The organism is Xanthomonas sp. WHRI 6106 (assembly GCF_040202405.1).
Taxonomy (GTDB): domain Bacteria; phylum Pseudomonadota; class Gammaproteobacteria; order Xanthomonadales; family Xanthomonadaceae; genus Xanthomonas; species Xanthomonas cannabis.
Map to the genome: position 1 here is coordinate 115,129 of NZ_JBEGFC010000006.1, position 112,904 is coordinate 228,032.

Consider the following 112,904-nt stretch of genomic DNA (forward strand, 5'->3'; position numbering starts at 1 on the left):
CCCTGGCCAAGCCGGACGCCGCCGAGCGGATTGCCGACATCATTCTCCAGGAGGCCGGGAGTGGGGATTCGGGATTGGGGATTCGTAAAGAGCAACAGCACAAGCAGGACAGCATGCAGAAATCCGTTAATGGCAACCGCTCCGCGCAGTTGATCGCCACCAATCCCGAATCCCCAATCCCCAATCACGGCACCTCCGCAGGAGGTGCCCTGTGATCCGCCGTCTGCAGGACAGTGGCGATCTGGTGCGCGCATTTCCGCGCGTGCATTTCGTCGGCATCGGCGGCACCGGCATGAGCGGTATTGCCGAGGTCATGCTGACGCTGGGTTACGAAGTCTCCGGTTCGGACAACTCCGATAACGCGGCGACGCGGCGGCTGGCCAAGCTGGGTGCGCGCGTGATGCGCGGCCACTCCGCCGCCAACGTGCTCGGCACCGATTGCGTGGTGGTGTCCAGCGCCATCCGCGAAGACAACCCCGAGCTGATGGAAGCGCGCAGCCAGCGCATTCCGATCATGCCGCGCGCAGCGATGCTGGCCGAGCTGATGCGCTTCCGCCGCGGTATCGCCGTGGCCGGCACGCATGGCAAGACCACCACCACCAGCCTGGCGGCAGCCGTGCTGAGCGAAGGTGGCCTGGACCCGACCTTCGTCATCGGCGGGCAGCTGCTGGCCGCCGGTGCCAACGCAAAGCTCGGTGGCGGCCAGTGGCTGGTGGCCGAAGCCGACGAGAGCGATGGCAGCTTCCTGCGGCTGAATCCGTTGATGGCGGTGATCACCAACATCGATTCGGATCACCTGGAAAACTACGGCAACGACTTTGCCCGCGTGCAGGCCGCATTCGCCGAATTCCTGCAGCGCCTGCCGTTCTATGGCCTGGCGCTGTTGTGCATCGACGACCCGGAAGTGGCTGCACTGGCCGGCAAGACGCCGCGCCACGTGATGAGCTACGGCATGAGCGAAAGCGCCGACGTGCGCGCCGAGGACGTGGTGCAGGACGGCCCGCGCATGCGCTTTACGCTGCGTCTGCCCGAAGGCACCACCACGCCGGTCACCCTGGCGCTGCCGGGCCGTCACAACGTGCTCAACGCCCTGGCCGCTGCCGCAATCGGTTGGCAGCTGGGCGTGGAGCCGCAGACCATTGCGCGCGCGCTGGAAAATTTCGCCGGCATCGGCCGTCGTTTCAACGATCTGGGCGAAGTCACCACCAGCACCGGCGCACGTGTGCGCGTGGTCGACGATTACGGCCATCACCCGCGCGAACTGGAAGCGGTGTTTGCGGCAGCACGTGGCGGCTGGCCGGACAAGCGTCTGGTCGTGGCCTTCCAGCCGCACCGCTACAGCCGCACCCGTGATCAGTTCGATGCCTTCGCCGCAGTGCTCAGCACGGTCGATGCACTGGTGTTGAGCGAGGTCTACCCGGCCGGCGAAGCGCCGATTCCCGGCGCCGATTCGCGTGCACTGGCACGCGCCATCCGTGCGCGCGGCCGCAGCGAGCCGGTGGTCGTGGGGCAGATTTCCGGCCTGGCCGAAGTGTTGCCCGACGTGCTGCAGGACGGCGACCTGCTGTTGATGATGGGCGCCGGCGATATCGGCTATGTGGCCCAGCACATCATCAACAACGGGTTTGTTGGAGAGCAGGCGTGAGTGCTGTCATCGCCAATGCCCGCACCAGCGACCCGGCCGCATTCGGCCGCGTCGCGGTGCTGCTCGGCGGCACCTCGTCCGAGCGTGAAGTCTCGTTGAACTCCGGCAGCAATGTGCTGGAAGCGCTGCGCGCACGCGGTGTGGATGCACAGCCGGTCGATGGCATTCCGGCATTGGCCCAGGCATTGGTCGCACAGCAGTTCGATCGCGTCTTCAACGTGCTGCACGGCCATAACGGCGGTGGCGAGGACGGCATCGTGCAGGGCCTGATGGAAGCGTTCGGCGTGCCGTACACCGGCTCGGATGTGCTCGGCTCGGCGCTGAGCATGGACAAGATCCGCACCAAGCAGGTGTGGCTGTCGCTGGGCCTGAGCACGCCGCGCTACGCGCGTCTGGCCGCCGGCGCCAGCGCCGACGACATCCATGCCGCGGCCCGGCAGATCGGCTTGCCGGTCATCGTCAAGCCGGCCAACGAAGGCTCCAGCGTCGGCGTCAGCCGCGTGTTCGACCAGGCACAACTCGAAGAGGCGGTGACCCTGGCTGCCCGCTACGACGGTGCGCTGTTGATGGAGCAATTGATCGAAGGCGATGAACTGACCGTTGCCGTGCTCGGCGATACCGCGTTGCCGTCGATCCGCATCGTGCCCAAGGGCCAGTGGTACGACTACAACGCCAAATACCTGGCCGACGATACGCAATACCTGTGCCCGGGTCTGGAGGGCGAAGCCGAAGTGCAGATCCGCCAGCTCGCCCTGGACGCCTTCCGCGCTGCCGGCTGCCGCGGCTGGGGCCGCGTGGACGTGATGCGCGATGGCAGAAGCGGCCAGCTCTATCTGCTTGAGGTCAACACCGCCCCGGGCATGACCAGCCACTCGCTGGTGCCCAAGGCCGCCCACCAGCTCGGCATCGACTTCGAAGAACTGGTCTGGCGCGTGCTGGAGCAGACGCTATGACGCCGGGATTGGGGATTCGGAATTCGGGATTGGTGAACGGCGGCGCCATGCGCGTTGTTGCTGTTGCCGTTGCCGTGACGAATCCCCAATCCCCAATGCCGAATCCCGTGTGCGGAGCACACCCATGAACGCCACCCTGCGCATCCTGGCGTGGTTGCTCGCAGTGGCGCTGGTCGCGTTGCCGGTGGTGGCCGTGCTCAATGGCTGGGTCGGCGCCGAGCGCTGGCCGTTGGCGCGGTTGCGGGTGTCGGGCGATTTCAAGCGGGTGCCGGCCGAGCAGTTGCGTGCGGTGGTCCTGCCATATGCGCGCTCGGGCTTTTTCGCGGTGAAGTTGCAGAGTGCGCAAGACGCCATCGCGCGCCTGCCGTGGGTGGAAAGTGCGCAGGTGCGCAAGCGTTGGCCGGATGTGCTGGAAGTGCACGTGACCGAGCACAAGCCGTTCGCGCGTTGGGGCACCGACCGCATGTTGTCCGAGCAGGGCCGCTTGTTCCGCACCCCGCCGCTGTTGAAGGATTTCAAGTTGCCGCAACTCGGTGGCCCGGACAGCAAGACCCAGGAGGTGGTGGCGCTCTACAACGAGTCGCGCGCGTTGTTCGCACCGACCGGGCTGGATGTGGAGCGTCTTGAAATGGATGCGCGCGGCAGCTGGTCGCTGGGCTTGAGCAACGGCGTGCAGATCGTGATCGGCCGCGACGATGCCCGCGCCCGCCTGCAACGCTTCGCCCGCGTGCTGCCGCAGCTGGCCGACCCGCAGCGCCCGATCGCTCGCGCCGACCTGCGCTACACCAATGGCTTCACGGTTGAAAGGCAGGGATTAGAGAGTGGGGATTCGGGATTGGAAAAAGCGCAGCCCCGGCATCGCGCAACACCTTCCGTACCTCCCGTCGCCCTGGCATTTCCGCGTTTCCCCAATCCCGTATCCCGAATCCCGAATCCCGGCTTTAAGACATGAACCGCAAAGGCGACAAATCCCTCATCGTTGGACTGGACATCGGCACCTCCAAGGTCGTTGCGCTGGTCGGCGAGTATTCGCCCGGCAATCCGATCGAAGTAATCGGCATCGGTTCGCATGAATCGCGCGGTCTCAAGCGCGGCGTGGTGGTGGATATCGAATCCACCGTGCAGTCGATCCAGCGTGCGGTGGAAGAAGCCGAGCTGATGGCCGGCTGCGAGATCCGTTCGGTGTATGCCTCGATCTCCGGCAACCACGTGCAGTGCAAGAACTCGCCCGGCATCGTGCCGATCCGCGATGGCGAAGTGACCTGGAGCGATCTGGAACGCGTGCTCGATGCGGCCAAGGCCGTGGCCATCCCGGCCGATCAGCGCATCCTGCATGCGATTCCACGCGAGTACGTGCTGGACGATTCGCAAGAAGGCATCCGCAACCCGGTCGGCATGACCGGCGTGCGCCTGGAGGTGCACGCGCACCTGGTGGTGTGCGCGCAGTCGGCCGCGGCCAACATCACCAAGTGCGTGCAGAAGTGCGGCCTGCAGGTGGACGATCTGGTGCTGTCGTCGTTGGCCTCCTCGGTGGCCGTGCTGACCGCCGACGAGCGCGAGCTGGGCGTGGTGCTGGTGGACATCGGCGCCGGCACCACCGATCTGGCGGTGTACGTGCAAGGCGCGATCTGCCACACCGCCTCGCTGCCGATCGCCGGCGACCACGTCACCAACGACATCGCGCACATGCTGCGCACGCCCACGCCGGAAGCCGAACAGATCAAGGTGCGCTATGCCTGCGCGCTGGCGCAGCTGGCCACCGCCGAAGAAAGCATCCAGGTGCCGTCGGTGGGCGACCGCCCGCCGCGCCGCATGCCACGGCATGCGCTGGCGCAGGCGGTGCAGGGCCGGTACGAAGAAATCTTCGAGATGGTGCAGGCCGAACTGCGCCGTTCGGGCTTTGAAGAAATGGTGCGCGCCGGCATGGTGCTCACCGGCGGCGCCTCGAAGATGGAAGGCGTGGTCGAGCTGGCCGAAGAAATGTTGCAGATGCCGGTGCGTGTTGGCATTCCGCAGCACGTCACCGGCCTGGGCGAAGTCGTTGGCAACCCGGTGCACGCCTCCGGCGTGGGCCTGCTGCTGATGGGCAGCCAGATCGAACATCCGCGCCGTCCGTCGATCCCGACCGGGCGCGCGGGCAGCTTGTTCAAGAAATTGAAGAACTGGTATCGCGGCGAATTTTGAGGGGTCGGGATTCGGGATTTGAGATTCGGGATTGGAAAGAGCGAAAGAAAAGCAGGGCGGCGGCGAAGATAAGTAGAGAGCGGCGAGCAGGTAGGCGGTAAACTTTTTTGCAGGCATTGCGTCGAGGAGCAGGTGTGGTGAGTCGTTGAGCGCATAGCGCATCGATGACCGCGCAACCGAGGCCCGACTTTCAAACAACAACACTCGCCGTGATGCGGAGTGGGCAGGGACCAACGCTGTTGCGAATCCCCAATCCCCACTCCCCAATCCCGGCTCAAGAGGACACTGACATGGCACATTTCGAACTGATTGAAAAAATGGCTCCCAACGCGGTCATCAAGGTCGTTGGCGTCGGCGGCGGTGGCGGCAATGCCGTCGCGCACATGGTCAACACCAATGTCGATGGTGTGGAATTCATCACCGCCAACACCGACTCGCAGGCGATCAAGAACTGCGGCGCCAAGTTGCAGCTGCAGCTCGGCACCAACGTCACCAAGGGCCTGGGCGCAGGCGCCAATCCGGAGGTCGGCCGTCAGGCCGCGCTGGAAGACCGCGAGCGCATCATGGACGCGCTGCAGGGTGCGGACATGGTCTTCATCACCGCCGGCATGGGCGGCGGTACCGGCACCGGTGCGGCACCGGTCGTCGCACAGCTGGCCAAGGAAATGGGCATCCTGACCGTGGCCGTGGTCACCAAGCCGTTCCCGTTCGAAGGCCGTCGCCGCATGCAGGTTGCGCTGAAGGGCATCGAAGAGTTGAGCCAGCACTGCGATTCGCTGATCACCATCCCCAATGAAAAGCTGATCACCGTGCTGGGCCGCAACGCCACCATGATCCAGGCGTTCCGTGCCGCCAACGACGTGCTGCAGGGTGCCGTGCAGGGCATCGCCGACCTGATCGTGCGCCCCGGCCTGATCAACGTCGACTTCGCCGACGTGCGCACCGTGATGTCGGAAATGGGTCTGGCCATGATGGGCACCGGTTCGGCACGCGGCGACGATCGCGCGCAGGCCGCTGCCGAAGCCGCCATCCAGAACCCGCTGCTGGACGATGTGAACCTGGCCGGTGCCAACGGCATCCTGGTCAACATCACCGCCGGCCCCGATTTCACCATGTCCGAGTTCGACGAGATCGGCCGCACCATCGAAGCGTTCGCTTCCGAAGATGCGACCGTGGTCGTGGGCACCGTGCTCGACCCGGACATGCAGGACGAAGTGCGCGTCACCGTGGTCGCCACCGGCCTGAACCGTGCGGTTGCCCGTCAGACCCAGCGTCCGGACCAGCGCGCCCCGATCAAGCTGGTGCGCAACGCCACCACGGGCCAACCGGAGTTCGGCGACTTCGACGCCTCCAGCGGTGATGCGGTGTCCAAGGCCGTCGGCGGCAGCATGGGCCTGGGCCTGCGTCGTCCCAGCAGCGATTCGGTCGGCAGCAGCCACAGCACCGGCAATTCCGCACCGCCGGCCGCAGACCTGCCCAACGATTACCTGGACATTCCGGCGTTCCTGCGCCGCCAGGCCGACTGAGGGGCGCCGGCGGCGCCGCCACGGCGGCGTCGCCCGTCCCACCCGAGGGTTGCCTCGGGGCTGTAATGCCATGTCCTTTCTGCCGGATCGGTGACCGTCCGGCAGCTTTTGCACTGGCGTGACCGCAGGATTACAGCGGCCGTCACGCGCAACTTGTTAAAATTCGGATAACCTCACCGGATTAGACAGCCGGTTCAGCGTCTGTCTGCATTGTTCCCCCAGACTTCGCATATGACCCAGCAACGCACCCTCAAGAACACCATTCGCGCCACCGGCGTCGGCCTCCACAGCGGCGACAAGGTCTATATGACGCTGCGACCGGCCCCGGTCGACCATGGCGTGGTGTTCCGACGTGTGGACCTGGAACCGGTGGTCGAAGTGCCTGCCGATGCGGAGCTGGTCACCGAGACCACGCTGTGTACCGGTCTGACCTGCAACGGCGCCAAGATCCAGACCGTCGAGCACCTGATGTCGGCGCTGGCTGGGCTGGGCGTGGACAATGTCATCGTCGAACTGTCGTCGGCCGAGTTGCCGATCATGGATGGCTCGTCCGGCCCGTTCGTGTTCCTGCTGCAGTCGGCAGGCATCGTTGAGCAGGACAAGCCCAAGCGTTTCATCCGCATCAAACAGCCGGTGGAAGTGCGCGAGGGCGACAAGGTCGCGCGCTTCGAGCCGTATGACGGCTACAAGCTGGGCTTCACCATCGAATTCAACCACCCGATGATCCCGGCCAAGCAGTCGCGCCAGGAAATCGAGTTCTCCACCTCGGCCTACGTCAAGGAAATCTCGCGCGCCCGTACCTTCGGCTTCATGCGCGACCTGGAATACATGCGCGAGCGCAACCTGGGCCTGGGCGGTTCGATGGACAACGCCATCGTGCTGGACGAGTTCCGCGTGCTCAACGAGGATGGCCTGCGCTACACCAACGAATTTGTCCGCCATAAGATCCTGGACGCCATTGGCGACCTGTATCTGGCTGGCGGCGCCATTCTGGGCGCTTATGAGGGCTTCAAGTCCGGCCACGCGCTCAACAACAAGCTGGTGCGCGCCCTGCTGGCGGATCAGGCTGCCTGGGAATGGGTGAGTTACCCGCCAGGGTCCCAGCAGCCGCCGGTCACCTACGCCAGCCCTGTCTACGCCTGAAGGCGCTGATCGAACCCCGCGCAGCGGGCGACGGACGCGGCCAAGGCCCAGCGTGCAGCGCCCGGCATCCGCTGGTCGTGTCACGCGTGCCATCTACCCTGACGCACCCGAGTATTCGGCAGCGTTTGTGTCAGGGAATGCCGCAATCGGCATTCAAAGTGTGAACTCTGTCGAATTTCAGGCCGGTTCTTAACCTTTATTTAAGACTTCTCTAACTCCTGCGGCCTCCACGCCCGCTAGGATGCGTCGGGTCGTGCGTGGTCTTCGCAATCTTTTCACGCACGGATGGTCGCTTCGAGAAGGCGGCCAGGACGTCACCGCTTGGTCGGTAAGACGTCCTGCAGGGACGCCAGCGCTTCGCGCAGACCTTTGTGCGTGGCTTCGGATACCGGCCGTGGACGGTCGCGGTTCTGCTGTGTTGGGGAATGCAGCGGAGTGCTTGCTGTCTTGACGGTCACTGCGGTGGCCTTCAATCCGAGGGATCGGGCGGCATCAAGGAGTTGGGTCTCGGCAAGCCGCACCTTGGCATGCCAGATCGGTGAATCAACCAGAAAAACGAGCTGTTCGCCTCGGACATTGGCCAACCGGCAACGGGTGGCCAGATGGGGCGGTAACAGGGGACGCAACTGCCGGTCCAGCGCATCGAGCCACAAGGCCCGGCGCAACGGGTCGCCAGCCTTTTCCCCCAGCGCGGCCTCGATGGCCGGTTGTGGTGTGGAGGGGTTGCGTGCGTTGGACTTGGGCTTGGACATGACACTCATATGGCGTTGAAAAAAGTTGTAATCAAATCCCGTCAGACACGGGCAGAACGATTGACCCGGCAGATCCAGGGCTTTGCCGCAGATCGGCCGATGGTCGTCCTGGGCGCGGTACTGGGCCTGGGCATGCTGATGGGCGTCGGCGCGAGTACCGCGACCGGCATGGTGACCAATTCCGCGCTGCAGGCCAAGGTCGCGCAGCAGCAGGCCGAGCTGGCCCAGGCGCAGCGCGCCTCGCAGGCGCAGGTCAACGCGCTGGCGGCCCGCATGGGCGAGCTGCAGGCGCAGGCCACCCGCCTCAATGCGCTGGGTGAGCGGTTGACCGAAATGGGCAAGCTGAAGGACGGTGAGTTCGACTTCGACGAGCCGGTCGGCGTCGGTGGCGGCGACGAGCTGGTCAGCGACATGCCGGTGAAGGAGCTCACCGAGACGTTGGGCCAGGTCGAACAGCAGTTTTCCGCGTCCGGGCAGCAGCTGAACGTGCTGGCCTCGCTGATGTTCGATCATCAGCTCGAGCAGAACGCGGTGCCGTCGCGGATGCCGATCCGCAATACCTACATCACCTCCGGCTTTGGCGGCCGCGCCGACCCGTTCGATGGCGGCTCGGCCTTCCACAAGGGTGTGGATTTCCATGCCAACGTGGGCGACCCGGTGATGTCGGTCGCCGACGGCGTGGTCAGCTATGCCGGCGTGCGCGGCGGCTACGGCAATGTGGTCGAGGTGGACCACGGCAACGGCTACGTGACCCGCTATGCGCACAACTCGCGGCTGGTGGTGAAGGTGGGCGACCTGGTCCGTGCCGGCCAGCAGGTGGCCAGGGCCGGTTCCAGCGGCCGGTCCACCGGCGCACACGTGCATTTCGAGGTCTGGGCGGACGGGCGCGTGGTCAATCCGCGCAAGTTCCTGGGCGACACCAACACGCCGGTGGGGCGCCGAGGGCGCGGTTGACGAAGGCATGGCAGGCTCCCGCGGAGCTGCTTGATTCGTGAAGGCTCGCCCCAAGCTACAATAGGGTGTTGCCATGACAGGGCGCAGTGCGCCCTGTTTCGTTTACGGCGGTCGGGTCTTGGGGACCGGCGTCGGTCAAACCGTTCCTTTTCAACCGGTTTCTTCAATGATCAACAGTCTGCTTACCCGTGTCTTTGGCAGTCGTAACGAACGCCAGCTGCGCCAGCTCAACCGCCTCGTCACCCAGATCAATGCGCTGGAGCCGACGATCGAGAAGCTCTCCGACGCCGAGCTGCAAGCCAAGACCCCGGAGTTCAAGCAGCGGCTTGCCGCCGGCGAGTCCCTGGACAAGATCCTGCCCGAAGCCTTTGCGGTGTGCCGCGAGGCCAGCCGCCGCGTGCTGGGCATGCGCCATTACGATGTGCAGCTGATCGGCGGCATGGTGCTGCACCTGGGCAAGATCGCCGAGATGCGCACCGGCGAAGGCAAGACCCTAGTGGCGACCCTGCCGGTGTACCTCAACGCGCTGCAGGGCGAGGGCGTGCACGTGGTCACGGTCAACGACTACCTGGCGCGTCGCGACTCCGCGCAGATGGGCAAGTTGTACAACTGGCTGGGCCTGAGCGTAGGCGTGGTGTACCCGGGCATGCCGCATAGCGACAAGCACGCCGCCTACGCTGCCGACATCACCTACGGCACCAATAACGAGTTCGGCTTCGACTACCTGCGCGACAACATGGCGCTGTCGCGGGCCGACCGTTACCAGCGCAACCTGCATTACGCCATCGTCGACGAAGTCGACTCGATCCTGATCGACGAAGCGCGCACCCCGCTGATCATTTCCGGCCCGGCCGACGAGTCGCCGGAGCTGTACATCCGCGTCAACCGCATCGTGCCGCAGCTGACCAAGCAGGAAAGCGAGGAAGGCGAGGGCGATTACTGGATCGACGAGAAGGGCAAGCAGGTGCATCTGTCCGAGGCGGGCATGGGCCACGCCGAAGAACTGCTGATGCAGGCCGGCATCCTGGAAAATGCCGAAGACGGCCTGTATGCCGCGCAGAACCTGAGCGTGGTGCACCACCTCAACGCCGCGCTGCGTGCGCATGCGATCTATCAGCGCGATGTGGACTACATCGTGCGCGATGGCGAAGTGGTCATCGTTGACGAGTTCACCGGCCGCACGCTGTCCGGGCGGCGCTGGTCCGACGGCCTGCACCAGGCGGTCGAGGCCAAGGAAGGCGTGCCGGTCCAGCGCGAGAACCAGACGCTGGCCAGCATCACCTTCCAGAACCTGTTCCGCATGTACAAGAAGCTGTCCGGCATGACCGGTACGGCCGATACCGAAGCCTATGAATTCCAGAGCATCTACGGCCTGGAAGTGGTGGTGATCCCGACCAACCGCCCGACCGTGCGCAAGGATCATCCGGACCAGGTGTTCCTCAACCGCAAGGGCAAGTTCAATGCGGTGCTGGCCGATATCGAAGACTGCGCCAAGCGTGGCCAGCCGGTGCTGGTGGGTACCACCTCGATTGAAACCTCGGAGATGCTCTCCGAGCATTTGCGCAAGGCAGGCGTGAAGCACGAAGTGCTCAACGCCAAGCAGCATGAGCGCGAAGCCACCATCGTGGCCAACGCCGGCCAGCCGGGCGCGGTGACCATTGCCACCAACATGGCCGGTCGCGGTACCGACATCGTGCTGGGTGGGTCGCTCGAGTCCGAATACCACGCACTCGGCGAGGAGGCGACCGAAGAAGCGCGCTTCCAGGTAAAGACCGAATGGCAGCGTCGGCACGACGCGGTCAAGGCGGCCGGCGGCCTGCACATCATCGGTACCGAGCGCCACGAATCGCGCCGTATCGACAACCAGCTGCGCGGCCGTGCCGGTCGTCAGGGCGACCCGGGGTCGTCGCGCTTCTATCTGTCGCTGGAAGACAACCTGATGCGCATCTTCGCCTCGGACTGGGTGCAGAAGGCGATGCGCATGATGGGCATGAAGGAAGACGACGTCATCGAAGACCGCCTGGTCAGCCGGCAGATCGAAAAGGCGCAGCGCAAGGTGGAAGCGCACAACTTCGACATCCGCAAGAACCTGCTGGATTTCGACGACGTCAACAACGACCAGCGCAAGGTGATCTACGCCCAGCGCGACGAGTTGCTGGATGCCGAATCGGTCAAGGACAACGTCGACGGCATCCGCGGCGATGTGATCTACGACCTGGTCGCACGCTTCGTGCCGCCCAACTCGGTGGACGAACAGTGGGACCTGCAGGGCCTGGAAGCCACGCTGGAATCGGAACTGGGCATGCCGCTTGCGCTGCGCGAAATGGCACGCACCCAGGAAGAACTGGACGCCGAACAGATTGCCGCCAAAGTGCAGGCAGCGGTGGGCGCGCACTTTGCCGAGAAGGAAGCGGCCGTGGGCAACGACACCATGCGCGCACTGGAAAAGCACGTGATGCTGACCGTGCTCGACCAGGGCTGGAAGGAGCATCTGGCCAAGATGGATTACCTGCGCCAGGGCATCTACCTGCGTGGTTACGCGCAGAAGCAGCCCAAGCAGGAATACAAGAAGGAAGCCTTCGAGCTGTTCTCCGAAATGCTGGAGAACGTCAAGCGCGAGGTGATCAACCTGCTGGCACGCGTGCGTATTCGCAGCGAAGACGAAGTGGCCGAACTGGAAGAGCAGGAGCGTCGCCAGGCCGAAGCCCGCCTGATGGCTTCGCAGTTCCAGCACCAGGATGCCGGCGGCTATGGTGCCGACGAAGAAGTGGAACAGATGCAGGGCGCCAACGCCCCGGTGCCGGTCTCGCAGGTCACCCGCGACGAACCCAAGGTCGGCCGCAACGACCCGTGCCCCTGCGGCAGCGGCAAGAAGTACAAGCATTGCCACGGTCAGCTCAGCTGAGCAGAGCTGCATTGATTGAAAAGCCCCGCCTAGTGCGGGGCTTTTTTTTCGCTGTCACTCCTGGGGCGCGCACGGTCTTTAGCGAACGCCTCATCGAACGCCACGCGGCCCTGCATATGGCCTGCATATCAGATATGCACTGCTAGGAAAAACCCCACACTGCCGTCAGGCGCATCCCCACGCTGCACCGGGTCAGTCGGCCTAGGTCGTGGCGCGATGACCATTTACCTTTGTGAGCCGCGTTGCCTGCACGACGCCGGGTCTCAGCTCACGACGAAAATCCGTGCAATGCGGCGTCATCGTGTCCTTGATCAATCTACAAAATGGAGCTTCATGAACAGGATCTATCGCCTGGTGCGTAACCGCGCCACCGGCTCGATGCAGGTTGCATCTGAATTGGCCACGTCTCACGGTTCCTCTGCCCGCGCTACCGGCAGCGTCGGCATCAGCCATCGTTCGCCGCTGACTGCGGCGATGCTGGCTGCGCTCGCCCTGGTTGCAGCGCCTTCCGGGTTTGCTGCCGTATTCGATTTCAATAGCGATGAGACCATCACCAGCTCGCGCGTATACAGCGATGGTTTCCGCGTTGGTCCAAATGGCATCGTTGTGGTCGATGTCAGCGGCACCGCTGTGGTCACCTCCGAAGAGGATATCTCGCTGGGCAGCACCGCAGCGGGCAATGGCACCTTGCGCCTGACTGGTCCGGGCGCACGCTTAGCCATCAATAGCGGGTTCTGGGACCTGCTCGTTGGCGATGCCGGCATCGGCAACATGACCCTGCAGGACGGCAGCCAGGCCACCACGGCGGGCTTGATGACGTTGGGCAACCAGCAGGGCAGTACCGGCAATGTGCTGGTCACTGGTGCTGGCTCGGCACTTACCGCCCGCAATATCATCGTCGGCCGCGGCGGCACCGGCACCATGGAGATCACCAACGGCGGAACCGTCACGACAACACGGCCCTACTCAGTGGTCAATGACTACGGCATGAGCCTTGGTCACAGCACCAACGGCGCCGGTACTGTCAATGTCAGCAACGGCGGTACTCTGGCCATCACCGACAATTTCTTGTTGGTCGGCATGGTGCGCGACGGCACTCTCAACGTCGGCAACGGCGGCACGGTCAACGCAGACCGCGGTGTGCATCTGGGCGGCACCCTCATCAACCTTACCAACAACGGCACCAGCAATGGCACCGTGAACGTGGCCGATGGCGGTGAGCTCAATACCGCAGAGCTGATGCTCGGTGTACAGAGCGATTCCAGCGGCGTGGTGACCGTGACCGGCACGGGCAGGATCAACGCAGACACGGTCTCGGTCGGCTCCAACGGAGACGGAAGTCTGACCCTGTCCGGCGGCGCTGTGCTCCGCGCAACCACCGACGTGCGCGCTGAGCGCCCGAACGGCATCAGTGACGACTTTGGCCAGACCGGCCGTATCGTGGTCAGCGGTGCCGGTTCGGCGATCGAAGCCCCCCGCGTGGATGTCAGCAATGAGCTGCTGGTTGAAGGCGGTGCGGCGATCCGTTCGACCACTGCCACCATCAAGGATTCCTACGCCAATACGCGGACCAACGCGACACTTACCGGTGCTGGTTCCAGCTGGACCAATAGTGGTGCGATGCGGACCTTCACCAACGTTGAGGTACTCGATGGCGCAGTCATCAATACGGATACCTTATCGGTTTCCGGCGGACTTAACTCCTCGACGTTTGCGCCCCGGCTTGAGCACGATCAGGTTCGTGTCAGTGGTGTTGGATCAGCGATCGCAGCAGCCAACGGCCTTACCATTGGAGGCACGGTGTTTGAACCGTATGGCGTGCTCAGCGCGAGCAGCGGCGGCCGCATCGACGGAGGCAGCGGGATTACGCTGGGCAGCGCAGGTTATCTGGCTTTAGGTGGGGGCATGGACCAGTGGTCGATCGCCAACACTGCGCCGGCCTGGCGCGCTGCCGAAGCGCCTGGGCAATTATCTGCATCGCCAATCTTGATGCAGGCAAACTCCGGTGGTTTGGTGTTCAATCACACTGGCGATGCCACCTTGCCGAACGCCATCAGCAGCGTGCCTAGCGGCAATTCGTGGGTTAGCGGGCAACTGCTACAACTCTCTGGCAACACTCGTCTGGATGGCAATCTGACCGCGTTCGGCGGTGAGATCAATGTCACCGGCGGCACGCTGGTTATTAACTCGGATCTTTATACCGGTCAGGGTTACACAGATCCTAGCCGAGCATTTGTCCAGGAGATCCTTGTGTCCGGCGGCACTCTTGTGCTTAACGGTACGTCAGGTTTTCAACAACAGATCAATCTGGGTAGCACGGCCGAGACTGTACGCAGCTCGATTGCTGTGGTAGCTGGCGAAGGCATCCTGGCCGGTAACGCCAGGCTCGGGGACACCTTTCTTGGCGACGGTGGCACTTTGTCGCCGGGCCAGAACGGCATCGGCAAGATGACCTTCGATGGAGACCTTTACCTTGCTGCAAATAATGGGTTGGGCGCCACGATTAGCGGCACCTCGTTCTATGACGTCGATGTGCTCGGCAACGGCCAGAGCGATCAGCTCGCCGTGAGCGGCACGGCCTATCTGGGCCGTACCTCCGGCTTGACCAACACCGCCGACGCCGCGTTGCGCGTGACTGCGCTGGACCCGTCTGTCAGTTATCAGAACGGCCAGACATATACGATTCTGGAGGCAGCTGGCGGGGTGCAGGGCCGCTTCGACCAAGTGACCTCGCGCTCTGCCTTTATCGACCCGAGCGTTGTCTATACCGCCAACCAGGTGCAGTTGACCCTCGCGGTGAAGGACACCACTCCGCCTGTCACTCCGGCCCCACCTGTCGATCCGGGTACTCCGGTCACCCCGGTCGATCCGGTTACGCCGGTGACACCTGCGCCGCCGATCGCTCCTGTCACCCCGGTTGCTCCCATTGCCCCGCCTTTGGTGTTCGGTACGGTCGCAATCAGCGGCAACCAGCGTGCTACCGCCGCGGCATTGGATACGCTGCGGCAATCCGGTGATGCACTGGCGCTCTATAACGGCCTGCTGATCATGGATGCCGATACTGCCCGTGCGGCATTCGATGACCTCTCGGGTGAAGTCCACGCCAGCAATCGGGCACTGCTATTGGAGGATCGCTTCCTGCGCGAAGGGATCAGCCAGCACCTGCGTCAGACCTCAAGCATCGCCGAAGACGGCGGTGCATCGGGTTGGGTCGCCGGCAGCGGCGCTTCCAATCGGCAGGATGGCGATGGCTCCGCTGCCCGTGCTCGCCAGAATCGCGACGGCCTGATGGCCGGTGTGGACTGGTCGTTTGGCGAGCGTTGGACGGTCGGGCTTGCCGCCGGTGCCGAGTCGCTACGTCAGCAGCTACAGGCGCGTAACGCGTCCTCCGACGTCGATGCGGTGCATGCCGGGCTATACGCTGGCTATCGTGGCGAGGCTGTATGGATCGACGGCGGTGCCAGCTATGCGGACTACCAGATAGGCACCGAACGCACTGTCGGCGTGGGAACCGGTATTGCCCAGCGCTTGGGCGGTCGTTACGACGCCGACGCAGTGTCGGCTTTTGTTGAGGGCGGCTGGGACTTCGAGCTGGGAACGCTCACGTTGACCCCATACGTCGCCGCGGCTTACACGCGGTTGTCCACTAACGCGGGAGTAGAAGCTGGCGGCAGTGCGGCGCTGGCGATTGATGCCAGCAAGGATGAAGTGTGGACGTCCACCGCTGGCGTGCGAGCCTCTTGGGATATCAGTGGCGGTCTGCAAGATGGTGCACGCCTGGAAGCTGGCCTGGCCTGGCAGAATGCCGCCGGTGAACTACGCGCCGATTCCAGGCAACGCTTCGCTGCCGGCAGCAGCACATTTACTGTTGGCGGTGTACCGCTGGCACGCAATGTCGGCATCGCCGAGCTCGGCGTCTCCCTCAACACCTCCGCCAACAGTCGCCTGTCGTTAGTCGGACAGGGACGTGCCGGCGATGGTCAGCGTGAGGTGGGCGCGCAGTTGAACTGGAAGGTGGCGTTCTAAGCGGCATCGGTCTGCTTTTAACCTATCATCGAATGGCTCCGTGAGGAGCCATTCGTCGTTTCAGGACCTCGCGCGGGTTTCCAGCCAGCGTTCGCTAGTCTGGATCTCATCGGCGCTTCCAACCACACACGCTGCCGACCATTGATGTTCCGATCTGGGCGACGCCAAAGCCTCGCGCACGGACGGCCCTCAAGCACCCCGACCGGTACGTGACGATGCCTCCTGGCATAGGCTGCCAGCCATGTTGCTCTCGCGTCGTCAGTCACCTCTTCTTGGGTTCTGGTCTCGCCTGCCCAGGCAAGGCGTATGCTCGCCGCTACGTCCCGCGTGGAGTGCGTCATGTCGCAGCTGTCGAGCCAGCAACTTAAGGTGTTCGTGCCTGCACGGGACTATGTGCTGTCGCAGCAGTTCTATCGTGCGCTGGGATTCGTGCAGGAAGACGAGGTCGGCAATGTGACCTGCTTTCGGCACGGTGCGCACTGTGCGTTCCTGCTGCAGGATTTCTATGTGCGCGAGCTGGCCGAAAACCTGATGTTGCACCTGTGGGTGGACGATGCCGACGGGTGGTGGCAGCACGTGCACGACATCGGCTTGGACGAGCAGTTCGGCGTGACGTTCAGCGCGCCGGAAGATCGGCCGTGGGGCGCACGCGATTTCACACTGCATGACCCCAGCGGCGTGCTCTGGCGCATCGGTCATCCGCTGTAGTGTCGGGACTGGGGATTCGGGATTCGGGATTGGTCAAGGCGCCGCATGTGTGCTTCTGCCAATCCCGAATCCCCAATTCCCAATCCCGGCCTCATTGCGCTGCACCGCTCACTCGCGGCACTCTTGCGCCATGCCTGATTCCCTTCGATCCATTCACGTCGTTGCCGGCGTGATCACCGACCCCCGCGGTCGGATCCTGTTGACCCGCCGTACCGAAACCCGCGACATGCCGGGGCTGTGGGAGTTCCCTGGTGGCAAGCGCGAACCCGGCGAAACCTCCGAGCAGGCGCTGGTGCGCGAGCTCAACGAAGAGCTCGGCATCGAGGCGCAGGTAGGCGAGTGGGTCATGGAGGTGCCGCAGCTGTATCCGGACAAGCGGCTGCGTCTGGAAGTGCGCCACATCACCGCCTGGAAAGGCAGCCCGCGCGGCCGCGAGGGCCAGGCGATGACCTGGGTGGCGGCCGACAAGCTTGCCCGCTATTCGATGCCGCCGGCCGACGTGCCGGTGGTGGGCGTGCTGCGTCAGCCCGACCATTATCTGATCACCCCCGAGCCCGATGACGCTGCGTTATGGCTGGAAGGTCTGGAGCGCGCCTTGCAAAGCGGACTCACGCGCATCCAGTTGCGCGCACGGCAGGCCGAGCCCGCGCACTGGAGGGCCTTGCTGCAACAGGTGATGGGCTTGCGTGGTCGTGCACGCGCGCAGCTGTTGCTCAACCGCGACATCGCGCTGGCCGGGGAGCTCGGCATCGGCGTGCATCTGGGCTCGGAGCAACTTGCCACCTTGCAGGAGCGTCCGTTGCCAACCGAACAGGTCGTCGCCGCGTCGTGCCATGGCCTGGAGGATCTCCGTCACGCGCAACGGCTCGGCTGCGATTTTGCGGTGCTGGGGCCGGTGCAGGCGACGGCGTCGCATCCAGGCGCGACGCCGTTGGGATGGGACGGATTTGAACGATTGCGCGAGCAGGTCGCGCTGCCGATCTACGCACTCGGCGGGATGCAGGCCGACGACCTGCGCGAAGCGCGTTCCCACGGCGCACAAGGTATTGCGGCGATTCGCGCGCTGTGGCCGCAGTGACCGTGCGGTCAGCGACCTTGGTGGTGTTCGGCGGATTGCCGGGCGATCGCCGCACACGCAGCCGCCTGCTTGAAACCGAAGGAGTGTGCAGCGATCGCAAGATGCATCGGCAGCGCGTGGAATCGCGTCGGAGCGACGTGGTCGGACTGCGTGTGCCGGATTGGTCCTCCGTACTCGCGCATGAATGCGCGGTGTGGAGCGAGCCGCATTGGGTGATCGACAGCGCCGGGCCGAACCCGCAGCAGGCGGCTACACAGATCATGGACCGGCTTGCCGCGTAGCCTGCAGGCATCACCTCCCGAGGCATGGGGTCCAACGGACTCCCGGAGCCGATACGCTCCACCGACGCAGGCACTTCGCCCATGCAATCCGCTGGCGTCCTCCAAGGGCGCGCTGCGCTAGAACGTCACCCAGAAGCAGTTGTACTGCCGGCGGAGCCGCAACACGCTCCGCGCCGGGGTGCCGCTGGCGAGGTTCTGTTCCAGGCGCAATCCCCATGGGCGCGGGCGCGTGGGCGCCGGCAAGGGCGCATCGATTGCGCTGCCGTCCAGCGAGGGTGTTGTTGCGGTGTTGTCTACGTCCCAGGTGGGTGGGTCGCTTTGCGGATACATCGGCACGATGTCCAGCAAGGGGCGTTGCACGATGGCCTCCAGGCGGCTCAGCACCTGGTTGGCCGCCGCGTCGGATTGCCCGCTCCACAGGTACAGGCTGGACAATCGATTGACGTCGCGGCTGTCCACGGCGGTTTGCAGCAACGTCACCAGCTCGCTCAGCCGCCGGGGGCAGCCATAGCGATGCAGCCCGGTGTTGCCCGGCGCGCGTGGGGCAGGTGGCGCACGCGTAGCGGCGCCCACATCTTCGCAGCGGCGGTCGGTGAACATGGTCTGCCCATCCGGCGTGACGCAGCGACGGATCTCCTGTGCCTGCACGCCGGTAGCGGCAGACAGGCCAAGCAGCAGTAACAGCATGGGCGGGATGCGAGGCATCCACGCAGCGTAGCCGGCCACGTGTGAGCTGGCGACAAATACCAGGATTCATGGCCCTCCAGGTCTGGTGCCGCCGGCCACGCCTGCGTGGTGGACTTGCTGACAGTCCCCGATGTGGCAGGTATGCGGGTTGCCGACTTGCGCCGTGCGCAGCAAGTGCGAGCCGGCGGTGAGGTAGCGCACGTGCGGCGCATTGCCCGTGGCCAGGTGCGCTGCTGCGATCAGCGACCGAGCAGCTGCAGCACCTGGGTGGTCGGCTTGGCCAGGTTGAGTGTGTAGAAGTGCAGCGCCGGCGCGCCGCCGGCGATCAGACGCTGGCACAACGTGGCCACCACTTCCGCACCGAAGGCACGCACCGCTTCGGCATCGTCGCCATAGGACTGCATCTTCTTGCCGATCCAGCGCGGAATCTCCGCGCCGCACTGCTCGGAAAAGCGCCGCAATTGCGAAAAATTGGAGATCGGCATGATGCCGGGAATGATCGGGATCGCCACGCCCATGCGCTGTACCGCATCGCGGAAATGGAAGTAGGCATCGGCGTTGTAGAAATACTGGGTGATGGCCGCATCCGCGCCGGCATCCACCTTGGCCTTGAAATAGCGCAGATCGCTCAGCGCATCGGTCGCCTGCGGATGGGTTTCCGGATAGGCGCCCACTTCGATCCGGAAGGCATCGCCGTGCTCGGCGCGGATGAAGGCGATCAGGTCCGAGGCGTAGCGCAGGTCGCCGGGATGGCCCATGCCCGAGGGCAGGTCGCCGCGCAGCGCCACGATGCGGGTGCAGCCGATGGCGCGATACAACTTGAGCAGTTCGCGGATCTCCTGGCGGCTGCCGCCCACGCAGGACAGGTGCGGCGCCGCTTCGAACCCGTGCTTCTGCTTGAGATGGCGCACCGTCTCGGAGGTGTAGCTGAGCGTGGAGCCGCCGGCACCGAAGGTGCACGAGACATATTCCGGCGCGTAGCCCTTCAACCTGGTCGCGGTGCGGTCCAGCTGCGCGCGCTGGTCGTCGGTCTTGGGCGGATAGAACTCGAAACTGAGATGCGTCATCGCGGCGGCTTCTGCGGATCGTGCCGGCATACTATCGCTTCATCGCGATGAATGCATATCCGGTGGTGGTTGATCCTGCGCACGCATCTGCGCGCCGTGCAGGCAGCCAAAAGGTGCAGCGGCTGGAAGGGCCGAGCCTGCTTCTACGCGCTTGTCTCGGTCTGCGTTGCACGCGGTAAGCTCAGTCACCCCACGCCGCTTGACCGGAGCGCAACATGCAAGAAGAAGAAATGGATGTAATCGCCGAATCGTTGGGCCGCATCTGGGTTGCGCTGGCGCGTAGCGTCGGCGATCTGGCGCTGGCGCTGGCCGAGCAGCCCGGCGTGGATGGCAACAAGTTGCTGAGCGACTTTGCCGCGCGTCTGCCGTCGGGCCAGGACGACGGTACCTCCAAGGTGTTCGAGGCGATCCGCCAGTACATCGATCAGGACGTGGTCCCCGGCGAGGAATGAACGCTGCCACGCGCGTCTGCTGCTGGCAGGCGCGCGATGCAACATGCGGCATCTGCGCCGCACGTTGACGTCTGCCTGCCTACACTGGGCGCCCCTCAACGGAGCGCCTGCATGAGCGACACCACGATGACCGCCATCGCCATCCGCGATGGCAAGGGCGACGCCGATGCGCTGTACGCCACCGAGCAACCGCGCCCGCGTGCGGCACCGGGGCAGGTGCTGATCCGCGTGCATGCCGCCGGCATCAACCGGCCCGACCTGCTGCAACGCGCCGGCCACTATCCGCCGCCGCCAGGCGCGCCGGAAACGCTGGGGCTGGAAGTTGCCGGCGAGATCGTGGAGCCCGCCGGTCGCTGGAAGGTCGGCGACCGTGTCTGCGCCTTGCTGGGCGGCGGCGGGTACGCGCAATACGCCGCGGTCGATGCGCGCCATGTGCTGCCGATTCCTGCAGGCATGGATCTGGTGCAGGCGGCCGCGCTGCCGGAGACCATCTTCACCGCCTACACCAACCTGTTCGAACATGGTCAGCTGGCAGCCGGCCAATGGCTGCTGCTGCATGGGGCGACGTCCGGAATCGGCGTCACCGCCATCCAGATGGCCAAGGCTGCCGGTGCGCACGTGCTGGCCACCGCACGCTCGGCAGCCAAGGCGGCGCAGGCGCGCGAGCTGGGCGCCGATATCGCCATCGACTCCACCCGTGAGTCGTTCGTCGACGTGGCCAAGGCGCACGCCGGGGTGGATGTGGCGCTCGACATGGTGGGTGCGGCCGTCTTTGCGCAGACGCTCGACGCGCTCAACCCGCGCGGACGCATCGTCTATATCGCCTCGCAGGCCGGGTCCACCATCGAGGTGCCGATCCCGCAGCTGATGCGCAAGCAGGCCATCCTGACCGGCTCGACCCTGCGCCCGCGCAACGCCGATGAAAAGGCGCGGCTGGCGGCAGAGGTCGAACGCGTGGTGTGGCCCTGGATCGAACAGGGCAAGATCCGCGTGCTGATCGACAAGCGGTTCCCGCTCAGCGAGGCCGCCGCCGCGCACCGCTATCTGGAGCAGGGCAGCCACCTGGGCAAGGTGGTGCTGGAAATGTGAGCGCACGCGATCAGCAGCCTGGCGATGCGACCGTAGGCCTGGCTGCTGGTGCTCATGCAGCGACGCAGCGCCGGGCGGTTTATCGCGTGCCGGCTCGCACCGCTTCCAGATGGTGGCCGTCGGGGTCGATGACAAAGGCGGCGTAGTAGCTGCTGCCGTTATCCGGCCGCAGACCGGGTGCACCGTTGCAACGGCCGCCGTGTTGCAGCGCTGCCCGGTGAAAGGCATCCACCGCTGCTGCATCGATCGCGGCAAAGGCCAGGTGGAAGCCGTCCCCCGGCGCGCAGTGCGTGGCCGGGCGTTGCTTCAATGCCAGGCTGTCTTCGCCACCGGGTCTGCCGTAGCCCACGGCCTGGTCGAGCGTGCCCGGCTCAAGATCGGACCACACCCGCATGTGGCCCAGCGCCCCAGAACGGCGTCGTAAAACACGACAGATGCCTCGATTGCGCGAACGCCCAGCGAAACATGATGCAACATCGAAGCGGCCTTCCGTGACGACGGCACATCGGCGTGCCGGCGGCGATGCTGGGCTGCATCGACGGTGAGGTCAATCGCAGGACAGGACCATGGCGCTGGCTGGCGCGGGAATGCCGGCGCTTGCAGGTCGCCATCGCCGTACGTGGGCAGGTATAGCAAAACAAGCAGGAGCGATGTCTCGCGGTGGGCTGCGCGCTGACCGTACACTGCATCGCGCTGGCGGACGCGGCCTACCGCTGCGCTGCCCCATGGTGCGCGATCAGTCGATCGTGTCGCCGCTCTCCTTATCAGCACGAAGGTTTCGATGAAGCATCCAGACGCATTGCGCATTGCCCTGGTGGGGATCGGCAAGATCGCCCGTGATCAACACGTGCCGACCATTGCCGCGCGCCCCGATGTGCAGTTGGTGGCCACGGTAAGCCGGCATGGCACGGTCGACGGCGTACCGGCGTATCAAACCCTGGATGAGGCGTTTGCCGCGCATCCGGAGCTGGAAGCGGTCGCGTTGTGCACGCCACCGGTCGGGCGACATGCGTTGGCGCAAGCGGCGTTGGCGGCTGGCCGGCATGTCTTCCTGGAAAAGCCGCCGGCGGCCACGCTCGCCGAGATCAACGATCTGCGCACTGTGGCGCAGCATGCGCAGCGCAGCCTGTTCACCAGCTGGCATTCGCGCTACGCGGCCGGCGTGGAGCCTGCGCGTGCGTGGCTGGCCGACAAGCAGATCGTGCGGACGCATATCACCTGGAAGGAAGACATCCGCCACTGGCACCCTGGGCAGGACTGGATTCTCGAACCCGGCGGCATGGGCGTGTTCGATCCCGGCATCAACGCCTTGTCCATCGTCACGCATCTGCTGCCGCGCCCCTTCGCCCTGCGCGAGGCCGAACTGCAGACGCCGGAAAACCGCCAGGCACCGCTGTCTGCCCGGCTCGCCTTCGTCGATACCGCCGGCGTGCCGGTGACGGCGGAATTCGATTTTCTGCAGACCGGTCATCAGCGCTGGGACATCGAGGTGGAAACCACGCAGGGGCTGCTCGTGCTCAGCGAAGGCGGCGCCAAGCTGAGCATCGACGGGCAGCCGCAGGCAGTGCCGGCATCCAGTGAATACGATGGGCTGTACCGGCGTTTTGTGCAGCTGGTGCGCGCGGGCGACTCGGACGTGGATGTCGCACCGTTCGTGCATGTGGCCGATGCGTTCCTGCTCGGTGCACGCAGAGTCACCGCGCCGTTCGCCTGGTAACTCCAGCACGCAGCGATCCGCAACGATGCTGATGGCTGTCTTCATTGAACATGGCGCTCATCGTGATGACCGCCCCGGGCGCGGTGATCGCCGCGCCTGAGGCGGGCCGCGTCATCGGCTGTCCAGTGCGACGTCGCCTGGCGTGGCGGGCGGCGAAGCCGCGGTCGTGGCGCGCGCAGGGTGCTGCTGCAACGCCGGCTTGATCTGCGCGCGGAAGCGCCGCACGACCCAGGTTTCATCCAGGAGCGCGAAGGCGAAGAAGCTCAGCAGCGTGCCGGCCACCAGCTTGGGCGCATGCGCGAAGGTGCCTGGCAGCAATAGGCTCAGCCACAGGAAGATGTTGGGCGATGTCTGCAGCAGATGGATATCGGAGCGGATCGCCGCGCCGATACGCTTGCCGGTAACGCGCTGCTGCAGGTACAGGGACGCCGCGCTGCCCAGCCGGCATGTCAGCAGTAGCGCAAACGGCAACAGCAGTGCGCCCCAGGACCGCCAGCCGCCATGCGCCAATGCATCCGCCAACGCGGTGCCACCGGCGCGTAGCGCGACCAGCAAGGCCATCGGCACCATCGTCAGTGAGCCGACCCAGCCCCAGTTGGTTGCCAGCTTGCCCGCAGCGATCGGACGCGCACGCCGCCAGCCCTGTGCCAGCAGGCAGGGCAAGGCCAGCGCAAGTAGCAGCACCACGAAATACCGCTCCAGTGCATGCGCACTGCCCAGGACCTCGCGATGATCCAGGAACAGCAGCAACAGCACCACCGGCAACAGCATCGACAGCACCAGGGTATAGCGCGCGGCAAAGAAATAGTCGCCGCCGCGCGCCAGCGAAAAGGTCGGCACCGAGAGCGCCGGTGGCACGATCAGCAACAAGCCCAGGACGTGCATCCACGCGTTGTCGAACTGGGTAAGCAGCACCATCGCAATCAGTGCGCGCCCCACACTGATCACGCTGAGCGCGACGTTCTCCGGGCCGCGGGTCAGTCGCATCGCGTCAGGTTCGATACGCACCGACAGAAAAAACGCATTGGCGGCCAGCAGCGCCACGATGGCGGCGGAGCTGATGCCATGCGGGAGTGACACGCCCAGGCACGACAGCGCAAAGCCGGCCACTGCGGCAATCAGCATCCATTGCAGTAAATGGATTTCGGTCTGCTCGCCCAGGTAGTTCAAACGCGAGGAGCTGCGCGCGGTCATGTGTTTGAGTTCGTCCCACGACAGCGGCCGCGAGTTGGGAAGCCGGAAGTCGATGTAGTCGGCAGGCGGCAGGCCGGAGGCGATCAGGGCGAACACCTCGACGATGTATTTGTGCGCCACCACCAGCACCTGCTTGCCCTGGCGGTCCAGCGGCGCCAGCACGGTCTCGTAGTACTGCTTGCAACGCGCGTACATGTCCATCCAATGCTCGCCGTTGGGTGGCGCGCCTTGCGCGTCATGGAAGCAGGCGTCGTAGAGCCGGTGGCCGATCGACTTCTTGATCAGGGTCTTGTTCTTGCCGGCGAAGATGCCGAAATCGCGTTCCACCAATGCCGCGCTGGAGATGACCTGCGGCGTCCCGGGCACACCGTCGAGAATGATCGCCGCGGTCGCCTGCGCGCGCTCCAGCGTCGAGACGTGGACCTGGTCGAACTGCAGTCCACGGCGCCTGACCTCCTCGGCCGCCTGCCGCGCCTGGCGACGCCCCAGCGGGGTCAATGGCGAGTTCTGCGCGCCGGCGAAATAGTTCTGTTCGTTGGCGAGCGACTCGCCGTGACGCACGAAGTACAAAGGCATCGGCTTGCTCCGGTTCTGCTCCTCGGGTGCGAGATCGCGTGCGTTGCCACGGTGGCGCGCTCGCGTTGCGGTCGGCCGTCTGCATGCCGGGTGGGCAGATGAATCGGCATGCATCGGGCTGCGAGGTAGGTCCACCCGGCAGCCGGTTTTGTTGCGTCCGAGGACCTGGTCTTTTCGATCAATTCATGTTGCAGCGAAGTTCGTAATGATCGTGACCTGGCGCATGTCTGACCAGACCGCTTATCGCATGACCGAGCGGAGCAAGCGCAGGCTGCAGAATGCAAAACGCCTCCGCGCGCGCAAGGCGGCGGAGGCGGTGTTGCTTGCAACGGCCTGATGCACGCAACGATTCCCAGGTCTGCTTTACATACCCCGGGCACGTTGCGGGGGCGCACGCTGTGCGCGGTCTGCGGCTTGGCTCAGCGGCGCCACATCCGCGCGCCCCGCGCCGGCAGCGTGAACGTGTAGGAGCCGCTGGAGATACGCACCACGCTGCCCGAACCCAGGGCATCCACGTAGTCGGCATTCCAGTACAGCACGCTGTTGTTCATGCCGACCGTGGTGTTGACCGGGTTGCCGCACTTGTTGATGCCCACGATGCCGAGGCTGCCGCGGCGGAACAGGATGTGGCAGGCGCTGGACGACAGCACTTGCATGTCGGTGCCCTGTACGCTGTTGTGAAAGCCGATCATGCGACGCAGGTCATCGCGCTGATACGCGTTGACCCAGCGGTTGTCGCCACTTTCGTTGTTGTCGGTGTACACCATCGGCATGCCGCCATTGCGTCCGATCAGATAGGCATAGGCCAGGGTTTCGTCCACCGGGTCGAGAATGGCGTAGCGGAATCCGGCGTTGTTGGGGATATCGTGGGTGATGGCGAAGGTGACCGCACGGTTGCCCGGCAACGCCTGCCCCGACGCGGCGGGGTCCGCCAGCTGCTGCATGCTCGCACCGACCGCGAAGGCATTGCGCACCGCATTGAACAACGGGAAGTCGTAGGCCGCATGCGGTGTGGATTGCAGATACGGCGCCAGGAACTGGTCGTAATCGCCATTGCCGCTGCCGCCGCCGGTGATGACCTCGCCAAACACGTACACGCCCGAGCGAATGCCTGCATCGAACACGCGGTTGAGATGATCGAAGGTCATGTGCTTGGCTGCATCCACGCGGAAGCCGCTCACCCCCAGGCCCTTGAGTGCCTGCAGATAGGCACGCTGCTGCTGCACCACCCAATCATTGCCGACCAGGTCCGGCAGACCCGGATCGCTGCCGCCGCCGCAGATGCGGTAATTGCGCACCTGGTAGGCATCGTTGTAATTGCTGATGCATTGCGCCGGGCCGAAGTCGCTGGCGCTCAGGAAATTGGACTGCAAGGTGCCGAACAGGCGCAGCGAATCATAGCGGCCGGGATTGGCGGCGTACTGCGACAACACCGCCCTGCCGGGATAGTTCAGATCCGGACGCGTGGCCGCTTCGTTGGCCATGTGGTTGAGCACCACGTCGGCATAGGTTTGCACACCGTTGTTGGCCAATGCCTGCACCATGCGCGAAAACGTCGCGGTGTCGCCGAGCGGCCCGTCGATCACGCGCAGATCCTGCGGCTGGTAGCGCGCCCACCACGCACTGCCTTGTGAACGGTAGGCAGGGGCCACCAGCACCTTGCGATAGCCTGCATCGGCGATCTGCTTGGCGCGTGCTTCGACGGTGGCATATGGCCAGTTGAAGGCGTGCAGGATCACATCGGCCTGCACATTGGCACTGGTCAGCAGCAGAACCAGTGCCGTCAGCAACAGGCGGGTGCATCGCTGCGTGAGCGAAGGCGGAGCAGGAGCAATGAGGGTGCGCATCGGGTGGATCTCCAGTCGGTAGGAGCGAGCATCCGCGCAGCTGGCGATGCCCACATTCAAGCCTCCGGCCCCTGTTCCGGAAAGCGCGCGCACGGCGTGCAGCGCGCGGTGATGCTAAGCGCGCATCGCGCCGCAACATCGGTGGTGTGCATACGTATTCAATGCGGTGAACCGCCGAATTGCGTGCAGGGTTCGAGGGCAACGGGGTGCCGGGTCGCAGAATTGCCAGCCCTCCGCGATCGCGCTGGTACGCAGGGACGCGGCGCCTGCTTCAGCGACGAATGCATCTGCTGTGGCAGATCACCGGCTGGGTGACCGGCTCGACCAGCGCAGGTGTCGCCAGGCCCGGCGCCATCATCATCGGGGATGCAGGTCGTACGCGGGCCACGAGCGGACATGGTTGCCGCAGGACTGCACGTGTGGTCAGCGACCCTTTCTGCGCAGTTGCTGACCAGTTGCCCAAGGCCGCGCATTGGTGAGTGGTGCCGTGAGCAGGCGATGCGGCATGGCGTTGGGGCGCGGCTTGTCGCCGGTAGCGGCAATGCCGTGGTGCGGCCGATGCTTTCATCGGGCGCAGCGGCCGGCTGGCGTGCTCGCCGGGAGGGGGTGGCAGGGGCTGCGACGGGAGCCCGCCGCCTGCCGCGCTAAACTGGCGGCCAATTCACTGCCGGCGTCTCCCATGCGCAATCCACTGCAAGAACAGCTGCTCAAGGCCGGGCTGGTCAAAAAAGCCCAGGTGGACAAGGTCGCGCGCGAGCAGGTCAAGCAGCGCCATGCCAAGGGTGGCGCGGTGGCGCCGGCGCAGACCGACAAGGTGGATGCCGCACGGCTGCAGGCCGAGCGTGCCGAGCGCGATCGCGCACTGGCCGAAGAGCGCAATGCGCAGCTACGCAAACAGGAAGTGCTGGCCCAGGTGCGGCAGATCGTGGAGACCAGCAAGGTCAAGCGCGAGGGCGAGATCGACTATCGCTTCAACGATGGCAGCGTCATCCGCAGCGTGCTGGTCAATCCCGCCTTGCGCACCCAGCTCGCCAGTGGCGCCCTGGTGATAGTGCGACATGGCGAAGGCTTCGAGCTGATTCCGCGTGCGGCCGCCGAGAAGGTCTACAGCCGCGATGCGGCAACCGTGGTGCTGGATCACGGCCGCAATGGCAGCTCGCCGGCGCCGGACAGCGACGATGACTATTACAGCCAGTTCAAGGTGCCGGACGATCTGATCTGGTGACGCCGCAGCGGGCGTCGACGCGGCCTGTCGCTCGACGCGCGCAACCGTGAGCCCGCTTCAACGGCAGCGACGCATGCGTTGCATCGCGGCCCGTTTGCCAGCGCCGGCCTGCGCGTGAGAACCGCATGCAGGGGTTACCCTTGACGGCCTTACCGCTGCCCGCACTGCCATGTCCATCGTTCTGACCGCGTTTGCCCGTCCCCGTCTATTTCCGCGCGATGGCCGTCGCAATGCCATCCAGGACTGCACGCCCGAGCAGTTCATCCAGCATCTCAATGACGCCCCACCGTTGCGCGTGATCGAAGGCTACGCGCCGTTCTGCCAGCTGCATGTTCACCGCAACTGGACCAGCACGCGCTGCCTGACGGTGCCGATCACCGAAGACAACCGGCACCTGCTGCGCTCGGGCTACGAAGCGCGCAACACGCAGGAACTTCCCGTGCTGGTGCGTTGGTTCGAAGGCGTCGAGTCGCCGGTTGCGCAGTACATGGTGCCGATCCTGTACAGCCGCGAACAGCTGGCCAAGGAAGGCGCGCCGATCGATGCGGAGTGGGGTGTGGTCGGCTGTCTGTACACCGCCGAGCCCGCAGACATCCCGATGGCGCCGATTACCATGTTGCGCAATGCATTGGGCGTGGATGAGGGCGGCTCCGGCGTGCCGCTGGACCGCGCGTCCTACCGGCGCAGCGTGGCGTTCTGGGAGTCCAATGCAAACTGGCGGCCGTGAGCCTGATCATGATCGCGCCGCGGCGTTTCGAGCATCGCGTGCGTAGCCCGCCTCGCGTTGCGCGCAGTTCGCGATCACGACACACCGTGTCGGTCACGTCCACGTAGCGATATGACGCAACATACCCGTGGGAAGCGCGGCCCAACACTAGTTCGCGCTTGTCTCCATGCACTGGGCGGCCGACCAACGGAATACCTGCCAGCACGTCGAACGCGCTGACGATCTCCTCGGCTGTCTCTTCTGCATGCTCGACCTCGCGCCAGGCGCTGCGTTGCGCGGCCTCCCTCGGTGCATGATCGGCCGGTAGCACCGTTTGAGGCGCGCTTACGCGCTGAGCACTTAAAAAAAAACGGGCGCCTCGCGGCGCCCGTTTACGCATGGCGATGGTTTGCCGATGGGTCAGTAGCGGTAATGATCCGGCTTGAACGGGCCTTCCACCGGCACGCCGAGGTAATCGGCCTGGTCCTTGGTCAGGGTGGTCAGCTTGACGCCGATCTTTTCCAGGTGCAGGCGGGCGACTTCTTCATCCAGGTGCTTGGGCAGGATGTAGACCTTCTTCTCGTAGCTGTCGCGCTTTTCCCACAGGTCGATCTGGGCCAGGGTCTGGTTGGCGAACGAGTTGGACATCACGAAGCTCGGGTGGCCGGTGGCGCAGCCCAGGTTGACCAGGCGGCCGTCGGCCAGCAGGAAGATCGCGTTGCCGTTGGGGAACACATACTTGTCCACCTGCGGCTTGATGTTGATCTTCTCCACGCCCTTGAGTGCATTCAGCGCATCGACCTGGATCTCGTTGTCGAAGTGGCCGATGTTGCACACGATGGCCTGGTCCTTCATGGCCTGCAGGTGCTCGACGGTGATGATGTCCTTGTTGCCGGTGGTGGTGACATAGATGTCGCCACGGCCCAGGGTGGATTCGATGGTGTTGACCTCGAAGCCTTCCATCGACGCCTGCAGGGCGCAGATCGGGTCGATTTCGGTGACCACCACGCGGGCGCCATAGGCGCGCAGCGAAGCGGCGCTGCCCTTGCCCACGTCGCCGTAGCCGCAGACCACGGCGACCTTGCCGGCCAGCATCACGTCCATCGCGCGCTTGAGGCCATCGGCCAGCGACTCGCGGCAACCGTACAGGTTGTCGAACTTGCTCTTGGTGACCGAGTCGTTGACGTTGATCGCCGGGATCAGCAGCTTGCCGGCTTCGGCGATCTGGTACAGGCGGTGCACGCCGGTGGTGGTCTCTTCGGAGACGCCCTTCCAGTCTTTGACCACGCGGCCCCAGTAACCCGGGCGCTCCACGGCCACGCGCTTGAGCAGCGCCTTGATCACGCTCTCTTCGTGCGAAGACGCCGGCTCGTCGACCCAGGTGCTGCCGTTTTCGAGCTCATAGCCCTTGTGGATCAGCAGGGTGACGTCGCCGCCGTCGTCCACTACCAGCTCCGGGCCGGTGAGGGTGCCGTCAGGCAGGGTGAAGGTCAGCGCGTCCAGGGTGCAGTCCCAATACTCTTCCAGCGTCTCGCCCTTCCAGGCGAACACGGGCGTGCCGGTGGCGGCGATCGCGGCGGCGGCATGGTCCTGGGTGGAGAAGATGTTGCACGAGGCCCAGCGCACGTTGGCGCCGATGTCCTTGAGCGTTTCGATCAGCACCGCGGTCTGGATGGTCATGTGCAGCGAGCCGGTGATGCGCACATCCTTCAGCGGCTTGGTCTGCGCATGCTTGCGGCGGATCGACATCAGGCCCGGCATTTCGTGCTCGGCGATGTCCAGCTCCTTGCGGCCCCAATCGGCCAGGGAGATGTCGGCAATCTTGTAATCGGCGTGCGGGGTAATCTTTGTGACAGCGTTCATGCAATGGCTCCGGTAGGCAAACGAATGTCTGCAATTCCGGGCGCCGTTGAACGGTAACTGCTGGTCGAGCCTGGCCGTATTGCCTGCACCTTGTGGTGCAGTGAGCGGATCAGTCCGCCCTACCGGTCGCAGCGCCCCTCGACGAGAACGCTGATTATATCGGCAGCACCCCCCTCCGGCATGAATTGGCCGGTTTGAAGTGGCATGACCCCCAACCAACGGCAGGGGAGCGGCCGACAGGCGGCTGCTATGGTCGCAGGTCGATCATCACCGGGGACGGGCAATGCAGGAGAAACCGCATGCGCAAGGTTGGCGGCAGCACACATGGGCGCTGGCAGGGGCGCTGGCATTGAGCGCGCCGGTGTTGGCGATGGCGGCCGGCCCGGCGGCCGGCGCAACAGTGACGCAGCCAGACGCTGCAGCAGGCAGCGCGTACCAGCTGCCGTCCAAGGCGCTGCAGGCGGTGGTGGACGCACCGCGCGCACCGCTGCTGCAGCTCTCGCCCAAACGCGACCTGGCCGCGATGCTGCAGTTGCCGGCACTGCCGGACATCGCCGAGGTGGCCCAGCCGGAGTTGAAGCTGGCCGGCCTGCGCATCCACCCGAAGACCTTTGCAGCCAGCCGGTTCTCCTTTGCCAGCAAGTTGTGGCTGTTGTCGGTGGCCGATGGTGGTGAGCGGCAGATCGCCGGACTGCCGTCGCCGCTGTCGCTGGCCACGTCGAGCTGGTCGCCGGATCAGCGCTATCTGGCGTTCCGCCGCGAGGACGCGAGCAGTGGCGCCAACGAACTGTGGCTGGTGGACGTGGCCGCCGGGCAGGCGCGGCGTCTGGTCACCGGCCTGAATACCACCGTCGATGACGAACTGCGCTGGCTGCCCGATGGCAGCGGGCTGCTGCTGCAACAACAGGTGGCCGGGCAGGGCGCGCCGCCATCGCGGGAGGCCACCCCGGCCGGCCCGGCGATCCAGCAGACCAGCGCCGCTGCCGGGGTGCGCTCGCTGCCGACCTATCAGGACCTGTTGCGCAACGAGGCCGATGCGCGCGTGTTCGAGTACTACGCCACCGGCCAGCCGATCATCGTCACCCTGAGCGGGCAGGTCCGCCCGATCGCCGCGCCCGGCATCCATCTCAACCTGTCGGTGTCGCCGGATGGCCGTTACATCCTGAGCGAACGCGCTGAGCGGCCGTTTTCGTATCTGGTGCCGGTGGACAATTTCCCGCGCCGCATCGAGGTGCTGGACCTGCAGGGCAAGCTGGTGCGCCAGATCGCGCAGCTGCCGTTGGTCGAAGGCCTGCCGACCGGCAACGACGCCGTGCCCACCGGCGTGCGCGACATCGCCTGGCGGCACGATGCGCCGGCCACCTTGGTGTGGGCCGAAGCGCAGGACGGCGGCGACCCGGCACGCGAGAGCACCATCCGCGACGCGGTGCGGATGCAGGCCGCACCGTTCAACCGTGCACCGGTGACGCTGGCACAGCTGGAGAGCCGTTTTGACGGCATTCAATGGGGCCGCGGCGACCTGGCGATCGTGAGCGAGAGCTGGTGGAAGACCCGCCGCACCAAGCAGTGGCGCATCGCACCGGATCAACCGCAACGCGCGCCCGACCTGCTGTGGGACCGCTCCTCGCAGGACCGCTACAAGGACCCGGGCACACCGGCGACGGCGGCCGATGGCAAGGGCCGCACCTTGCTGCAGACCAGTGCAGACGGCAACAGCCTGTTCCTGCTCGGCAAGGGCGCCTCGCCGGAAGGCGACCGTCCGTTCGTGGACCGGTTCGATCTGCGCAGCAAGCAGGCCACGCGCCTGTTCCACTCGCAGGCGCCGACCTATTCCGCGCCATTGGCGTTGCTGGACGCACAGGCCACCCAATTGCTGCTCAGCCGCGAATCGCCGGAGGAGCCGGCCAACTATGTCGTGCAGACGCTTGGCGATGGCGCAGCCGCACCGCGTGCATTGACGCATTTCGCGCACCCGCTGCCGCAGCTGCGCGGTGTGCAGAAGGAGCAGATCCGCTACAAGCGCGCCGATGGGGTGGACCTCACCGCCACGCTGTTGCTGCCGCCCGGCTATGACCCCAAGCGCGACGGCCCGCGGCCGCTGCTGATGTGGGCCTACCCGGGCGAATTCAAAAGCGCCGACACCGCCAGCCAGGTCACCGACTCGCCCTATCGCTTCAACGCCATCAGCTACTGGGGGCCGCAGGCGTTTCTGGCGATCGGCTATGTGGTGCTCAACAACCCGACCATGCCGATCGTGGGCGAAGGCGATGCCGAACCCAACGACACCTATGTGCCGCAGCTGATCGCCGATGCGCAGGCGGCCGTGGACGAAGTGGTACGGCGCGGGGTGACCGACCGGCAGCACATCGCCATCGGCGGGCATTCCTATGGCGCCTTCATGACCGCCAACCTGCTCGCGCACACGCGCCTGTTCAAGGCCGGCATCGCGCGCAGCGGCGCCTACAACCGCACGCTCACCCCGTTCGGGTTCCAGGCCGAAGAGCGCAACTACTGGCAGGCGCAACCGGTATACCAGGCGATGTCGCCGTTCAACTACGCCGACAAGATCAAGGACCCGCTGCTGCTGATCCACGGCCAGGACGACAACAACACCGGCACCTTCCCGATCCAGAGCGAGCGCATGTTCGCCGCGATCAAGGGCCTGGGCGGCACCGCGCGGCTGGTGATGCTGCCCAACGAATCGCATGCCTACCGCGCGCGGCAATCGATCATGCAGATGCTGGCCGAGAGCGAGCAGTGGTTGAAGACCAATGTCGGCGATCCCGCGCAGGCGGAAGTGCCGTCCAAGCGTTGATCGTCGGCGCGCGCAATGCGGTGCGAACGCAACTCGGATCGTCGCACCGCACCTAGGAGCGCACCCGGGCGCGACCAGGCGTTACCGGTAAAGCTCCATCGCGCCCGGGTGCGCTCCTACGCATTGCTTGCCGGCGCCGGGCGACGGATTCCAATGGCGCGCACGAACGTGGGCGGCACTTGGTGCAGGATGGTTCGGTCTGAAACCGTCCTGCGCGTCGCGATCATCTAATCCTTTTGGGTTAGTCTTCGACGACTTTGCGCTTGAAGAGGGTGTGCGTTTCCGATGAACGAGTACCGCAGCAGTCTTGTGTTCGCTACCCCCGATCTTCCCTTGCGCGACGACGTACGTCGGCTCGGCGCACTGGTGGGTGATCTGCTCGCCGAGCAGGTGTCTGCGGAATTCCTCGATGAAGTCGAACGCGTGCGCACCACGGCGATCTCGCGCCGCGAAAGCGATGCTCCGCCATCCACCTTGAGCGAACAACTCACCGGCCGCGAACCGCGTGAAGCCGAAGCGCTGGTGCGCGCCTTCAGCACCTATTTCCAGGTGGTCAACATCGCCGAGCGCGTGCATCGCATCCGCCGCCGCCGCGAATACCAGCGCAGCGGCACCGACACCCCGCAGCCCGATGGCCTGCACGATGCCATGCGCCGGCTCAAGGCGCAGGGCGTGACCCTGGAAGAGCTGAGCCAGTGGTTGCCACGCATCGATGTGGAGCCGGTGTTTACCGCGCACCCCACCGAGGCGGTGCGGCGCGCGCTGCTGGAAAAAGAACAGCTGATGGTCGCCAGCCTGGTCGACAACCTGGACGGCATGCGCACGCCCAACGAACGCGCCAGCGATGCCGCGCGCTTCCGCATGGCCTTGACTGCCTCGTGGCAGACCGCCGATTCCTCGCCGGTGCGCCCCACCGTGGACGACGAGCGCGAGCACGTGGGCTTTTACCTCACCCAGGTGCTCTACCGGGTGGTGCCGGTGATGTACGAAACGCTCGAACACGCCATCGAAGAAACCTACGGCAGCGTGCCAACGCTGCCGCGTCTGCTGCGCTTCGGTACCTGGGTGGGCGGCGACATGGATGGCAACCCGAACGTGGATGCCACCACCATTGCCGGCACCCTGGATGCGCAGCGCCGCGCGGTGCTGGACCGCTACCAGAAGGAACTCTGGCAACTGGCCAGCCTGCTCAGCCAGTCGACCACGCTGGTGCAGGTCAGCCCGGAACTCACTGCGCAGCTGGAACGCTACCGCGTGCTGCTCCCCGAAGACGCCGCACGTTCGCGCCCGCGCCACGGCGACATGCCGTACCGCCTGCTCAACGACCTGATGCGCGCGCGCCTGCAGGCCACGCTGGACGATGCCGCCGGTGCCTACACCGCGCCGTCGGAACTCGAACACGACCTGCAACTGATCCTGGACAGCCTGCAGGCCAACAAGGGCCTGCACGCCGGTTGGTTCGCCGTGCGGCGCCTGTTGTGGCGCGTACGCAGTTTTGGGTTTCATCTGGCGCGGCTGGATGTGCGCCAGGAATCGAGCGTGCATGCGCGCGCGGTGGCCGACGCACTGGGCCAGGCAGAGTGGGACGAACAGGACGCCAGGCAGCGCGCTGGCTTGCTTGGTCCGTACGCGTCCGGCGAACAGGCATTGCCGCGCGTGGCCGACGAAGGCAATGCGCGCCTGGACGCGGTGTTCGCCGCGCTCGCCGATGCACGCACACGCCATGGCGCCGATGCGCTGGGCAGCTACATCATTTCGATGGCGCACAACCGCGCTGACGTGCTCACCGTGCTCGCATTGGCGCGCCGCGGCGGCCTGGTCGACGACGCCGGCGCTGTGCCGCTGGATATCGTGCCGCTGTTCGAAACCGTGGACGATCTGCGTGGTGGCACCGGCACCGTGCAGGACCTGCTGGCCGACCCGGTGTATCGCCAGCACCTGGCCGCGCGCGGCGATACGCAGATGGTGATGCTGGGATATTCGGACAGTGGCAAGGACGGCGGCATTGCGGCCTCGCGCTGGGGTCTGCAGCGAGCGCAGGTCGAGCTGCTGGAAGCGGCCGCCGAGTTGGGCGTGCGGCTGACCTTCTTCCACGGCCGCGGCGGGTCGATCGCCCGCGGCGGTGGCAAGACCAGCCGCGCACTGGATGCCGCCCCGCGCGGCAGCGTGGACGGCCGCCTGCGCGTCACCGAGCAGGGCGAGGTGATCCACCGCAAGTACGGCATCCGTGCATTGGCGCTGCGCTCGCTGGAACAGATGACCGGCGCGGTGTTGCTGTCCAGCCTGCGCCCGCGTGCGCCCGAGCCGCGCGAGGAGCGCTGGCGCCCGGTGATGGACCTGGTGGCCGAACGCAGCACCGTGGCCTATCGCGCCTTCGTCGGCGCGCCGGACTTCATGCAGTACTTCCGCCTGGCCACACCGATCGATGTTATCGAGCGCATGACGCTGGGCTCGCGTCCGTCGCGGCGGCTGGGCCAGGATGCGGCGTTGTCCAACCTGCGCGCGATTCCATGGGTGTTTGCCTGGAGCCAGGCGCGTGCGGTGATCCCGGGGTGGTACGGCGTGGGCAGCGGTCTGCAGGCGGCAGTGGATGCGGGGCATGAAGACAGCTTGCGCGAGATGGCGCAGGACTGGCCGTTCTTCCGCACCTTCCTGGACGACATCGCCATGGTGTTGTCCAAGGGCGATCTGAATATCGCCGAGTTGTTCTCGCGGCTGTCGGGTGATCTGCACGAGCGCTTCTTCCCGCAGATCCGCGACGAACTGGCGCTGACCAAGGGCTGGGTCAAGGCGCTGCTGCAACAGCAAGCGCTGTTGCAGCACGACCCGCGGCTGGCGCTGTCGATCCGCCTGCGCAACCCCTACATCGACCCGATCAGCGTGCTGCAGGTGGACCTGCTGCAACGCTGGCGGGCCACCGATGGCGAAGACGACGCATTGCTGCGCGCGCTGGTGGCCTGCGTCAACGGCGTCTCGCAAGGCGTGCAGAACACCGGCTGATCCGGTTGGCCGAGTGGACCATCGGCTCCGATGGCCCACTCCGAAGACCCAAGCTGGCCGCCCACTGCGACGGCCCGCTGCGACCGTCGGTCGGGGAGGGCGTCGCTCAAGCAAGCGGACTCTGGCATTACCGGACAAATCTGTCCGATAATGCCGGCATGATGACTTCCCGCCCTGATGCCGCGCTGCGCCGCCGGCAGATTCTCGATGCCGCCGACGAAGTGTTCAGCGAACACGGCGTCAATGCCCCGCTGGAGCTGGTGGTGGAGCGTGCCGGCCTTGGCCGCGCCACCTTGTACCGCAATTTCCCGGACCGCGTGGCGCTGATGACCGCGCTGATGGCGCGCGGGCTCGATGGCCTGGAGCGGCTGGCCGCCGACCTGGCCGACCGCCCGGACGGGTTGGCCGTGCTGCTGCACGACGTGGCCGAACACATCGCCCAGTCCGCACCGCTGGTGGACTTCTGGCGCTCGATCGAGCGCGCGCACCCGGCGGTGGAGGCGGCCGACCAGCGCGTGGTGGCGATCTTCCTGCCCTTCGTGCACCGCGCCCGCGACGCCGGCCTGTGCCGGGCCGATGTCGACGACGAGCAGCTGTTGCTGGTGATCGACATGCTGGGCAGCTGCCTGCGCGGCAACGATGAAGCAGAACGCAAGCGGCTGGCCCACCGTTCGGCCGATCTGCTGATGCACGCGCTGGGCATGCAGGTGCCGGAGGGCGGCACGCGATGACACCGGCCACCCGCGCACGCATCGGCCGCTGGGCGTTGCGCACCGCGCTGGTGCTGGCCGCGTGCTGGGGCGGGCTGGCGATCTATTTCGCGCTCGGTGGCAATGCACTGGTACGCATCGGCTGGGTGGCCTCGTGGTGCGCGATGGCACTGGCAGCGCTGTGGGGCCTGCGCCGTGGCCGCGAGAACTGGGCGCTGGTGGGCATCTTCGCTGCCGCGTTCGTGGTGCTGGCGGTGTCATGGGGGCTCATGCAGCCCAGCCAGGACCGCGACTGGGCCGACGATGTCGCGCAGCGTCTGCAGCCGCAGGTGCAAGGCAACATCGTTACCCTGCACAACGTGCGCAATTTCGACTGGCACAGCGAAACCCGCTACGTGCCGCGCTGGGAAACCCGCCGGTACGATCTGGACCATCTGGTCAGCGCCGATCTGGCGTTGTCGTACTGGATGGGCCCGGCGATCGCGCACACGCTGGTGTCGTTCGGCTTCGACGATGGCTCGCATGTGGTGTTCTCGCTGGAAATCCGCAAGGAACGCGACGAGGCGTTTTCGGCGCTGGGCGGGTTTTTTCGCAGTTTCGAGGAAACCCTGGTGGCCGCCGACGAGCGCGACATCCTGCGCGTGCGCACCAATGTGCGCGGCGAGGACATGTACCTGTATCGCCTGGCCATTCCCAAGGCCGGGTTGCGTCGCATGTTCATGGGCTATGTGGAGCTGGCCAACCAGCTGGATCGCGCGCCGGCCTTCTACAACACGCTGACCAGCAACTGCACCACCATTGTCTTTGCGCTGGTGCGCCAGCTGCAGCCCACCTTGCCGCTGGATCACCGCCTGCTGCTGTCCGGCTACGCCGACGCGTACGCCTACGATCATCACGGCCTAATGCCGGGCTATGACTTCGCCACCTTGAAGCAGCGCGGGCATTTCACCGCGCGTGCGATCGCTGCCGACAAGGCGAGCGATTTCTCCGAGCGCATCCGTGCCGGCATGCCGCAGGCGCCGGCGCCCGGCACCTCGGTGAGTGCGAAACAGTGATGCCGCGCAGGCCATGGCGGCGGGCCACGACCGTGCTGGTGGCGGTGGTGATGAGTGGGTGGTTGAGCGGCTGCGCCATGGTCACGGTGCAGTCGCGCAACAGCGGCGATTACGTCGCGCAGACGCGCGGCGATGTGCTCAGCACCGGCGCGCTCAGCCAGGCCGGTAGCGAAACCCTGCAGGTGGCGGGGCTGCAGCCCAAGGCCTGCCGCACGCAGCCGCTGCCCTGCCTGCAGCACCTGACCACGGTGGCAGGCATCGGCGAAGAGCGTCGCCTGGCCACCCAGGCCGAGCTCTGGACCGCGCGCGCAATCGACCTGGGCGGACGCAATCCGGCGCAAATGAGCGACGTGGCCACCGATGCCTGGCTGGAGGCCGCGCGGCATGCGTATGCCTACCTGTTTTTCACTGCGCGCGCGCCCAGCGCGCGTGCGTTCGAGAACCGCCAGACGCAGGTGCGCGACTATTACAACTATGCCGTGCAGCAGGTGGTCGAGCGCCTGTTTGCGCGCTCCCAGCAGGCCGGCGACACCACCCCGGCGCCCACGGCGGTCGGCCGCTGGCAGGTGGTGGTCGACATGTCGGCCTACCGGCTGCCCGGTGGCGGTAATACCCCGCGCGCCATCTTTGCCGCCTCGGCATTGCGCTTCAACGGATTGCGCAGCACCTATCGGCGCGACGGTTTCGGTGCCGAGCTGGTGGCCGAAGTGGACCCGCAACTGGTCGGCGATCCGGCCGGGCTGGCGGTCCAGCAAGCCATCGCCCCGAGTGCCGCGCCCGAGCGCCCGCTGCCGACCTTCAGCGAGATGCCATACGCACCGGCGACGCTGTTGCTACGCTTCGATGGCGACACGCTCGCAGCGGTGCTGAAGACCGATCTGGTGACCCTGGTGCCGTACGACCCGTACCGCCAGAACGAGGTGGTGCTGCATGGACAGCGCGTGCCGTTGGCAGCCAACTTCACCGCCGCCTACGGACTGTGGCTGGCCAAGTCGGGGTTTGCGGCGCAGTCGCTGCGCTCGATGCTGGGCAGTGCGCGCGGCATCGAGCGCCCGCATCTGTATCTGATGCAGCCCTACGATCCCGATCGCCGCGTGCTGCTGATGCTGCACGGGCTGGCCAGCAGCCCGGAGGCCTGGGTCAACGTGGCCAACGAACTGATGGGCGATGAAACGCTGCGTCAGCGTTACCAGATCTGGCAGGTGTACTACCCGACCAATGCGCCCATCGCGGTCAATCGCGCGGAAATCCAGGCGTTGGTGGAACGCAGCCTGCGCCACTTCGACCCGGCGGGCAGCGCCGTCGCCTCGCACGACATGGTCCTGATCGGGCACAGCATGGGCGGAGTGATCGGACGGCTGCTGGTGTCCTCGTCCGGCGAACAGCTCTGGGACGCGCTGCTGCGGGATTATCGCCTGGACGGCGAGCGCGGTGCCCGCGTGCGCGCCAAGCTGTCGCCGCTGCTGCATTTTTCGCCGATGCCACAGATCGATCGCGCGATTTTTATCGCCGCGCCACATCGCGGCACGCCACTGGCCGAAGGCGGGTTGGGGCGCTTCGTCGGGCGCCTGGTGCGGTTGCCGATTGCGTTGCTGGACCGGTTTGGTGATGTATTGCAGGACCTTGCCAACAGCGAACGTGAGAGCAGCGGTGGCCAGTCCCGGCGCAAGGGCCGCCTGCTGCCGCCGACCAGCATCGACAACCTGCGCGATACCGACCCGTTCGTGCGCGCCACGATGGATCTGCCGATCTCACCGCAGGTGCAGTACCACACCATCGTCGGCCGCGAAAAACCGCAGGTGCCGCTGGCCGACTCCGACGACGGGTTGGTGCCGTATCGCAGCGCGCATCTGGATGGCGCCGCCTCCGAACTGGTGGTGACTTCCTGGCACAGCGTGCAGGAAACGCCGCAGGCGATTCTGGAGATCCGCCGCATTCTGCACGCGCAGTTGCAGGCCGAAGCGGCAGGAAGTACGGCGGCCGCGGGACACGGCGCAAATACGTCGCCGTAAGCTCCATGGCGGCATCCATGCCGCCATGGGTCCCAAGACGGTGGGCGGGCAAGGGCCAGTCACGATGGTCGGTGCGCAGAGTGTTCAACCAGCAACCGACAACCTGCGCGATGCAGCATTTTCGTTCTTCAACAAAACCACCAGCCAACTGTCTGGCGTGGTGTCCTCGCCGATTGCGGGACCGTTGGCGGCGAGGACACCGCCATCGAGCTTCCACGGACGGATTCACGGCGTGTCCCGCGAGCGGTGAGGGCACCGCGCCCTCGACCCACTCGGCATTTGGCCTGGACGTCTGACGGCATCGCCAAGACGTGGCCGGGAAATCACTGCACGCACGTAAATACACCTGCACACGCCCGCCCGCCTGACGGGCGGACGGACGGACGCGCGGCAGGTCTGTCAGCCGCTCTTAGCGCGGTGTTGACCAGGCTCGTGCTATCAGGCGGTTCCCTCGAACTCGCTCGAACCAAGGAAGACGCGATGCGCAAGACGTTGTCGGCATTGATTTGGGTTCCCTTGCTATTGGCGGCTTGCAGCCGTGGCGAAGGTCAGAAGACTGCGGCAGACGTTGCAGGCACAAGGCCGCAGGCAACGCAGACCGCAACGCCTGCCAACGATGCGGCACCCGCGACCGATGCGGCAGTGCCCGAATTTCCGGCCATCCCGATGATCGTGGTCCCCGACATCGTCGGCGTGACCCCGGCGCAACGCGCACTGGAAGCCTCGTTGCAGGACGTGCTCGACCCGATCGAAGGCGTCAGCGTGGCGCCCGCGCGTTGTGGCGATGGCGGCACGCTGATCGCCGATGCCGGCATCACCAGCGTCGATGCCCATGGCAACCTGCTGCGTAACGGCGATGGTGGTTTGTTCGATCTCAAGGCCGACGGCAGTGGCACCGCCAACTTCGACGGTGGCTTGATCAGCATCAACGCCGATGGCAGCGGCACCATCAACGGCACCGGCCAGAACGGCGACGATGCGCTCATCGATGTGCAGTCCAATGGCGGCGGCACCTACAACGGCCCGGCCGGTTTGATCAGCCTGGACGGCAAGGGCGCCGGCACCTGGAACAGCAGCAAGAGCGGCCTGATCGACAATCGCGGCGATGGCAGCGGCACCTGGAACGGTCCACGCGGGCTGGTGACCATCAACGCCGATGGGTCGGGTACCTGGAACGGGCCCGAGGGTCTGGTGCAGAACCACGGCGACGGCACCGGCACGGTGGGCACGCCTCCCCGCGAGGTGCGCATGCCGCCGCTGCCCAAGGTGCCGCCGGCCGGCCGCTTCCCGCCGCTGCAGAAGTTCGCCCCGCCCGGTGCGCCCTGCGGTTATCTGATTACCTTGAACGACCGCATCCTGTTCGACTTCGACAAGTCCGACATCCGTCCCGATGCGGCACGCGTGCTCGATACATTGGCCGCTGCGCTCGGCAAGGTGACAGCACAGGACATGCAGGTGCGCGGGCATACCGACAGCAAGGGGGACGACGCCTACAACCAGGCCCTGTCCGAGCGCCGCGCCAACGCCGTGCTTGCCGCGCTGCGTACGCGCGGTACCGCCCAGACGGCCGGTGCGAAGGGCTATGGCGAATCGCAGCCGGTGGCACCCAACACCCTCAACGGGCAGGACAATCCCGGCGGACGGCAGCTCAACCGGCGCGTGGAGATCTTTCTGCGGACGTGAGTGCGGCCCGCTGCCCACGGCATGGATGGCGGGTGCATGGTCACGCTTTTTGGATGGCGAGTAGTGGATGGCGAAACAGGCTGCGGGGGCCGTAGCGCGAGTGCCCGCACTGCGATCCGAGTGGAAATGTCCGCGACCGCGCCGCGGCCCTCGTCTGCGCAGCCCGGCCGCCATTCCAGCTGCGTACTCGCGCAACTGTGCCGAGGTGCGCGCCTGAGGCATGCAGATTTCGGGTCTTGCCCGGGCGTCACCGGGGTGAAACAACCCATCCCCATCATGCGCCGCGCCTGCCTGCAGGCGTGATGCAGGGCTGCTGCATCGCTTTTCCGCTCGTGCCGTCGCACTGTCGGGACGTCCGACGGTGTTGCAGCCCGGCTGTGCTCTGGATGACGGAATGTACGCTCGTTGTTGGCTGCTGCACCGCTTACGAAGCTGCTCAGAGGACATGCAGACGATGTGGACTGCCGTCGTCGACAGGAGCCGGCGCAGCAGGATCGCCGCGCGCGAAGTCGGTGATGTAGGGCAGGGTGCCGGGCCGCAGGGGGCGTTCGCCGGCAAGCGGGAATTGCCGCGGTCCGCAACGGATCGATGCAGCGGGCGCGATGCGATGGGGATCGCGTGGCGCCCGCCGCACTCCACGGGGTACCCTGCGCCGCCGGCAAACGGCGCAACGCATGACGCGCGCATGCCGCGTATCGGTATGCCATCGATGTTCGTCGCAAGCGCGCTGTGGACGTCGTTGGCCGCCACGTTGTTGAGCGGCTGCGCAGCATCGGAACCGCATGCACCGCTGCCGACGTCGGATGCGCGCACGCAGGGCAGCGCCGCAGCAGCGGAACCATCACCCGCGACAGCCACGGCCCACCTCGAGCGCGTGGTGGTGATCTTCCGCCACGGCGTGCGTGCGCCGCTACAGGGCGAAGCAGCGGCGGCACGCTATGCCGACCGGCCCTGGCCGCAGTGGTCCACCCCGGCCAGCCTGCTGACCCCGCGGGGTCGCACGGCAGTGCGCTTGAGCGGGGAGTATCTGCGTCAGTGGCTGGCGGCGCAGGGGCTGCTGCCGTACGCCGGCTGCCCGTCGCCGGGCAGCGTGTCGGTCTGGGCCAACACCGATCAACGCACCATCGACAGCGGCGCGCTGCTGGCCGACGCACTGGCACCCGGCTGCGGCCTGGTCGCCGGCCACCGCGAGGCAGGCAGCGACGACCCGCTGTTCCGGCCGATCGAAGCCGGCGCGGTGGCATTCGACGCAGCCGCTGCCGTGGCATCGATCCAGCGGCAGACCGGCGGCCCGGCCGCCTTGCTGGTAGGCCACGCGGCCGAACTGCAGGCGATGCAGCAGATTCTGGGCTGCCGCCGCACGCCCTGCGATTTTGCCCGCATGCCCTCCACGCTGGCGCCCTCGGCCAATGGGCGGGGCCTGGCCCTGGGCGGGCCGATCGACCTGACCTCCGGCACCGGCGAAGTGCTGTTGCTGCAGTATGCCGATGGCCTGCCGCTGGCGCAGGTCGGCTGGGGCCGCGCCACCCCCGAGCGTCTGGCACAGGTGTCGCGATTGCATGCACTGCTGTTCGATCTCTATGCACGCCCGCACTACATGGCGCAGCGTTCGGGCGCCCCGTTGGCGCGCGCGGTGCTGCAACGGTTCGGAAATGCGCAGGCGCCGAAGGTCTCGCTGTTCGTCGGCAGCGACACGCATATCGCTGCACTGAGCAGCCTGCTGGGCGTGCACTTCCACTTGCCCGGCTACGGCGCCGACGACCCGCCACCGGGTGGCGCGTTGCTGCTCGGCCTGTGGCGCGCGCCAGATGGCACCCAGGTGGTGCGTGCACGTTACCTGGCGCAATCGCTGGACCAATTGCGCACCCTCGCGCCGCTGGATCTGGACCACCCGCCGCTCCAGCAGGAATTGGCGCTGGGCCTGTGTGCACCGGAGCAGCGCACGGCCTGCCCATTGGCGGATTTTGCTACGGCGCTGCAGCAGCAGTTGCAGCTCGATCGGTAGCAACAGGTTCGCGACAACTGTCCTGCGATGGTTTGCATGGCCTGTGACTTCGACCCGTACCCTCACCCCAACCCCTCTCCCGCAGGGAGAGGGGCTTGAGCAGCGGTTGGCGTCGTTGTCCATTCTTCCCCGCGGCACAGTGTCCTCTTTCATGGGGACAAGGTGCCTCGCAGGGGCGGATAAGGGTACGTGCGCAGCCACGTGTTATTCGGCAGGTGGTTGGCTTCGCCCCCGTACCCTCACCCCCAACCCGTCTCCCGCAGGGAGAGGGGCTTGAGCAGACTGCTGGCATCGTTGTCCCTTCTCCCGCAAGGCGGGAGAAGGTGCTCCGTAGGAGCGGATGAGGGCATGTGCGCAGCCAGGTGCTATTCGGCAGGGAGTGGCTTCGCCCTTACCCTCACCCCAACCCCTCTCTGCGCCCCGGCCCGCGCTTGCGGCGCGGGCGCTCCAAGGCACACGCGCCGGTGGCGCGTAAGCCGTGCCTTCTCGCCCCGCGGGGAGAGGGGCTCTATTGCGTCACGCACCTGCACGTACGGGTCCGCCGTCAGCCGACGCATCCGCAACCTGCCACTTCCTGCAGTTGGGCAACCCACCGACAGACCGCCAAAACGCAACCGGGCCGCATCAGCGGCCCGGTCGTCACGCATCGCGCTCGCTCCCGCAGAAGCGGCGTGATTATTTCAGCTTGGCGTCGGCACGCAGGGCGTCGGCGCGGTCGGTCTTTTCCCACGAGAACGAGGTGGCGGAATGCTGCACGCCGGCACCGTCGGTGTAGGTGAAGTCCTTCGGCTTGCGGCCGAAGTGGCCATAAGAGGCGGTCTGCTGGTACATCGGGTGGATCAGGTCGAGCATCTGGATGATGCCGAACGGACGCAGGTCGAAATGCTTGCGAATCAGCTTTTCGATCTGCTCGTCGGCGATCTTGCCGGTGCCGAAGGTGGTGACCGAAATCGAGGTCGGCTCGGCCACGCCGATGGCGTAGGACACCTGCACTTCGCAACGGTCGGCCAGACCCGCGGCCACCACGTTCTTGGCCACGTAGCGCGCCGCATAGGCAGCCGAACGGTCGACCTTGGACGGATCCTTGCCCGAGAACGCGCCGCCGCCGTGACGGGCCCAGCCGCCGTAGGTGTCGACGATGATCTTGCGACCGGTCAGGCCGCAGTCGCCCACCGGGCCGCCGATCACGAACTTGCCGGTCGGGTTGATGTGGAACTTGGTGCCCTTGTGCAGCCACTTGGCCGGCAGCACCGGCTTGAGGATTTCCTCGCGCACGGCTTCGATCAGGTCCTTCTGCTTGATGCCCGGGTCGTGCTGGGTCGACAGCACCACCGCATCGATCGCGGTCGCCGCGCCGTCTTCATAGCGCAGGGTGACCTGCGACTTGGCATCCGGACGCAGCCAGGCCAGCGCCGAGTTCTTCTTCTTGCGGATCTTGGCCTGCTGCTCGACCAGGCGGTGCGAGAGGTGGATCGCCGCCGGCATGAAGCTGTCGGTCTCGTTGGTGGCATAGCCGAACATCAGGCCCTGGTCGCCGGCACCCTGTTCTTCGGGCTTCTTGCGGTCCACGCCCTGGTTGATGTCCGGCGACTGCTTGCCGATCAGGTTGAGCACGCCACAGGTCTCGCCGTCGAAGCCGACGTCGGAGCTGTTGTAGCCGATATCCAGGATCACCTTGCGGGTCAGCGCTTCCAGATCGATCCAGGCGCTGGTGGTCACTTCGCCGGCGACGATCGCAACGCCCGTCTTGACCAGCGTCTCGCACGCCACGCGGGCACGCTTGTCCTGGGCCAGGATGGCATCCAGCACGGCGTCGGAGATCTGGTCGGCGATCTTGTCCGGATGGCCTTCGGAGACCGATTCGGAGGTGAACAGGTAGCTGGACATCAGGCTTATATCCCTTAATTCGGATGAAAAGATGGGTGCGGATGATACACGCCCCGTGTGTCGGTTGCATTGTGCGCCTGAACGCGATGCCGTGGGGTTAAGCCGATGACGGTGGGCGCGGCGCGTCCGGCGCAGGGGCCAACGCATCCACAGCCCCGTGCCGACGAAACGTGGCGGTGGATATTCCCATGCGTGCATGTCGGGCCTGCTAGCATCGGCCGATGGATTCATTGACCCAGATCGTTCTTGGCGGCGCCATCGCCGCTGCCATCGCGCCGCCCGGACAGCGCCGCGCTGCCCTGTTGGCCGGCGCGGCACTGGGCACCTTGCCCGACCTCGACTCGCTGGTGTTGCTGCCGCTGACCGACGACCCGGTCACCCTGATGACCGTGCACCGCAGCGCCAGCCATTCGTTGTTCGTGCTGCCGTTGGTGGGCTGGCTGATCTGGTGGCTGTTCCGGCGCTACGACAACGGGCGCGTGGCCAGTGCACCCACGCGCTGGTTCTGGGCGATCCAGCTGGCGCTGATCACCCATCCGCTGCTGGATGCCTTTACCGTCTACGGCACCCAGCTGTGGTGGCCGCTGCAGCCGCACCCGGCCATGTGGTCGAGCGTCTTCATCATCGACCCGGCGTACACGCTGTGGCTGTTGCTGGCCTGTGCGGTGGCCTGGTTCGCGCGTGCGCGCCCGCTTGCGCAGCGCGCGCTGGTGATCGGGCTGGTGGCGAGCAGTGCGTACCTGGGCTGGTCGCTGATGGCCAAGCACCTGGTCGACCAGCAGGCCGATCGCGCGCTGGCGGCGATGGGGCTGGCCGACGCGCCACGCTTCTCGGTACCCATGCCGTTCAACACCTTGCTGTGGCGCGTGGTGGCGATGACGCCCAGCGGTTATGTGATCGGCGAACGTTCGCTGGTGGCCGACAGCGGCCCGATGCAGTTCCGCGGGTTCTCCAGCAATACCCAGGCACTGGGCGAAGTGGCCCGGTTCGATTCGGTACGCAGGCTGACCTGGTTCAATCGCGGCTTCATGCGCGCACGCCTGGTCGATGACGACCTGATGCTCAGCGACCTGCGCATGGGCCTGGAGCCGGACTACAACTTCAATTTCGTCGTGGCCCATCGCGAGGACGGACAGTGGCAGCCGATCGTGCCGAGGCAGGTGCAGGCGGCGTATCGCGCACCGGTGGCCCGCGACCAGATCGGTGCGGTGCTGGCGCAGATGTGGCGCCGCATCTGGCAGGCGCCAAGCGGCACGACGCTGACCGGTGACCTGGACACGGCCGGGACGCCGGCCGCCGCACCTGTTCCGAACGCTCAATAGACCGTGGCGCGGGCCTGCACGAACGAGTAGAAGAACACCGCATTCGGGTCGCTTTGCACCTGCGCCAGTTCGCCGCGCATGCCCTCCACGGTGTCTGCGTCGACGGCGCCGGCCTGCAGCAGCTGATCGGCCGCCGACAGCAGCACTTCTTCCCAGAACCCGATCATGGTCTTGCGCCGGCCGGGCTCGCGGTTGTCCAGATGCAGGGTCTTGATCTGCGTGTGCACATCGCGGAAGCCGCCGGCCAGCAGCAGGTTGCCCAGCTTGGCACCGACGAACGGGTCGCCGCCCTGGTCATGCTGGAAGTCGTTGAACGCCATCCAGTAGCGCCACAGGTTGGGCGAGTACGGGTGCAGCAGGAACGAGGCATTCATCACCTCGGTCACGTAGACCGGCGCGCCGGGCAGCAACACGCGGCGCACTTCGTTGAGTACGCGCGCCGGCGAGGGCACGTGTTCGAGCACCCAGCACAGGAAGGCCGCATCGAACTGGCGCGCCTCGAATGGCAGGTCGCCCGCATCGGCCTGCTGCAGCGTGTAGCGCTCGCGGCACCACGCCAACCGTTCAAGGTTGGCCCGCGCCGCGCCCAGTTGCGCCTCGCTCAGGTCCACGCCGGTGACGTGCAGGTCGGGAAACCGGCGCAGCAGGATCTCGGTCTGCGCGCCGACCCCGCTGCCCACTTCCAGCAGGCGCCGCGCGCCGCTGTAGTCGACCTCGTTGAACAGGGTCGTTTCCAGCAGCCGGGCCTGCTTGAGCAGGCGCGCCTGTTCGGTGGCAGAAAATCCGTGCAGGTAGGTCGAGGAGTCGTGCGGTGCGCTCATGTGTGCAGCTCCAGCAATGCAGGAAAACTCAGGCAGCGTCCGACAATTCTGGCGCCACGCCGGCAATCAAGGCATCGAAGTAGTCGCGCGTCAGCGCCAGTTGTGCCTCCGGCGTCTCGGCGCGATTGACCACCGCGCGGAAGTCGGCGCTTTGCGGGTGATCCTTCGCATACCAGCCCAGGTGCTTGCGGGCGATGCGCACGCCCTGCGGCTGGCCGTAGAACGCGTGCAAGGCCTCCAGATGCCCCAACAGCGTGTCGCGCACAAATGCCAGCGACGGCGGCGGCAACAGCTCGCCAGTAGCCAGATAGTGCGCCACCCCGCCAAAAATCCAGGGGCGGCCCTGCGCGGCGCGGCCGATCATCACCGCATCCACGCCGGTCTCGCGCAGCACCTGGGCGGCCTTCTGCGGCGAATCGATATCGCCGTTGGCGATCACCGGGATCTGCAGCGCCGCCTTGATCTGCGCGATCGTCGCGTACTCGGCGCTGCCGGTGTAATGCTGGTCGCGGGTACGCCCGTGCACGGCGAGTGCGGCAATCCCACAGTCCTGCGCGATGCGAGCGATGGTGGGGCCGTTGCGATGGTCGCAATCCCAGCCGGTGCGGATCTTCAAGGTCACCGGCACATCCACCGCCTGCACCACCGCGCGCAGGATGCGCGCCACGAGCGCTTCATCGCGCATCAATGCCGAGCCGGCCCAGGCATTGCACACCTTCTTGGCCGGGCAGCCCATGTTGATGTCGATCAGCTGCGCACCGTGGTCCACGTTGTAGCGGGCCGCCTCGGCCAGTTGCTGCGGCTCGGTGCCGGCGATCTGCACGCTGATCGGGTCCGGTTCGCCGGCATGGTCCATGCGGTGCAGCGATTTGCGCGTGCCCCAGAAGCGCGAGTCGGAAATGGTCATCTCCGACACCGCCAGCCCGGCGCCAAGCCGCTTGCACAGCAAGCGGAACGGCTTGTCGGTGACGCCGGCCATGGGCGCGAGAATCACCTTGGGGGCGATGGAGTAGGGGCCGATCTGCATGGGGGCATTGTAGCTGGGTGGGAAATCGGGAATGGGGAATCGGGAAAGCGTTTCCGGCCTTCGGTCCTGCACGATGCTGTGCGGGTCGCGCGACTAGATAGAACGAGGGCGGTGAACCTGTTGGCTGACCGTACCCTCACCCCAACCCCTCTCCCGCTGGGAGAGGGGCTTCTATTCCTTCTCCGCCTCGTGGGTAGGAGAGCAGCTCCTATTCCTTCACTCGGGAGTAAGAGAACAGGGTCTCTTCCTTCTCCGCGTCGGAGTAGGAGAGCAGCTTCTATTCCTTTCGCGAGTGGGAGCAGCTTCTATTCCTTCTCCCGTCGGGAGAAGGTGGCGCGTCAGCGCCGGATGAGGGTACGGGCGCCCGACGCTGCATCACGCCTCATTCCCTGGCATCACACCTGATTCCTGTACCCGACGCTTTCCGACGAAGGCGACCGAAGTTCCTGCAGCAGCAGAGCTCGCAGCGCCCGTCGGCAGCCACGTCTCAACCTGCGGTCCCCAGCGCAAAACAGTCTCAACATGCACGCCAAACCCCTGAACGCAGAAGGCGACCGCATCGCTGCCGTCGCCTTTGTCGATCGCTTGACGCGTGCGGCTTACACAGCCACGTCAGGCAGCATCCGCGGCATCGAGGTGGCCGCGCCTTCCACTTCGGTGGAGCGCGCTGCGTAGCGGGTGGCAAAGCGCACGTGGGTGATGAAGCTCGCCCCCGGCGACTGCGCCAGCGAGGCGACCAGTGCGCCGTTGAAGGCGTCGCCGGCACCGGTGGTGTCCACCGTCTGCGCGCTTTCGGCGCCCACGCGGTAATGCGCGGCAGTGTCGCCGCGCAGCTGTTCGTCGGCGTGCGAAATGAAGGCGCCCACCGCGCCCAGCGTGACCACCACGGTCCCGCCCGGCAGCAACTTGCGGCATAGCGAGTGCAGCGTGTTGCCATCCAGCGCCGCGACATCGTCGGCGTTGATGCGCTCGCCGACGTGGCGGCCGAGCAGCGCGGCGAATTCGGTTTCGTTCGGGGTCAGCACGTCCGACAGCTTGAGCAGGCCGATGGAGGTCGGCGCATTGGCGGGCGCGGCGTTGAGCACGGTCAGCACGCCGCATTCGCGTGCAAGCGCCAGTGCCGATTCGACGGTTTCCGCCGGCGATTCCAGCTGTGCCAGCAGCACACGTGCCGAGGCCACCAGCGCGCGCTGGTTGTCGACAAAGGCCGCACTCAGCACCGAGTTGGCGCCGGCACCGATCACGATGGTGTTGCGGCCATGACCGTCCACATAGATGCCACCGGTGCCGGTGGGCTCGTTGCTGGGCTCGGCGATCAGCGCAAAGCCGTCGTGTGCAGCCAGCGAGCGCGCCAGCGCACCGCCGGCATCGTCGCCCAGCGCGCACAGGAAGTGCGTCCTGGCACCGGCACGTGCGGCCGCGACCGCCTGGTTGAACCCCTTGCCACCGGGCCCGGTGCTGTAGCGGCCGGCGATGGTGGCACCTGGCGCCGGCAACACGTCGCAGCGCCACACGTGATCGACATTGAAAGACCCGACAACGACGACCGAACTCATAAATACCTGCTTGCTTGAATGACTTGAATGAAACGTGGCGTGCGGCGATTAGACCGTGACGCCGATGAACCCGCGCCGCCTCAACCGAAGTGCGAGAGCACCCCGGCAATGGTAGCGGTCATGAAGGTGGCGATCGAACCGCCGAGCACCGCACGCAGGCCGAATTTGGCCAGATCGTGACGACGTTCCGGCGCCAGCCCGCCAATGCCGCCGATCTGGATCGCGATCGAGCTGAAGTTGGCAAAACCGCACAGGGCATACGTGGCAATCAGACGGCCTTCTTCGCTCAGGCTCACGCCGGCCACCTGGCCCTTCACGATCTGCGACAACTCGGTGTAGGCGACGAACTCGTTGATCACCACCTTCTGGCCGATCAACGAACCGACCGTGGTCGCGTCCGCCCAGGGCGTGCCGATCACCCAGGCGACCGGTGCCAGCACATAACCGAAGATCGTCGACAGGTTGGTCGGCCGGCCCAGCGCGGCAGCCGCGCCGGTGACCTCGCCCAGCCAGGTCAGCGGCGCGTTGATCAAGGCGATCAGCGCGATGAAGGCCAACAGCATCGCACCGATGTTCAGCGCCAGGCGCAAACCGTCTCCGGCTCCGGCCGCCGCCGCGTCGATGATGTTGCTGGTGGTCTTTTCCACTTCCATCTTGACCGTGCCGCGGGTCAGCGGGGTGCCGGTTTCCGGCACCAGCAGCTTGGCCACCACCAGGGTGGCCGGTGCGGCCATGATGCTGGCGGCGAGCAGATGCTTGGCATAGAACGCCTGCTGCGCGGGGTCGCTGCCGCCGAGCATGCCGACGTAGGCGGCCAGTACGCCGCCGGCGATATGCGCCATGCCGCCGATCATCATCGTCAGCAGTTCGGACTGGGTCATCTTGGGGATGTACGGGCGCACCGTCAGCGGGGCTTCGGTCTGGCCGATGAACACGCTGGCGCACACGCTGGTGGTTTCCGCGCCGGACACGCGCATCACCTTGGTGATCGCCCATGCCATCGCCCGCACCACCACCTGCATCACGCCCAGGTGATAGAGCACGCCCATCAGCGCAGAGAAGAAGATGATGGTGGGCAGCACCTGGAACGCGAAGATGAAGCCGTAGCTTTCGATGTTCATCAGGCTGCCGAAAATGAAGGTGGAGCCTTCATTGACGAAGCTCAGCACCTTCACAAAGCCCTTGCCCAGCGAATCGAACACATCGCGTCCGCCCGGCACCAGCAGCACCAGCGAGGCGAACGAGATCTGCAGCAGCAGGCCGGTGCCGACCAGCTTCCAGTCGATCGCGCGGCGGTTGCTCGAAAACAGCCAGGTGATGCCGATGAGCACCGCCAGACCGAACAGGCCGAAACCGATCCTTCCCAAACCTTCGACCATTCCAATCCCCGGGGCTGCTGACGGCAAAACGAGAAGCCTAGAGCAGGGGGTGTCGGCGGGCAAGGCGAGCGGCATTCAGACGGCCGTCACAGGCTTGCGCACAGCCCCGGCCCGGTAAACTGCGCAAGCCGGTCCGGGGCAGGTGCCCCGGAGGTTGCAGGAGTTCGCCATGCTTTACCGTCGTCTGGGTTCCACCGGGCTGCAGCTGTCGGCGTTGTCGTTCGGGGCCTGGGTCACCTTCGGCAAGCAGATCGGGCGCGGCGAAGCGCGCAACCTGATCGCCGCGGCCTGGGACAACGGCATCAATTTCTTCGACAACGCCGAGGTCTATGCACGCGGCCGCGCCGAAGAGGTGATGGGCGATGTGATCGCCGATCTGCGCCTGCCGCGCGACGGCTACTGCGTGTCGAGCAAGGTGTTCTTCGGTGCGGTGGACAGCCCGCGCCCGACCCAGCGCGGGCTGTCGCGCAAGCACGTCACCGATGCCTGCCACGCCGCGCTCAAGCGCCTGCGCGTGGACTATCTGGATCTGTATTTCTGCCACCGGCCCGACCTGGACACGCCGGTCCAGGAAACCGTGCGCGCCATGGACGCGCTGATCCGCCAGGGCAAGGTGCTGTATTGGGGCACCTCCGAGTGGAGTGCCGACCAGGTGCACGCGGCCATCGCCATCGCCGAGCAGGAGCACCTGCATGCGCCGGCGATGGAGCAGCCGCAGTACAACCTGCTGCATCGCCAGCGGCTGGAACACGAGTACGCACCGCTGTGCGAGCGCGGGCTGGGCACCACCATCTGGTCGCCGCTGGCCTCGGGCCTGCTCACCGGCAAATACAACCAGGGCGTGGACGCGGACAGTCGCCTGGGCCAGCCGGGCAACGCCTGGTTGCAGGAAGAGGTGTTTGGGGCAGCGGAGTCGCGCCGCGTCGAGCGCGTACGGGCCTTCTGCGCCCTGGCCGCCGAACTGGGCCACGCGCCCGCACGGCTGGCCATCGCCTGGTGCCTGCGCAACCCGCACGTGTCCAGTGTGATCCTCGGTGCCAGCCGGGTCGCCCAACTGGAAGAAAACCTCGGCGCCCTGGAGACGCTCGCGCAGATGGACGCAGCCGGATGGGAGCGGGTGGACGCGGTCACACGGTGACGCGAAGCACCGCTACCGATTGATCTGGTCAATTGAGAGCGATGAGGTGATGCAAAGATCCAGCCATTCAGATGAGAATGGCTCTTGATCATTAAATGAGAATGGTTATTATTTGTCTGGCCAACCGACTGGAGATCCAGATCATGACCGCTCATCCCGTACTGCTCCGCTCCGAACCGGTCAACCTGCGCGACCGCGCCGCGCCGCGTGCTGTGCCTGCCGAAGACCTCATCAGCAGCGAGGCGCTGCTCAAGGGTCGCCGCGAAGTGCTGATCCAGCATGGCGACCGTGTGTATCGCCTGCGCCACACCAGCAACGACAAGCTCATTCTCACCAAGTAACCCTGGCAGCGCGCCCGGCTGCGCCCCCCACGCGGGCGCGGCCGTACGATGCTGAAGGGCAGCGCAGGCGCGCCCTCGCGCTAGTGTCCAGGGCACCGCTGCAACAGCAGCGCTTCAGTGCTGTCGATTTGCACCAACGCACCGGCTGACGGATGCGGCATCACCGCTGCGGGCGCTGCCGCCGCCGTCCGCCATTCCGTTCTCCCTCGGCTGCCGCACGCGGCGTGTCGCTGCGCGCAAGGGCCGGGGTCTCCCACAAAGGTTCTTGAATGATCCGCCTGCATCCGCTGGTGGCCGCGCTGTCGCTTGCGCTGCCTGCAGTTCCGTTGTGTGCCCATGCTGCCGACGCAGATGCCGGCGGCGAGCCGGCGCGTGAGGTGCACGATTTCGACCGCCTGCAGGTCACCGCCACGCGCACCCAACGGGCGTTGGTCGACGTGCCGGGCACAGTGGACGTGATCGACCGCGAGCAGCTGGACAACCAACTGGTGCGCGAACTCAAGGATTTGTTTCGCTATACGCCCGGTGTGTCGGTCACCACCAACAGCGGCCGCTTCACCGGTGCCAGCGGCATCCGCGTTCGTGGCCTGGACGGTAACCGCGTGGCGATCCTGGTCGACAACGTGCCGGTATCGGATACCTTCGCGTTTGGCAGCTATCTCAATGCCAACCGTAACTTTGTCGATCTGGAAACGCTCAAGCGCGTGGAAGTGGTGCGCGGGCCGGCCAGCGCCTTGTACGGGTCCGATGCGCTGGGCGGTGTGGTGGCCTTCGTCACCAAGGATCCATCCGATTATCTGACCGACGATACGTCCAGCTACGTCGGCCTGAAGTTCGGCTACGAAGGCGACTGGAACGGGCTGTTTGCCGGCGCCACCGGCGCCTTCGGCGGCGAGCGCTGGAGCGGGATGGTGGCCGTTGCGCACCGTCAGGGCCAGGAGGCGCAAAACCAGGGGGACATCCGCAGCCGCGATTTCACCCGCACTGCAGCCAACCCGCAGCAGGTCGACGGCCGCAGCGTACTGACCAAGCTGGTGTATGCGCCAAGCGCACGACAGCGTTTCAAACTCACGGTCGAAGGCAACGAAGACTACGGCAGCATCGATGCGCTCACCAGCATCGACACGCGTTCGCCAATCGCATCGTTGCGCATCCTGTCGCAGGTGGGGCGCGACCATCAAACCCGTGCGCGGGTGTCGCTGCGGCACGAGATCGATGCGCTGGATTCCGCACTGGCCGACGATCTGCAGTGGCAGATGTATCGCCAGGACAGCGAGAGCCTGCAGCGCACCAACGAGTTGCGCGGCAACAACACCCGCCGCCATAACGAACACACCTTCGACCAGCGTGTTTACGGCCTGCTGGTCAACGCCCACAAAGCCATCGACACCGGCACGCTTCGCCACGAAATCACCTATGGCCTGGACGGCACCTGGACCGACACGCGTGCCAAGCGCGATGGCTATTCGGTCAACCTGGCCAATGGGGCAGTCACCAATCGGGTCGGCCAGGACGTGTTTCCGGTACGCGATTTCCCGACCAGCGAAACCACCAAGCTCGGGTTGTATGCGCAGGACGAAATCGGCCTGCTCGATGGCCGCCTGTCGCTGACGCCGGGCGTGCGCGTGGACTATTTCCGGCTGTCGCCGCAGGTGGACGACATCTTCCGCGAAGACAATCCCGGCGTTGCCGCCGCGACCATCGACCAAACCCAGGTCTCGCCCAAGTTCGGCGCGGTGTGGCGGTTCTCCGATGCATGGTCGGCGTACGCCAACTACGCGCATGGCTTCCGCGCGCCGCCGTACAACGACGTCAATATCGGCTTCACCAATCTGCAGGGGCGCTATACCGCCATCGCCAACCCGGACCTGAAAGCGGAAACCAGTCGCGGTGGTGAACTGGGGCTGCGCTTCAACGACGCGCTCGGTTATCTCGGCCTGGCGGTGTACTACACCGATTACCGCGATTTCATCGAGTCCAATGCGCCAGCCGGGGTCAACGCCGATGGTTTCATGGTGTTCCAGTCGCGCAACGTGGACGATGTGGTGATCAAGGGCGCGGAGGCACGCGGCGGCCTGGATCTCGGGGTGCTGGCCGGCTGGCAGGGCTGGTCGTTGAACAGTGCGGTTGCCTATTCGGAAGGCGACAACCTGACCGACAACACGCCGCTCAACTCGGTGGATCCGCTGCGCGGCACGCTCGGCGTGGCCTTCGACAGCGACAGCTGGGGCGCAGAGCTGATCGGCAGCTTCGTCGCGCGCAAGCGGCGCCCCCAGTTGGCAAGCTATTACACCCCGGCCGGCTACGCCACGCTGGACCTGATGGGGCACTGGGAGTTCGCACCCGGCGCCAGGCTCACCGCCGGCCTCTTCAATCTGGCCGACCGCCGCTACGTGGACTGGAATGCACTGCCCAACGGCACGCTGGCCGGCAGCACGGTGGTGGACCGCTTCACCGGCGCCGGGCGCACCGCCGCGGTCAGCCTGGCCGTGAGCTGGTAGCGGCCATGCCCATCGCCCGCACACCGCCGGTGTCGTCGCATGCACGCGCTACCGCCGCGGCGCTGCCGCGTCCGCCGCAGTTGTCGGCGTTGGGGACGGTGCTGTGCCTGTACCGCCCTGCGCTGGGCAATGAACTCGATGGCTGGCAGCGCGCGGTCGATGCGGCCGCCTTGCGACAGGTCGATAGCGAGGGCGTGCGCGAGAGCGTGTGGTTCTTCGATGCCGACGGCCACTGCTGCTGGCGGTTGTACCTGTTGCCGGACAGCGACTTCCTGAGTTGGGACCGGCTGGTTTCGCGCTTGCCGTCCGTACCGGACGACACCCAGGGCCTGGGCGTGGGCGAGCGCCTGTGGCGGCGGCTGGCCGGACGCATGCGCGGCGAGAGCTGGCGGTTGAGCGCGCTGCGGCTACACCCGGCGGGCGGGCGCGCGCAACCCCTGGCGGCGAGCCTTGCGACCGTGTCGGCGTTGGGGGCGGAGGTCGCCGCACGGCTTGCGCGGGAAGAAGGCATCGACGGTCGCGTGGCCGTGGACGATTGCTGCTGCGCGCGCGCTGCCTCGTCGCGCGCGGCGCAGGCCGACGCGCGCGGTGCCGATCCCATCGCCATGACCGCTGCGCTGCTGCGCCTGCGCCGCTGACATCCCCGTCATCACCACCGAGAGTTCCGATGAGTCGATTCGTTCCCCCTTGTCTTGCCCTGACCCTGAGCCTGTTACCCGTGGTCGCCGCTGCAGCGACAGATGCCGAGCGCGATCGCCAGAGCATCCTGGCGATGCAGGGCGAATACGCGGTGGATTTCGCCTTCGACGAAACCGTGTTGCTCAAGCCCGGCTACGAGCGCGCCTCGGCGATGCGCAGCGGTGCGAGCGAGGTGGTCATCGTGGTCGAGGACAGCCCGCGAAAGATCGTGTTGCAGCACCTGCTGGTGGATGAGAAGACCAAGCACGTGACCAAGCACTGGCGGCAGGACTGGGTCTATCAGGCGCCGCAGCGGTTCGAGTTCAGTGCGGACCAGACCTGGCAGGTGCGTGCGGTGCCGGCCGCCACGACCACCGGTGCGTGGACCCAATGCGTGTTCGAAGTCAGCGATGCGCCACGCTATTGCGGTACCGGCCGCTGGGACTACGCCGATGGCCACCCGACCTGGACCAGTGACTTGAGCTGGCGCCCGTTGCCGCGCCGCGAGTACACCAAGCGCAGCGACTACAACGCGCTCTCGGTGATCAATCGGCATACCCTCACGCCCAATGGCTGGACGCACGAACAGTTCAACACCAAGGTGCTGCGCAAGCCCGGCGGCAGCCAGGAAGCGATCGCACGCGAGTTCGGCTTCAACGACTACCGCAAGACCACCGAGGTCGATTTCGCTCCGGCCTATGCCTACTGGAAGGGCACGCAGGATTACTGGGCCAAGGTGCGTGCACGCTGGGCCAGATTTCTGGACACACCGCCGGGCCTGCACCTGAAGTCCAAGCCCGATGGCATGGCGATGATCATGCCGATGTTCGAGCAGGCCGAAGCTGTGCAAGCGGGCAAGCGGATCAAGGACGCGCAGATCGATGCAGTGTTTGCGCAATGGGTGGAAGCGGCGAACTAGCCAGCCCAGGTTGTAGGAGCGAACCCGGGCGCGACGCGGCATTCCCGACACGCTATCGCGTCGCGCCCCGGGACGCTGCTGCGAGGTCGCGCCCTGGTGCGCTCCTACGGGCGAGGCGGGGGCTGGTTGCTCAAAGGGCCATTACTCCTTGAACATCAAAAACGCCGCCACCAGGATCAGCCCGAATGCGGCCCAGTGATTCCATTTCAGCGACTGGCCCAGGTAGAACGTCGAGAACCCGGCAAACACCAGCAGCGTGATCACTTCCTGCATGCCCTTGAGCTGCGGCGCCGAGTACACCGCGCTGCCCAACCGGTTGCCCGGCACCTGCAGGCAGTATTCGAAGAACGCAATGCCCCAGCTGACCAGGATCGCGATCATCAGCGGGGTGCTCTTGTACTTCAGATGCCCGTACCAGGCGAAGGTCATGAACACATTGCTGGCGAGCAGCAACAGGACCGGATACAGGTAGGCAGTGAACGACGCGGTGGGCATGACGGCAGACGGCAGCGACGGGGCCGGCAGCATAAGCCAGACCCGTTAAGCGCACGCGACCGTTCCGATGAGCCCGGCAGGCAGGCTGAGGCTGGTCAGGGACGGCCCGACATGGCTGCATGCAGCCCAGTCAGGCATCAACCCCGGCTGCGCATCGCCGCCGCCGGGGCAGAGCCGCTAGCGTTGCATGCCCCAGCGTCGCACGGTGAGCCGCTCGATCGCCTGGAACACCACGCCCTCCACCAGCAGGCCCAGCACGATCACCATGGCCAGGCCGGCAAACACCTTGTCGGTGTAAAGCTCGTTGCGGTTCTGGAAGATGTACCAGCCCAGCCCGCCCTGACCGGAGGTGGCGCCGAACACCAGCTCGGCGGCGATCAGGGTGCGCCAGGCGAACGCCCAGCCGATCTTCAGGCCGGACAGGATCGCCGGCAGCGCCGCCGGAATCAGCAGCTGCGCCACATAGCGCGGCCCACGCAAGCCGTAGTTGCGGCCGGCCATGCGCAGCGTGTCGGGCACCGCCTGAAAGCCGGCGTAGGTGGTCAGCGCCAGCGGCCACAGCACCGAGTGCACCAGCACGAACACCAGGCTGCCGGTGCCCAGCCCGAACCACAGCAGGGCCAGCGGCAACAGCGCGATGGCCGGCAGCGGGTTGAACATGGCGGTCAGTGTGCCAAGCACGTCGCGGCCCCAACGGGTGGAGGCGGCCACGGCGGTCAGCACGAACGCCAGCACCACGCCCAGCGCGTAGCCCTGCGCCAGCACCCGCAGTGAAGCGCCCACCCGGCGCAGCAGTTCGCCCGACAGCAGGCCGTCGTAGAACGCGCGCGCGGTCTGTAGTGCGCTTGGCAGCATCAGATCGTCGCCGACCACGCGCGCGGCGACCTCCCAGGCCGCTCCAAGGACCAGTAGCACCACGGCCTTGCGCAGCCAGGCCGGCGCCTGCCAGCGGATCGGCGCAGCGGCGGTCAACAGGGCCGGGTCCAGTGGCTGCAGCGTCAATTCGTATTCCGCGCGCACCGGTGGAATCGGCGGCAACGTGGTGGCGGGCGAGCGGCTCATGGCAGCGCCTCACGCTGCAGTGGCGCATTGCGACGCAATGGCGCCACCTTGTCGTCGTCCAGGGTGTCGTCGGGCAGATCGAACAGCAGCCGGTGAATCCGTTGCGCGGTCTGCTGAAACGCCACGCTACCGGCGCTATGTGGCCCGAAGGCATGCGCGTTGAGCTCGGCGCGCACCTGGCCCGGGTGCGGCGACAGCAGCAGCACACGGTTGCCGACCACCAACGCCTCTTCGATGGAATGAGTGACGAACAACAGCGTGAAGCGCGATTGTTCCCAGAGCTCCAGCACCTGCTCCTGCATGCGCGAACGCGTCAGCGCATCCAGTGCCGCGAAGGGCTCGTCCATCAGCAACACGCGTGGACGCATCGCCAGCGCGCGCGCAATGGCGACGCGCTGCTTCATGCCGCCGGACAAGGTGTGTGGGTAGGCCTCGGCAAACGCGCTCAGCCCGACCTGGGCCAGACTCTCGTCCGCCCGTTCGCGTGCTTCGGCGCGCGACAGCGTGCGCGCCGCCCGCAGGCCAAAGATCACGTTGTCGCGCACGCTCTTCCAGGGCGCCAGCTGATCGAATTCCTGAAACACCACCACCCGATCCGGCCCCGGCCCGGTCACCGCCTGTCCGTCCAGACGGATCTGCCCCTCGCGCGGGCCGACGAAGCCGGCCACCGCCTTGAGCAGGGTGGATTTGCCGCACCCCGATGGCCCCAGCAGCACGAAACGGTCGGCTTCATGCACATCGAAGCGCACCCGATGGGTGGCGCGCACCACCCGCTGGGCGGAGGCGTATTCCAGGCTGACATGATCGACCTGCAGCAAGGGCGTGCTCATCGCTCAGCTCCCGCCCGCAACCAGCGGGTCGTCGAAGAAGTAGTCGCTGACCTTGGCCGGTGCCTGCTTGATCGCCCCGCTGTGCTGCATGAACTTGCCCAGCTTCAACGTGTTTTGCGGCGCCACGGTGAACTGCACCTTGGGGTCCTTGAGGATCTGCAGCACCAGCGCGCGGTCGATCCCCGAGCCATTGCGGCGCAGGAAGATATCCGCCGCCTGATCCGGATGCGCGGTGACGAACTTGGCTGCCTGGTCCAGTGCGGCGACGAAGGCGCGATAAGTCTTGGGATTGTCGCGGCGGAATTTTTCGGTGGCGTACAGCACTGTCGCCGACGACGGGCCGCCCTCGATGTCGTAGGAACTGGTCACGATATGCGCGGCCGGGTTGCGCGCCAGCTCCTGCTCCTGGAACGGCGGGCTGGCGAAATGCGCGGTGATTTCAGTGCGGCCACGGATGATCGCCGCCGCCGCATCCGGGTGCGGCAACGCCACCTGCAGCGGATCGAGCTGATGGGTGCCCTTGTCGCCCCAGCGCTGTTGCGAGGCATGCTGCAGAAAACGCGACTGCACCGACACGCCGGTGGCAGGCACCGCAATGCGGTCCTGCGGGGTGAAATCGCCGATGCTCTTGATGCGTGGGTTATTGCTGATCAGGTAGTACGGAAAATTGCCCAGCGAGGCCACCCCACGCACATTCTGCCGGCCGCGCGTGCGGTCCCAGATGGTGAACAATGGTCCCACGCCGGCACCGGCGATATCGATCGCCCCGGTGAGCAACGCATCGTTGACCGCTGCGCCACCGGAGAGCTGCAGAAACTGCACGTCGATGTCGACACCGGCGGCCTTGCCCTGCTGCTCGATCAACTTCTGGTCCTGCGCCACATCCAGCAGCAGATAGACGATGCCGAATTGCTTGGCGATGCGCAGCTTGCCTTCGGCCTGCGCCTGCGGGCTATGCAGCAGCGGCAAGGCGGCCAGAAACAGCAGCGCGATGGGCCGCAAAAAGCGTCGGCGCTGCGAAGGTGCGTGAGAAGTGACAGTCAAACGCATGCGGCGCTCCGGTCGATGAGGGGGGAGGGCAGGCGCGCGCTCAGAACGGCGCATCGCCTTCGATGGTGGTGCGGTTGAGACGGCGACGCAGGTGATCGGGCGTACCGGCGGCCAGATGCATGACCGAGCGGTTGTCCCAGAACACCATGTCATGCGGCTGCCAGCGATGCCGGTACACCAGCGCCGCGCGCGTGCTGTGCGCAAACAAGGTCTGCAACAGCGCCCGGCTTTCGTCCTCGGGCAGGCCGACGATGCGGGTGGTGAAATGCTCGCTGACGAACAACGCTTTCTGGCCGGTTTCCGGATGCGTGCGCACCACCGGGTGCTGCACGGGCGTCACTTCGGCAATCTGCTCTGGCGTCAGTGCCGGCCGCCACGGATTGCGCGCGCGCAGCTCTTCGTACTTGGCCAGATAACTATGTTCGGCGCGCAGGTCCTGCACCGTGCGCTTGAGCGCGTCGGGCAGCGTTTGCCACGCCAGGTGCTGGTTGGCGAAGAGGGTATCGCCGCCCTCGCTTGGCAGCTCCTGCGCGTGCAGCAGCGAACCCAGGCTCGGGGTCTGCTTGTAGGACAGATCCGAGTGCCAGTAATGCCCGGCATCGCCCAGGCCGATCGGCTCGCCGTTTTCCTTGATGTTGGACACCACCAGCACTTCCGGGTGCCCGCGCAGCTGGAAATTGCGCAGCACATGGATCTGCAACGGCCCGAAGCGACGGCTGAAATCCACCTGCTGCGCCGGGGTGATGCGTTGATCGCGGAACACCAGCACGTGGTGATCCAGATGCGCCCGATGGATGCGCGCGAACGTAGCCGCGTCCAGCGGTTGCGACAGATCCAGCCCGATCACCTCTGCGCCCAGTGGCGCATCGAACGGCACGATCCGCACGCCTGACGCAGCCGCGGTGGTGGCATCGGCACGCGGCGGTTGCACACGCGGGGCGGAGCGACTGCTGGCCATGACCTTGGCACCTCGACAACGGCAAAGGCCGCCAACGGCGACCGGACTGGTCACTCTAGGCAGTCATGCCGTCGCTGCGAACGTACGATTGGCAAGGTGCTTATGCGCTGCGGGTATATGAAATGCGCCACCTACATCGTGCTTCGCCCGCCGCAGATACCGTTGCGCCGATTCCCGCGTTGCCGTCAGACGGCGCAGCACATGCCGTCGTCAGCCAGCACGGCGTGCCCGCGCGCCGAGGGCGGCCGCAGAACGGAGCGCGCACCGTCAGACGGGCGCGGACGGCGTGCAGGAAACGCTGTGTACCAGTGTTACATGCGGATCCCGAACACCGGCCGCGCCCGCCTGAGATCTGCGCAGTAGTCTGGTTGGCTGCTCTTATTCGCTGCGTAACGCCAACGCCGGTGGCGTGGACAGGATGCGACGGGTGCCTGACCAGCCGGCCAGCAGGCTCAGGGCGAGCCCGAATGCGCCGCCCAGCAGCAGACGCGGCCAGTCCGGTGCCAGTGCGATCTCGAAGGCCTGTTGTCCGACCAGCGCGCCGATCACCGCCGCCGCCATTACCGCCAGCCCCGCCGCCAGCAGCCCCAGCGCACCAAATTCCACCAGCACTGCGCCGCGTAGCTGCCCGCGGCGCGCGCCCAGCGTGCGCAGCACGGCACTGTCGTAGCGGCGCTCGCCGGCGGTGGCCTGCAGCGCCGCCAGCAGCACCAGCACACCGGCGAGCAGGCTGAAGCCCATCACCAGTTGCACCGCCTGTGCCACCTGGTCGATCACGTCGCGCACGCGGCCCAGGATGGCATCGATATCCAGCACCGAGATGTTGGGGTAGTCGCGGCTCAGCGACGCCAGCTTGGGGGCACTGCCGGGCGGCAGGTGGAAGGCCGAAATCAGGTTGTACGGCGCATCGCCGACTGCGCCCTCATTGAGCAGCAGGAAAAAGTTGACCCGGAACGAATCCCAATCGGCCTTGCGGATGCTGGTGACGGTAAAACTGCGTTGCTGTTCGCCCAGCAGCAAGGTGATGCGGTCACCGAGTTTGAGCTGGTAGCGCTGTGCCCAGCCTTCTTCCACCGAGGCTTCCGCTGCAGTGCTGTCGGCTGCCCAGAACTTGCCCCGCAACAGCGTATTGGCCGGCGGAAATGCATGCCGCCAGGAAAAATTGACCGGGCGGTTGTCGCCGTCGCCATCGTCGGCCGGGTCGCGGTCACCGCGCACCGGCGACTTGTCGTTGATGGCGACCAGGCGTCCGGTGGAAAACGGCTCCACTGCTGCGTTGTCCACGCCCAGGCCGTGCAATGTCTGCAGCACCGGCTCGGTCTGCTCGGGCTGGATATTCATCAGGAAGTAGTTGGGCGTATCGGCCGGGAGGCGGTCGCGCCACTGGCCGAGCAGGCCGGGGCCGACCACGGCCAGCAGCAACAGCGCGCACAAGGACAGCGACAGCCCGACCAACTGCACCACGCTTAGCCCGCGTCGTCGTGTCAACGAGGCCAGGCCCAGCTTCCAGGAACCGCGCAGGCGGTGCTGGATCGGCCGCAGCAGCGCGAGCAGGCCAAGGCCCAGTATCATCGCCACCAGCGCCAGCGCCGCCAGCCCACCCAGCACCCAGCCAGCCAGCACCAGGTTGCCGGTGGCATACACGGTCAGCGCCAGCGTCGCGGCCAAGGCTGCGCCATACACCAGCAACGAGCTCGGCGGCACGGCTGCAAAACTGCGGTTGAGCACGCGCATCGGCGGCACATTGCGCAGCCGCAACAGCGGCGGCAGGCCGAAGCCCAGCAACAGGGTCAGGCCGATGCCCGCACCGGCCAGCGCCGGGGTAGCCTGCGGCAGCGGCAGGCGGTTCGGAATCAGGCTGCCGAGTGCCTGCACCAGGCCTTCCTGCGCCAGCATGCCCAGCCCGATGCCGACCAGGCAGGCCGGAATCGCGGTCAACAGCAATTGCAGCGACAGCATCGCCAGGATGTCGCGCTGCTTCGCGCCCAGGCAACGCAGCACTGCCACGGTGTCGATACGCCGCATCGCAAACCGGTTTGCCGCCAGCGCGGTCGCCACGCCGGACAACAGCACCGCCAGCAAGGCCGACAAGGCCAAAAAGCGGCCGGCACGATCGAACGCCGCACGCATGCCGCGCTGGGTGTCTTCGATACCGACCAGGCGGTACTCGCTGGCACGCGGCTTCAGCCAGGCGCGCAGGTCGGCGATGGCATCCGGCGCACCAGCGAACATCAACCGGTAGGAGGCACGGCTACCCGGCCCGAGCAGGCCGGCACCTTCGATATCGGCGCGATTGACCAGCAACGGCGGCGACAGCTGCATCAGCTCGCCGGAGGCATCCGGCTCGGCGCGCAGCACGCCGGTGATGGTCAGGTGGCCGGCGCCGAATTCGAGTCGCTCGCCCACGCGCAGGCCCAGCGCCTCGAGCAGGCGCGGGTCGGCATAGGCCTGGCCCGGCGGCGGGGCGCTGGCAACGCTGCCCTGCGTGCCGGCGGCATCCCTCGACACCAGCAGCTGCCCGCGCAACGGGTAACCGGCGCCAACGCCGCGGATATTGGCCATCTGGCTGGCATCGCCATGGAACAGCACGCTGGGGAAGCTGACCATGCGCGTGCTCTGCAGGCCGCGTCGTTGCGCTTCTTCGGCGAAATCGGCCGGAATCTCCTGGCGGCCGGTCACGCCCAGATCGCCACCGAGCACCTCGGCCGCGCTGGAGGTCAAGGCGAGTGTCACCCGGTTGACCAGCGTGCCGACGGCGGTCATTACCGCTACGCCCAGCACCAGCGCAGCGAACACCGTGAGCAGGTCGCCGGCCAGGAATTCGCGGCGTACCGCGCGTGCGGCTTGTCGCAGCACGTTCATGCGGCCGGACCGGTCTGTGCATGCAGGCGGCCGCTGTCGATGCGGTAGATGTACTTGCAGCGCTGCGCCAGGGTCATGTCGTGGGTGACCAGCACCAGGGTGGTATCGCTGGTCGCATTGAGCGCGAACAACAGGTCGCTGATCTGCGCGCCGGTGGCTTGGTCCAGGCTGCCGGTGGGTTCGTCGGCGAACAGGATGCGCGGGCGGGCCACGAACGCACGCGCCAGTGCCACGCGTTGCTGCTCGCCGCCGGACAGCTGGCGCGGGTAATGGCGCGCACGCGCACTCAGGCCCACCGCTTCCAGCACTTCGCGCACCCGCGCCGGGTCTTCGCGCCCGGCCAGTTCCAGCGGCAGCGCGATGTTTTCTTCGGCGGTCAGCGCCGGCAACAGGTGGAAGCTCTGGAACACGAAGCCCACCTCGCGGGCGCGCAGGGCGGCGCGGGCTTCTTCGTCCAGCTGGCCCAGGTCCTGGCCCGACAGCGCGATGCTGCCGCGGCTGGGCAGGTCCAGCCCGGCCAGCAGGCCGAGCAGGGTGGTCTTGCCCGAACCGGAGGCGCCGACGATGGCGATGCTGTCGCCTTCACTGACCGTCAAGCTCACGTTGTCGAGGATGTGGAGTGTTCCCTCCGGTCCGCTGACGGACTTGCCGACCTCGCGGACGTCGATGGCGGTGCGGGTGCTGGAGCGGGGGGCCAGACTGTCGATGAGGAATCTCCGAATGCGTGAAAGAACACTGCGATATGGCGTGCTGGCCCTGTGGCTGCTGGCACTGTCCCTGCTTGCGCCGGGGATTGCCTCTGCCAAAAGTCCGGCCACCACGGCACCGATCCTGATCGTTGGCGACAGCCTGAGCGCTGCGCACAACATTCCGGTGCAGTCCGGCTGGGTGACCTTGCTGGACCAACGCCTGAAGCGTGACATGGCGACGCCACCGGCGGTCGTCAATGCCAGCATCAGCGGCGAAACCACCTCCGGTGCGCTGACCCGGCTGCCCGGCCTGCTGGAAAAACACCGTCCCGGCGTGGTGGTGATCGAACTGGGCGGCAACGACGCGCTGCGCGGCCTGACCCCGGCCCAGCTCAAGGGCAACCTGGAAAAGATGATCCAGCTCAGCCAACGGGCCAATGCCAAGGTGCTGTTGCTGGGCATCGACGTACCGCCCAACTACGGCCCGGCGTACCGTGAGCGCCTCAAGGCCACCTACGCAGACCTGTCGAAACAGTACACCACCGCGCTGGTGCCGTTCTTCCTGGAAAAGGTGGCATTGCAGCCGGGGCTGATGCAGAACGACGGCCTGCACCCGACCGCCGCAGCCCAGCCCAAGGTGCTGGAGACGGTGTGGCCCGCGCTACGTCCGCTGCTCCCGCGCTAGACCCTGCACGTCACAAAACGTTGTCCGGTCTTCACGTTCTTTCCACCGCCGATCCGGCATGTTTCACAAAGCTGAAGACCGAGGAAAGTCCATGCGTCAGACCAAGGAAACGTCCGGCCTCGTGCTGGTCGTCGAAGACAACCGCAATATCTCCGAAATGATCGGCGAATACCTGGAAGGCCGTGGCTTCGAGGTCGACTATGCGCAGGACGGACTCGACGGTTACCGTCTGGCCGCCGAGAACAGTTACGACGTGGTCGTGCTGGATCTCATGCTGCCACGCCTTGACGGTATCGAAGTGTGCCGCCGCCTGCGTAACGACGCACGCAAGTCCACCCCGGTGTTGATGCTGACCGCCCGCGACACGCTGGACGACAAGCTCACCGGCCTGGGCTTCGGCGCCGACGATTACCTGACAAAGCCCTTCGCGATCCAGGAACTGGAAGCGCGCCTGCGTGCCCTGATCCGTCGCGAGCGCCGCCAGGTGGGCTCGGAAGTGCTCAAGGTCGCCGATCTGGTACTGGACCCGGTGAGCATGCGCGCCACCCGTGCCGGCACCGAGCTGCAGCTCTCGCCGATCGGTCTGCGCCTACTGACCATCCTGATGCGCGAGTCGCCGCGCGTGGTGACCCGCCAGGAAATCGAGCGCGAAATCTGGGGCAATGGCTTGCCGGATTCGGACACCCTGCGCAGCCATCTGTACAACCTGCGCAAGATCATCGACAAGCCGTTCGACCGCCCGCTGCTGCACACCGTGCAGAGCGCCGGCTATCGCATCGCCGACATCGCCCAACCGATGGCCTGATGTCCTGGCCGGCCGCCGTCTGGCGGCCGGCCAGTCCTGTAGGCGCTCGCGCGCCGCTCGCTCTCCCGTGCTGCCGGCTGGCTACACGACGGACTCACGGAAGCGTTGCCTATACTCCGGCGCTCTCCCCTGGATGCAGCAATGCCACATGGGCTCCCGCGAAAAATACGTCTTGCCTTCCTGCTACAGGTCGCGCTGGCGAGCCTGGCGATCGTACTGGGCGGGTACCTGATTTCACTTGTCATCAAGTACAGCCTGGTGCGCACCGTGCTTGCCGACGAGGCCGTGCATTTCTGGCAGATGCACAAGAGCGCACCGGACAATCGGCCGCCGAATACGCGCAACATCCAGGGATATTTCGCACCTGCCGGCGCTGGCGACCAAGCCATCCCGCGCGCGCTGCAGACCTTGTCGCCGGGTTTCAGCGAAGTGGCCGCCGCCGACGCGCTGGTCTATGTGGACCAACATCCGGAAGGGCGCTTGTACCTGGTTTTCCCGCGCGCGCGCGCGGCGCATCTGACCCTGTGGTTTGGGGTGGTGCCGGCGATCATCGTGTTGCTGGGGATCTATGGCGTGTCCTGGTTCACCTACCGCGTCTCCAAGCGGCTGGTGTCACCGATCAGCTGGCTTGCGCTGCGGGTGTCGCATTGGGATCCGCGCAACCCGGATGTCGACGAACTTTCGCCGGAACGCCTGCCCGCAGAGTTGCAGGGCGAAACCCGGCAGCTGGCTGCTGCATTGCATGCGCTGGGGCTGCGGGTCAGCGAGCATGTCGCACGCGAACGCAACTTCACCCGCGACGCCAGCCACGAACTGCGTACACCGCTGACGGTGATTCGCGTCGCCACCGACATGGCACTGGCCGACGACGAGCTGTCACAGCGCACCCAGCGCAGCCTGCGCCGGATCCAGCGCGCCGGCCGCGACATGGAAGCGGTGATCGATGCCTTCCTGATCCTGGCGCGCGAAGCGGAGATCGACCCGCAGAGCGAGACCTTCGATGCGGCCGAGCTGGCCAGCGAAGAAGTCGAAAGTGCGCGCGAGCTGCTCGGCGACAAGCCGGTGTCCCTGCGCATGGTGGGTGACCGCAGCCTGCAGATGTTCGCGCCGCCGCGGGTGATGCGGGTGGTACTCAGCAATCTGCTGCGCAATGCCTGCGCCTACACCGACACCGGCAGCATCGAGGTCGAGGTGACACAGGACCGCATCGTGGTGCGCGATACCGGCATCGGCATGAGCGATGAAGCACGTGCGCGGGCATTCGAGCCGTTCTTCCGCGCCGACCCCACGCGCCCGCAGGGCACCGGGCTCGGTCTGTCGATCGTGCGGCGTTTGTGCGACCGCTTTGGGTGGCGGATCGAGCTGGAAAGCGAGGCCGGACAAGGGACCTCGGTGGCCGTGGTAGTTGCCTGACACTGGCGGTCTGCCCGCAGGCAGGCCGTCAGTGTCAGCTGCCTGGCGGGATTGATCAGAACGGCTGCGCGGTGGCGGGCCTTCTGCGTCCACGTTGCAGCTCGCCGTTGCGATCGACGCATTGGCGGTGCGCCGTGGCCAACGGCCGCGCCACTGGTCCGAGCGGGGTCGGTCGGGGGGTGACTACGGTTCCAGCACCGGGGCGACGGCCTTGCGCCAGATTGCGTAACCATCGGCGGTCATGTGCAGCATGTCGTCGCGAAACAGCTCCGGACGTGGCTTGCCGGCGGCATCGAGCATGGGTGTATAGACATCCACGTAGTCCACCCGCGGCAGTGGCGCCAGCGCCGCCTTGATCAGGCGATTGGCGGTGATCACCGCCGGCAGCAATTGCGCGCGCGAGGGGCTGGGCTTGATCGACAGATAACTGATGCGCGCCTCGGGCAGGTCGCGGCGAACGCGGGTGACGAAGGCCAGCACATCGTCGCGCACCTGCTCGGGCGTACGGCCGCTGTTGAGATCGTTGTCGCCCGCATACAGCACCACCTGGCGTGGTGCGTACGGGATCACGATGCGGTCGGCATACCAGGTGCTGTCGCGGACTTCCGAGCCGCCAAAGCCGCGGTTGATGACAGGGGTGCCGGGGAAATCCTGCGCCAGCGTTTCCCAGAAGCGGATCGACGAGCTGCCGACGAACACGATGCCGTGCCTGTGCGGCGGTTGGCGCGCATCGCTGGCGGCGAAGCGCTGCATGTCCTGTTCCCATGCGGTGTTGGACACCTGTGCGGGTACGGCCGGTGCCGCGTGCAGGGGCTGCGCATGCACCTGGCTGGACAGCAGCACGAGGGCGCACAGCAGCGTGCGCAAGTTGTGTCTGATCATGCGAGAAACCTGCAGTGATTGAGCGGGCTTGCCATGGTGCAGCAGTCTGCAAGCTGAGGGCAAACCGGACTGCGGCTGGCGATGCGCAGCGCCACGGTGCAAGATTCGCACTTTCCCCAGCAGCGACCATGCCATGCGTTTTCCCTGTCCTCAGACACGCCCTGCCGGGGCGCAAGCACCGACGCATGGCTGATCAACTGGGACACGTGCCGCGCGGCCCGCGCCGCATGCTCAAGGCAGCGATCTGGTCGTGGCAGGGATTGCGCGCCGCGTGGTTGCATGAATCCTCATTCCGGCTCGAAGTGTGCCTGGCGGCGGTCATGGCCCCGTTGGGCCTCTGGCTGGGGCAATCACCGCTGGAACGTATCGCGCTGATCGCGCCGTTGTTGATCGTGCTGGCCGCCGAGCTGCTGAATTCGGCCATCGAAGCGGTGATCGAGCGTTACGGCCCGGAGCATCACGTACTGGCCGGGCGTGCCAAGGACATGGGCTCGGCCGCGGTGTTCCTGCTGCTGCTCAACGTGCTGCTGTGCTGGGGCTTGATCCTGTTGCCGCGGCTGTTCTGAAGGCCCTCGGCAGCACAAGAGGGATTGCCCCGAAGCGATTGCGGGGCCGCGCGTGCACCGTCGATGCGGCGACAGGTGCGGGGATGGAGACATGGCTGGATGGCGATGCAGGCGCGTCCGGCGATTGGGGCGGATGAGTGCCACCCGTAAGCTGCGCTTGAAGTGCTGGCATCAGTGGCAACCCGCATCGCAGGCTTGGGCCAGGGTGAGCGCCGCTTTATTGCCAGCAAGTCGCCGGGCGAGGCGCTAGCCAACCGCGCACCGACCATTATTCGCGCTTGCCTGCTGCCGGCCTCTACAACACAGGGCCGCTTCAGGTGCGGGCATGTGCATGCGGGCTTGACCTGGCCCATGGCATGCTCGCGCCTTCTTTCAACGGAATCGCCTGCATGCCTGTCCTGATTCGCGCTCTGGTGTTGCTGATCCTGACCGCGTCGCTGTCCGGTTGCGGCTATAACGCGATCCAGCAGAAGGAAGAAGGCGTCAAGGCCGGTTGGTCAGAGGTGCTCAATCAATATCAGCGCCGCGCCGATCTGATTCCCAATCTGGTGCGCACCGTGCAGGGCTACGCGCAGCAGGAACGTCAGGTGCTGACGGAGGTGACCAATGCGCGTGCTCGGGTTGGTCAGATCCAGGTCAATGCCGATGACGAAGCCTCGCTGAAGCAATTCCAGCAGGCCCAGGGCGAACTCGGGAGTGCGCTGTCGCGGTTGCTGGTGGTCAGCGAAAACTATCCGCAGCTCAAGTCCGATCAGTCGTTCCGCGACCTGCAGGTGCAGCTGGAAGGCACCGAAAACCGCATCACCGTGGCGCGCGGCCGGTATATCCAGACCGTGCAGGACTACAACACCTACATCCGTTCGTTCCCGCAGGTGATCACCGCCAAAATCTTCGGCTACCAGCCCAAGCCGAATTTCAGCGTGGAAAACGAAGCGCAGATTTCGCGCGCCCCGCAGGTGGATTTCGGTAACCAGCCGGCGCCGCAGCAACAGCCTGCACCGCAGCCTGCGCAGTAATCAGCAGCCCGCGCAGTAACCGCAAGCCGCTCTCCCGGCGGGAGAGGGGTTGGGGTGAGGGTACGGCGCGAAGCTTTTGTGTCTTCCAATTGCACATGGCTCCGCTCGCACCCTCATCCACCCATTCGGGACACCTTTCCCACGAGGAAGGACAGCTCAATGGGGAAGGAAACGACTGAATTTCAGTACGCATCAGGTAGGAGTTGGCAATGCGGCGAGCGTCTTTGAGAGTGGTGTGGATGATGGCGTTGCTGCTGCTGCCGGCATCGCTGCTGGCGCAGGATCTGGCTGCCATCCCGCCGCTGCGTTCGCCGGTCGTCGATGTCACCGGCACGCTGGATGCCGCGCAGATCCAGCAACTGGAGCAACAGGCGCTGGCCCTGCAGCAACGCAAGGGCGCGCAGCTGCAGATCCTGATCGTGCCGACCACCCAGCCGGAGGCGATCGAGCAATACACCCAGCGCGTATTCGACCAGTGGAAGATCGGGCGCAAGGGCGTGGACGATGGCGTGCTGTTGCTGGTGGCCAAGGACGACCGTCGCGTGCGTATCCAGCCCGGGTACGGCCTGGAGGGTGCCATCCCCGACATCGTGGCCAACCGCGTCATCCAGGAATATCTGGCACCGCGCTTTCGCGAGGGCGACTACGGCGGTGGTATTCGTGATGCAACGGCGACGCTGGCCGGACTGATCGAAGGCGAGGCGCTGCCGGCGCCGGTCAGCGGGCACGAGGGCGGTGCCGGCGCTGGCGCTAGTGGGGGCTGGATCATGGCGCTGTTCATCGGCTTCGTGGTGGCGATGGTGGCGCGTGGGATCCTTGGCGCGTTGCCGCGCCCGTTGCGTGCCGTGCTGACTGGAGTGGCCGCTGGTGGCGCGGCCTTGCTGTTTACCTCATTGCTGTTCGCCAGCGCGGGCGCTGCGGTGATCGGGCTGTTGGCGGGGCTGGCCTCCGGCTCGCCGGGACGCTTCGTCGGCGCTGGTGGCTGGGGCGGTGGCGGCTTTGGAGGGTTCGGGGGCGGTGGCCGCGGTGGCTTTGGTGGCGGCGGCTGGGGTGGCGGCGGTGGATCATCGGGAGGCGGTGGCGCCTCGGGGAGCTGGTAATGCGACTGCTCAGGCATCTGTTCGCGCCCTCGGCGCAGCGTCGGTTTCCTGCCAAGTGCATGGAGACCATCACTGCCGCAGTGGCCGACAGCGAGCGCAGCCACACCGGCCAGATCATGGTGGCGGTCGAGGCGGACCTGCCGCTGGCGGCGCTGTGGCGCGGGCAAACGGCCCGCCAGCGCGCCGAGCAGGCATTTGCGCAGCTGCGCGCCTGGGACACCGAAGGCAATAACGGCGTGCTGGTCTATCTGCTGCTGGCCGACCACGCCATCGAAGTGGTGGCCGACCGCGGCCTGCGCAGCCGGGTGCCCCAGGCGCAGTGGGACGAGGTGTGCCGGCGCATGCAGCAGTTCCTGCGCGAGGGGCAGTACGAGGTGGCGGTGCTGGCGGGCATCGAGGCAGTGACCGAGCTGCTGGTCGCTCACTTCCCGCGCGGCGCCGACGCGCCGCATGAAGACGAGCTGCCCAACCGGCCACAGCTTTTAGGCTGAGCGCGTCCAAGGTGTCAGAATAGCGGCCTCGCTCTATGTGATCCGCGGTCCGCATGATCTATCTGCACGCCATCGACCCCATCGCCTTCTCGCTCGGCCCGGTGCAGGTGCACTGGTACGGCTTGATGTATCTGGCGGCCTTCTTCTCGGCCTGGGCGCTGGGTCGCTCGCGCATCCTGCGCGGCCGCCTGCCCGGGGTGGACATGGACGGTTTCTCCGACCTGCTGTTCTACGGCATGCTCGGCGTGGTGCTGGGCGGGCGCATCGGCTACATGCTGTTCTATGCCTTCGAGACCTTCCTGGCCAACCCGCTGATCCTGTTCAAGGTGTGGGAAGGTGGCATGAGCTTCCACGGCGGCCTGCTCGGCGTGTTGATCGCGTGCTGGCTGTGGGCACGCAAGCACCGGCTGCATTTCTTCGATGTCATGGATTTTGTCGCGCCGCTGGTGCCGCTGGGACTTGGGTTCGGGAGGCTCGGCAATTTCGTCGGCGGCGAGTTGTGGGGCAAGTTCACGCAGGCCGGCTGGGGCGTGATCTTTCCGCATGCGCCGGAGCTTGCCAATCAGTTGCCGGCGCAGATCCAGGCGCAGTACGCCGCCGGCGCATTGAATCAGTTTGCACGCCATCCCTCGCAGCTTTACGAAGCGGCGCTGGAAGGCGTGGTGATGTTCGTGGTGCTGTGGGCGTTCTCGATGAAGCCGCGTGCCCGTTACGCGGTGTCGGGCCTGTTCGCGCTGCTGTACGGCGTGTTCCGCTTCATCGTGGAGTTCGTGCGCGTGCCGGACGCGCCGATCGGCTACCTGGCCTTCAACTGGCTGACGATGGGGCAGATCCTGAGCCTGCCGTTGATTGCCGTGGGCCTGGTGTTGCTGGCGATGTCGCGCCGCGCGCCGGTGCTGCAGCCGGTGGTTGCAGCACCGGCCACGGCGGAGGCGGCCAAGTGAAGCCGTATCTGGATCTGCTGCGGCATGTGCTGGAACGCGGCGCCGAGAAGTCCGACCGCACCGGCACCGGCACGCGCAGCGTGTTCGGCTGGCAGATGCGCTTCGACCTCAACGACGGCTTTCCGCTGGTCACCACCAAGAAGCTGCATCTGCGCTCGATCATCCACGAGCTGCTGTGGTTCCTGCAGGGCGACACCAATATCGGCTACCTCAGCGACAACCAGGTGCGCATCTGGGACGAGTGGGCCGACGCCAACGGCGATCTCGGTCCGGTCTACGGCAAGCAATGGCGACGCTGGACCGGCCCGGACGGCGTCGAGATCGATCAGATGCAATGGCTGGTAGACGAGATCAAGCGCAACCCGGATTCGCGCCGGCTGGTGATCAGCGCCTGGAATGTCGGCGAATTGCCGCAGATGGCGCTGATGCCGTGCCACAGCCTGTTCCAGTTCTACGTGGTGAACGGCAAGCTCAGTTGCCAGCTGTACCAGCGCAGTGGCGACATTTTTCTGGGCGTGCCGTTCAACATCGCCAGCTATGCGTTGCTGACCCACATGGTGGCGCAGGCCACCGGCCTGGGTGTGGGCGATTTCGTGCATACGCTGGGCGATGCACATCTGTATTCGAATCACTTCGAACAGGCGCGCGAGCAGCTGACGCGCACACCGCGCGCGCTGCCTAGCTTGCGCCTGAATCCGGAGGTGACCGACCTGTTCGCGTTCCGCTTCGAAGACATCGCCATCGAAGGCTACGACCCGCATCCGGCGATCAAGGCGCCGGTGGCGGTATGAGTCGGGGGGACAGCCGGCCCAGGCTCCACCTCATCGTCGCCTTCGACCGCAACAACGCCATTGGCCGCGACAACGACTTGCCGTGGAAATTGCCCGATGACCTCAAGCGCTTCAAGGCGCTGACGGTGGGCAAGCCGATCCTGATGGGCCGCAAGACAGCGCAGTCGTTGGGACGTGCGCTGCCGGGCCGTTTGAACCTGGTGCTGACGCGCTCGGGGCACGTGCCGTTCGAGGGCATGCAGGCGGTGGCATCGGTGGAGCAGGCCATCGAACGTGCCGCGCAAGAGGGCGCGCAGGCGCTGTGCGTGATCGGTGGTGGGGAGGTGTATCGGCTGACCTTGGAAGATGCCGATCTGCTGGCAGTGACCGAGGTGGATGCCGTGGTCGCCGGCGCCGACACGCACTTCCCGCCGATCGATCCCGCCGTGTGGGAACCGGTCCAGCGCCAGGCGCATGCGGCCGACGAGCGCCATGCGTTTGCGTTCGAGTACGTGGACTACCGGCGCCGCTGAGCCTTGGCCGTTGCGCTGCGATCTTGCTGTTGCAGCATGTGCGCTCAGCCGTGCCGGTGGCTCGGCACCGTCATCCTGCGCCGGACAGGCGCACCTCAGCCGGAGCGCGTGTTCACGACCAGTTCGCCCAGCGCGATCAGCCGTGCACGCACGACGTTGCGGCTGACTCCCAACAGTGCAGCTGTCCTGACCTGATTCTGGTCACAGTGCCGATAGGCCGCACGGAACAGCTGCTCTTCAACCGTTGCGTGCAATGCGGCGTCGCCTGTCTCGAAGAGTCAGCCAGACGCGCGTTGTGCCGCACGCCTCGCTGGCAAATCAGTCCGTTGCCGGTGTGGCCGGCCGGTTGGGCGCCGTTGTGTCGGCCCCCGTGTTCGCGCCACCGCCACTGCCATGGCCCCGTCCACGGCCACGCCCGCGCTGGCGGCCCTGGCCTTCGCGCGGGCGCCGCGGCGCATGCGCTGCCGGTGCTGCCGGAGTGGGGACTTCGCGCCCGGGGACCTGCAGGACACGTAGTTCATCGGTGTCCAGCTGCAGGGCGGTGAGCTTGCCGCCCCACACCGCGCCGGTATCGATGGCGTGCACGCCCTGGGTGATCGTCAGGCCCAGCGCCGACCAATGCCCGCAGACGATCTTCAGATCGCGTTCGACCCGGCCGGGCACTTCGAACCAGGGATACAGGCCCTGCGCCTGGGTGCCGGGCGTACCCTTGTCGTCGGTGGCGATCCGCCCGCGCGGGGTGCAATAGCGCATGCGCGTGAACAGGTTGATGATCGCGCGGCTGCGCTCATAGCCGCTCAGCCCCGGCGACCAGCCGGGCTGATCGCCGTACATGTTGCGCAACAGCTTGCGATAACCGCCGCCCTGCAACTGCTGCTCGACCTCGCGGGCATGTTTCTCGGCCATCTGGGTGGTCCACTTCGGGGCCAGCCCGGCATGGATCATCATCCAGCCCAGGTCGCGATCCACATGCGCCAGCTTCTGCATGCGCAGCCAGTCCAGCAGCACGTCGCGGTCCTCGGCCAGCACGATGCGCTGCAGGTCCGGGTTGACCTTGCGCTGCTCCTCCTCAGAGCGTGCACCGATCGCCAGCAGCGAGAGGTCGTGATTGCCCAGCACCACCACGCTGTGCGCGCGCAGCGAATGCACCAGGCGCAACGTCTCCAGCGATTGCCCGCCACGGTTGACCAAGTCGCCGCAGAACCACAGCGTGTCCCGGGCCGGGTCGAAGTTCACCTTTTCCAGCAGGCGCTGGGTGATGTCGTAACACCCCTGCAGGTCGCCAATTGCCCAGACGCTCATCGCGCGCGCTCCATCAATCCAGCAGTCATCAGTGCAGCGTCCTGGGTACGCTCAGCACAAAGGCGGCGATCGGGGCGGTGAATTCGGTGCCATCGTCGGCCACCATGTCGTAGTGGCCCTGCATCTGGCCCTGTTCGGTTTCCAGCAGCACCCCGGAGGTGTACTGGAAGGCTTCGCCGGGACGCAGCCAGGGTTGTTCGCCGACCACGCCTTCGCCATCGACCTGCTCGGTGCGACCGTTGGCATCGGTGATCTTCCAGTGGCGCGCCACCAGGCGCGCAGGCACCGCGCCCGCATTCTGGATACGGATGCTGTAGGCGAAGGCGTAACGGCCTTCTTCCGGGGTCGATTGGTGGGCGAGGAAGCGCGGCGAGACCTCGACCTCGACCCGATAGCGTGGATCATCGTGCATGGGAAAAGTCTAAATAAACCACTGTGGGAGCGGTGCTCAAGCCAGCTCGACATTGGCCAGCCGGATGAAATCGGCGACCTCGAGCTGCTCGGCGCGGGCATCCGGACGCACGCCGGCGGCCTCGAAATGCGCTGGTTCGCACACATTGGACAAGGCATTGCGCAGGGTCTTGCGGCGCTGCCCGAAACCGGCGCGCACCACATCGGCGAAGCGGCGGCGGTCCTTGATCTGCACCGTGGCCGGGTCGCGCGGCACCAGCCGCACCACGGCCGAGTCCACCTTCGGCGGCGGCCGGAACGCGCCCGGCGGCACCACGAACAACGCGGTGACATCGCAGTACGCCTGCAACATCACGCTCAGCCGACCATACACCTTGCTGCCGGGACCGGCCGCCATGCGGTCGACCACTTCCTTCTGCAGCATGAAATGCATGTCGGCCACGGCTGCGGCATGGTCCAGCGCATGAAACAGGATCGGCGAGGAAATGTTGTAGGGCAGGTTGCCGACCAGGCGGATCGGCGTGCCGTCGGCCAGTGCGGTGAAATCCACGCTGAGCACGTCGCGATGAATGATGCTCAGCGCGCCGATCGGCGCTGCAGCGTCGGTCAATGGAGCGATCAGGTCGCGATCGAACTCGATCACGGTCAACGCGCCATGGGTGCGTAGCAGCGGGAAGGTGATGGCGCCCTGACCGGGGCCGATTTCGACCAGGTGCTGGCCGGCGCGCGGGCCCACCGCCTGCACGATCCGGTCGATGTAATACCGGTCGGCAAGAAAGTGCTGGCCAAGCGACTTCTTGGCCGGTGCGCTGAAGGAAGAATTCATCTGCGCAGTTTAACGGAGCCGGCGGCTGCACGCCGTGTGGTGCGACGTGCGCGGCGTATGCCGCCACGGCCAGTGACGCGCACGCAGCTTCGCAATGCCCTGCCGGGATGGTGACTCAGCCGCGCGCCGCCAGCCGCGCGCACAACGCCGTGGCCGCCATCAGGCTGGACGGGTCGGCGGTGCCGCGTCCGGCCAGTTCCAGCGCGGTGCCGTGATCCACCGCCACGCGCGGGTAGGGCAGGCCCAGGGTGATGTTCACCGCCTGCTCGAAACCGCTGTACTTCAGCACCGGCAGGCCCTGGTCGTGGTACATCGCCACCACCGCGTCGAAGCCGCTCAGTTTCTGCGGCAGGAAGGCAGTGTCTGCCGGCAATGGCCCGATCAGCTGCAGGCCCTCGCCGCGCAGCTGCTGCAGAACCGGAATGATCACGTCCAGTTCCTCGCGGCCCAGGTGGCCGTCCTCGCCCGCGTGCGGGTTGAGGCCGAGCACGGCAATGCGCGGCGTCGGCAGGCCGAAGTCGCGCTGCAAGGCGGTATGGGTGATGCGCAGGCACTGCATCAGCGCGTCGGCGCTGATCGCATCGGCGACCGCGCGTAGCGGCAGGTGCGTGGTCACCAGCGCCACGCGCACGACGCTGTTGGCCAGCATCATCACCACCGGGCAGCCGGCCTGTTCGGCCAGCAATTCAGTGGTGCCGGTATAGGCGATGCCGCCGGCGTTGATGACCGCCTTGTGCACCGGGCCGGTCACGATGCCTTGCAGGCGCCCGGCCAGACAGTCGCCGGCGGCCGTGCGCAGGCCGGCAATCACCGCCGCGGCATTGGCGGGATCGGCATGACCGAAGCGGGTTGGCGCCGCCTGTCGAACCGGAAACAACGGCAGGTCGCCGGGGTGACGCGCCGGCTGGTCCGGATCGAGCAGGCGCACACACAGCGACAGCGCCTGTGCGGCGCTGTGCAGGGTGTCAGGATCGGCGTAGGCGATCAGGTGCGCATCCGTGCGGGGCCGTTGGGCGAGCCGCACACACAGTTCCGGCCCGATCCCGGCCGGCTCGCCCGGCACCAGCGCGAGCGAGGGGACCCCCATCGGCTCAGCGCGCCGGCTGTGCCGGCGGCGGGGTCGGAGCAGCCGGTTCGGCCGGCTTGGTCGGCTCGGCAGTGGCATTGCCGTCGGCACGATCGCCGGTGCGGTAGCTCACGTACGCTTCGCCACGCAGTTCCTGCAGGTAGCGGTTGTATTCCTCTTCCAACTTGCGGCGACCGATCGTTTCACGGATCTGCGCACGCTGGTTTTCGGAGCTGACATCGGTCTGGCGGCTGCCGACGCGCTGCACGATATGCCAGCCGGCCTGGGTGCGGAACGGCTCGGACACGGCGCCATCGGCCAGGCTCTCGACCTGCTTGCCGAAGTCCGGGCCGAACGCATCGGCCGGGAACCAGCCCAGGTCGCCGCCCTGGCTGCGGCTGTTGGTGTCCTCGGAGGACTCCTTGGCCGTCGCCTGGAAGTCCGCGCCGCCCACGATGCGGGCGCGCAGCGTGTCGATCTTGGCCTTGGCCTGCGCGTCGGTCTGGTTGTCGCCGATGCGGACCAGAATGTGGCGCGCGTTGTACTCGGTGACCATCTTCTTCTCGCCGCCGGCATTGGCGTCGCGCATTTCCACCAGCTTGAGCAACTGGAAACCGCTGGGGCCACGCAGCGGGCCGGCCACCTGGCCAGGCTGCATGTCGCGAATCAGCTGGGCAAACGCGTTGGGAATCTCGTCCAGGCTGCGCCAGCCCAGGTCGCCGCCTTCCAGCGCATTCGGGCTATCCGAATAACGCACCGCCGCTGCCGAGAAATCCAGCTCGCCCTTGTCGATCAACGCCTTGACGCCATCGACCTTCTTCTGGCCGGTGGCGATCTGATCGGCGGTCGCGCCTTCGGGCAGGCCGACCAGGATGTGGGCCAGATGATACTGGCTGCCGGTCGTGGCCTGCTGGGCCAGCGCGGTATCCACTTCGCCTTCGCTCACGCTGATGCGGCTCTGCGCAAAGCTCTGACGCAGGCGCTGCACGATGATCTCCTCGCGCACCGACGAGCGGAAGTCGCCGTATGCCATGCCGTCGGCCGCCAGCTTCTGGCGCAGGCCATCGACGGTGGTGCCGTTCTGCTGGGCGATGCTGGCGATGGCGCGGTTGAGTTCCTCGTCGCTGACGCGGATCCCGCTGCCGTCGGCGCGGCCCACCTGCAACTTGACCAGGACCAGGCGCTCGAGCACCTGGCGCTGCAGGACATCGTCCGGCGGCAGCTGGTTTTCGCGGCCCGCATATTGCGACTTGACGTTGCGCACGGCGCGATCGAGCTCGCTCTGCAGCACCACGTCTTCGTCCACGATGGCGGCGATACGATCCAGCGGCTGGGATTGCTGCGCCGAGGCCAGCGGCGAGACCGTGCTGGTGATCACCAGCAGCGAGGCAAGAAGAACAGAGAAAGGCTTGGTCATGGAATCAGGTTCGGATCGTAATCGTCCGGATTGGTCGTGGTGTTGCTGGGCGGGACCAGGTACAGGTCGTCGCGGTAATAGCCGAGAATAGCACGGCGCAAAGTGCGGTCCGTGTTCTGGCCAAACGAGCTCAAGCCCTTGAGCACGAACTCGAACTGGATAGAGTTGTCCATCTCGCCATCGCGGTTACGCACGAACCGGCGCACCAGCGCGCGCACTGCCAGGCAGCAGCTGTCCCACTGCACGCCACCGATCATCTCCAGCGGCTCGCGATCCAGTAGCGAGTAGTAATAACGGCCGACCGCACTCCAGGTGGGGTTGATCGGGTACAGGAACGAGAAGTCTGCCTGTTCGAGCTGATCGCTGTTGTCGGTGGGATTGCGGCGGTAGCGATACGCCAGATTGACGATGCCGTCGTTGCCCAGCAGATAGCGCGTGCGCACGCTGGCCAGATCTTCCTTGCGCGAGTTCGGGTTCCACTGGTAAGTGGCGCCCATCGACCAGCGGTCGTTGATCATGTAGTTGGCATCGGCCACCCAGGCGGACTTGCCTTGTTCGATCGGCTGCTCACCGCCGCTTGTCGCCGGATTGGTGCTGTTGTTGATGGTGACCAGCGAGTCGTTGAAATACAGGATCTGGCCGGCACTCAACGACAGCTTCTCGCGCCCGTCGTCCTGGCGCAGCCAGCGCGAGGTCACTGCCAGGGTCAGCTGATTGGCATCGTTCTGGCGGTCGGCGCCCGTGTAACGGCTGTCGCGGAACAGTTGGCCATAGCTGAACGTGAACGGGCGGGTATCGAAGACCGGCAGATCGTCCTGATCGCGGTAGGGCACGTACAGGTAATACATGCGCGGTTCCAGCGTATTGAGATAGTTGGCCCCGAACAGCGAGGTTTCGCGGTCAAAATACAGGCCTGCATCCAGCGAGGCGATCGGCAGACTGCGGCTGGGCGAGCGATCGCCTGTCAGGGGGCTGGTGTTGGCGAGGTCCCTGTCCAGCTGATAGGCGGTGTATCGCCATGCGACCGTCGGCGTCATGAACCATGCTGCGCCCGATAGCGGCATCGAGATATAGGGCTTCACGTCCAGGCGTGTTCCGCCGGCGTAGTTGAAATTGCGCACGTTGGTGCGGATGAATTCATCCGTATCGTTGTCGCCGTCTGTGTCATTGACGTCGCGGAAGACTTGGTACGAATCGTCGTGCGTGAAGCGCACCGCCTCGGCATACACCCCGGCCTCGAAGAGGCCAAATGGCTTCTCCCACGTGAAATACGCGCGTGGTTGGCGGTTATAGGGGAGTGCCGTCTCATCCAGCGTGTAGTCGGTCAACTGCCAGCGGTCGGCCATCAAGCCTGCAGTCCAGGTTTCACCGGTGCCGTAGATGCCGATGGTGCTCTGCAGGCTGGAGGCCGAGCCCATGCCGTTCAGGCGGCTGGTGAAGTCCTCCACATAGCGCGTGTCGCTGACCCAGGAGATGCTGCTGCGCGCCTGCCAGTGATCATTGATGTTGTGATAACCGGTGTAGAAGACGCTGCCGCGGTCTTTCTTGCGCAGGTTGTCATTGGGCAGGTAATTGCCGGTGATCTCACCGCGACCGCCCTCGTAGAGGTAACGGAATTCGGTGCCGAACATGAAACCGCGCTTGCTCATGTAGCGCGGCAGCAGGGTGGCATCGTAGTTCGGCGCCAGGTTGAGATAGATCGGCTGCAGATAATCGAAGCCATTGCGGCCGGACAGGCCGAACTGCGGAAACAGCAGGCCGGTCTGACGGCGGTCGTCGATCGGGAACTTGAACCAGGGGAAATACAGTACCGGCACCTTGCCGATCTGCAGCACGGCATTGCGTGCCGTGCCGAAGCCTTCTTCATTGTCGACGTCGATCTCGGGCGCACGCACGCGCCAGATCGGCTGCGACGGATCGCAGGTGGTATAGGTCGAGCGATGCATCTGGCCGACCTGGCCCTGCAGGTCCACAGATTCCGCACCGCCGTTGCCGCGCCGGTCCACCAGTTGGTACTGGATGTTGGTGACCTTGTGGGCGTCGGTGTCCTGATTGCCCTCGGCACGGTCGGCAATCATCCGGAACGAGCTGTCCTGGTACCGCACGTTGCCTTCGGCGATGTAGTTGCCGGTCTCGGTGTCCATGCGCAGGTTGTCAGCACCCAGGAACTGGTCGCCGCGCTTGAGCGCCACGTTGCCCTGGTATTGCGGAGTGGTACTGGTCCCGGACAGCTGGTCGCCTTCGATGTCGGTCGGCAACTGCGGGCGTATCTCGGCCGCCTTGGGGTCTGCGGCAGGCGCGCCGTCGAAGCCGGGTAGCGGGTCCACGGCCGGGCACAATCCCCAGTTCAACGGCTTGTCGGCAGCCATGGCCGGGAGGCAGATGGCAATGCTCAAGGGCAGGGGCAGCAGGCGGAGAGCTCGGCGCACGCGTGGTTCAACCAATAAAATGGCGACTAGCTTGCCGTATACCCCGCATAGGGGCAATGAAGAGCGGCTGCGCCGCGCGGGCGAGGTTCATCGCCGGCGGCCGCGCGCCCGGCGTGCCGACGGGGTCAGCGCAGGGCGGCGACGTGGGCCACGCTGCTCTCGCGCAACGCCTGCAGGTCGTATCCGCCTTCCAGCATGGACACCACCCGACCGCGCGCATGCCGCTCGGCCAGGGTGCGCAGCGCGCCGGTCAGCCAGGCAAAATCGTCGTCGTCCAGCATCAGGTCGGCCAGCGGATCGCGCAGGTGCGCATCGAAACCGGCCGAGATCAGGATCAGCTGCGGGCGGAAGGCATCGATCAACGGCAGCATCTCGTCCTCCCAGACATTGCGGAAGCGCAGCCCGTCGCTGCCCGGCGGCAGCAGCAGGTTGTGGACGTTGCCAACGCCGCGTTCGTGGACACTGCCCGAGTGCGGATAGAGCCCGGACTGATGGGTGCTCAGATACTGCACGGCCGGGTCGCGCTCGAAGATCGCCTGCGTGCCGTTGCCGTGGTGGACGTCGAAATCGACGATGGTGATGCGCTCCAGCCCATGTCGGTCGCGCGCATGCGCGGCGGCTACGGCGATGTTGTTGAACAGGCAAAAGCCCATCGACACCTGCGCGGTGGCGTGGTGGCCGGGCGGGCGCACTGCGCAGAAGGCGGTGCGGGTCTGGTCCTGCATGACCGCGTCCACCGCGGCGATGCCGGCGCCGGCGGCGCGCAGGGCGGCCGCGCGCGAGGCCGGCACCATGCGCGTGTCCACATCCAGCTGGCGATAGCCGTCGAAGGCGGTTTCCAGCACGGCGTCTACCTGCTCGCGCTCATGCACGCGGCACAGGTCGCCCAGCTTGGCCAGGGGCGCCTCGCGCCAGTCCAGGTCCGGAAAGGCGGCGCGCAAGGCGTCGACCACCGCTTCCAGGCGGGCGGGGCTTTCAGGATGCTCGGGGCCGGCGTCGTGACCGAGGCAGGCGGGATGGGTAAAGACCAACATGGGACGACTCTAGCCTCTCCGCCGTGCCGGGCACAGGGTCAACCGCGCCGGCGGTCGTGCCGCCACAGCACTTCCTGCTGGCCATCGACCCGTGCCAGCACGCGCGCCAGGACGAACAACAGGTCCGACAGCCGGTTGAGATAGCCGATCGCCTCGCTGCGTACCGCTTCCAGGCGGGACAGCGCGACGGTCTCGCGCTCGGCCCGGCGCACGATGGTGCGGGCCAGGTGGCAGCGCGCGGCCGCTTCGCCACCAGCCGGCAGGATGAAGTCCTGCAGCGGCGGCAAGCCGTCGTTGTAATGGTCCAAGTGGCGTTCCAGGGCGGCGATATCGGCCGCCTCGATCGCCGCATGCCCGGGGATGCACAGCTCGCCGCCCAGGTCGAACAGCTGGTGCTGCACGGTGGTCAGCAGGTCGGCGATCGGGGCGGGCACGCCGGGCGCGGCCAACAGCACGCCGAGCGCCGAATTGGCCTCGTCCACGGTCCCGTAGGCATTGACGCGCAGCGCGTCCTTGCCGGTACGGCTGCCGTCGCCCAGGCCGGTGCTGCCATCGTCGCCGGTGCGGGTATAAATGCGCGAAAGCCGGTTGCCCATGATCTAGCCGGCGTGGGAATGGTGCTGCGGCGCTGCCAGGCGCTCGGCCGCGACCTGGAGCAACGCGGCGGCGGCGACATACAGCGCCGCACTGCGCAGGTAGGGCCACAGCCAGTCGGTGTAGTTCCTGAACCAGCCGGCCAGCGTGGGCTCACTGACGCTGGCACTGATCCAGTAGAAGCTGCCCTGGGCGATCAGCTGGCACAGCGCCACGCCGATCAGCAGGGCGGGTACCAGCCGGGCCAGCGCGTTCCAATGGGCGCCGTGGTAGTGCCGGCGCAGCCAGACGCCACCGGCCCACAGCGCGAAGTACGCCGGGATCAGGCACCAGTAGGCCGGCGAGACGCAATAGTGCTGCCAGAAGCTCAGGCCCTGGCGGGTGATCACCAGCCAGTCCACCGCCACCGCAAGCCCCATCAACAGCGGGAACGCCAGCCGCGTGCGCGCGGCCAGGTGAAAGCCGCCGATGAAGAACACCGCCCAGGACGCATCCGGGACCGGCGCGAAGTGATTGATCCGCGTGGCCGCCATCAGGAGGGCGAGCAGACTCAGAATCCAGGTGTCGTGCGAGCGAGACGTCATGCGCGAAGGTGGCCAGGTCACAGGTCGGGGAGTGTAGCGTGGAACCCGGCATGCCCGTGCCGGCCCGGCAGGCGCGCGATCCGTCGAGCGTCTGCCGGAGTGGGCGTGCCGGCGACGCGGGGTAGACGGACCGGGCGCGGCAATCTGTCTCAACGCCCGGCGGCAACCTGCCTGGGGCCAGGGCTTATCATGTGGCAATGACACATCCACATGACGTTCTGATCGTTGGCGGCGGCCTGGTCGGCTCCAGCCTGGCGATTGCGCTGGACCGCCTCGGCCTGGATGTCGGGTTGGTGGAAGCCACCCCGGCCGGCGCGCCACCGGCGGTATTCGACCAACGCAACCTGAGTTTCGCCGCCGCCACGGTCAATGCATTGGGCGCGCTCGGGGTCATGGCAAGGTTGCGCAACCCGCCCGGGCCGATCCGGCGCATCCACGTCAGCCGTGCAGGCGACTTCGGGCGCGTGCAGCTGGACGCCGCCGACTACGGGCGCGAGAGCTTCGGCCAGGTGGTGGTGGCGCGCGATTTCGGCGATGCCCTGCAGGCGCGTCTGGACGAGCTGACCCGGTTGCACCGGTATCGCCCGGCACGCTGCATCGGCGTGGAGCCGGTGCAGGACGGCCTGCGCGCAGTCCGCCTGGCGGCCGCCGACGGCGAGCGACTGGTCCGCGCCAGGCTGGTGGTTGGCGCCGATGGCAGCCACAGCGCGGTGCGCGAGCTGTTGCATATCGGTACTGACGCGCACGATTTCCTGCAGACCCTGTTCGTGGCGCGCGTGCGGGCCGCCAGGCCGCCCGATGGCACTGCCTGGGAGCGCTTCGGCGAACACGGGCCAACCGCATTGCTGCCGCGGGGCGACCGCCATTACGGCGCCATCCATTGCGTGGCGCGTGCCGATGCCGACGCGGTGGCGGCCCTGGACGAGGTCGGCTGGCTGGCACGGCTGCAGCGCGCGGCCGGCTGGCGTGCCGGGCGCTTCATCGCCAGTGGCGAGCGCAGCGCCTACCCGTTGGTGCAGGTGCTGGCGAACAGCCTCATCGCCGAACGCGTGGTGCTGCTGGGTAATGCCGCGCAGACGCTGCATCCGATCGGCGCGCAGGGCTTCAATCTCGGGCTGCGCGATGCGCTGACGCTGGCCGAACTGATCGAACACGATCGCAGCGATGCCGGTGCCGGTGCGCTGCTGGATGCGTATCTGGCGCGTCGACGCGTGGACCGTGAACACACGATCGGCTTCTCCAGCGGGTTGGCGCGGCTGACCGGCAATCCGGCGCCTTTGCTACGACCGCTGCGCAGCCTGGGCCTGCTGGCGACCTCGCAGGCCGCTCCGTTGCAGTCGATGCTGGTCGGGGGCGCGATGGGCTTCCGTGGCGAAGTCCCTCAGCTGTGTCGGGGTGTGGCATGAACCGGCGCACGCCGCGTGATGCGGTGATCGTCGGTGGCGGTGTGGTCGGCGCCGCCTGCGCCTTGGCGCTGGCCGATGCCGGGCTGCAGGTCGCGTTGGTGGAAGGGCATGAACCCGCGCACTGGCACGCCGACCAACCCGACCTGCGCGTCTACGCATTCGCCGCCGACAACGCCGCGTTGCTGGACAGCCTGGGCGTGTGGTCGGCGGTGCGTGCCGCCCGCGTGCAGCCCTACCGGCGGATGCGGGTCTGGGATGCCGGCGGGGGCGGCGAGCTGGGGTTCGATGCCGACACGCTGGGGCGCGAACAGCTGGGCTGGATCGTCGAAAACGCGCTGCTGGTCGATCGCCTCTGGGCGGCCGTGCACGCAGCCGGTATCGAGGTGCATTGCCCGGCGCGCGTGGTCGAACTGGAGCAGGACAGCGGCAGCGTGCGTCTGCGTCTGGACGATGGCAGCCGCCTGGAGGCGGCGATTGCGATTGCCGCCGATGGCGCTGCGTCCACCTTGCGCGAATTGGCCGGGGTGCCCGTCTCGCGGCACGCCTACGCGCAACGCGGCGTGGTGGCCTTCGTGGAGACCGAGCGGCCGCACCAGTCCACCGCCTGGCAGCGCTTCTTGACCACCGGGCCGCTGGCGTTCCTGCCGTTTGCCGAAGGCCGCAGTTCGATCGTATGGACCTTGCCGGATGCCGACGCCGCACGTGTGCTAGCCCTGGATGATGCGGCGTTTTCGCGCGAGCTCACCCAGGCCTTCGCCGCACGCCTTGGCCAGGTGCGGGTGGCCTCGCCGCGCGCTGCCTTTCCGCTGCAGCGGCAACTGGTGGAGCAGTACGTCAGCGGCCGTGTGCTGGCCCTGGGCGATGCCGCGCATGTGGTGCATCCCCTGGCCGGGCAGGGCGTCAATCTGGGGTTGCGCGATGTCGCTGCGCTGCGCGAGCAAGTGCGCAACGCGCGCGCCAAGCGTGCCGACTGGGCTGCGCCGCACCGCCTGCAACGGTGGGCGCGAACCCGTCGCAGCGACAACGCCGTCGCCGCCTACGGCTTCGATGCGATCAATCGGGTGTTTTCCAATGACGAGATGCACCTGACCCTGCTGCGCGGATCGGTGCTCGGCCTGGCCGGCAAGCTGCCGCCGCTGGTCGATGTGTTGTGGAAGCGCGCCTCCGGCGGTGCGTGAGCATCGCCGCGCCGGCCGGCGTGAACGCGGATAACCGGCGCAGCCTTTGTTTTATGCCTAAAAACTTATAGCGAAGGCCGCATCTTCCATACGACGGACGCGCACGGCCTAGCTACAGTCGGCGCATGACCTCGGTTGCGCACCCACCCAAGCCCCCCTTGCTGCTGCTCTGCGGCCTGCTCTGCGATGCCGCCATCTGGCAGCCGCAGCGCGAGGCGCTGGGTGACCTGGCGGAGGTGCAGGTGCTGGACTTCCCCGGTTTCGACAGCATCGTGCAGATGGCCACCCACGTGCTGGCCGATGCACCGCCGCAGTTCGCGCTGGCCGGGCACTCGATGGGGGGACGCGTCGCGCTGGAGATCATGCGCCAGGCACCGGAGCGCGTGACCCGGCTGGCATTGCTCGATACCGGCATCGCCCCACGTCGCGAGGGCGAGCGCGAAGAGCGACAGGCGCTGGTGGACCTGGCCCGCACCCAGGGCATGCAGGCGCTGGCGTCGGCCTGGCTGCCGCCGATGCTGCACCCGGACCGTGTCGACGATGCCGCGTTGATGGAGCGCCTGACGGCGATGGTGCAGCGTCAAACCCCGCAGGGCTTCGCCGGCCAGATCACGGCCCTGCTGGAGCGCCCCGATGCCGCGCCGGTGCTCGCACGGATCCACTGCCCCACCTTGCTGGGCGTCGGGCGCCAGGACGCCTGGAGCCCGTTGGCCCGGCACCAGGACATGGCGCGGCACATCCCGCAGGCGCGTCTGGTGGTGTTCGAAGACAGCGGGCACATGGCGCCGGTGGAGGCGCCGGCGGCGGTGACCGCCGCCCTGCGCGACTGGCTGCAGGCCGCGTGATGGCCAGCAGGCCATGCCACCGGCGGTGACGCAGCGGTCGCTGGCGACGCCGATCGGTCTTGCTGAAATCCAAGGAGGCTGCATGCACGACGAGGCATCGACCATCATTGCCTGCGAGCAACTGATCCGCAGGTTCGCGCTGTACAACGACCGCCACGATCACGAGGCGCTTGCTGCCTTGTTCACCGACGATGGCGTGTTCGCACGGCCCAGCGCACCCGACGCACCGGTGCGTGGGCGCGAGGCCATCCTGCAGGCGTTTCGTACGCGTCCGCCGCGCACCACCTGCCACCTGATGCTCAATACCCTGGTCACCGTTCAATCGTCGACCCTGGCGCATGCGCACAGCAATGTGCTGCTTTACACCGCCAGCCAGACCTCTGCGCCACCGCCGTTCGCCGCGCAGTCACCGGCCTTGCTCGGCAGTTTCGACGACGTGCTGGTCTTCGAGCAGGAGCGTTGGCTGTTCAAGCAGCGGCTCGGTGCGTTGCTGCTGCAGATCGGTTCCTGAGCCGCCATCGCTAACACGCAGAAGCGTTGCAGCCGCCATCGGCCTGCAGCGCTGTCGTATCGCTTTCTCCCCCACGCCGCGCCCGCTGTCACCCACCTGTCCGCACCGGAGATTCGCCTAGTGGAACGCGTCCGTTTGTCTGCTCATTGTCGTTCGGTGTTGCTGCGCGCCCTGTCGCGTCGGCAACGGTCATGGATTGTCGGCGCCACACTCGCTGCGGTGTTGCCGGGCACGGTGATGGCGCAGGCCGTACCGGAAACGGCGGCACCGCCGCAGGGCATCAATGTGGGGGGCACCAGTTTCATGGACGGGTTTGGCTCGCTGACGCCCGGCTGGACCGTCATCGAATACCTGCGCCATTACCACTTCAATTCGATCCGGAATGCCAGCGGCGACGATTCGCCGGCCTTCCGCGACCCGCAAGTGGACGTCAGCGTGCTGTTGACCCAGATGATCTATGTCACGCCCTATACCTGGAAGGGAAGTTCGTTGAGCTTCAATGCCATCGTGCCGTTGGTCAATTACGACACCGCATTTGCCGCAGACAGCCCCGTGCAGCTGAGCAGCAATGGGTTCGGCATGGGCGATATCTCGTTCGGGCCTGCCTTGCAGATGCCGCCGGTCATGCGCGACGGGCGCGTGTTCTTCTTCCAGCGCTTTGCGATCGACGCCTTTGCGCCGGTCGGCAAGTTCGATCGTGATACCGCGATCAACCAGAGCACCGGATTCTGGTCGGTGGCCCCGCACTGGGCATTCACCGTGCAACCCAGCGATCGCTGGGAAATCAGCGGGCGCCTGAATTATCTGTACAACTTCCGGACCAGCCGCGCCGGCGGCGTGCCGCCGATTCCCGGCTTCCGTTTCCGCAACGGGCAGGCCGGCGACCTGGTCTGGCTCAACTTCGCCACCTCGCTGAAGCTCAACGAGCAGTGGCGGGTGGGGCTCAATGGGTACTACCTGCAGCAGTTGAAGGACAACCGCACCAACGACCAGCGTGTACCGGACAGCAAACGCAGGCAGTTCTATATCGGCCCCGGTCTGTCCTGGCGCATGAACGAAAAGAACCTGTTCAACTTCAATGTGTACCTGCCGGTGGATGTGGAAAATTCGGTCGCCGGCAATAACTTCAATCTGATGTTCGTGCATTCGTTATAGGCGTCCACCGCCGCCATGCGCAGCGCCTGCGACGGGGCGCTGCGTGTGGCGGGGTAACTGCCGTCGCCACCTGCACGAGCGGGTAGCAAGCTGGTCGCTCAATGGGTGCCGCGTGGCGCGTCTGCCGTGTTGGCGCAGGTGCGTCGTGCTCAGCGCCGGGGCGCGGTAGTCACATCCCCATGCTGTGGCGTTGCGTATGCGCATGTTCGCGGAACAGCAGTTCCGCACGTGCTCCGTCGCGTTGTTCGATCGCCGAGACGATCGCCCCATGTTGGCGGTGCCCGTAATACAGATCGTCGTAGGCCACGGTGGCCGAGCGCTGGCCGAACACCACATGGCTGGGGCTGACGAACGGCACCACCGTGCAGCGGTCCACGGTTTCGGTGAGGATGGGTTTGTTGGCCGCCACCACGATGGTGCGATGGAAGCGGGCATTCATCGCGGCATAGGCCTGCTCGTCACCGGCATCGAGGCTGCGCTTGGCGAACAGGCGGTCGCCTTCGCCAAGACAGCCGTGCAGGGTGGCAAGCACCTCGGCCGACGCGCCCTGCTCGGCCAGCGTGCGCGCCGCCAAACCTTCCATCAGGGCGCGTACCGCCAGGGCATCCAGGCTTTCCTGCTGGCTGAAGCGGCGCACCGCATAGCCGCGGTTGCCTGTCTGTGCCAGCAGGCCTTCCTGGCACAACGCCGGCAAGGCCTGGCGGATGGGCGTGCGCGAGATCGCCAGGCGTTCGGCCAGGGCCGCTTCGGTGATGCGTTCGCCCGGGGCAAAGGTGCCGCACAGGATCAATTCGCGTAACTGCTGGACCGCTTGCAATCGGTGGTTGTTCGCCATCGGCTCCATTCTCTCGCGCCATACCGCAGCGCACGTTCCTTGGAAGGGGAAAACTCGCAAATGCGTGTATAAAAACCTTGCGGACGAGATCGCTTGATGGCAATTTGGATCCCAAGGATACCTTCTTTGGTAATCCGGAGTGCTCGATCGTCCCCGTTGGGATCCATTGCATCGCCGGTCCCGACCCAATCAATGACGCGCGCCCGGCCTTCCTCGGCAGCGCCGCGTCGCAGGAGCGCAGCATGGCAAGCATCATCGGCGGCATCGGAACCTCGCACGTTCCCACCATCGGGGTGGCCTACGACAAGGGCAAACAACAGGATCCGATATGGAAACCGTTGTTCGACGGCTACGCGCCGGTCGCCGAGTGGTTGGCCCGGCAACGGGCCGACGTGCTGGTGTTTTTCTACAACGATCACTGCACCACGTTCTTTTTCGATCTGTACCCGACCTTCGCGTTGGGCGTGGGCGAGCGTTTCCCGGTGGCCGACGAGGGAGCAGGCTTGCGCAACCTGCCGCCGATTCGCGGCGATGTGCAGCTGCAGGCGCATATCGCCGAGTGCCTGGTCAACGACGAATTCGACCTGACCGTGTTCCAGGACAAGCCCATCGACCATGGCTGCGCGGCACCCTTGCCGCTGCTATGGCCGCATGTGCCCGACTGGCCCGGTACGGTGGTGCCCATCGCGATCAACGTGCTGCAGTACCCGCTGCCGACCGCGCGCCGCTGCTACCGGCTTGGTCAGGCGGTGCGGCGTGCCATCGAGTCGTATCCGGAAGATCTCAGGGTGGTGGTGGTCGGCACCGGCGGTTTGTCGCACCAGATCCATGGCGAGCGCACCGGCTTCAACAACACCGAGTGGGACATGGAGTTTCTGGACCGCTTCCAGCATGCCCCCGAGACGCTGACCGACCTGACCCACACCGATTACGTGCGCCTGGGCGGGGCCGAGAGCGTGGAGCAGATCATGTGGCTGGCCATGCGTGGCGCGCTGGAGGGGCCGATCCGCAAGTTGCATCAGAACTACTACCTGATGACCACCACCGCGATGACCGTGGTGGTGTACGAGCCGGGCGAAGAGGCGGCCGATGCGCCGCGTTCGGCAGAGCTGTTGGCGCGTACCGCCAACGCGGCATGAGGGCCTGCACATGAATCCGCAAGTCAACGGCATGGACAAGATCGCCGGGACCTATCTGTTCGATCTGCGCACCAGCAACCGCGCGCTGCGTCTGAATCGCTTTTTCTGGCAGATGATCCGCGCGCCGTGGCGCGACCGCTTCTTGCAGGATGCAGAAGTGCTGATGCAGGAGGCCGGGCTCACCGAGCAGGAGAAGGCGCTGATCCGCGCACGCGACTGGCTTGGCCTGGTGCAGTACGGCGCCAATTTTTTCGTCATCGAAAAGTTCGCCCGTGTGGTGCGCATGACCAATCTGCAGGTCTACGCCATCATGCGCGGCGAATCGTTCGAAGCGTTCATGCAGACCCGGCAGGTGCCCGAGGCGCGCTGAACTGCGCGCCTCGGGCACCTGCCGGGCGCTGTCACCCGACTTCCCAACGTAAGGCCCATCCCCCATGACCATGTCCTCCGTGTTCTTCGAACACCGCATCAAGGTCCGGCATCTACGTGTCATCGAGGCGCTAGACCGGCAAAAAAGCCTGCTCCGCGCCTCGCGCGTCTTGAATGTGACCCAACCTGCGCTCACGCGTGCCCTGCAGGAGATCGAAGAGATCGTCGGGGCACCGCTGTTCGAACGTCACTCACGCGGCGTGCGCCCCAACGCCATGGGCGAGGTGCTGGTGCAGACCGCGCATGTGGTGCTTGGCCAGTTGCGCCGCGCCCAGGACACCTTCGAGGGTCTGCTGCAGGACGACGCGCTCACGATCACCGTGGGCGCCCTGCCGGTGGCGGCAAGCGGCCTGTTGCCGGCCGTGCTGGCGGCGCTCTACCGCGCCGAGCCCACGCTGCGGGTGCGGCTGTTGCACGGCCGTACCGACGAACTGCTGCCCAAGCTGGCCGGCAACGAAGTCGATCTGGTCGTGGGCCGGCTCTATCCGCTGGCACGCTACGACGCACTGGTCCGCAAGGTGCTGTACCAGGATCCGATCGCGCTGGTGGCGCGCAGCGACCACCCCCTGTTTGCGAACGGCCCGGTACGCATCGCCGACGCCGCGGCATATCGCCAGGTGCTGCCGACGCTGAGCCAGCACGTGGAGCGCGACGTGGCGCAGGTCATGCGCGAGCATGGGCTGGCCACGCGCGACCAGCTGCGTTCCAGCTCGGCCAGCTTCACCCGCGAGATTCTGCTCGGCACCGACAGCATCGCGGTGATGCCGAGCATGATGGTGGCCGGCGACATCGCCCGTGGCGAGTTGCGTGCCTTCCAGCTGCAGCAGCCGTCGCAGGCGCGTGCAGGTGGGGTGATTTACCGCGACAACAATGCCATTCTCAAGCCGGGCGTGCGCTTGCTGATGCGCGAGCTGGAGCACCAGTTGGCGCTCATGGCCGAGCAGGGCGCGGTCTGGGTGGACGACCATGTCGGCGAAGACGACATCCTGCTGGATGCGTCCGCGTAAGCGATGGCGTGCCTGTCTGCTCGTGCTGCAGTGAAAGGCACGATGCAGGCGGTCTGAGTAACGCACATCGGGCAGCCAGGGCTGCCCGATGTGCGTACTGGGACAGTGGTGCCTACGACGGTGTCTTCAGCACTCGCCCTGCGCGTGCGTTGGATGCAGGGCACGCGCAGGGCGAGTGCTGGAGTCAGGGACGCGCAGCGACACACACACGCCGCCAAGGCCAGTCGGCGTGCACGTCGCCGCCGGGCAACGTGTCCGCCCAAGAGTGGCCAACAAAACCTAGCGAGCGTCGCCAGGCGGGTGCGGATGGCGCGGAGGAACCGGCGTGGGCGCGTGGTACATGCGGGTTCCGGGCAGCGGCCATGCAGTTGTTTTGTCAGCTGCTCTGCGTCCGACGTGCATCAGCAGGCGCTATGCGTCGTTCGCGAGCGCATCCTTCAGGCGTGCCTTCTGCAGTTTGCCTGTCGCGGTGCGTGGCAAGGCTTCCACCACGCGCAGATGCTTTGGCACCTTGTACTTGGCCAGGCGCTCGATCAGGTAGCTGCGGATCTGCTCCAGATCCGGGTCCTCGGCGGCTGGCACGATCGCCAGATACCCCACCTCGCCCCATTGCGGGTCGGCCATGCCCACCACCGCGCATTCGCGGATCTGTGGGTGGTCGGCGAGCACGGCTTCGATCTCCGCGGGGTAGACGTTTTCGCCGCCGGAAATGAACATGTCCTTCTTGCGGTCCACCACAAAGAAGAAGCCATCGGCATCGCGCTTGACGATATCGCCGGTGCGGAACCAGCCCTGCGCATCGCGCATCTCCGCAGTGGCCTTGGGGTCGCGCCAGTAGCCGGGGCTGAGATTGGGCCCGCGCAACAACAGCTCGCCGGGAACCCCTGTCGGGCAGTCGTTGCCGTCGCCATCGACGATGCGGGTCTGCACCGTCGGCGAGCAGATGCCGGCCGCGCCCAGCTTGTTGCGAATGACCTCGCAATCGACCGACATGCCGAACACCGTGCCGGCCTCGCTCATGCCGAAGCCGCAGACCATGGGAATGCCGTCGTCCACCCAGCCCAGCAGGTCGTCGCTGGCGTGCGGCGCACCGCCGCTGACCAGGGCGGTGAGGTGACGCAGCGCTGCAGGGTCGAAACCCGGTTGAGCGCGGAAAGCCTGCATCATCTGCGGCACACCGACGTAGTGGGTGATGCCTAGCGCCGGATTGCCGAGCCAGCCCAGCGTGCGCTGCGGCTCGAAACCGCTGGAGACCTGGATCGACCCGCCCACCGCCAGTGCCGGCCGCACATTGGTGGCCAGGCCGATGATGTGGAACATCGGTGCTTCGCACAGGAAGCTGCTGCCTGCATCCACACGGGTGGTGACGCCGAAGTTGTGCGCCACCTGCTGCAGGTTCTGCTCGCTCAGCATCACGCCCTTGGGCTGGCCGGACGTGCCCGAGGTGAACAGGATCAGGCTGACGCGGTCCGGCGGAATGTAGGACGTCTCGGCCGGCGCGAGGCCCTTGGCGGTCTCGATGAAGTCCGTCAGCGCTTCGACATGCGCGCGCCCGGCGGCGACATCATCGCCCAGCAGCAAGCGCGGCTCGGCGCGTTGCAGCAGGGCATCCAGCTCGGTGGCGCTCAGGCGCCAGTTGAGCGGCACGTAGATCGCGCCCACGCGTCCGCAGGCGAAGTGCAGCGCCACCTGCCAGACCGAGTTGCGGGCGAGCACGGCGAGCCGTTCGCCGTCGATGCAGCCGCGCGCCTGCAGCAGGGCGGCGAGGCGGCCGATCAGCTCGTCCAGTTCGGCGTAGGTCCATTGCTGATCCAGCAACAGGTCGCGCGCGGCGAGGCGTTGCGGTGTGAGGCGGGCATGGAAGGAAATCGAGTCAGTCGGCATGGTCATGGCGCTGTCTTCCGAATGCGGTTTGGGGGAGTGGCTGGCGTGAGTGCGACGGCAACGGCAGAAGGTTCACGCGCACGCCCGATGACGCAGCGGGCATTCACCAGCGATGGCGTGAACCGGTTGCAGGAGAACGGCAGAGCCGCGGCGTTATCGCCGCGAGGCGGGCGCGCACCGCTGGCAGGTACGCGCTCGGGTGGTGCCCGGCTAGCTGAGATAGACGGTTTTGGTTTCCAGGAAGGCGTGCAGCCCTTCGATGCCGCCTTCGCGGCCGACGCCGGAGTGCTTGAAGCCGCCGAACGGCATGTCGATGTCTACCCACATGCCGTTGATCGAGTGGCTGCCGCTGCGCACGCGGCGTGCGATGCGGTACGCGCGGTCGACATCCTCGCTGTAGACGGTGCCGTGCAGGCCGTAGTCGCTGGCGTTGACCTTGGCGATCAGGTCGGCCTCGTCGTGGTAGTCGATGAAGCTGACCACCGGGCCGAAGATTTCCTCGCGTGCGATGGTCATGTCGGGCGTGACATTGGCGAACACCGTCGGTTCGAGAAAAAACCCGCGCGGCAGATGCGCTGGCCGGTTGCCGCCCATTACCAGCTGCGCGCCCTCGGCGCTGCCCTGCGCAATGTAGGACTGCACGCGTTCCAGCTGCCGGCCGAGCGCCAACGGGCCCATGCCGGTGTCGGCGGCGAACGGGTCGCCGAGCTTGAGTGCGCCCAGGGCCGCGCAATACGCCTGCAGGATTTCCTCGCGCCGTTGCGCCGGAACCAGCACCCGGGTCAGCGAGAAACATACCTGGCCGGTGATCGGCATGGAGTAGGGCACCAGGCTGGGCAGCACCTTGGTGAGGTCGGCGTCCTCGAGCACGATGGCGGCCGACTTGCCGCCCAGCTCCAGGCCGACACGGGCCAGCCGTTCGGCGCAGGCCACACCGATCAGCCGCCCCGCCTGGGTGGAGCCGGTGAAGCTCACCTTGTCGACGAGCGGATGGCGGATCAGCTGTTCGCCAACGTCGCGACCGGCCGGCAACAGGTTGAACACGCCATCGGGCACACCGGCGGCGCTGATGCATTCGGCCAGGATGTAGGCATCGATCGGGGTTTCCGGCGATGGCTTGGCCACCACCGTGCAACCGGCGGCCAACGCGGCGGCGACCTTGTAACAGAGCAGTACCAGCGGCGCATTCCAGGGCGTGATGGCAGCGACCACGCCAACCGGTTCCTGCACCACATGCACGCGGCCGCCGTTGGCACGTGCGCGCGGTTCGACGAACGGGTGGGTGGTGATCAACTCGCCGTAATAGTCGAACAGCCCCGGCGCCTGCTGCGAGGCGCGGCGGCTGAAACCGATGGTGGCGCCGACCTGGCCGGTCCAGGCCTCGGCCAGTTCCGGCAGGCGGGCACGCAACTGGTCGGCAACCCGCTTGAGCACCGCGCCGCGTTCGGGCGGCGACAGCTGCGGCCACGGGCCGGTATCGAAGGCGGCACGCGCCGCGGCCACGGCGGCCTCGGTATCTGCGTGCGAGGGTTCGGTGTAGCGCAGTAGGCGCTCTTCGTTATGCGGGGCGACCACGTCGACATGCCGGTCGCCGCTGCTCGCGCGCCACTGGCCATCGATGAACAGGCCCAGGGGCCCACGCGCGGCGATTCCGCGCAGCGTTGCGGATAAGGCTTCCATACTCCCTCCTCGGTGCAGAAACCACTGGCGGCGCCAGCGATGCGTGGCGTGCACGCAGCGCTGCAGGTGCCGTTGGACGTGCTCAGGTGCTCTTTTTGGTCAAATCGTATTCGCCCAGGCCGGGCTTGTAGCTCTTCTCGTCGATGAACTGACGGATGCCTTCCTTGCGCGCGTTGTTGTCGAAGGAATTGGCCGCTTCCTGCATGCGCACCAGATAGTCTTCGGCTTCGTCGTAGGTCATGGTGCCCACGCGACGCACCGCATCCTTGGCGTATTTCAGCGCCACCGGGTTCTTGCGCAGCAGCAGCTCGGCCACTTCGCGGGTGCGCGCTTCCAGGTGCTCCAACGGCACGCTTTCGTTGACCAGGCGCCACTCGGCGGCCTTCTTGCCATCCACCATTTCGCCGGTCAGCGTCATCCACATCGCATCGCGCATGGACAGCAGTTCCACCGCCACCTTGGTCACCCCGCCGCCGGGCAGGATGCCCCAGTTGATTTCCGACAGGCCGAACTGCGCCTCGTCGGCGGCAATGGCCAGATCGCACGCAAACAACGGGCCGAAGCCACCGCCGAAGCACCAGCCGTTGACCATCGCGATGGTCGGCTTCTGATACCAGCGCAGGCGCCGGAACCAGCCATAGGATTCGCGTTGCGAACGGCGCACGCCACGCAGGCCCTGCGCTTCGGTTTCGCGGAAGTATTCCTTCAGATCCATGCCGGCCGACCAGGCGGTGCCTTCGCCGCCGAGCACCAGCACGCCAACGTTGTCGTCGAACTCCAGCTCGTCCAGCACATCCATCATGCGGCGGTTGAGCGCCGGGCTCATCGCGTTGCGCTTGTCAGGGCGGGCGAACTTCACCCAGGCAATGCGGTTTTCGATGCGAACCGATACCACGTCATGCTCGTTCAAGCGGCGTCTCCTTCAAGTCGGGGGCTGCGGGGATCAGAAGTCTTCGGCCAGCGCGGGGTCCGGCGCGGTCGTCCGTTCCAGCGTGGCGCTGGCGTTCAATTTGCATAGCAGGCGCAGCAGGGTCTGCTGCTCGCTGGCCTGCAGGCCGGCGCAGGTGCGTTCGACGGCACGCGCAAGGCAGCCCTGCGCCACTTCCAGCGTGCGCTGGCCGTGCTCGGTCAGGTACAGGCCCTTGCTGCGGCGGTCGCGGCCGGCCAGGCGTTCGATTAGGCCCTGCTCGGCCAGCGCATTGGCGATCTTCATGCCGGCGGCGCGGTTGACCAACAGGCGATTGCCGAGTTCGGTCTGGTCGCAGCCGGGCTGGTCGCGGATATGGATCAGCGCGGTGACACGCGCCGGGGTCAGGTGCAGTTCGGCCAGCTCTTGGCGCGCAGCGTGGCTGGAGGCCAGGGTGGCCAGTTGCAGTTGGTAGCCGAGGTCGGCGGCAAGTGCCAGGCGAGCGGTCATCGATCCATCCAAATTGTATCCGTTAAATACAATCTAGCCGAGCGAAGCGAGCGCTGCAAGGGGGGATGCGTCAAAAACGAAGGCCGGCGCGCGCCTGCGTAGCACCGGCGCGCGTGGCTGCCATGCGGATGTGCCCCAGGGCTACTGGATCAGCCAGCCGGCCAGCTGTTCGCGGGTGAGATAGCCGCTGTGACGGCTATCCAGCGCATCGAATTCGTCGGCCAATGCGGGGTTGGCCTGGGCTTCGGTGCGACTGATGCGGCCATCGCCGTCCACGTCCATCGCCTGGAAATCGATGCGGTAGCTGCCCGCCACGCTGCTGGGCTGGATCGAGCGCACGATCACGCTGGATTCGCCGCGCGGGCGCTCCAGCTGGGTCTGATGGGTGACCTCGCCGCTGGCCAGCGGCTGGGTGCGGATGACGTTGGGTACCTCGATCAGCGGCATGCTGCTGGCTGGTGAGGGTGCTTGCTGCGCGGGCGCGGCGCCGCACGCGAGCAGCATGGCAATGAGGGCGGCACTACGGCTGGTGGTCATCAGATCCCCCTGATGCGGAACAGCCGGTAAGGATAGTGGGTGTCGAGCCGATTGCGGTGGGCACCGCTTGCACGCTGGCCGCTGCGCGCCACGCGGGGACCGCCAGCGTGCAGGGCAACGGCGTGTGACCGCTGCCCTGCACGTCGCTCAGCCGGGAATGAAGGGAAACACGATCTTGAGCAACCCCTTCAGTCCGCCCTCGGCGGTGCTGGCCACGGCCTTGGCGCCCAGGCTGTTGAGTGCGCGGCGCACATCGTCCCAACGCAGCTGGGCGATGTCTTTTTTCAACAGGTCCGACACTTCTTCGGCGGTGGGCGTGAGCTTTTGCAGCGCGCGGATGGCCGCCTGCGGGTCCTGCTGCAGATAGCCCCAGCGTTCGGCAATCTTCAACAGCGTGTCGAAACGCACCGCCACCACTTCGCGATTGCGTTCGTACACCGGCAATGCGCCAACGTCGAGGATGGCCTGCTCGAACTGTTGCGCGTCATCGGGGTGTTCGATGCGCACTGCCAGGAAGCCTTCCTTGCGGCTGCGTTCGCTGACGTGCTTGGCACCCGAGCGCAGATTGTCCTCGGTCAGCACGTTGGCCACGATGCGTTGCATGGCCGCGTCGCCTTCCTCGGGCACCAGCGCACGCCAGCGCGCATAGCCATCGCGACGCAGGGCCTTGACCTTGGCCGAGGTGACCCGCAACTGCAGTGCGACCACGGCATTGGCGCTGTTGCGCGAGATGGCGCCATCGCGTTCGAGCAGCACGAAGATCAACAATTCCAGGTCGCGCTTGGTCAATGACTGAAAGCCCTGCAACAGGGTCAGTCGCAGGAATTCGCTGCCGAAGGCGGCCGCGTCCTTGAGTTCTATCGGTTGCATGGGAAGTCCTCCGCGGGTGACCTGCACAATGCCAGCACCCGGTTGCGCGGGCTGAGAACCGATGCGACGCGCACAGCAGTTTCAGTGTCCGGTTTCGCGCCCGGGGCGGTCGGATCTGAACGTTTCAACTGCGCCGCGATCCTGCAGCGTCACAAAGACCTGTTTGCCGTCGCTGCCGCCGAAGGCGACGTTGCTGGCCTTGCGCCCCTTCAGCGCAACCGTGCGCAGCAGCCTGCCCGTCGGCGACACCACGGCGATCTGGCCCGCATCGTAGCGGGCGATGTACAGATTGCCATCGGCATCGCAGCGCATGCCATCCATGCCGAAATCGGGGAACGCGATCAGCAGGCGCTTGTTGCGCAGGCTGCCGTCATCGCCACGGTCATACACCCACACCTTGCGCGACATGCTTTCGTTGACGTAAAGCCGCTTGCCGTCCGGGCTGACGTCCAGTCCGTTGGGGGTGGTCATGCCGGACTCCAGCAGCCGCACCGCGCCGTCGCGCCCGATGTGCCACAAGCGCCCGCTGTTGTCCTTCCAGTTCGGGTCGCTGGCGTAGAAGCTGCCATCGGGTGCAAGCGCCAGATCGTTGGGACCATCGGCGTCGGGCAACGCAGCGAACGTGGTCACGGCACGGGTCTGCATGTTCACCTGCAGCAGTTTGTGGCCGGTGTAATCGGCCACGTACATCGCCCCATCGCGAAAGCGGATGCCGTTGCCGGTGCTGCCTGCCGGCAAGGTGACAAACACCTGCGCGTTGGCACTGCCGTCCGGCTGCAGGGTGATGCGCGCGATGGTGCCATCCTTGCCCAGATTCACGGCGTAGAGCGCGCCATCCGGGCCGGTGGCCGGGCCTTCTGCGTTATGCGTGAAGGCGCCATCGCCGATCAGATCACGCGCAACGAAGGGCGCGTCGGCCGCGTCAGCGAGCGAACTGGACAACAACAACGCCAACGTCAGGTAGCGGGCGCGTGCAATAGCCATCATGCGGAATGCTCCAGGCGAGATCGTGCGCAGTGTGCCAGAACGTGCGCGGCGACCATGGCGGTACTCACGCGCGATCAAGTAAGGTGCGCGGGCGGTACCGAACCAGTGCAACGTGCAGGCGGCAGCTTCTGCTCCGGCAGGCGATGGCGTGGTGCATACGTACCGTGCATGCCGCATGACATCGCGGTGTCACCGCTGCCTGCCTGACGTCGCTTGCCGGTGCTGGTCGCCATTCTCACTTGAAGGAGGTTTGCATGTCCGTGGAATCCTTGACACGTCGCCGCTTGCTCGCCGCCTTCGGCAGTGCCGGCATCCTGCTGGGCGCGCCGGCCTGGGCGCTGCCCAAAAAGAAACCGGGAAAGCCGCTCAATGTCGCCCTGGCCGGTCTCGGCAGTTATGCCAGCGAACAACTCGCGCCTGGTCTGGCCTTGACCAAGCACTGCAAGCTGGCCGGCATCGTCACCGGCACGCCGTCGAAGATTCCGCAATGGCAATCCAAGTACGGCATCGCCGATCGCAATGTCTACAGCTACGAGAACTTCGACAAGATTGCCGATAACGACGATATCGACGTGGTGTACATCGTCACCCCGACCCATCTGCACGCGCCGCTGACCTTGCGCGCAGCGGCAGCCGGCAAGCATGTGTGGTGCGAAAAGCCGATGGCAATGCATGCCGGCGAATGCGAGGCGATGATTGCCGCCTGCAAGCGCAACAAGGTGGCGCTGACGATCGGCTACCGCATGCAGCACGAGCCCAACACGCGGCGGCTGATTGCGATGGCCAGCGAGAAGCCGTTCGGCGCCATGCAGCGCGTGCGTGCCGAGGCCGGTTACAACGGGTATCGCGATACGACCAAGGCCGATCGCCCATGGCGGTTGCGCTCGGAATTCGGCGGCGGCGCGATGTACGACATGGGCGTCTATCCACTCAATGCCGCACGCTACACCGTGGGTGCCGAGCCGCTGGCAGTCACCGCCAAGCGCTGGACCGACCGTCCCGAACTGTTCGATGAAGTGGACGAACATATGGATTTCACGCTGGAATTCCCCAATGCCGTGCGTGCGGCGTGCAAGACCAGTTTCGGTGCCAACATGAATGTGCTGCGTGCCGACTGCGAGCGCGGCTGGTATGAACTGTCGCCGTTCCAGAGCTACCAAGGCGTCACCGGCAAGGCCAGCGATGGCCGTGTGTTCGATGCCAAGGTGCCGCACCAGCAGGCCTTGCAGATGGACGAAGACGCATTGGCCATCATGAATGGCACGCCGCTGCGCGCGCCCGGCGAAGAAGGCCTGCGCGATATCCGCATCGTCGATGCGATCTACCGCTCGGCCCGCGAGGGCAGCAAGCGCATCGTGCTCTGATTGCGCCCAGCTCCGTCAATCGACGGAGTTGACCCGCCGGGGCCAGGCGAGCAGGCTGGCGCGCACCAGCCTGCCACGATGAAGTCCCCACGAACATGCAGTCCAGCACCGAAAGCGGCTGTCCAGCAATCACACCGGACTGCCATCAGCGCGACTGGCGCAGGTGAATCACCACACCAGCTCCCGCGATACCCGCCCGCACCCACAGCAACAACGCCACCAATCCGCGCTTTTACGATTCCCGATTCCCGATTCCCAGCCTCAGTCCCGCATCGCCAGCACCGTGATCTCTTCGCGATCGTGATACAGCTGCTTGGCCCGCACGGTCAGCGACTTTTCGGCCTGCTGCTCGAATAGATCCAGGCACAGGCGGGTCTCGTCCCAGCGTTTTTTCATCGGCAGCTTGAGGTTGAACAGGGTGTGGCGACACCAGCCTTCGCGCACCCAGGTGGCCATGCGCTCGGCGACGCGGCGCGGTTGCTCGACCATGTCGCAGACCATCCAGTCCAGCGCCTGTGCCGGTTTCCAGTGGAAGCCATCGGCGCGCAGGTGCTCGACCAGGCCGGTGTTCAGCACGTGCTCGCGCAGCGGGCCGTTGTCCACGCTGGTGACATGCAGGTGCTGGCGGGTGAGCACCCAGGTCCAGCCGCCGGGCGCGGCGCCCAGATCGGCAGCGCGCATGCCGGGCTTGACCAGGCGTTCGCGCTCGTCGGGCGTCAGCAAGGTGAGCAGTGCTTCGTCGAGTTTGAGCGCCGAACGCGACGGTGCGTCGGGCAGCAATTTGAGCCGCGGAATGCCCAAGGGCCAGGGCGCGCTGTCGTCGGCATCGGCCACCGCCAGCACTGCGTGGTCGCCATCGAGGAAACACACATGCAGCCGTGGCAGGCGCGGCTGCGGCTTGTCGGTGAGGAGGCCGGCCTTGCGCAGGGCCGGGCGTAACGCATTGCCAAAGCTGCGCGCCAGGCCTGCCAGCGGTTTGCCGGCATCCGAATCCGGATGCTCCACCCACAGATCGCCAAAGCGCGGTTGCCCGTGCAGTGCGGCCAGGATCGGGGTGATGCGATCGGTCGGGTCGATGCCCTTGAGTTCGGCCATGACGACCAGCTTCTGCCGCGCGAAGATCAGCTCGCGCCACTGCAACCTGGCGGCCAGTTGCGCGGCTTCATCGCAGACGAACACCACATAGCCATCGTTGCGCTGCGTGCGCGCATAGCCGGCGATGCCGACGAACGCGGCGCGCGCGCTCAGTTCTGCGGCCAGTTCCGGCTCGAAGCCCTGGCGGCAGTAACACAGCAGCCCGCTCATCGCAGCGCTCGCAGGGAGAGGTCAATAATGGTCACCGCCGCCCTCGCCGTAACTGCGCAGCACCGCGCATGCCTGCTCGCGCTGTACGTCGCGCACCACATCGATGCCGCGGCGGGTGAGCTCGCCCACCCAGTCGGCGGGCAGCGGGCCTTCGTCGAATTCGGTCAGGGCCATCACGTCTTCGGCGCGGGCGCCGATCAGCAGCCGGTCGATGCCCGCCCATACCGTGGCGCCGTAGCACTGGCAGCACGGTTGCGCGGAGGTCGCCAGGGTGATGGGCGACAGCACATCGTTCAGGCGCGGGGTCTGCAGGCGCTGCTGCGCCAGCATGTAGGCCATGTTTTCGGCGTGCGCCAGCGAGGTGGTCTGCGGCACCACACGATTCACGGCTGCGGCAATGATGTGATGGTCCGGGCCGAACACCACGGCGCCAAAGGGGCCGCCGCTGCGTGCTTCGACGTTCATCCGCGACAACGCGATCGCCAGCGCCACCTTCTCGTCGTCACTGGGATAGGCGCGACTGGCATCCACGAAATCATGGATCCAGGCGGGCAATGTGAGGTGGACTTGCGCGTAGAGCATCACGTGACGACCGGTAGGAGAGGGGGGAAGGGGCGGCGCAGTGTATCGGCCCGGGGGCAGCGCGCAACACCAGCAGGTGGCCGGAGATGAATGCCGTCACTGCCGGCCACGGACTGCTGCACACCAGGCGGCAACCAACGTACGCGATCGCTACCGGCGGCAGCCGCTTCACTGCACCCAGGGGCCCTGCCGTGGTCCTACTTGGCGGCGCACTGGCCGGAGACGCATTGGCAGCCGCTGATGTCCTGAAAACCGCACACGCTCATCATGCCGCTGGACTGGCATTGCGCCATCACACCCTCGGGGTCGGTGGCGCTATTGACGTTGACGCAGGCCGGGAACGCCCCGCAACAGTTGCCGACGTTCTTTACCGTGCAATCGGCATCGACCTTGCACGTGGTGATGACGGTGACGGGTTTGGCGGTCGCCGCAGGTGGCGTGGCGGCCTCGGTCGGCGGTGCGGCGACACAACCGATCAACGTGAACACTACCAACAGCAACAGGCTGCTCAGACACCAGGACAAGGCACGGGACATGCGGTTGCTCCGATCAGGACAGGTGAGAGGTCATGGTAAGCCTTGGGCGCGCCCTGGGGTGCGGCCAGGCGTCCCAGGCGTTGATCGCTGCGCGTTTCGCGACTGCATGTCGCTGGCGTCAATGGGCGTTGCCGCGCGCAGTGTGACCACTGAGGTGGGCCACGTCTGGTGGGTCGCCGGTGGGCGGGGCACCGGCGGCACCGGCTGCCGCGGTCATGCAAAGGCCACGGGTCCCATCCACGGCTCGCTGTACTGCAAGCGCGTGGTCAGCGACCTCGGGTCAGTGCAGAACCGCAACGGCTGGCCAGCGCCAGTTGCTGCATGCTTTCGTCGCGGCGATCGCTGGGCAGTTCGTCGTCCGGCGGGTGCGGAACGAACAGGCACAATGCCTCGGCCGGCGTCACCGCTTGCGCGTTGTGCGGCGGCGGCGAACAGGCCGTCAGCCCGATGGAAAGCGACAACACAGCGCCATACAGCGTCCGCGGTCTGGGGCGTGGCAGGCACATGGCGCGTTCCAGTGGACACAGCCTGCAATCTAGGCGCAGCGCCTCGACAGCGCTGGGCGTCAATTCGCTTCCGAATGCAGTGCTGCGCACCACAGCACGCCGACCAGCAGGCACGCGATCGCTGCCAGTTCCAGCGGCGTGGGCAGACGCATTTCCCAGGCAAAGCCGTACAGCAGTGCAAAGATGGTCTCGAACACGATCATCTGCCCGACCAGCGTCAACGGCAGCACGCGGCTGGCGCGGTTCCACAGGGCGTTGCCGATCACCGAGGCCAGGATGCCCAGCAACAGCGAGACGCCCCAGAAGCTGGCCCAGGCGATCGGCGCATGCGGCGCGCTGCCGATCAGCGCAGCCGGCGCCAGCAACGCCGCCAGTGCGCCGGTGACCACGCCGGTCAGCAGCGACCAGTCGCCGCCGGACAGATCGGAGCGGCGCCGCAACCAGCGTGCATTGACGATCGAATAGGCCGACCACGAGACCAGTGCACCGACGGCGCACAACAGGCCGGCAATACGGGTGAGACGGTCGCTCGCCTGCTGCCCCGAATCGTCCTGCACGGTGTCCAGGGCCACCAGCGTCACGCCGATGACGCACAGCACGCACGGGGCAGCGAGCCGCCGTAATTGCACCGCGCCCGCCGCCCGCGTGCCGATGACGGTCACCACCACCGGCAACAGGCCGATGATCAGCGCGGTGGCGGCGCTGCCGGCCCATTGCACCGCGCTGCCCAGCAGCACGTAATAGACCAGATTCCCCATCAGGCTCAGGCGCACCAGCGCCCACCACTCGGCGCGGCCCAGCCGGGCGGCGGTCTGGCGCGCGCGTGGTGCCAGCACCACCGCCGCCACCGCGCCGTACGACAGGTAGCGCGCCACCGCCAGTTGCAGGGGCGTGAACGCCGACAACAACTGCGGTGCCAGGAACACCAGCCCCCACAGCGCGCCCGCGCCGACGCCGCAGGCGACCCCCACCATCAAGCGCTCACGCATCGTGTTGCTCCTGTCAGTCGTGCAGCATGCAGGCCACGGCCGGGCGCAGCTCCCTGCGCATGTGCATCAGCTCAGAACGCGACGCGTCTTGACAGCCCTGAGCGGGAGGCGTGGTGCCTGCGGCCCGTCCTTCGCATCGGTAGTCACGTGTTTCGCAGTGCAAAGGCCGCACCGGCGCCTTGATCCGGTGCGGACACCCGTTACTTGGCCCAGGTATCGCGCAAGGTCACGCTGCGATTGAACACCGGTGTGGCTGCACTATGGTCACGGCGATCGGCAACGAAGTAGCCTGTGCGCTCGAACTGGAACGCCTGCTCCGGCGTTGCCTGCGCGGCGGCCGGTTCCACATACCCGCGCACGCTGCGCTTGGACTCGGGGTTGAGATAGTCGCGGTAGGTCTTGCCTTCGGATTCGTCGTCGGGCTTTTCCACCGAGAACAGACGGTCGTACAGGCGGATTTCCGCGTCCACCGCATGCACGGCGCTGACCCAATGGATGGTGCCCTTGACCTTGCGGTTGGCACCTTCCATGCCCGGGCGCGATTCCGGGTCCAGCCAGCCGCGCAGCTCGACGATGTCGCCGTCGGCGTTCTTGATCACCTCATCCACGCGCGCAATGCCGGCGCCACGCAGGCGGATCTCGCCGCCCGGTACCAGCCGTTTCCAGCCCTTGGGCGGAACCTCGGCAAAATCCTCGCGCTCGATCCACAGCTCGCGGGCGAACGGCACTTCACGCGTGCCGAAGCTCTCGTCCTTGGGGTGATTGGAAAACTGCAGCGTCTCGGTGTGGCCTTCGGGCAGGTTGGTCAGCACCAGCTTGAGCGGTTCGATCACCGCCATGCGGCGCGCCGCAGCCGCGTCCAGATCCTCGCGCAGGCAGCCTTCCAGCACCGAGAAATCGATCAGCGAGTTCTGCTTGCTGATACCCACCCGATCGACGAACAGGCGCATCGCCGCCGGTGTATAGCCACGACGACGCAAGCCCTGCAGTGTGTACATGCGTGGGTCGTCCCAGCCGTCCACCAGCTGTTCTTCCACCAGCGCGGTGAGCTTGCGCTTGCTCATCACCGTGTAGTTGATGTTGAGGCGCGAAAACTCGATCTGACGCGGTTTGCCGGCTTCGCGCGGCAGGCCTTTCTCCAGCAGCGGCTGCAGCAATTCCGGGTGGCCGGCCAGGTCCACCTTGTCCACGCACCAGTCGTACAACGGGCGGTGGTCTTCGAATTCCAGCGTGCACAGCGAGTGGGTGATGCCTTCCACCGCATCGCCCAGCGAATGCGCGAAGTCGTACATCGGGTAGATCGGCCAGGTGTTGCCGGTGTTCTGGTGCTCCACATGCTTGATGCGGTAGAGCGCCGGATCGCGCAGGTTGATGTTGCCGCTGGCCATGTCGATCTTGGCGCGCAGCGTGCGCGCACCATCGGGAAACTCGCCGGCGCGCATGCGGCCGAACAGGTCCAGGTTTTCCTCGACGCTGCGCTCGCGAAACGGCGAATTGCGGCCGGGTTCGGTCAGCGTGCCGCGGTACTCGCGCACCTGCTCGGCCGACAGGTCGCAGACGAAGGCGTGGCCGTCGCGGATCAGCTTCTGTGCGGCCAGGTAATACACCTCGAAGTAGTCCGAGGCGTGGCGCAACTGTGCCCATTCGTAGCCCAGCCAGCGCACGTCGTCCTGGATGGCCACCACGAACTCGGGGTCTTCCTTGGCCGGGTTGGTGTCGTCCAGGCGCAGGTTGCACAGCCCGCCGAACTCGGCCGCCAGGCCGAAGTCCAGGCAGATCGCCTTGGCGTGGCCGATGTGCAGGTAGCCGTTGGGCTCGGGCGGGAAGCGGGTGCGGATGACCGTGTGCTTGCCGCTGGCCAGGTCCTCGCGAACGATCTGGCGGATGAAGTCTTTCTTCTCCGCCGGGGCGGTGGCGTCGGTGGCTGCAATCTCGGACATGCGGGGCATCGGCATTAGGTAAACCGCAAGTTTAGGCGGTGGCACCGGTTAGGGGTAGGCGGCGGGGCAGCGGGGCGCGTCGGGCCGGCAGTTCGGGTGTATCGACCAGGCGGTTCGTCACCGCTGCAGGCTGTGCTGGCAATGCCTGGCGTAGCCGTGGCCCGGTTTGGCACCATGCAACCCACCGGCGCATCGCGTGGTCCGCGTGCCCGGCGACCAGTGCGCGGTTGCCGCCATCGGTGCGCCGCAACCGCATTGCGTGGCTGCGGCCATGCAATGCCTGGCACCGGTCGCCCCGGCCCTGCCCAAGCGCCGCCCCGTCGCTGCGCGCTGCAAGGCGGTTGTTCCCCACGTGCGGCCGGGCGCGGCTGGCGGGCATCGGTCGCGACGCGTACGCTGCGCCAACCCCGTTGGAGCGCCCCACCCATGTCACTGCCCCGCCTGGTGATCGGCGACAAGACCCTGTCTTCCTGGTCGTTGCGGCCGTGGCTGCTGTTGCGGCACTTCCAGGTGCCGTTCCAGGAAGTCGCGCTGCCGCTCGATACGCCGGAATTCCAGACCCGCATCGCCGGGTATTCGCCGACGCGCCAGGTGCCGGTGCTGTGGGACGACACCCTGCATGTATGGGACTCGCTGGCGATCTGCGAGTACGTCAACGAGCGCTGGCTGGATGGACGCGGCTGGCCTGCCGAGCTGGCCGTGCGTGCACAGGCGCGCGCGGCCGCGGCGGAGATGCACTCGGGCTTTGGCGCGCTGCGCACCCAATTGCCGATGGACCTGGCCCGCACGCCCGCGCCCGCGCAGTGGGACGCCGCCGTCGAGCGCGATATCACCCGTATCCAGGCGCTGTGGGCCAGTTTGCGCGCAGAGCACGGCCACGCCGGGCCGTTCCTGTGCGGCGAGTTCGGCATCGTCGATGCGATGTACGCGCCGGTGGCGTTGCGCTTTACCAGCTATGGCGTCCCGCTGTTCGAAGCCGCCGGCGATTACCTGGCTGCACTGGATGCACTGCCGGCGCTGCGCGAGTGGAAGCAGGGTGCCGAGCGCGAACGCCTGGAGCGCGGCTGACATGCAGATCGCGTATCGCGCCAGTCACATCATCGACGCGCATCTGGCCAAGCACGCGCTGGAAGATGCCGGCATCACCGCATTCGTGTTCGGCGAGTCGCTATTGGGCGGTGCCGGCGAACTGCCGGCCTTCGGCGTGCTGCAGGTCTGCGTGGCCGACCTGCACCTGAGCCAGGCGCAGGCGATGCTGGCAGACATCGGCCTGTGCGGCGAGGTCACCCGCGCGCTGTAGCGGCCAGCCGCCTGTCGTAGGAGCGCACCCGGGCGCGACGGGGCCGTGCCGATAAACGCCCCGTCGCGCCCGGGTGCGCTCCTACGCTGTGCAGGCATCATCCCGGCTGGCGCCACCCGGGCGGCGCAGCCTCCGGCGCGGCCAATGCACGCAGCCGCTTGAACAGCACGGTGGTTTCAGCCACGTTCCAGACCCGCAGCGCCACTTCGAAGGTGTCCAGCGGCTTGGTCAGAAAGTCTTTTGCCCCCAGCCCCAATGCACGGTGGCGCGCGCTGCGGCTGGGATCGGCGGTGAGCACGATCACCGGCAGGAAATGCGCCGGGTCGGACAGCCGGGCCAGCTGTTCCAGCAGGGCGTAGCCGTCCAGCTCCGGCATCTTCAGGTCCAGCAAGATCAGATCCGGTGCAAATGCCGAGACTAGGCCCATGACCCGCAGCGGATCGGTGGTGGCGATGACCTGCTGGAAGCCTTCGCGCTGCAGCAGGTCTTCCAGCAGCCGCACATTGGCCGGCTCGTCGTCGACGATGAGGATGCGGGAGCCGAGAATTTCGTCGCGTGTCATGCCAGCAACCTGTCGATCACGGTGAAGAATTCCGCCACGTCCAGTGGCTTGGTCAGATACGCACGCACGCCCTGATTGCCGACGCGCGCCAGCGTGGCGGTGGTGGCATCGGCACTGATCACCACCACCGGCACCTGCGCGGTGGCCGGCTGCGCCTGCAACTCGCGCAGCAACTCTTCGCCGTTGCCGTCGCTCAGGTGCAGGTCCAGCAGGATCAGGTCCGGCACGCCCTGCAGCAGCAGTTCGCGCGCCTGCGCCAGGCTGGCCGCTTCCAGCAGCTGCCATTGCGGGCGGCGCTCGGTGAGCGTGCGGATCAATGCCTGGTTGGAAGGGTTGTCCTCGATGCTCAGCAGGCGGCAGACGCCGCTGCCGGTGGCGCTGGGCGGCAGCAGGGTCCGCGCGGGCTCGCTGCGTTGCGGCTCGCCCTGCGGCAGCGAGATCCAGAAGCGCGCGCCATCGCGACTGCTGTCCACCCCGATCTGCCCACCCATCGCCTCGATCAGGCGCTTGCTCAGCGCCAGCCCCAGGCCGGTGCCTTCCACGGCGGAACGCTCGGCACCCAGCCGCTCGAACGGCGTGAACAGCCGCTCGATCTGCGCCGGGGTCAGCCCCGCGCCCTGGTCGGCCACGGTGATGCGCACCTGCTTGTCGCCGGCGTGTGCGCTCACCTGCACCTGGCCACCGGGACGATTGAACTTCACCGCATTGGACAACAGGTTGAGCAGGACCTGCCGCAGCCGCTGCGCGTCGGCGCGCACCGTCCACGTCTCTTCGATGGCCGGCGGTTGCAGGGCAATGCCGTATCGGTCCGCATCCGGTGCGATCAGGCCCAGCGCCTCGTGCACGGCCGCGCGCACCGAGATCGGTTCCGGGCTCAGATCCAGCTGATCGGCCTCGATGCGCGCGATGTCCAGCAGCTCGGTGATCAGCCCTAGCAAGTGCCGGCCGGCGCCCAGGATGTGTTGCAGGTGGCGGCGGTGGCCGGGCTCGGGCAGGTCCATTTCCAGCACTTGCGCATAGCCCAGGATGGCATTGAGCGGAGTGCGCAGTTCGTGGCTGCTGCGCGAGAGGAACTCGGTCTTCGCGCGGTTGGCGGTTTCTGCTTCGCGCCGCGCCAGCTGCGCTTCGGCCGCGCGCGCGGCCAGCAGTTCGCTGGCCTGCGCCAGACGCTGACCGACCTGGCCCAGCTCGTCGCCAGCACGCGGTTGCGGTGCCAGCGGCAGGCCTTCGCCCAGGCGGTCCGCATTTGCCGCCAGCGTACGCAGACGCCCGGACAGCGCCGAGGCAAACCAGGCCACGGCAAACACCGCGCCCAGGCCGCCGAGCATGGCTGCACTCAGGGTGATGATGAGATTGCGCTGGCGCAGCCCTTGCGCCTTGGCCGTGCGCACCTGCAATTGCGCGGTTTCGTAATTGCGCAGCTCGCGCAGTTCCGCGCGCAGGATGTCGAGCTTGTACTTGCCGTCCCAGAGCTGGCGGATTTCTTCCTCGCGGCTCAGATCCGGCGCCAGCAGCCGGCGCCAACCCTGCATTTTTTCGGCAAAAAGTGGCTTGATGCGCGCAAACCGCTGCGCCTGGCCCGGGTCGGTAATGCGTTGCGACAGACGCTCGGCCACCCGCTGCAGGCGCGGCTCGGCATCGCGGTACGGGGTGAGGAATTCATCGCGCCGCACCAGCCGGTAGCCACGCACACCGGCCGCAGTTTCGGCTAGCAGTGCATGCGCTTCATACAGATCGCTCAGCACCTCCAGCGTCTGGCGCACGTCGTTTTCGGCGGCGATGTTCTGCCGCTCCACGCTGTAGATCGCCATCAATGCGACGGCCAGCAGCAACAACGGCAACGTGACGACCGCCAGGCTCTTGCGGGTGATCGGCCAATCGTTCCAACGCACTGCCAATGCATTCATAGCGCGAGTCCGGCTTGGACCGCGTACACCGCGGCCTGGGTGCGATCTTTTACCTCAAGTTTCTGCAGGATTCGCTCCACATGCACTTTCACCGTGCCGGGAGAAATCCCCAGTTCAGCTGCGAGGCTCGCGTTGGTGAGTCCGCGCGGGAGCAACGACAGCACCTGTTTCTCGCGCTTGCTCAGCGCGTTCAGGCGATCGTCCTGCAGCGGTTTGCGCCGCCGCGTAGCAACCGGTTTGGCCGGTTCGGCCACCATCGCCGGCAGCAACAAGGCGAAGGCCTGTAACGCCTGCACGTCATCGTTGCCGGGGGCAGGGCGGCCGTCGTTCCAAGCCACGCAGACCATGCCATGGGTAGTGCCCAGCGCATGGATCGGCACCCTGGCCTCGCGGATGTCGGCCGGGCGCGGCGGCATCAGCCAGGCTGCGTCGTGGCTGTCGCCGGCCGCACTGGCCCCGGGCGGCAGGGCCTGCCCACGGCTGGCGAGCACCTGCGTACGCGGCCCGCGCTGTGCCAGCACCGCGCCGTGCTCCAGGCCCAGCAACAGCAACACGCGCCCCAGCACGGCATCGCAGGCCTGCTCGGGGGTGTGTGCCTGACGCAGCGCCACGGCTGCTTCCCAGAGCGCCTGCCAGCGTGCGCCATCGGAGGCCTCGCGGCGCAAGGCAAGCCGCCAATCACCAGCACTGGTAGGGGTTTCCATGGATTCGCTCTAGGCCGATCAGCATATTTAAGTATATGCCAGTCGGCAGAATTGTTGGGGCCGCTTGATTTCGATACTGAGCTCGCCCGATCAGGGCACCCCACAACAACCCAATGGAGATTCCCATGCGTCGCACTCTGTTCTCTATGGTTCTGGCTCTGGCTGCCACCCCGGCGCTGGCTGGCGGCGTGATGCACTACACCGACAAGGCCAAGCTGCCGGCTGACGGCGAAGAGCGCGAAGTCGCTGCACTGTTCGACACCTGGAACGCCGCACTGGCAACCGGTAACCCGGACAAGGTGGCCGATCTGTACGCACCGGATGGCGTGTTGCTGCCGACCGTATCCAATGAAGTGCGCGCCTCGCGCGAGCAGATCGAAAAGTACTTCGAGATGTTCCTGGCCAAAAAGCCCAAGGGCGTGGTCAATTACCGCACCGTGCGCGTGCTCGATGACGACAGCGCCGTGGACGCCGGCGTCTACACCTTCACGCTGACCGACAAGGACGGCCAGAAGAGCGACGTGCAGGCGCGCTACACCTTCGTGTACGAAAAGCGCGACGGCAAGTGGTTGATCATCAACCACCACAGCTCGGCGATGCCGGAAGTGGATACGCGTTCGGCGGTTGCCAAGACCAAGTAAGTGCCGTCCGGCGACCGTACGCCGGCCGTGCAGGCTTGAAAGCTGCCGCGGCCGGCGCCATCCAGCAGGCAATCCTCACGATCGCGGAGTTGCACCATGCTGGGAATCGGCGCCTTCAAACAACGCATGCCACGTCCGGGCGAGGCATTGCCCGGACGCGAGCAGGCACTACCGCTGCACAACACACACCTGATCAACGGTCATCCGTTGCGCGGTGAATTCACCGGCCTGGCCCAGGTGCAGTTCGGGCTTGGTTGCTTCTGGGGCGCGGAACGCAAGTTCTGGAACGTGCCCGGGGTGTACACCACGGCGGTGGGCTACGCCGGGGGCGAGACACCGAACGCAACCTACTCGGAAGTGTGCTCCGGGCAGACCGGCCATACCGAGGCGGTGCTGGTGGTGTACGACGCGCAGGCGGTGTCGTTCACCCAGTTGTTGCGCACGTTC

Annotated in this window: 99 protein-coding genes, 1 other RNA gene, 2 pseudogenes and 1 riboswitch (2 of these 103 only partly in view); of the genes and pseudogenes, 55 read left to right on the forward strand and 47 right to left on the reverse strand. The window is 66.4% G+C overall.

Annotation, left to right across the window (positions count from 1 at the left end; genetic code table 11):
• From murG to lpxC, 7 genes are all read left to right on the forward strand, one after another.
• Positions 1–215: the final stretch of an undecaprenyldiphospho-muramoylpentapeptide beta-N-acetylglucosaminyltransferase gene (gene murG, locus ABQZ09_RS10890; protein ID WP_349776876.1), read on the forward strand. The gene continues 1,048 nt to the left of window position 1, outside the view; 215 of the gene's 1,263 nt are visible here — the last part of the coding sequence; the start codon falls outside the window, past its left edge; its stop codon occupies positions 213–215.
• A complete protein-coding gene (murC, locus tag ABQZ09_RS10895) occupies positions 212–1,645 on the forward strand; it encodes a UDP-N-acetylmuramate--L-alanine ligase (RefSeq protein ID WP_228314371.1) in 1,434 nt (477 codons plus the stop codon). The genes murG and murC overlap by 4 nt, the downstream gene beginning before the upstream one ends.
• A complete protein-coding gene (locus tag ABQZ09_RS10900; protein WP_349776877.1) occupies positions 1,642–2,598 on the forward strand; it encodes a D-alanine--D-alanine ligase in 957 nt (318 codons plus the stop codon). The genes murC and ABQZ09_RS10900 overlap by 4 nt, the downstream gene beginning before the upstream one ends.
• Before the next feature lie 124 nt (positions 2,599–2,722).
• Entirely contained in the window at positions 2,723–3,550 is an 828-nt protein-coding gene (locus tag ABQZ09_RS10905; RefSeq protein ID WP_184552852.1) for a cell division protein FtsQ/DivIB, read from the forward strand.
• Complete coding sequence (gene ftsA / locus ABQZ09_RS10910; RefSeq protein ID WP_003485272.1) at positions 3,547–4,782, forward strand: cell division protein FtsA; 1,236 nt, start codon at positions 3,547–3,549, stop codon at positions 4,780–4,782. Before ABQZ09_RS10905 ends, ftsA begins: the two co-directional genes overlap by 4 nt.
• A gap of 290 nt (positions 4,783–5,072) precedes the next feature.
• Positions 5,073–6,308: a cell division protein FtsZ gene (ftsZ, locus tag ABQZ09_RS10915; protein WP_039404161.1), complete on the forward strand. Its 1,236-nt coding sequence runs from the start codon at positions 5,073–5,075 to the stop codon at positions 6,306–6,308.
• Between the two features lie 231 nt (positions 6,309–6,539).
• Complete coding sequence (gene lpxC, locus ABQZ09_RS10920) at positions 6,540–7,451, forward strand: UDP-3-O-acyl-N-acetylglucosamine deacetylase (protein WP_349776878.1); 912 nt, start codon at positions 6,540–6,542, stop codon at positions 7,449–7,451.
• A gap of 314 nt (positions 7,452–7,765) precedes the next feature.
• Here lpxC and ABQZ09_RS10925 read toward each other — a convergent pair whose 3' ends face one another.
• Positions 7,766–8,212, reverse strand: coding sequence for a DciA family protein (locus ABQZ09_RS10925; protein WP_081422662.1), 447 nt, complete (start codon positions 8,210–8,212; stop codon positions 7,766–7,768).
• Here ABQZ09_RS10925 and ABQZ09_RS10930 point away from each other — a divergent pair, their 5' ends adjacent.
• The 6 genes and pseudogenes from ABQZ09_RS10930 to ABQZ09_RS10955 form a co-directional block, all read left to right on the forward strand.
• Positions 8,213–9,157 carry a M23 family metallopeptidase gene (locus ABQZ09_RS10930; protein WP_349776879.1) on the forward strand — a complete coding sequence of 315 codons (945 nt, stop codon included), beginning with the start codon at positions 8,213–8,215 and terminating at the stop codon, positions 9,155–9,157.
• Positions 9,158–9,323: 166 nt separating this feature from the next.
• The gene (gene secA, locus ABQZ09_RS10935; protein ID WP_184552850.1) at positions 9,324–12,062 is read left to right on the forward strand and encodes a preprotein translocase subunit SecA; all 2,739 of its coding nucleotides are present in this window, start codon (positions 9,324–9,326) and stop codon (positions 12,060–12,062) included.
• Between the two features lie 333 nt (positions 12,063–12,395).
• Positions 12,396–16,088 (forward strand): autotransporter domain-containing protein, encoded by a 3,693-nt coding sequence (locus ABQZ09_RS10940; protein WP_349776880.1) that lies wholly within the window; start codon positions 12,396–12,398, stop codon positions 16,086–16,088.
• Positions 16,089–16,427: 339 nt separating this feature from the next.
• Complete coding sequence (locus ABQZ09_RS10945; protein WP_184552847.1) at positions 16,428–16,796, forward strand: VOC family protein; 369 nt, start codon at positions 16,428–16,430, stop codon at positions 16,794–16,796.
• Between the two features lie 130 nt (positions 16,797–16,926).
• The gene (locus ABQZ09_RS10950; RefSeq protein WP_228314374.1) at positions 16,927–17,874 is read left to right on the forward strand and encodes a Nudix family hydrolase; all 948 of its coding nucleotides are present in this window, start codon (positions 16,927–16,929) and stop codon (positions 17,872–17,874) included.
• A gap of 47 nt (positions 17,875–17,921) precedes the next feature.
• A pseudogene (locus tag ABQZ09_RS10955) lies at positions 17,922–18,155 on the forward strand (AAA family ATPase); the annotation flags it as partial.
• Between the two features lie 117 nt (positions 18,156–18,272).
• Here the strand turns inward: ABQZ09_RS10955 and ABQZ09_RS10960 are convergent.
• Positions 18,273–18,860: a hypothetical protein gene (locus ABQZ09_RS10960; RefSeq protein WP_184390644.1), complete on the reverse strand. Its 588-nt coding sequence runs from the start codon at positions 18,858–18,860 to the stop codon at positions 18,273–18,275.
• Positions 18,861–19,081: 221 nt separating this feature from the next.
• Positions 19,082–19,909 (reverse strand): methylenetetrahydrofolate reductase [NAD(P)H], encoded by an 828-nt coding sequence (metF, locus tag ABQZ09_RS10965; protein WP_184552841.1) that lies wholly within the window; start codon positions 19,907–19,909, stop codon positions 19,082–19,084.
• 215 nt (positions 19,910–20,124) lie between these two features.
• On the opposite strand from metF, the gene ABQZ09_RS10970 reads away from it, so the two are divergent.
• Together ABQZ09_RS10970 and ABQZ09_RS10975 are read left to right on the forward strand one after the other, a co-directional pair.
• Positions 20,125–20,361: a hypothetical protein gene (locus ABQZ09_RS10970; protein ID WP_184552839.1), complete on the forward strand. Its 237-nt coding sequence runs from the start codon at positions 20,125–20,127 to the stop codon at positions 20,359–20,361.
• Between the two features lie 111 nt (positions 20,362–20,472).
• Positions 20,473–21,450 (forward strand): NAD(P)H-quinone oxidoreductase, encoded by a 978-nt coding sequence (locus ABQZ09_RS10975; RefSeq protein WP_039404142.1) that lies wholly within the window; start codon positions 20,473–20,475, stop codon positions 21,448–21,450.
• A gap of 79 nt (positions 21,451–21,529) precedes the next feature.
• Here the strand turns inward: ABQZ09_RS10975 and ABQZ09_RS10980 are convergent.
• A pseudogene (locus ABQZ09_RS10980) lies at positions 21,530–21,927 on the reverse strand (VOC family protein).
• A gap of 304 nt (positions 21,928–22,231) precedes the next feature.
• Here ABQZ09_RS10980 and ABQZ09_RS10985 point away from each other — a divergent pair.
• Entirely contained in the window at positions 22,232–23,167 is a 936-nt protein-coding gene (locus ABQZ09_RS10985) for a Gfo/Idh/MocA family protein (protein WP_184552837.1), read from the forward strand.
• A gap of 111 nt (positions 23,168–23,278) precedes the next feature.
• Here the strand turns inward: ABQZ09_RS10985 and ABQZ09_RS10990 are convergent, their stop codons facing one another.
• A complete protein-coding gene (locus ABQZ09_RS10990; RefSeq protein WP_349776881.1) occupies positions 23,279–24,937 on the reverse strand; it encodes a histidine phosphatase family protein in 1,659 nt (552 codons plus the stop codon).
• Between the two features lie 205 nt (positions 24,938–25,142).
• Here ABQZ09_RS10990 and ABQZ09_RS10995 point away from each other — a divergent pair, with 205 nt between their 5' ends.
• On the forward strand, positions 25,143–25,274 hold the full coding sequence (locus ABQZ09_RS10995; RefSeq protein WP_349776882.1) for a hypothetical protein: 132 nt from the start codon (positions 25,143–25,145) through the stop codon (positions 25,272–25,274).
• An 82-nt stretch (positions 25,275–25,356) separates the two neighbouring features.
• Here the strand turns inward: ABQZ09_RS10995 and ABQZ09_RS11000 are convergent, their stop codons facing one another.
• On the reverse strand, positions 25,357–26,727 hold the full coding sequence (locus ABQZ09_RS11000) for an alpha-amylase family protein (protein ID WP_349776937.1): 1,371 nt from the start codon (positions 26,725–26,727) through the stop codon (positions 25,357–25,359).
• A 736-nt stretch (positions 26,728–27,463) separates the two neighbouring features.
• Between ABQZ09_RS11000 and ABQZ09_RS11005 the strand changes: the two genes are divergently transcribed.
• A complete protein-coding gene (locus ABQZ09_RS11005) occupies positions 27,464–28,009 on the forward strand; it encodes a DUF2058 domain-containing protein (RefSeq protein WP_047694385.1) in 546 nt (181 codons plus the stop codon).
• A gap of 169 nt (positions 28,010–28,178) precedes the next feature.
• Positions 28,179–28,736, forward strand: coding sequence for a DUF3228 family protein (locus tag ABQZ09_RS11010; protein WP_184552835.1), 558 nt, complete (start codon positions 28,179–28,181; stop codon positions 28,734–28,736).
• Positions 28,737–29,135: 399 nt separating this feature from the next.
• Here the strand turns inward: ABQZ09_RS11010 and ahcY are convergent, their stop codons facing one another.
• Positions 29,136–30,578 carry an adenosylhomocysteinase gene (gene ahcY, locus ABQZ09_RS11015; protein ID WP_039564728.1) on the reverse strand — a complete coding sequence of 481 codons (1,443 nt, stop codon included), beginning with the start codon at positions 30,576–30,578 and terminating at the stop codon, positions 29,136–29,138.
• 31 nt (positions 30,579–30,609) lie between these two features.
• Positions 30,610–30,724: riboswitch (S-adenosyl-L-homocysteine riboswitch) on the reverse strand.
• A gap of 137 nt (positions 30,725–30,861) precedes the next feature.
• Between ahcY and ABQZ09_RS11020 the strand changes: the two genes are divergently transcribed.
• The 7 genes from ABQZ09_RS11020 to ABQZ09_RS11050 all read left to right on the forward strand — a co-directional run bounded on the left by ABQZ09_RS11020 (position 30,862) and on the right by ABQZ09_RS11050 (position 43,858).
• The gene (locus ABQZ09_RS11020) at positions 30,862–33,393 is read left to right on the forward strand and encodes a S9 family peptidase (protein WP_184552833.1); all 2,532 of its coding nucleotides are present in this window, start codon (positions 30,862–30,864) and stop codon (positions 33,391–33,393) included.
• 285 nt (positions 33,394–33,678) lie between these two features.
• Positions 33,679–36,393, forward strand: a complete 2,715-nt coding sequence (ppc, locus tag ABQZ09_RS11025; protein ID WP_184552831.1) for a phosphoenolpyruvate carboxylase — start codon at positions 33,679–33,681, stop codon at positions 36,391–36,393.
• 158 nt (positions 36,394–36,551) lie between these two features.
• A complete protein-coding gene (locus tag ABQZ09_RS11030; protein WP_039404127.1) occupies positions 36,552–37,124 on the forward strand; it encodes a TetR/AcrR family transcriptional regulator in 573 nt (190 codons plus the stop codon).
• A complete protein-coding gene (locus ABQZ09_RS11035) occupies positions 37,121–38,158 on the forward strand; it encodes an Lnb N-terminal periplasmic domain-containing protein (RefSeq protein ID WP_184552829.1) in 1,038 nt (345 codons plus the stop codon). Before ABQZ09_RS11030 ends, ABQZ09_RS11035 begins: the two co-directional genes overlap by 4 nt.
• A complete protein-coding gene (locus ABQZ09_RS11040) occupies positions 38,155–40,170 on the forward strand; it encodes an esterase/lipase family protein (protein ID WP_503018919.1) in 2,016 nt (671 codons plus the stop codon). The genes ABQZ09_RS11035 and ABQZ09_RS11040 overlap by 4 nt, the downstream gene beginning before the upstream one ends.
• 480 nt (positions 40,171–40,650) lie before the next feature.
• On the forward strand, positions 40,651–41,853 hold the full coding sequence (locus ABQZ09_RS11045) for an OmpA family protein (protein WP_503018921.1): 1,203 nt from the start codon (positions 40,651–40,653) through the stop codon (positions 41,851–41,853).
• A 607-nt stretch (positions 41,854–42,460) separates the two neighbouring features.
• Positions 42,461–43,858, forward strand: coding sequence for a histidine-type phosphatase (locus ABQZ09_RS11050; RefSeq protein WP_503018922.1), 1,398 nt, complete (start codon positions 42,461–42,463; stop codon positions 43,856–43,858).
• Positions 43,859–44,533: 675 nt separating this feature from the next.
• Here ABQZ09_RS11050 and metK read toward each other — a convergent pair.
• On the reverse strand, positions 44,534–45,745 hold the full coding sequence (gene metK, locus ABQZ09_RS11055) for a methionine adenosyltransferase (RefSeq protein WP_047694400.1): 1,212 nt from the start codon (positions 45,743–45,745) through the stop codon (positions 44,534–44,536).
• Between the two features lie 221 nt (positions 45,746–45,966).
• Between metK and ABQZ09_RS11060 the strand changes: the two genes are divergently transcribed.
• On the forward strand, positions 45,967–47,067 hold the full coding sequence (locus ABQZ09_RS11060) for a metal-dependent hydrolase (protein WP_349776886.1): 1,101 nt from the start codon (positions 45,967–45,969) through the stop codon (positions 47,065–47,067).
• Here the strand turns inward: ABQZ09_RS11060 and ABQZ09_RS11065 are convergent.
• From ABQZ09_RS11065 to ABQZ09_RS11080, 4 genes are all read right to left on the reverse strand, one after another.
• Positions 47,061–47,888: a class I SAM-dependent methyltransferase gene (locus ABQZ09_RS11065; RefSeq protein ID WP_184552819.1), complete on the reverse strand. Its 828-nt coding sequence runs from the start codon at positions 47,886–47,888 to the stop codon at positions 47,061–47,063. The genes ABQZ09_RS11060 and ABQZ09_RS11065 overlap by 7 nt on opposite strands.
• A gap of 28 nt (positions 47,889–47,916) precedes the next feature.
• On the reverse strand, positions 47,917–48,915 hold the full coding sequence (dusB, locus tag ABQZ09_RS11070) for a tRNA dihydrouridine synthase DusB (RefSeq protein WP_228314388.1): 999 nt from the start codon (positions 48,913–48,915) through the stop codon (positions 47,917–47,919).
• 599 nt (positions 48,916–49,514) lie between these two features.
• Positions 49,515–50,471, reverse strand: coding sequence for a ribokinase (locus ABQZ09_RS11075; protein WP_039565492.1), 957 nt, complete (start codon positions 50,469–50,471; stop codon positions 49,515–49,517).
• 80 nt (positions 50,472–50,551) lie between these two features.
• Positions 50,552–51,850: a NupC/NupG family nucleoside CNT transporter gene (locus ABQZ09_RS11080; protein WP_039408521.1), complete on the reverse strand. Its 1,299-nt coding sequence runs from the start codon at positions 51,848–51,850 to the stop codon at positions 50,552–50,554.
• 154 nt (positions 51,851–52,004) lie between these two features.
• Here ABQZ09_RS11080 and ABQZ09_RS11085 point away from each other — a divergent pair, with 154 nt between their 5' ends.
• From ABQZ09_RS11085 to ABQZ09_RS11105, 5 genes are all read left to right on the forward strand, one after another.
• On the forward strand, positions 52,005–52,988 hold the full coding sequence (locus tag ABQZ09_RS11085) for a potassium channel beta subunit family protein (RefSeq protein ID WP_349776938.1): 984 nt from the start codon (positions 52,005–52,007) through the stop codon (positions 52,986–52,988).
• A gap of 101 nt (positions 52,989–53,089) precedes the next feature.
• Positions 53,090–53,329 (forward strand): hemin uptake protein HemP, encoded by a 240-nt coding sequence (hemP, locus tag ABQZ09_RS11090; protein WP_024938306.1) that lies wholly within the window; start codon positions 53,090–53,092, stop codon positions 53,327–53,329.
• A 269-nt stretch (positions 53,330–53,598) separates the two neighbouring features.
• Positions 53,599–55,830 carry a TonB-dependent hemoglobin/transferrin/lactoferrin family receptor gene (locus ABQZ09_RS11095; RefSeq protein WP_349776887.1) on the forward strand — a complete coding sequence of 744 codons (2,232 nt, stop codon included), beginning with the start codon at positions 53,599–53,601 and terminating at the stop codon, positions 55,828–55,830.
• A 5-nt stretch (positions 55,831–55,835) separates the two neighbouring features.
• Positions 55,836–56,468: a Hemin transport protein gene (locus ABQZ09_RS11100; protein WP_184552813.1), complete on the forward strand. Its 633-nt coding sequence runs from the start codon at positions 55,836–55,838 to the stop codon at positions 56,466–56,468.
• Between the two features lie 29 nt (positions 56,469–56,497).
• Positions 56,498–57,427, forward strand: coding sequence for a DUF6607 family protein (locus tag ABQZ09_RS11105; protein WP_184552811.1), 930 nt, complete (start codon positions 56,498–56,500; stop codon positions 57,425–57,427).
• 141 nt (positions 57,428–57,568) lie between these two features.
• On the opposite strand, the gene ABQZ09_RS11110 is transcribed toward ABQZ09_RS11105, so the two are convergent.
• The 7 genes from ABQZ09_RS11110 to ABQZ09_RS11140 all read right to left on the reverse strand — a co-directional run bounded on the left by ABQZ09_RS11110 (position 57,569) and on the right by ABQZ09_RS11140 (position 65,286).
• Positions 57,569–57,922 carry a DMT family protein gene (locus ABQZ09_RS11110; protein WP_039408585.1) on the reverse strand — a complete coding sequence of 118 codons (354 nt, stop codon included), beginning with the start codon at positions 57,920–57,922 and terminating at the stop codon, positions 57,569–57,571.
• Positions 57,923–58,099: 177 nt separating this feature from the next.
• Positions 58,100–58,984 carry an ABC transporter permease gene (locus ABQZ09_RS11115; RefSeq protein ID WP_184552809.1) on the reverse strand — a complete coding sequence of 295 codons (885 nt, stop codon included), beginning with the start codon at positions 58,982–58,984 and terminating at the stop codon, positions 58,100–58,102.
• Complete coding sequence (locus ABQZ09_RS11120) at positions 58,981–59,814, reverse strand: ABC transporter ATP-binding protein (protein WP_184552807.1); 834 nt, start codon at positions 59,812–59,814, stop codon at positions 58,981–58,983. Before ABQZ09_RS11120 ends, ABQZ09_RS11115 begins: the two co-directional genes overlap by 4 nt.
• A gap of 3 nt (positions 59,815–59,817) precedes the next feature.
• The gene (locus ABQZ09_RS11125) at positions 59,818–60,864 is read right to left on the reverse strand and encodes an ABC transporter substrate-binding protein (protein WP_349776888.1); all 1,047 of its coding nucleotides are present in this window, start codon (positions 60,862–60,864) and stop codon (positions 59,818–59,820) included.
• A gap of 40 nt (positions 60,865–60,904) precedes the next feature.
• Complete coding sequence (locus ABQZ09_RS11130; protein WP_228314395.1) at positions 60,905–61,822, reverse strand: TauD/TfdA dioxygenase family protein; 918 nt, start codon at positions 61,820–61,822, stop codon at positions 60,905–60,907.
• Positions 61,823–62,200: 378 nt separating this feature from the next.
• Positions 62,201–64,684, reverse strand: coding sequence for an ABC transporter permease (locus tag ABQZ09_RS11135; RefSeq protein ID WP_349776889.1), 2,484 nt, complete (start codon positions 64,682–64,684; stop codon positions 62,201–62,203).
• Positions 64,681–65,286: an ABC transporter ATP-binding protein gene (locus ABQZ09_RS11140; protein WP_349776890.1), complete on the reverse strand. Its 606-nt coding sequence runs from the start codon at positions 65,284–65,286 to the stop codon at positions 64,681–64,683. The genes ABQZ09_RS11135 and ABQZ09_RS11140 overlap by 4 nt, the downstream gene beginning before the upstream one ends.
• 103 nt (positions 65,287–65,389) lie before the next feature.
• Here ABQZ09_RS11140 and ABQZ09_RS11145 point away from each other — a divergent pair, with 103 nt between their 5' ends.
• From ABQZ09_RS11145 to ABQZ09_RS11155, 3 genes are all read left to right on the forward strand, one after another.
• The gene (locus tag ABQZ09_RS11145; protein WP_184552796.1) at positions 65,390–66,058 is read left to right on the forward strand and encodes an arylesterase; all 669 of its coding nucleotides are present in this window, start codon (positions 65,390–65,392) and stop codon (positions 66,056–66,058) included.
• 91 nt (positions 66,059–66,149) lie between these two features.
• A complete protein-coding gene (locus ABQZ09_RS11150; protein ID WP_002811889.1) occupies positions 66,150–66,863 on the forward strand; it encodes a response regulator transcription factor in 714 nt (237 codons plus the stop codon).
• A gap of 141 nt (positions 66,864–67,004) precedes the next feature.
• Positions 67,005–68,276 (forward strand): sensor histidine kinase, encoded by a 1,272-nt coding sequence (locus tag ABQZ09_RS11155; protein WP_039408575.1) that lies wholly within the window; start codon positions 67,005–67,007, stop codon positions 68,274–68,276.
• Positions 68,277–68,459: 183 nt separating this feature from the next.
• Here the strand turns inward: ABQZ09_RS11155 and ABQZ09_RS11160 are convergent, their stop codons facing one another.
• Positions 68,460–69,158: an SGNH/GDSL hydrolase family protein gene (locus ABQZ09_RS11160; RefSeq protein WP_349776891.1), complete on the reverse strand. Its 699-nt coding sequence runs from the start codon at positions 69,156–69,158 to the stop codon at positions 68,460–68,462.
• 185 nt (positions 69,159–69,343) lie between these two features.
• Here ABQZ09_RS11160 and ABQZ09_RS11165 point away from each other — a divergent pair, with 185 nt between their 5' ends.
• From ABQZ09_RS11165 to ABQZ09_RS11195, 7 genes are all read left to right on the forward strand, one after another.
• Positions 69,344–69,724, forward strand: a complete 381-nt coding sequence (locus ABQZ09_RS11165) for a diacylglycerol kinase (RefSeq protein ID WP_039408580.1) — start codon at positions 69,344–69,346, stop codon at positions 69,722–69,724.
• Positions 69,725–70,113: 389 nt separating this feature from the next.
• The gene (locus tag ABQZ09_RS11170; RefSeq protein WP_184552790.1) at positions 70,114–70,740 is read left to right on the forward strand and encodes a LemA family protein; all 627 of its coding nucleotides are present in this window, start codon (positions 70,114–70,116) and stop codon (positions 70,738–70,740) included.
• Positions 70,741–70,949: 209 nt separating this feature from the next.
• Entirely contained in the window at positions 70,950–71,840 is an 891-nt protein-coding gene (locus ABQZ09_RS11175; RefSeq protein WP_184552788.1) for a TPM domain-containing protein, read from the forward strand.
• Positions 71,840–72,331, forward strand: coding sequence for a TPM domain-containing protein (locus tag ABQZ09_RS11180; RefSeq protein ID WP_349776892.1), 492 nt, complete (start codon positions 71,840–71,842; stop codon positions 72,329–72,331). Before ABQZ09_RS11175 ends, ABQZ09_RS11180 begins: the two co-directional genes overlap by 1 nt.
• A gap of 53 nt (positions 72,332–72,384) precedes the next feature.
• Entirely contained in the window at positions 72,385–73,275 is an 891-nt protein-coding gene (lgt, locus tag ABQZ09_RS11185; protein ID WP_166750249.1) for a prolipoprotein diacylglyceryl transferase, read from the forward strand.
• A complete protein-coding gene (locus ABQZ09_RS11190; protein ID WP_349776893.1) occupies positions 73,272–74,066 on the forward strand; it encodes a thymidylate synthase in 795 nt (264 codons plus the stop codon). The genes lgt and ABQZ09_RS11190 overlap by 4 nt, the downstream gene beginning before the upstream one ends.
• A complete protein-coding gene (locus tag ABQZ09_RS11195) occupies positions 74,063–74,578 on the forward strand; it encodes a dihydrofolate reductase (RefSeq protein WP_349776894.1) in 516 nt (171 codons plus the stop codon). Before ABQZ09_RS11190 ends, ABQZ09_RS11195 begins: the two co-directional genes overlap by 4 nt.
• A 318-nt stretch (positions 74,579–74,896) precedes the next feature.
• Here ABQZ09_RS11195 and ABQZ09_RS11200 read toward each other — a convergent pair whose 3' ends face one another.
• The 9 genes from ABQZ09_RS11200 to ABQZ09_RS11240 all read right to left on the reverse strand — a co-directional run bounded on the left by ABQZ09_RS11200 (position 74,897) and on the right by ABQZ09_RS11240 (position 84,241).
• Positions 74,897–75,880: a symmetrical bis(5'-nucleosyl)-tetraphosphatase gene (locus ABQZ09_RS11200; protein ID WP_349776895.1), complete on the reverse strand. Its 984-nt coding sequence runs from the start codon at positions 75,878–75,880 to the stop codon at positions 74,897–74,899.
• 28 nt (positions 75,881–75,908) lie between these two features.
• Positions 75,909–76,292: a Co2+/Mg2+ efflux facilitator ApaG/CorD gene (gene apaG, locus ABQZ09_RS11205; RefSeq protein ID WP_039413027.1), complete on the reverse strand. Its 384-nt coding sequence runs from the start codon at positions 76,290–76,292 to the stop codon at positions 75,909–75,911.
• A gap of 36 nt (positions 76,293–76,328) precedes the next feature.
• On the reverse strand, positions 76,329–77,117 hold the full coding sequence (gene rsmA / locus ABQZ09_RS11210) for a 16S rRNA (adenine(1518)-N(6)/adenine(1519)-N(6))-dimethyltransferase RsmA (RefSeq protein ID WP_349776896.1): 789 nt from the start codon (positions 77,115–77,117) through the stop codon (positions 76,329–76,331).
• Positions 77,118–77,232: 115 nt separating this feature from the next.
• Positions 77,233–78,204, reverse strand: coding sequence for a 4-hydroxythreonine-4-phosphate dehydrogenase PdxA (pdxA, locus tag ABQZ09_RS11215; RefSeq protein ID WP_349776897.1), 972 nt, complete (start codon positions 78,202–78,204; stop codon positions 77,233–77,235).
• A gap of 4 nt (positions 78,205–78,208) precedes the next feature.
• The gene (locus ABQZ09_RS11220; RefSeq protein ID WP_184439544.1) at positions 78,209–79,600 is read right to left on the reverse strand and encodes a peptidylprolyl isomerase; all 1,392 of its coding nucleotides are present in this window, start codon (positions 79,598–79,600) and stop codon (positions 78,209–78,211) included.
• Positions 79,597–82,029, reverse strand: a complete 2,433-nt coding sequence (gene lptD, locus ABQZ09_RS11225; RefSeq protein WP_349776898.1) for an LPS-assembly protein LptD — start codon at positions 82,027–82,029, stop codon at positions 79,597–79,599. The genes ABQZ09_RS11220 and lptD overlap by 4 nt, the downstream gene beginning before the upstream one ends.
• A 125-nt stretch (positions 82,030–82,154) precedes the next feature.
• Positions 82,155–83,063 carry a histone deacetylase family protein gene (locus ABQZ09_RS11230; protein ID WP_039413038.1) on the reverse strand — a complete coding sequence of 303 codons (909 nt, stop codon included), beginning with the start codon at positions 83,061–83,063 and terminating at the stop codon, positions 82,155–82,157.
• A 38-nt stretch (positions 83,064–83,101) separates the two neighbouring features.
• On the reverse strand, positions 83,102–83,659 hold the full coding sequence (locus ABQZ09_RS11235; RefSeq protein WP_349776899.1) for a cob(I)yrinic acid a,c-diamide adenosyltransferase: 558 nt from the start codon (positions 83,657–83,659) through the stop codon (positions 83,102–83,104).
• Positions 83,660–83,662: 3 nt separating this feature from the next.
• Positions 83,663–84,241 carry a hypothetical protein gene (locus ABQZ09_RS11240; RefSeq protein WP_349776900.1) on the reverse strand — a complete coding sequence of 193 codons (579 nt, stop codon included), beginning with the start codon at positions 84,239–84,241 and terminating at the stop codon, positions 83,663–83,665.
• A gap of 197 nt (positions 84,242–84,438) precedes the next feature.
• Here ABQZ09_RS11240 and ubiH point away from each other — a divergent pair, with 197 nt between their 5' ends.
• The 5 genes from ubiH (at position 84,439) to ABQZ09_RS11265 (ending at position 89,336) form a co-directional block, all read left to right on the forward strand.
• Positions 84,439–85,647, forward strand: coding sequence for a 2-octaprenyl-6-methoxyphenyl hydroxylase (gene ubiH, locus ABQZ09_RS11245; RefSeq protein WP_349776901.1), 1,209 nt, complete (start codon positions 84,439–84,441; stop codon positions 85,645–85,647).
• Positions 85,644–86,825, forward strand: a complete 1,182-nt coding sequence (locus tag ABQZ09_RS11250) for a UbiH/UbiF family hydroxylase (RefSeq protein WP_228314409.1) — start codon at positions 85,644–85,646, stop codon at positions 86,823–86,825. The genes ubiH and ABQZ09_RS11250 overlap by 4 nt, the downstream gene beginning before the upstream one ends.
• A 125-nt stretch (positions 86,826–86,950) precedes the next feature.
• The gene (locus tag ABQZ09_RS11255; protein WP_228314410.1) at positions 86,951–87,670 is read left to right on the forward strand and encodes an alpha/beta fold hydrolase; all 720 of its coding nucleotides are present in this window, start codon (positions 86,951–86,953) and stop codon (positions 87,668–87,670) included.
• Between the two features lie 82 nt (positions 87,671–87,752).
• On the forward strand, positions 87,753–88,181 hold the full coding sequence (locus tag ABQZ09_RS11260) for a nuclear transport factor 2 family protein (protein ID WP_349776902.1): 429 nt from the start codon (positions 87,753–87,755) through the stop codon (positions 88,179–88,181).
• Between the two features lie 120 nt (positions 88,182–88,301).
• Positions 88,302–89,336 (forward strand): transporter, encoded by a 1,035-nt coding sequence (locus ABQZ09_RS11265; protein ID WP_166743959.1) that lies wholly within the window; start codon positions 88,302–88,304, stop codon positions 89,334–89,336.
• Positions 89,337–89,505: 169 nt separating this feature from the next.
• Here ABQZ09_RS11265 and ABQZ09_RS11270 read toward each other — a convergent pair whose 3' ends face one another.
• On the reverse strand, positions 89,506–90,180 hold the full coding sequence (locus tag ABQZ09_RS11270) for a GntR family transcriptional regulator (RefSeq protein ID WP_039413062.1): 675 nt from the start codon (positions 90,178–90,180) through the stop codon (positions 89,506–89,508).
• Between the two features lie 233 nt (positions 90,181–90,413).
• Between ABQZ09_RS11270 and ABQZ09_RS11275 the strand changes: the two genes are divergently transcribed.
• From ABQZ09_RS11275 to ABQZ09_RS11285, 3 genes are all read left to right on the forward strand, one after another.
• Positions 90,414–91,310: a gallate dioxygenase gene (locus tag ABQZ09_RS11275; RefSeq protein ID WP_184552760.1), complete on the forward strand. Its 897-nt coding sequence runs from the start codon at positions 90,414–90,416 to the stop codon at positions 91,308–91,310.
• Between the two features lie 10 nt (positions 91,311–91,320).
• Positions 91,321–91,680 (forward strand): protocatechuate 3,4-dioxygenase, encoded by a 360-nt coding sequence (locus ABQZ09_RS11280; protein WP_184552758.1) that lies wholly within the window; start codon positions 91,321–91,323, stop codon positions 91,678–91,680.
• 64 nt (positions 91,681–91,744) lie between these two features.
• Positions 91,745–92,746 (forward strand): LysR substrate-binding domain-containing protein, encoded by a 1,002-nt coding sequence (locus ABQZ09_RS11285; protein WP_184552756.1) that lies wholly within the window; start codon positions 91,745–91,747, stop codon positions 92,744–92,746.
• 267 nt (positions 92,747–93,013) lie between these two features.
• Here the strand turns inward: ABQZ09_RS11285 and ABQZ09_RS11290 are convergent.
• From ABQZ09_RS11290 to ABQZ09_RS11325, 8 genes are all read right to left on the reverse strand, one after another.
• Positions 93,014–93,088, reverse strand: a non-coding RNA gene (locus tag ABQZ09_RS11290) — sX9 sRNA.
• A 69-nt stretch (positions 93,089–93,157) separates the two neighbouring features.
• The gene (locus ABQZ09_RS11295; RefSeq protein WP_349776903.1) at positions 93,158–94,636 is read right to left on the reverse strand and encodes an AMP-binding protein; all 1,479 of its coding nucleotides are present in this window, start codon (positions 94,634–94,636) and stop codon (positions 93,158–93,160) included.
• Positions 94,637–94,840: 204 nt separating this feature from the next.
• On the reverse strand, positions 94,841–96,310 hold the full coding sequence (locus ABQZ09_RS11300) for an aldehyde dehydrogenase (RefSeq protein ID WP_184376188.1): 1,470 nt from the start codon (positions 96,308–96,310) through the stop codon (positions 94,841–94,843).
• Between the two features lie 82 nt (positions 96,311–96,392).
• Entirely contained in the window at positions 96,393–97,220 is an 828-nt protein-coding gene (locus ABQZ09_RS11305) for a p-hydroxycinnamoyl CoA hydratase/lyase (RefSeq protein WP_047695330.1), read from the reverse strand.
• Between the two features lie 33 nt (positions 97,221–97,253).
• On the reverse strand, positions 97,254–97,727 hold the full coding sequence (locus tag ABQZ09_RS11310) for a MarR family winged helix-turn-helix transcriptional regulator (RefSeq protein WP_039563926.1): 474 nt from the start codon (positions 97,725–97,727) through the stop codon (positions 97,254–97,256).
• A gap of 141 nt (positions 97,728–97,868) precedes the next feature.
• Complete coding sequence (locus tag ABQZ09_RS11315; protein WP_349776904.1) at positions 97,869–98,264, reverse strand: EF-hand domain-containing protein; 396 nt, start codon at positions 98,262–98,264, stop codon at positions 97,869–97,871.
• Between the two features lie 147 nt (positions 98,265–98,411).
• Positions 98,412–99,134, reverse strand: a complete 723-nt coding sequence (locus ABQZ09_RS11320; RefSeq protein WP_039414730.1) for a hypothetical protein — start codon at positions 99,132–99,134, stop codon at positions 98,412–98,414.
• Between the two features lie 81 nt (positions 99,135–99,215).
• A complete protein-coding gene (locus ABQZ09_RS11325; RefSeq protein WP_039414732.1) occupies positions 99,216–100,121 on the reverse strand; it encodes an SMP-30/gluconolactonase/LRE family protein in 906 nt (301 codons plus the stop codon).
• 254 nt (positions 100,122–100,375) lie between these two features.
• Here ABQZ09_RS11325 and ABQZ09_RS11330 point away from each other — a divergent pair, with 254 nt between their 5' ends.
• A complete protein-coding gene (locus tag ABQZ09_RS11330; protein WP_039414734.1) occupies positions 100,376–101,485 on the forward strand; it encodes a Gfo/Idh/MocA family protein in 1,110 nt (369 codons plus the stop codon).
• Positions 101,486–101,746: 261 nt separating this feature from the next.
• Here the strand turns inward: ABQZ09_RS11330 and rlmM are convergent, their stop codons facing one another.
• The 6 genes from rlmM to ABQZ09_RS11360 form a co-directional block, all read right to left on the reverse strand.
• A complete protein-coding gene (gene rlmM / locus ABQZ09_RS11335; protein WP_349776905.1) occupies positions 101,747–102,790 on the reverse strand; it encodes a 23S rRNA (cytidine(2498)-2'-O)-methyltransferase RlmM in 1,044 nt (347 codons plus the stop codon).
• A gap of 21 nt (positions 102,791–102,811) precedes the next feature.
• On the reverse strand, positions 102,812–103,372 hold the full coding sequence (locus tag ABQZ09_RS11340; protein WP_039409968.1) for a nucleoside deaminase: 561 nt from the start codon (positions 103,370–103,372) through the stop codon (positions 102,812–102,814).
• Between the two features lie 197 nt (positions 103,373–103,569).
• On the reverse strand, positions 103,570–103,908 hold the full coding sequence (locus ABQZ09_RS11345; RefSeq protein ID WP_349776906.1) for a hypothetical protein: 339 nt from the start codon (positions 103,906–103,908) through the stop codon (positions 103,570–103,572).
• A gap of 266 nt (positions 103,909–104,174) precedes the next feature.
• Positions 104,175–104,369: a hypothetical protein gene (locus ABQZ09_RS11350; RefSeq protein WP_349776939.1), complete on the reverse strand. Its 195-nt coding sequence runs from the start codon at positions 104,367–104,369 to the stop codon at positions 104,175–104,177.
• 104 nt (positions 104,370–104,473) lie between these two features.
• Positions 104,474–105,403 (reverse strand): DMT family transporter, encoded by a 930-nt coding sequence (locus ABQZ09_RS11355; RefSeq protein WP_349776907.1) that lies wholly within the window; start codon positions 105,401–105,403, stop codon positions 104,474–104,476.
• Positions 105,404–105,603: 200 nt separating this feature from the next.
• Positions 105,604–107,343 carry a glutamine--tRNA ligase/YqeY domain fusion protein gene (locus ABQZ09_RS11360; protein WP_166752400.1) on the reverse strand — a complete coding sequence of 580 codons (1,740 nt, stop codon included), beginning with the start codon at positions 107,341–107,343 and terminating at the stop codon, positions 105,604–105,606.
• A gap of 426 nt (positions 107,344–107,769) precedes the next feature.
• Here ABQZ09_RS11360 and ABQZ09_RS11365 point away from each other — a divergent pair, with 426 nt between their 5' ends.
• A complete protein-coding gene (locus ABQZ09_RS11365) occupies positions 107,770–108,411 on the forward strand; it encodes a glutathione S-transferase family protein (RefSeq protein ID WP_349776908.1) in 642 nt (213 codons plus the stop codon).
• A gap of 1 nt (position 108,412) precedes the next feature.
• On the forward strand, positions 108,413–108,643 hold the full coding sequence (locus ABQZ09_RS11370) for a putative signal transducing protein (RefSeq protein WP_349776909.1): 231 nt from the start codon (positions 108,413–108,415) through the stop codon (positions 108,641–108,643).
• Positions 108,644–108,740: 97 nt separating this feature from the next.
• Here ABQZ09_RS11370 and ABQZ09_RS11375 read toward each other — a convergent pair whose 3' ends face one another.
• The 3 genes from ABQZ09_RS11375 to ABQZ09_RS11385 are packed head-to-tail and all read right to left on the reverse strand — an operon-like array spanning position 108,741 to position 111,816.
• On the reverse strand, positions 108,741–109,205 hold the full coding sequence (locus tag ABQZ09_RS11375) for a response regulator (protein ID WP_039409985.1): 465 nt from the start codon (positions 109,203–109,205) through the stop codon (positions 108,741–108,743).
• On the reverse strand, positions 109,202–111,112 hold the full coding sequence (locus ABQZ09_RS11380) for a hybrid sensor histidine kinase/response regulator (RefSeq protein ID WP_349776910.1): 1,911 nt from the start codon (positions 111,110–111,112) through the stop codon (positions 109,202–109,204). Before ABQZ09_RS11380 ends, ABQZ09_RS11375 begins: the two co-directional genes overlap by 4 nt.
• Positions 111,109–111,816, reverse strand: a complete 708-nt coding sequence (locus tag ABQZ09_RS11385; protein ID WP_104580894.1) for a helix-turn-helix transcriptional regulator — start codon at positions 111,814–111,816, stop codon at positions 111,109–111,111. Before ABQZ09_RS11385 ends, ABQZ09_RS11380 begins: the two co-directional genes overlap by 4 nt.
• A gap of 125 nt (positions 111,817–111,941) precedes the next feature.
• On the opposite strand from ABQZ09_RS11385, the gene ABQZ09_RS11390 reads away from it, so the two are divergent.
• Positions 111,942–112,457, forward strand: a complete 516-nt coding sequence (locus ABQZ09_RS11390) for an SgcJ/EcaC family oxidoreductase (RefSeq protein WP_349776911.1) — start codon at positions 111,942–111,944, stop codon at positions 112,455–112,457.
• Positions 112,458–112,553: 96 nt separating this feature from the next.
• Positions 112,554–112,904 carry the 5' portion of a peptide-methionine (S)-S-oxide reductase MsrA gene (msrA, locus tag ABQZ09_RS11395; protein WP_184552728.1) on the forward strand. The gene runs 300 nt beyond the window's last position, so the window shows 351 of its 651 coding nt (coding positions 1–351); it begins with the start codon at positions 112,554–112,556; the stop codon falls past the right edge of the window.

What these genes read in the sequence shown, in the direction of transcription:
- ABQZ09_RS10905 (WP_184552852.1), top strand. Translation starts at nt 2,723, where the DNA reads ATGAACGCCACCCTGCGCATCCTGGCGTGGTTGCTCGCAGTGGCGCTG.
- ftsA (WP_003485272.1), top strand. Translation starts at nt 3,547, where the DNA reads ATGAACCGCAAAGGCGACAAATCCCTCATCGTTGGACTGGACATCGGC.
- ftsZ (WP_039404161.1), top strand. Translation starts at nt 5,073, where the DNA reads ATGGCACATTTCGAACTGATTGAAAAAATGGCTCCCAACGCGGTCATC.
- lpxC (WP_349776878.1), top strand. Translation starts at nt 6,540, where the DNA reads ATGACCCAGCAACGCACCCTCAAGAACACCATTCGCGCCACCGGCGTC.
- ABQZ09_RS10925 (WP_081422662.1), bottom strand. Translation starts at nt 8,212, where the DNA reads ATGAGTGTCATGTCCAAGCCCAAGTCCAACGCACGCAACCCCTCCACA.
- ABQZ09_RS10930 (WP_349776879.1), top strand. Translation starts at nt 8,213, where the DNA reads ATGGCGTTGAAAAAAGTTGTAATCAAATCCCGTCAGACACGGGCAGAA.
- secA (WP_184552850.1), top strand. Translation starts at nt 9,324, where the DNA reads ATGATCAACAGTCTGCTTACCCGTGTCTTTGGCAGTCGTAACGAACGC.
- ABQZ09_RS10940 (WP_349776880.1), top strand. Translation starts at nt 12,396, where the DNA reads ATGAACAGGATCTATCGCCTGGTGCGTAACCGCGCCACCGGCTCGATG.
- ABQZ09_RS10945 (WP_184552847.1), top strand. Translation starts at nt 16,428, where the DNA reads ATGTCGCAGCTGTCGAGCCAGCAACTTAAGGTGTTCGTGCCTGCACGG.
- ABQZ09_RS10950 (WP_228314374.1), top strand. Translation starts at nt 16,927, where the DNA reads ATGCCTGATTCCCTTCGATCCATTCACGTCGTTGCCGGCGTGATCACC.
- ABQZ09_RS10960 (WP_184390644.1), bottom strand. Translation starts at nt 18,860, where the DNA reads ATGCCTCGCATCCCGCCCATGCTGTTACTGCTGCTTGGCCTGTCTGCC.
- metF (WP_184552841.1), bottom strand. Translation starts at nt 19,909, where the DNA reads ATGACGCATCTCAGTTTCGAGTTCTATCCGCCCAAGACCGACGACCAG.
- ABQZ09_RS10970 (WP_184552839.1), top strand. Translation starts at nt 20,125, where the DNA reads ATGCAAGAAGAAGAAATGGATGTAATCGCCGAATCGTTGGGCCGCATC.
- ABQZ09_RS10975 (WP_039404142.1), top strand. Translation starts at nt 20,473, where the DNA reads ATGAGCGACACCACGATGACCGCCATCGCCATCCGCGATGGCAAGGGC.
- ABQZ09_RS10985 (WP_184552837.1), top strand. Translation starts at nt 22,232, where the DNA reads ATGAAGCATCCAGACGCATTGCGCATTGCCCTGGTGGGGATCGGCAAG.
- ABQZ09_RS10990 (WP_349776881.1), bottom strand. Translation starts at nt 24,937, where the DNA reads ATGCCTTTGTACTTCGTGCGTCACGGCGAGTCGCTCGCCAACGAACAG.
- ABQZ09_RS10995 (WP_349776882.1), top strand. Translation starts at nt 25,143, where the DNA reads ATGATCGTGACCTGGCGCATGTCTGACCAGACCGCTTATCGCATGACC.
- ABQZ09_RS11005 (WP_047694385.1), top strand. Translation starts at nt 27,464, where the DNA reads ATGCGCAATCCACTGCAAGAACAGCTGCTCAAGGCCGGGCTGGTCAAA.
- ABQZ09_RS11010 (WP_184552835.1), top strand. Translation starts at nt 28,179, where the DNA reads ATGTCCATCGTTCTGACCGCGTTTGCCCGTCCCCGTCTATTTCCGCGC.
- ahcY (WP_039564728.1), bottom strand. Translation starts at nt 30,578, where the DNA reads ATGAACGCTGTCACAAAGATTACCCCGCACGCCGATTACAAGATTGCC.
- ABQZ09_RS11020 (WP_184552833.1), top strand. Translation starts at nt 30,862, where the DNA reads ATGCAGGAGAAACCGCATGCGCAAGGTTGGCGGCAGCACACATGGGCG.
- ppc (WP_184552831.1), top strand. Translation starts at nt 33,679, where the DNA reads ATGAACGAGTACCGCAGCAGTCTTGTGTTCGCTACCCCCGATCTTCCC.
- ABQZ09_RS11030 (WP_039404127.1), top strand. Translation starts at nt 36,552, where the DNA reads ATGATGACTTCCCGCCCTGATGCCGCGCTGCGCCGCCGGCAGATTCTC.
- ABQZ09_RS11035 (WP_184552829.1), top strand. Translation starts at nt 37,121, where the DNA reads ATGACACCGGCCACCCGCGCACGCATCGGCCGCTGGGCGTTGCGCACC.
- ABQZ09_RS11045 (WP_503018921.1), top strand. Translation starts at nt 40,651, where the DNA reads ATGCGCAAGACGTTGTCGGCATTGATTTGGGTTCCCTTGCTATTGGCG.
- ABQZ09_RS11050 (WP_503018922.1), top strand. Translation starts at nt 42,461, where the DNA reads ATGGGGATCGCGTGGCGCCCGCCGCACTCCACGGGGTACCCTGCGCCG.
- metK (WP_047694400.1), bottom strand. Translation starts at nt 45,745, where the DNA reads ATGTCCAGCTACCTGTTCACCTCCGAATCGGTCTCCGAAGGCCATCCG.
- ABQZ09_RS11060 (WP_349776886.1), top strand. Translation starts at nt 45,967, where the DNA reads ATGGATTCATTGACCCAGATCGTTCTTGGCGGCGCCATCGCCGCTGCC.
- ABQZ09_RS11065 (WP_184552819.1), bottom strand. Translation starts at nt 47,888, where the DNA reads ATGAGCGCACCGCACGACTCCTCGACCTACCTGCACGGATTTTCTGCC.
- dusB (WP_228314388.1), bottom strand. Translation starts at nt 48,915, where the DNA reads ATGCAGATCGGCCCCTACTCCATCGCCCCCAAGGTGATTCTCGCGCCC.
- ABQZ09_RS11075 (WP_039565492.1), bottom strand. Translation starts at nt 50,471, where the DNA reads ATGAGTTCGGTCGTCGTTGTCGGGTCTTTCAATGTCGATCACGTGTGG.
- ABQZ09_RS11080 (WP_039408521.1), bottom strand. Translation starts at nt 51,850, where the DNA reads ATGGTCGAAGGTTTGGGAAGGATCGGTTTCGGCCTGTTCGGTCTGGCG.
- hemP (WP_024938306.1), top strand. Translation starts at nt 53,090, where the DNA reads ATGGTTATTATTTGTCTGGCCAACCGACTGGAGATCCAGATCATGACC.
- ABQZ09_RS11095 (WP_349776887.1), top strand. Translation starts at nt 53,599, where the DNA reads ATGATCCGCCTGCATCCGCTGGTGGCCGCGCTGTCGCTTGCGCTGCCT.
- ABQZ09_RS11100 (WP_184552813.1), top strand. Translation starts at nt 55,836, where the DNA reads ATGCCCATCGCCCGCACACCGCCGGTGTCGTCGCATGCACGCGCTACC.
- ABQZ09_RS11105 (WP_184552811.1), top strand. Translation starts at nt 56,498, where the DNA reads ATGAGTCGATTCGTTCCCCCTTGTCTTGCCCTGACCCTGAGCCTGTTA.
- ABQZ09_RS11110 (WP_039408585.1), bottom strand. Translation starts at nt 57,922, where the DNA reads ATGCCCACCGCGTCGTTCACTGCCTACCTGTATCCGGTCCTGTTGCTG.
- ABQZ09_RS11115 (WP_184552809.1), bottom strand. Translation starts at nt 58,984, where the DNA reads ATGAGCCGCTCGCCCGCCACCACGTTGCCGCCGATTCCACCGGTGCGC.
- ABQZ09_RS11120 (WP_184552807.1), bottom strand. Translation starts at nt 59,814, where the DNA reads ATGAGCACGCCCTTGCTGCAGGTCGATCATGTCAGCCTGGAATACGCC.
- ABQZ09_RS11125 (WP_349776888.1), bottom strand. Translation starts at nt 60,864, where the DNA reads ATGCGTTTGACTGTCACTTCTCACGCACCTTCGCAGCGCCGACGCTTT.
- ABQZ09_RS11130 (WP_228314395.1), bottom strand. Translation starts at nt 61,822, where the DNA reads ATGGCCAGCAGTCGCTCCGCCCCGCGTGTGCAACCGCCGCGTGCCGAT.
- ABQZ09_RS11135 (WP_349776889.1), bottom strand. Translation starts at nt 64,684, where the DNA reads ATGAACGTGCTGCGACAAGCCGCACGCGCGGTACGCCGCGAATTCCTG.
- ABQZ09_RS11145 (WP_184552796.1), top strand. Translation starts at nt 65,390, where the DNA reads ATGAGGAATCTCCGAATGCGTGAAAGAACACTGCGATATGGCGTGCTG.
- ABQZ09_RS11150 (WP_002811889.1), top strand. Translation starts at nt 66,150, where the DNA reads ATGCGTCAGACCAAGGAAACGTCCGGCCTCGTGCTGGTCGTCGAAGAC.
- ABQZ09_RS11155 (WP_039408575.1), top strand. Translation starts at nt 67,005, where the DNA reads ATGCCACATGGGCTCCCGCGAAAAATACGTCTTGCCTTCCTGCTACAG.
- ABQZ09_RS11160 (WP_349776891.1), bottom strand. Translation starts at nt 69,158, where the DNA reads ATGATCAGACACAACTTGCGCACGCTGCTGTGCGCCCTCGTGCTGCTG.
- ABQZ09_RS11165 (WP_039408580.1), top strand. Translation starts at nt 69,344, where the DNA reads ATGGCTGATCAACTGGGACACGTGCCGCGCGGCCCGCGCCGCATGCTC.
- ABQZ09_RS11170 (WP_184552790.1), top strand. Translation starts at nt 70,114, where the DNA reads ATGCCTGTCCTGATTCGCGCTCTGGTGTTGCTGATCCTGACCGCGTCG.
- ABQZ09_RS11175 (WP_184552788.1), top strand. Translation starts at nt 70,950, where the DNA reads ATGCGGCGAGCGTCTTTGAGAGTGGTGTGGATGATGGCGTTGCTGCTG.
- ABQZ09_RS11180 (WP_349776892.1), top strand. Translation starts at nt 71,840, where the DNA reads ATGCGACTGCTCAGGCATCTGTTCGCGCCCTCGGCGCAGCGTCGGTTT.
- lgt (WP_166750249.1), top strand. Translation starts at nt 72,385, where the DNA reads ATGATCTATCTGCACGCCATCGACCCCATCGCCTTCTCGCTCGGCCCG.
- ABQZ09_RS11195 (WP_349776894.1), top strand. Translation starts at nt 74,063, where the DNA reads ATGAGTCGGGGGGACAGCCGGCCCAGGCTCCACCTCATCGTCGCCTTC.
- ABQZ09_RS11200 (WP_349776895.1), bottom strand. Translation starts at nt 75,880, where the DNA reads ATGAGCGTCTGGGCAATTGGCGACCTGCAGGGGTGTTACGACATCACC.
- apaG (WP_039413027.1), bottom strand. Translation starts at nt 76,292, where the DNA reads ATGCACGATGATCCACGCTATCGGGTCGAGGTCGAGGTCTCGCCGCGC.
- rsmA (WP_349776896.1), bottom strand. Translation starts at nt 77,117, where the DNA reads ATGAATTCTTCCTTCAGCGCACCGGCCAAGAAGTCGCTTGGCCAGCAC.
- pdxA (WP_349776897.1), bottom strand. Translation starts at nt 78,204, where the DNA reads ATGGGGGTCCCCTCGCTCGCGCTGGTGCCGGGCGAGCCGGCCGGGATC.
- ABQZ09_RS11220 (WP_184439544.1), bottom strand. Translation starts at nt 79,600, where the DNA reads ATGACCAAGCCTTTCTCTGTTCTTCTTGCCTCGCTGCTGGTGATCACC.
- ABQZ09_RS11230 (WP_039413038.1), bottom strand. Translation starts at nt 83,063, where the DNA reads ATGTTGGTCTTTACCCATCCCGCCTGCCTCGGTCACGACGCCGGCCCC.
- ABQZ09_RS11235 (WP_349776899.1), bottom strand. Translation starts at nt 83,659, where the DNA reads ATGGGCAACCGGCTTTCGCGCATTTATACCCGCACCGGCGACGATGGC.
- ABQZ09_RS11240 (WP_349776900.1), bottom strand. Translation starts at nt 84,241, where the DNA reads ATGACGTCTCGCTCGCACGACACCTGGATTCTGAGTCTGCTCGCCCTC.
- ubiH (WP_349776901.1), top strand. Translation starts at nt 84,439, where the DNA reads ATGACACATCCACATGACGTTCTGATCGTTGGCGGCGGCCTGGTCGGC.
- ABQZ09_RS11250 (WP_228314409.1), top strand. Translation starts at nt 85,644, where the DNA reads ATGAACCGGCGCACGCCGCGTGATGCGGTGATCGTCGGTGGCGGTGTG.
- ABQZ09_RS11255 (WP_228314410.1), top strand. Translation starts at nt 86,951, where the DNA reads ATGACCTCGGTTGCGCACCCACCCAAGCCCCCCTTGCTGCTGCTCTGC.
- ABQZ09_RS11260 (WP_349776902.1), top strand. Translation starts at nt 87,753, where the DNA reads ATGCACGACGAGGCATCGACCATCATTGCCTGCGAGCAACTGATCCGC.
- ABQZ09_RS11270 (WP_039413062.1), bottom strand. Translation starts at nt 90,180, where the DNA reads ATGGAGCCGATGGCGAACAACCACCGATTGCAAGCGGTCCAGCAGTTA.
- ABQZ09_RS11275 (WP_184552760.1), top strand. Translation starts at nt 90,414, where the DNA reads ATGGCAAGCATCATCGGCGGCATCGGAACCTCGCACGTTCCCACCATC.
- ABQZ09_RS11280 (WP_184552758.1), top strand. Translation starts at nt 91,321, where the DNA reads ATGAATCCGCAAGTCAACGGCATGGACAAGATCGCCGGGACCTATCTG.
- ABQZ09_RS11285 (WP_184552756.1), top strand. Translation starts at nt 91,745, where the DNA reads ATGACCATGTCCTCCGTGTTCTTCGAACACCGCATCAAGGTCCGGCAT.
- ABQZ09_RS11295 (WP_349776903.1), bottom strand. Translation starts at nt 94,636, where the DNA reads ATGACCATGCCGACTGACTCGATTTCCTTCCATGCCCGCCTCACACCG.
- ABQZ09_RS11300 (WP_184376188.1), bottom strand. Translation starts at nt 96,310, where the DNA reads ATGGAAGCCTTATCCGCAACGCTGCGCGGAATCGCCGCGCGTGGGCCC.
- ABQZ09_RS11310 (WP_039563926.1), bottom strand. Translation starts at nt 97,727, where the DNA reads ATGACCGCTCGCCTGGCACTTGCCGCCGACCTCGGCTACCAACTGCAA.
- ABQZ09_RS11315 (WP_349776904.1), bottom strand. Translation starts at nt 98,264, where the DNA reads ATGACCACCAGCCGTAGTGCCGCCCTCATTGCCATGCTGCTCGCGTGC.
- ABQZ09_RS11320 (WP_039414730.1), bottom strand. Translation starts at nt 99,134, where the DNA reads ATGCAACCGATAGAACTCAAGGACGCGGCCGCCTTCGGCAGCGAATTC.
- ABQZ09_RS11325 (WP_039414732.1), bottom strand. Translation starts at nt 100,121, where the DNA reads ATGATGGCTATTGCACGCGCCCGCTACCTGACGTTGGCGTTGTTGTTG.
- ABQZ09_RS11330 (WP_039414734.1), top strand. Translation starts at nt 100,376, where the DNA reads ATGTCCGTGGAATCCTTGACACGTCGCCGCTTGCTCGCCGCCTTCGGC.
- rlmM (WP_349776905.1), bottom strand. Translation starts at nt 102,790, where the DNA reads ATGAGCGGGCTGCTGTGTTACTGCCGCCAGGGCTTCGAGCCGGAACTG.
- ABQZ09_RS11340 (WP_039409968.1), bottom strand. Translation starts at nt 103,372, where the DNA reads ATGCTCTACGCGCAAGTCCACCTCACATTGCCCGCCTGGATCCATGAT.
- ABQZ09_RS11345 (WP_349776906.1), bottom strand. Translation starts at nt 103,908, where the DNA reads ATGTCCCGTGCCTTGTCCTGGTGTCTGAGCAGCCTGTTGCTGTTGGTA.
- ABQZ09_RS11355 (WP_349776907.1), bottom strand. Translation starts at nt 105,403, where the DNA reads ATGCGTGAGCGCTTGATGGTGGGGGTCGCCTGCGGCGTCGGCGCGGGC.
- ABQZ09_RS11360 (WP_166752400.1), bottom strand. Translation starts at nt 107,343, where the DNA reads ATGTCCGAGATTGCAGCCACCGACGCCACCGCCCCGGCGGAGAAGAAA.
- ABQZ09_RS11365 (WP_349776908.1), top strand. Translation starts at nt 107,770, where the DNA reads ATGTCACTGCCCCGCCTGGTGATCGGCGACAAGACCCTGTCTTCCTGG.
- ABQZ09_RS11370 (WP_349776909.1), top strand. Translation starts at nt 108,413, where the DNA reads ATGCAGATCGCGTATCGCGCCAGTCACATCATCGACGCGCATCTGGCC.
- ABQZ09_RS11375 (WP_039409985.1), bottom strand. Translation starts at nt 109,205, where the DNA reads ATGACACGCGACGAAATTCTCGGCTCCCGCATCCTCATCGTCGACGAC.
- ABQZ09_RS11380 (WP_349776910.1), bottom strand. Translation starts at nt 111,112, where the DNA reads ATGAATGCATTGGCAGTGCGTTGGAACGATTGGCCGATCACCCGCAAG.
- ABQZ09_RS11385 (WP_104580894.1), bottom strand. Translation starts at nt 111,816, where the DNA reads ATGGAAACCCCTACCAGTGCTGGTGATTGGCGGCTTGCCTTGCGCCGC.
- ABQZ09_RS11390 (WP_349776911.1), top strand. Translation starts at nt 111,942, where the DNA reads ATGCGTCGCACTCTGTTCTCTATGGTTCTGGCTCTGGCTGCCACCCCG.